Below are 115,343 nucleotides of genomic sequence, written 5' to 3'. Positions count from 1 at the left end.
CTTCAGTCCTCGCGGGGTCATGATGGCAGGCAATAACCCGCTCAGCTGAAGATGCAGGGGAAGCCTGGTGAAGATACATATAACCTTGGCTCGTGGCAATGATTGGCTCTTTTCTTGCCTTTAGAAGGGTGATATCCCCAACAATTACTTGTCTGCTTACATTTGTTTTTGCTGCAAGGTCGCCTCCTGTAATGGGCTGTCCGCTTTCTTTAAGAAGCTGAAGCAGAAAGGTCCTTCGCTCCTCTCCGAGCACCTTTTTTTGTTCCTTCATTTTTCCTCACCCTTATAATCCGATAATGTCTCATTCTAACATAAGAAACGGCAAAATATAAAAGATTAGAGAGTTCCTAGTTCCCGGGCTATTTCTGCCAGCTTTTCCCCCAGTGACTTTGCATCCTCAACATCAGTGTTCCACCCGAATGAAATCCGGAAAAATTCCTTGCCTTTTTTTTCTGTAACTCCCAGGGCCACCATCGTTTTAGAAACAGTTTTCATGCCTGTGCTGCATGCGCTTCCTGTAGATACGGCATATCCATGTCTGTTGCATTCAAGCATGATATATTGCCCTTCCACCCCTTTTAGCCGAAGTCCCAATGTAGAAGGAAGCTGGTAAGAGCCTGAAAAATCGTATAATACAAATTTCTCCTGTAAAGACTCAAGCTCCTTCAGCAGTGCTTCACGCAGAGTTTGGAAATGGCTGTTATGTCTGTTTAAATTGACATAAGCTTTCTGTGCAGCTACTGTCATTCCGGCAATTCCCGGAAGGTTCACGGTGCCTGGCCTGAAACCTTTTTCATGTGATACGCCTGGTAAGAAGGAGCTCCACCGCCTGCCGGGTTTGAGGTAAACCCCTCCCACCCCTTTTGGACCGTAAAATTTATGGGCAGAAAAGGACAGGCTATCAACAAAGCGGGCGACTTCTTTTAAATCTGATTTTCCAAAAGTATGGACACAATCACTATGCAAAAATATCTGTCTTTGCCTGCATAGCTGGCTGATCTCAAGGACAGGCTGCAATGTGCCGATTTCAGGATTGCCATGCTGTATGGCAATTAAGACGGTATCATCCCTGATGGACGAACTTAATTTTTTTAAGTCAATACGGCCATCCGCTCCAAAAGGGATTTCTGTAATTTCATACCCTTTATCAAGGCTTAATTTCTCTAGGACACTATGAATAGAGGAATGTTCAGCCATTCCCGCTATAATATGTTTTCCTGATTTTTCAGAGGCAGACAGCAAGGCTAATATAGCGAGTAAATTGCTTTCTGTACCTCCGCTGGTAAAGTAGATTCCTTCACTCTCAACTCCCAAAAGTATGGCTAATTCTCTCCGGCAATTTTCAAGAAGCCCTTCTGCTGCGCTCCCGGTATCATGAAGGCTGCGGGAGTTGCCAAAGTATTCAGTTGAGGCTTTTATATAGGCATCTGCCGCTTCCGGATCTAGCGGACATGATGCTGCATAATCGAAATATTTCATGTTCTCACCTGCTCTCTCTTAAAAATAGCGCCTTCGAAATGCCAGAAGTTCCTCTTAAACTACGAAAACCTCTTGTCATAATTCTAAATCTGTGTAAATATAGGTGTCAAGACACCTGTAAAAACAGGAGGTAAAAAATAATGAATGCCGACGTTTTGATTATTGGAAGCGGGGTAGCCGCTTTGCAGTTGGCTAAGAAGCTGCGACAGGACTTGAATGTGATTATTCTCACAAAGTCAACTATAAAAAATGGAAACTCATATATGGCGCAGGGCGGCATTGCGGCTGCCCTTGGAGTAAATGATCACCCATCCAAGCACTACATGGATACACTCGAAGCAGGAAGGTTTCATAATGATTCTGATGCAGTGCTGTCCCTGACCAGTGAAGCACCCTCTTTGATAAAAGAGCTTAATCAAGAGGGATGCCTGTTTGATTTAAATTCTGAAGGAACAATTGCATTAGGCATGGAAGGGGCTCATTCAGAAAACAGAATTGTTCATGGAGGCGGGGATTGCACTGGAAAAACAGTCATTGATTTTATGCTGTCAAAGAAAAATCTAAACGTTCGAATCATGGAAAATGTTCTTGTGTTTGAATTGCTGATAAATGAAACCGACGGCAGTTGTATAGGGGTAAAAGGAAAAGATTCCAATGGTGTAATTCATCGATTCTTTTCATCTCATGTTGTGCTTGCGACAGGGGGCTGCGGCCAGCTATATGAATATACATCCAATGCCGATACCGTAACAGGAGATGGGATTGCCATAGCGTACAGAGCAGGTGCGGAGATAGCGGATATGGAGTTCATCCAATTTCATCCCACACTTCTCTATAAAGACGGTAAAGCATTGGGGCTAATCTCGGAAGCTGTCAGGGGAGAGGGCGGCCGGCTCATTACAGAAGACGGAAGACCAGTAATGGCAGGACTTCATCCACAGGGAGATTTAGCGCCCAGACATGTTGTGTCACAGGCAATTTTTCATTCTTTAGAGGATGGGAAAGCCGTGTTCCTGGATATCTCCTCAATTGAGAACTTTAAATCCAGATTTCCTGCGATAACAAAAATCTGTGAACAAAACGGAGTAGATATTAGCATTGGGAAAATTCCGGTTTCACCCGGAAGCCACTTCTTAATGGGAGGAATTAAAACAGATTTATTGGGCCGCACCAGCATTCCTGGCCTGTATGCAATTGGTGAAGCTGCATGCACAGGCGTACATGGCGCTAACCGGCTTGCAAGCAATTCTCTGCTGGAAGGTTTATTTTTGGGCAAAAGGCTTGCGGAGTGGCTTAATGAGCAGCCGTCAAGTAAACCTGCTAAAGGACTGACATTTCCCGATACAGAATTCAGATGTCTAATCAAAGAAAGTTTGCCTTCCATTCAAGAAATTAAAATGAGAATGATGAAAAATGCAGGGATTATTAAAACAAAAGAAGGGCTTTTAGATCAGCTTGCCTGGCTTAAAGGCTGCAAAATTGAAGAATGGATTAAAGCAGAACTTGATGATCTTTCAATAGAGGAAGTAACACGGGCTTTCATGCTTATCGCAGCTTATCTGATAACAGATTCTGCATTAAAGAGAACAGAGAGCCGGGGTGGTCATTTCCGGCAGGATCATCCTTTGGAAAGCCCTGAATGGCTTGGCAAAAGGATTATTCAATCCCGAAAATCTGAAAAGGATGGTAAAAATGAACAAATTAAAGCTGCGATTGCAACTTGAACAGTTTTTTCTCGAGGATATCGGTGACCGCGACCTGACAAGCGGACTTATTTTTGGAGAGGATCAGACAGGAACGGTTGTTTTTCTGGCAAAAGACAATGGCATTTTTTGCGGAGAAGAAATAATCAGGTCAGGATACAAGGTGCTGAATTCAGCGGCTGAAGTCAATTTAAACGTAAAGGATGGAGAATGGATAGAGAAAGGTCAAGTCCTTGCTGAAGCTACAGGGCCTGTATCCGATTTATTAAAAGGAGAAAGAGTGATCTTAAATCTGCTCCAAAGAATGAGCGGGATTGCAACAAAAACAAGTGAAGCTGTCCGGGTATTAAATAGTTCACATACGAAAATCTGCGATACAAGAAAAACTACACCTGGCCTTAGAATGCTTGAAAAATATGCAGTCAGATGCGGAGGGGGATTTAACCATCGATATGGCCTCTATGATGCAGTCATGATTAAAGACAACCATATTTCTTTTGCAGGCTCAATTTCGAAAGCTGTGGAAGAAGTGCGGTCAAAAATTGGGCATATCGTAAAAGTTGAAGTCGAAACGGAAACAAAAGAACAGGTCCTTGAAGCAGTTGAGGCAGGTGCAGATGTAATCATGTTTGACAACAGGAGCCCTGAAGAGATTAATGAGTGGATCAGCAGCGTGCCGAAGGGGATCCTGACAGAAGCATCCGGCGGAATCACGTTGGATAACCTGTCAGCTTACAGCAATACAGGGGTTGATTTTATTTCATTGGGTTTTCTTACTCATTCCGTGAAATCACTTGATATAAGTGTGAAGGTTACTGTTGAATAAGAAAAGCGGAAGCGCCTTGCCTGCCCCAGACACCCGAGGGGGTAGGCGCTCCTCCTAAAAGCTAACGCTTTTATTTCGTACGATGAATATGCTGTCGAAGAGTTCCATGTGGAGCTAGACAGTTATCGGCGTTAAAAGATATAAAGTCCTAAAAAAAATATATGCATAATTGGCAAAGGGGTATGGAGGAAATGAATATTTTTCAGACAGCAGAAAAACAAACAAATATTCTTCCGGAAAAATATCGAATGATGACTGTAAAGGAACTGGAGGATCGAGCAAGAGAAATAAAAGATAAGCTTGGGAATAAGCTGTTCATTCCGGGTCATCATTATCAGAAGGATGAGGTCATCCAGTTTGCGGACGCTACTGGTGATTCACTAAAGCTTGCCCAGCTTTCACAGGAAAATGCAGAGGCAGAATATATTGTGTTTTGCGGAGTTCACTTTATGGCTGAAACGGCAGATATATTAACAGATTCTAGTCAAAAGGTGCTATTGCCTGATATGCGCGCAGGCTGCTCTATGGCCGATATGGCTGATATCAGCCAAACAGAAAGAGCCTGGACGAAGCTGCAGAATATGTTTGGCGATACAATGCTTCCTTTAACATACGTAAACTCTACTGCGGCCATCAAGGCTTTTGTAGGCCGCCATGGGGGAGCAACAGTTACTTCTTCGAATGCTGAAAAAATGGTGAGCTGGGCGTTTGAGCAGAAGCCGAGAATTGTATTTCTGCCTGACCAGCATCTTGGAAGAAACACGGCTTTTAACCTCGGAATTGGGCTTGAGGAAATGGCTGTATGGAACCCCGTTACGGATCAGCTGGAATATGAAGGGCCGCTTGAGGAAATTAAAGTAATTCTTTGGAAAGGCCATTGTTCAGTTCATGAAAACTTTACTGTTGAAAATGTCAAAGAAGTTCGGGAACAATATCCGGCAATGAAGATCATTGTCCATCCGGAATGCAGAAGGGAAGTTGTGGAACTTTCCGATATGGCCGGGTCGACCAATTATATAATAGATGCAATAGAACATTCAGAACCTGGGTCTTCATGGGCGATCGGTACAGAGATGAATTTGGTTAAAAGGATTATCACCCAGCATTCAGATAAAAAAATCATCTCACTTAACCCTCATATGTGTCCTTGCCTGACCATGAACCGAATCGATTTACCGCACCTTGTTTGGTGCCTTGAAGCAATTGAGCAGGGGGAAAGCCAAAATCTAATTCAGGTTGAAGAACAAACAGCAGCATTTGCTAAATTGGCATTAGATAGGATGCTCGAACGTCCATGAGCCTTTGCATAAGGTTAGCAGGTCATTAAATCAGCGGAAATTACACAGAAATACTCTGCGTAAATTAAGGCAATAAAAAAATTCTCCCCGCCGGGAGGATTTTTTTATTGCCTTGCTGCCCTTTGCTGTTAATAGGATTAGAAGAAACGATGAATCATAAATCCCGGGAAAAATGCATATCTTTTTGTGTAGATTGTTAGCAATTTGCCCATTTCTTCATACACTATATGGACTCATCGCGATTTAACGGGCACTAATCTGCACTTTTCAAATAAATGGATGAAATGCCCGTAAATGCCCGATTGGTTCTACTAACCATCATTGTGATGGAAGTATCACCTTACGCATAGGAGGGAATTCAGAGTGAAAATCCATATCGTACAGAAAGGGGATACTCTTTGGAAGATTGCCAAAAAGTACGGCGTGAATTTTGAAGAGCTGAAAAAGATGAATACACAGCTCAGCAACCCTGATATGATTATGCCCGGTATGAAAATAAAAGTTCCTGCAAGCGGGGGCTCAATAAAAAAAGAGGCTCCTATTGGAGGAAAACCGGAAGCAAAAATAAATATGGGTGCCAAAAAGGAAATGCCAAAAGCAGAACAACCTTTTGCCAAAGAGAAACCTATTACCATGCCATCAGCTGAAGCACCTAAGGAAAAGCCGGTAAAAGAAGCACCGAAAAAGGAAATGCCAAAAGTAACGGCGCCAAAGGTTGAAATTCCGAAGGAAGTGCCAAAACCTGCACCAAAAGAAGTTCCCAAAAAACCTTATACGCCTAAAATGCCAAAGCCTATTATGCCTGAAATTGATATAAATAATTATTATATGATGAATATTCAGCAGCCGGCTCCGCAGCAAAAGCCGCTTCCAGCAAAAGAGGTTAAACCACAGCAGCAGAAACCGCTTCCAGCAAAAGAGGTTAAACCGCAGCAGCAGAAACCGCTTCCGGCTAAAGAGGTTAAAGTGAAGGAAAAACCAGTGAAGCCTGCAGAAACAAAACCACAGCAAAAACCACTGCCTATATCAGAATACAAGCCACAGCCCCAGCTCCCGCCTAAACCAGTCAATATCCTTCCGCAGGTAAAGACGGCTTCAAATCAAGAAAGTCCTGAATCGCCGGAAAGCGAATCTTCTTTATATACACATCAAGGAGGTCAATATCAGCCAATGTTTCCTTTTAACCCATGTTATCCGCAAATGCCTTATCCTCAAGTACAGGGAGCAATGATGCCGCAGATGCCGCACCAGATGCCACATCAAGTGCAGGGAGCGATGATGCCGCAGATGCCGCACCAGATGCCACATCAAGTGCAGGGAGCGATGATGCCGCAGATGCCGCACCAGATGCCACATCAAGTGCAGGGAGCGATGATGCCGCAGATGCCGCATCAGATGCCACACCAGGTGCAGGGAGCGATGATGCCGCAGATGCCGCATCAGATGCCACACCAGGTGCAGGGAGCGATGATGCCGCAGATGCCGCATCAGATGCCACACCAGGTGCAGGGAGCGATGATGCCGCAGATGCCACACCAGATGCCGCAGCATCAAATGCCTCATATGGGTATGATGGCTGGAGTTGAAAGTCCGGATTATGATGAATCTTCACCGTTCATGCCAATGGCTCAAACGCCGTCGGGTGTGATGGGGGCTGAAGATATGGGAATGCAAATGTCACATCAGATGCCACATCAGGTGCAAGGGGCGATGATGCCGCAGATGTCGCATCAGATGCCACACCAGGTGCAGGGAGCGATGATGCCACAGATGCCGCATCAGATGCCACACCAGGTGCAGGGAGCAATGATGCCGCAGATGCCGCATCAAATGCCATCGGGTGTGATGGGGGCAGAAGACATGGGAATGCAAATGCCGCATCAAATGCCATCGGGTGTGATGGGGGCAGAAGATATGGGAATGCAAATGCCGCATCAGATGCCGCAGGTGCAAGGAGCAATGATGCCGCAGATGCCGCATCAAATGCCATCGGGTGTAATGGGTGCAGAAGATATGGGAATGCAGATGCCGCATCAAATGCCACACATGCCGCAGGTGCAGGGAATGGAAGAATCTCCGGGTATGTCTCAAAAGCCATTAATGCCTGGTTCAGTGATGGGTGCTTCCAATGATTGCGGATGTGGAGGACCGCAATTTGCTCCGGGAGGCTACGGTCCGGGGCCGGGATTCGGTCCAGGGCCAGGATTCGGTCCAGGGCAGGGATATGGTCCGGGATTTGGCTATGGTCCTGGACCAGGATTCGGTCCAGGTTTTGGCCAAATGGGCGGAGAGGCGTTTGGAATGCCAAGAAGCATTGACGAAAGCAGTGAATACGACGGTTAATAATGGAGGAGACGATTTAGTTCAAAATCGTCTCCTCTCCTATTTGCGAGATCAGCTGCCTTTTAAAATTGAAGAGTTAAAGCCGATCAGAAAGAAGGTTTATTTACTGAGGACGCAAGAGCGGGCCTTTATATTGAAAGGATTTTCATCCTATCACCGGCTAAAGCTTCAGGAGGCATTTACTTCATCATTAATGAATGAAGGATTTGCAAAAACATATATTTTTTATGAGATTGCCAAAGAACCGCCTTTGTTTTTTGACCGGACATATTTTGGGTGTCTGGAGTACATCCCGCCTTCGGAAGAAGTGTTCACCTATTTTTTGAAGAGGGATCGTTTGGATGGGCTGAATTTGCTGAAGAGTTTCCACGATACTACAGAGAAGCTTGTAAGCCGTTACCAAACGGTTGTGCCGGCATATCGGCAGGCAGACAAGTGGAGAGAGAGAGCGACCCTTTTCCTTAATAATCTCCCTGTAATAAGATATTTTGTCCAAAAAGAAATTATTAATGAATTATTAGCCTGGGCAGATTGGGCCTTAAAAGGCATTGAAGAGGAAGCCTGGCTTTTTCAATCCGGGAGGAAGGTTATTCTGCACGGTGATGTAGCCCATCATAATTTTCTCAGAGCAAAAGATCAATCTTTATATTTGCTTGATTTTGACCTGATAACAATAGGTACCCCTCATTCCGATTACCTGCAGTATGCAAACCGCATCCTCCCTTTTATGAAATGGTCATTTGACGATTTGGGGAAATATTCAATATTTAAATCCAATCTTGAAGAAAAGGGCTTTCTTCATGCATTGGCATTTCCAACTGATATATTTAGGGAATGGAATCGTGTAATAAGGGATAGAACATATCTTGATTCTGTAAAGATTCGTCCTGTTTTGGATTTAACTGTAGGTCAGTTTGCTGAGAGACAGCGTTTTATTAAGGCTCTTAAATATGCCGTCAATGAGAAAAACAAATAATGTACAAAAAAATTGGACGTAAATGGACAGAATGAAAGCCTCCTTTCGCTCACAAGCTAAGAAAGAGCAGAAATGCTCATGGCTTGTAATATTAGCGAGGGGGTTTTTCGCTTGCACAAGAAATTAATTGCAGTTCCGATTGCTGCCATCATGACGATGGGATTGGCAGGATGCGGAACAAATGAAGATGCATCTGTTGATCGAAAGAATGAAATTGGTCAGCCCATGGGGTATTATTCAAATGAAAATCACGGAAACCGCGGTGGGAATGTCCGGGTAGAAGATGGTACAGATAATGATGGGCCTCTGACAGAAATGATGGATCATACTCTGGGCGGAGAGGGAAAAAATAACGGCTACAACCGGGTGGACAATAATGCAAGAAGAGTAAGAAATGAGAATACTGAAAACCCTACTGTTCCTCTTGCTGACAGGGATCGCAGCTTTTTACGGAGAGATAATCGATTTAGCCATAGCGATGCGAATTATCATGGACATCTCGATGACAATACACGACAAGCCAAAAACTCTTATTATCAAGCTTATGAAGGTGAGCTTGCTGAAAAAATTGGCGACGTTGCAGCTTCTGTTCCGAACGTTGAAGATGTCAGATCTGTTACTTATGGAAGCGATGTTTTGATTGCTGTAGACTTGAATGATTATGATAAGGAAGAACAGACGAAAGAAGCGATTCATGAAGCGGTTCAGCCATATTTACGCGGGAGATCTGCCACGGTGGTAACAGACGAAGGAACGTTTAGCCGTTTAAGAAACATTGATAACAATCTGCGTGATGGCGGTCCGCGAGAGCAAATTGATTGGGATTTAAAAAGTTTATTCCGCAGGGAAAAATAATGATTTAGGAAAGAGGGCAAAGCTGCTGGGCTCTGCCCCTTTTTACATAATTAAATTTTTTCAGGATAAACATGAAAATGTTGGTCACACTAATCATAAAGATTAGCGAAAACAGCTCAGGCGGATGCTGCATAAGTTACTATTTAATCGAGGTGATCGATCATGAGAACCATATGGGGCTTGCTATTAATAGGAGCTGCTTCCTTTTACCCCTTCTTCCAGAAAGATGCATTCAACTTTTTATCTGAGGGTACTTCTGTATATGCTGAGGCAGCAGAAAAACACATTGAAGGGCCGCTTAAGATGGATGTCATTTTGGAAAGAGAATATCTGGATGGGGAAGTGAGCCAGGAAACGATAGAGGAAACCATATGGACCCTTGAAGATTTCTGGGCTAAATATGATCAATGGCAGCTTGTTGATATGGATATAGATTATATGGTGTTCCGCCGGAAAATGGATGATATATCGCCATTATTAAAAGCAAATGGGTACTTCGGTGTAACCGAGGACGGCACCTTAACCATTTTCAATGGAAGGCCGCAAGAAACAAATATCATTCAGTCTTTCTTTCAAATCGATTTAGGGAGATTAGAAAGCACAAAATGTGAAGAATTAAAAAAAGGAATTCCCATTGTAACAAAAGATCGATATGTAGAAGTTCTGGAGACCTTTAAAAGCTATACTGCCGGTGAAAAGCAAGCGAATTGAAAATGCAGTAAAACATGCAAGGGAATGGGATTCTCTTGCATGTTTCCGTTTTTTTAAACAATAAGAAAGTAATTATTTTTGAACGTTGATAACTGTCTAGCTCCAGCGTCTTCCTGCTCGAGGTGTCGGAGGTAAGCAAGGCGCTTCCGCTTTTCTTATGAACTGCATCCAATCATTTGTAATGTTACTTATTTTTTGATAGCTTATACTTATGTAACATTAGTTGCAGGAGGGAATCTTGTGGAATATGTTGATCCTATCAAGGACATCAAAAGCATAAATAAAATTAAAGAGATTTTAAGACATCAGTCACAGCGGGATCTTTTGCTTTTTGTATTGGGCATAAATACCGGTATAAGGGTGAGTGATTTGCTATCTCTGAAAATTAGTGATGTTTGGGATGGGAAGGAGATAAAAGAGTTTATTTATTTAAATGATCTCAATAGCGACGAAAATAAAGCATTTTACTTAAATAACAGCGTGAAAAAAGAACTGAAAAAATATTTTACCCAGCATGATTGCTCTGAATGTGATTACCTTTTCAAATCTAAAAAGAATAACCAGCCAATTACCCGCCAGCAAGCCTATCGGATCATAAATAATGCTGCAAAGGAAGCTGGAATTCCAGGGAAGATCGGCACACATACACTTCGAAAAACATTTGGCTATCATGCATATAGAAAAGGGATTGCCATTTCAATCATTATGTCCATTTATAATCACCATTCTTCCGCTGAAACTTTGCGTTATCTCGGTATTGAAAGAGGCGGGAAGCAATTGATAAAAGTGGATGTTAATTTATAGAATGAGTTTAAGGCATTGGCTGATATAAGCGTCCTGCTTACCAAAGGATTTTCGTCCACAAACAATGTATCTGCCCCAGCCTGTTCAGCATTTTATTCTTCGTGCCTAAAATATAATATGGTACAATGAGGTACAGTTAAATCAGAGGAGAGAAAGGCATTGTATGAATTCGTAAGAGGCAAGCTGGATTTTATCGGACCGGAATATGTGGTTATTGAAAACAATGGTATTGGCTATCAGATTTTAACGCCCAATCCATTTAGCTATACCCCGGAGTTCGGGCAGGAGGTCAGGATATACACGTATCATTATGTACGGGAAGATATTATGGCATTGTACGGTTTTCAGACTCGGGAGGAGAAGACCCTGTTTACCAAGCTGCTGAATGTTACCGGAATTGGGCCGAAGGGAGCTCTTGCAATTCTTGCTTCAGGTGAACCGGAACAGGTGGTGCAGGCGATTGAAAATGAAGATGAAGCATTCCTCGTTAAGTTTCCTGGAGTCGGAAAGAAAACAGCGAGGCAGATGATTCTTGATCTGAAAGGGAAGCTGCCGGATATTGTACCTGACTTTTTCCCTAATCTGTTTTCAGGGGATAAACTTCAGGTTGAAAGCGGGCCTTCAGGAGACCTGGAAGAAGCTTTGCTTGCATTAAAAGCGCTGGGCTATTCAGATAAGGAACTGAAAAAGATTACACCGGAACTGAAGAAGGAAAAGCTTACAACGGACCAATACATAAAGAAGGCCCTGCAAAAGCTTTTAAAACTGTAATGTATTGTAACCGGTCCGATTCATTTAAGCTGATATTAAGTAGGTGATTATGTATGGAAGAGCGGATAATATCCGGTGAAGCTGATCTTCAGGATCTTTCATTTGAACAGAGTCTGCGCCCGCAGACACTAAAGCAGTATATTGGACAGGATAAAGTAAAGGAGAACCTCGAGATCTTTATCAAAGCTGCCAGAATACGCGAGGAGACCTTAGATCATGTCCTTCTATATGGACCGCCTGGATTGGGGAAAACCACACTGGCTGCCATTATAGCCAATGAAATGGGAGTAAATATCAGAACCACTGCAGGCCCTGCCATTGAACGGCCTGGTGATTTGGCTGCGATCCTGACTGCATTGGAACCTGGTGACGTCCTGTTTATTGATGAAATTCATCGCTTGCCGCGTTCTATCGAAGAGGTTCTATATCCGGCAATGGAGGACTTCTGTCTGGATATTGTCATCGGAAAAGGGCCAAGTGCCAGATCAGTCAGACTGGACTTACCGCCCTTTACACTAGTTGGCGCGACCACAAGGGCTGGGTCGTTATCGGCCCCGTTAAGGGATCGTTTTGGAGTGCTTAGCAGGCTTGAATACTATTCAGAAGAGCAGCTGACTGATATTGTTGTCCGTACAGCTGAGGTTCTTGACACTGGTATAGATCCAAAAGCCGCCATTGAGGTGGCCAGAAGGTCAAGGGGCACGCCTAGAATTGCAAACAGGCTCCTCCGGAGAGTCCGGGATTTTGCTCAGGTCAAAGCAGATGGCCAGATTGGTGAAACGCTGGCCAAGGAAGCTTTGGAGCTTTTGCAGGTTGACCGTTTAGGCCTTGACCATATTGACCATAAATTATTAAGAGGGATTATAGAAAAATTCCGCGGCGGACCTGTTGGCCTTGAAACAATTGCGGCGACCATTGGGGAAGAAGCACACACGATTGAAGATGTTTATGAACCATATTTATTGCAGATTGGGTTTCTTCAGCGGACGCCAAGAGGAAGAATTGTAACTGGCCTGGTGTACCGCCATTTTCAGATGGAGGTGCCTGCTGATTGAGCGGCATATCAAAGTGGCTGATGGTCATTGGTGCCATAATTTTTGCGATCGGATTTATAAGCCAGTTTATTAATATTGGCAAGCTGCCGGGGGATATAGTGATCAAGAAAGGCAATACGACATTTTATTTTCCAGTCGTTACATCGATTTTGATCAGTGTTATTCTTTCTGCCATCTTTTATTTTATTGGAAGGCTTCGGTAGTCTATATGAATAACAGAGGGTGACATCATGAAAGTAGATTGGTTTGATTTTCATTTGCCTGAGGAATTAATTGCACAAACGCCTTTAGCTGATCGGACAAGCAGCAGGCTAATGGTCCTTGATAAAAAAACCGGAAATCTTCAGCATAGTGTATTTAAAGATATTAAAAATTATCTCAAATCTGGAGATTGTCTTGTGCTGAACGACACAAAGGTCCTTCCTGCCAGGCTGTTTGGAGAGAAAACAGGCACGGGTGCGAAAATAGAGGTGCTTCTTCTTAAACAGCTTGAAGGGGATTCCTGGGAAACGCTGGTCAAGCCAGCCAAGAGAGTGAAAGAAGGAACTGAGATAACGTTTGGGAACGGCAATTTGACTGCTGTTTGTACTGGAACTTCAGATCATGGGGGCAGGGTACTGAAGTTTAAGTATGACGGGATTTTCTATGAGGTGCTGGAGCAATTGGGAGAAATGCCATTGCCTCCTTATATTAAGGAGCAGCTTGATGATCGTGACCGTTATCAGACTGTGTTTGCCCGTGAACGCGGTTCTGCTGCAGCCCCTACAGCAGGCCTTCATTTTACAGAGGAGCTCCTTGAAGAGATTAAGGAAATGGGTGTGCATATTGCTTTTATTACTCTGCATGTTGGTCTGGGAACTTTCAGGCCTGTTAGTGTGGAGGATTTGAATGAGCATGAAATGCACTCTGAATTTTACCAGGTAACAGAAGGGACTGCACGGCTGTTGAATGAAGTCCGTGAGCATGGAGGAAGAATTATCAGTGTGGGGACTACATCCACGAGGACTTTAGAAACCATTGCTTCCTTGCACAATGGCCGTTTTGAAGAATCAAGGGGCTGGACAGATATTTTCATTTATCCCGGCTATGAATTTAAAGCAATTGATGGCATGATTACGAATTTTCATCTGCCTAAATCGACATTAATTATGCTTGTAAGTGCACTGGCAGGCCGTGAGAACGTACTGAATGCCTATAATCAGGCCGTGGAGGAGCGCTATCGGTTCTTCAGCTTTGGAGATGCTATGCTCATTTTGTAGCATTATTTTCGCCTTGCCAGGCAGTAATAATTGCTCCTGAGCTTTTAAAATGGAAGGAGAACTGCAACTTGACTGCAATTCGTTATGAATTAATTAAAACATGTAAGCAAACCGGTGCCCGTCTGGGACGGGTCCATACGCCGCATGGATCTTTTGAAACTCCTGTGTTCATGCCCGTGGGAACACTAGCTACAGTAAAAACCATGTCCCCTGAAGAATTAGTGGAAATGGGAGCGGGCATTATTCTGAGCAATACTTACCACCTGTGGCTTCGACCGGGTCAGGAAATTGTAGAAGAAGCAGGCGGCCTGCATAAGTTTATGAATTGGGACCGGGCCATTCTGACAGATTCCGGCGGGTTTCAGGTGTTCAGTCTTAGTGAATTCCGTAAGATTGAAGAAGAAGGCGTTCATTTCAGGAACCACCTGAATGGCGACAAGCTGTTTTTATCACCTGAAAAAGCAATGGATATTCAAAATTCCCTTGGTTCAGATATTATGATGGCATTTGATGAATGCCCTCCTTATCCAGCCTCCTTCGAATATATGAAAAAGTCAGTAGAGCGGACTTCACGCTGGGCTGAGCGCTGCTTACAAGCACATAAACGACCGAATGATCAGGGACTCTTCGGAATTATACAGGGTGGAGAATATGAGGAGCTGCGTAAACAAAGCGCGAGAGACTTAACCTCTCTTGATTTCCCGGGGTATGCTGTTGGCGGTTTATCTGTGGGCGAGCCTAAAGATGTAATGAACCGTGTGCTAGAGTTCACAACACCGCTTTTGCCGTCTGATAAACCAAGGTACCTTATGGGAGTAGGATCTCCCGATTCCCTGATTGATGGTTCAATCAGAGGGATTGATATGTTTGACTGCGTTCTTCCTACAAGGATTGCCAGAAACGGAACATTGATGACAAGTAATGGCCGACTGGTTGTTAAAAATGCAAAATTTGCAAGAGATTTTGGCCCAATTGATGAGAATTGCGATTGCTATACTTGCCGCAATTACAGCCGTGCTTACATCAGGCATTTGATCCGCTGTGATGAAACCTTTGGAATCAGGCTTACAACTTACCATAATCTCTATTTTCTGCTAAAATTAATGGAGCAGGTAAGACAGGCGATTAGAGATGATCGTTTGGGTGACTTTAGAGAAGAGTTTTTCGAAAGGTATGGATTCAATAAGCCTAACGCGAAGAACTTTTAATATTAAAAGAGAGTTCATTTAAGGAGCAGCCTTAAAGCGGGACAATCTTTGAAAGGGGGGAAAACTATGGAGCTTTTAGGAACATTAGGACCATTATTGCTGATGTTTGTTTTATTCTATTTCCTGTTAATTCGTCCGCAGCAGAAACGCCAAAAGGCAGTTCAGCAAATGCAGGGTGATTTGAAAAAGGGAGATAAGGTTGTTACAATCGGCGGCCTTCATGGATTCGTTGATGCCATCGACGAAGACAAAGTGGTTATTAAATGTGGTGACGGAAGCCGTCTTACATACGATCGTGCAGCGATTCGCGAAGTAACGCAGGCAACTGGAGATGTATTAGCAAAATCTTAATATCAAAAAAAGAAGGTCCTGAATTTCCGGACCTTCTTTTTTTATAGTAGGAAATACTTTGAACCTCGATAATTGTCTAGCTCCACACGGAACGCTTCGACAGCATATTCATCGGACGACTAAAAGTGTTAGCTTTTAGGAGGAACTTACCCCCTCGAGGTGTCGGGGGTGCGCAAGGCGCCTCCGCTTTTCTTTTAAGCTGTTCTTTTGGTGTTGAGATTTACTCCCAATATACCGCCCATCATTGCAGTCAGCGTGAAACATGTGTGGTATATCATTTGCTCCATATCAAATAGACTGTCATGTCCTAAATATTGAAATAGAAAAATAACGATTGAGTAAATAAGGCCTGTCAAGCCTCCAAGCAGCCAGCCTTTTTGCTTCCCTTTACCTCCGGAAATGAACCCGCCCGCAAAAAGAGAAACAAACGAAAAAGCAGTAATAATATACTGCAGGGAAGACTCCTGCAGCGAGGTAAACCGCAGAAGCAGTGAAAAAATGAGACTGCTCGCTACAGCAATGGCAAAAATGGCGATAATTCCATAAAGTACGGCGCTTCCGAAGTTCTTTGACTCTTCTATATTGACCCTCTCCCTTCTGAATCAGTAAATAGGAACAGCTTTTACCCCAGAGGCTATTCAGCTTAATCCTTAGTACAAGCATATTCACACAATGAAAAAATAGAATCTAAAATGTTCAAAGAAAAAGCCTGATAAAATCATAAAAGTTTCAATATGCGGAAGGATATAAAGGATTGCATCAAAAGGAGTGCTGTAGAAGTGGAAGAATATCTAATCATTGTAGGAAGAACATTATTTCTCTATGCAGTCATTCTTCTCATTTTTAGACTAATGGGCAAAAGAGAAATTGGTGAATTAAGCATCCTGGATTTAGTCGTCTATATCATGATTGCTGAACTTGCAGTAGTAGCGATTGAAACCCCGGATTCAGAAATCTTGAAAAACGTGCTGCCAATGCTCCTTTTGATGGTTGTGCAGATTGTGCTGGCCATATTTTCCCTGAAGAGCAAAACGTTCAGGGATGTCGTTGATGGGAAACCGACCATTATTATTAATAAAGGAAAAATTGATGAAAATGCCATGAGGAAACAGCGGTATAACTTTGATGACCTGCTTCTGCAGTTAAGAGAAAAAGATATTGCCAAAATCTCAGATGTGGAATTTGCCATCCTTGAATCTTCCGGTACTTTGTCAGTGTTTGAAAAAAAGGACAGCAAAGAGGGGGGAATTACGATCCCTTTAATCATAGATGGGACAATTCAGAAAACCAATCTGGAAACGATAAATAAAAGTGACTTTTGGCTGCGTCAGGAGCTTAGAAAAGAAGGGTATAAAGAGTTATCCAGTATATCATTCTGCAGCTATGAAAATGGCCAATTTTATGTAGATCTGATCGACAAAAGGAAATAAATTGAGGGCCAGCTCAAGATATGAAAGATTGAGCTGGCCCTTCTGATATCGGAAATTATCTAAATGCAAACCTTGATAACAGTCTGCCAACCCATGGAATCCGAATCAGATCACCCTTTTTAATCAGCTTGAATAATAATAAGAAAATGATGTATGCAGAAGCGATGGCAGAAGAAATCACAATTACCCTCACTGCTGTATTCAAGTCAGGAGAAAGTAAATCTTTGAGCATCCAGAAGCCAATGCCTCCTGACAAAAACATGGCAATAAACGTCTTTAAATAGTCCCTAATGAAAAAAGTAAACGAAATAGCTTTCAGTACGGTAGCAAAGTGAAGCATGGTCACCAGGACTGTGCCGGTCAGAATTCCCATCGCCACACCATTGATGCCAAATGCAGGCTGGCTGGCAAGAAGAAAGATGACTGCCGTTTTAACGGCAGCGCCAATCAGACTGTTGATCATTGCGGCACGGGCCAGATTTAATGCCTGTAAAGTTGCCTGAAGAGGTCCCTGATAATAATAAAACAGAAAAAATGGTGCCATCAATTTAATAAAATGAGAACCGCTTGGGGAGCCGTACATTACTTCCATCAATTGATCGGAAAGGACATAAAGAACCACCACTGCCAGGCCGCCAGTAATAAATGCAAACCGAAGTGCCTGCTGAAGCCGGTATTCGATCAGGCGCATATTATTTTGGGAATTTGCTTCGCTGATAGCCGGGACAAGAGATGTTGACAAAGAATAAGTTATAAACGATGGAAGCATCAGAAGAGGCATGGCAAAGCCGGTAAGAGCACCATATTGCTTCGTAGCCGCAGCGGCCGCCACCCCTGCAAGTGCCAGACTCTGTGCTACCACAATCGGTTCAAAAAACCAGGCAACTGAACCGATCATTCTGCTGCCTGTTGTTGGAAGGGCAACGGTCATCAATTCGTTAAATGTACTTTTTCCGGAAGACACAAATTTAAAAAATTGTTTCCTGACTCTGAATTTCTTTTTAAGCTTAAATGTAGTCAATAAATAAAGCAATGATGCAAGCTCCCCTATGACAGCTGCAAGCATGGCTCCTGCTGCCGCATACTCAATTCCGTATGGCAGAAATGCCTTAGTCATCAAAGCGATCAGGCTGATTCGGACTACCTGTTCAATCATCTGGGAATAGGCTGCAGGCTTCATGTTCTGTCTGCCCTGGAAATAACCCCGAATGACAGAAGAAACTGCAATAATTGGCACGATAGGGGCGATTGCCATCAAGGGCAGCTGTGTGCGGTTATCGGTAAAGAGTGTATCTGATAATAATGGAGCAAGCAAAATTAAAGCAGGAGTGAAAACAATTGAAAGTGAGATAGTCGTCGCTAAGGAAACAACTAATATTTTCTTGATTTTTGCTGTATCTCCCTTTGCCTCCGCCTCGGCCACATTCTTAGATATAGCAACCGGCAGCCCAAGCTGTGTGATGGTGACGACAAGAATCATGGTGGGAAAAGCCATCATATAAAGGCCAACGCCTTCTTCTCCAATAAATCGGGCGATGACAATTCTGTTTATAAAGCCCAGGACCCTGGTCACCAGGCCTGCAGCTAGCAGGATCATGGTACCTTTCAGAAATTTGGACATTCAACTCCCTGCCTTCTCAAAATGGGTATTATCATATACAATTATCTATATGCAAGATAGAGGACAAAGCATGACAAGCTATCATAATTTCCATGTGAATAATGGCGGGGAGGCGGCTGAAAGTGAAAATCGGCCATGAATATGATTATTTTCGCACTACGGTAAAGCCTGCATTGGAAAGCAAACTGGATGAATTTCGGCTGCTGGGATATAGAAAAGTGACTGAACAGGAGCTATGGGGATTCCTCACAAAGAAAAAGTGGAAAAAGATAAAAGAAAATGTCAGGCTATTTGAAATTGTGGAAGAAATAATGGAGGTAAAAGTGAGCGAATACATTCACTATGCTACCATTGAGGCTTTTAAAGAGGCTGACTTTGCTTTTGATAATGAAGAAGAAAGAAGGGAATTGTTAAAGTAGTTTATTTTCCAATTTTCACAAAAAAATAACATGGTATATGACAAATTGACAGGTTTTACAATCTGTCTCATAATGAAAAGCGGAGTAAACGCTCTTTTTCTTGTCATTGTTCATACATAGAATGAAGTTTATAAGAATGAATGGTAAAAGCGGGCTAGGGTTTAAACGAAAAGTCTTATTACGGGAGGCTGTATTGTACAGATATGCAGCTTCCCGACGCAAGCCTGTATGGTTAATTATGCTTCGCAGATGCTGAAGTGGTGTTTGTTATTTCAATAAGCGGGCGATAAGCTAAGGAGGATTTATTCATAATGGTAAAGCGCAGCCGTATCGTTGCCTTTTTCCTGATTGTTGTATTATTGGGAAGCCTGGCAGGGGCAACGACAAACAACATCTTAAAAAATATTAAGCTTGGACTTGATTTGCAGGGAGGATTCGAGGTCCTCTATGAGGTAACGCCAAAAGATGGGCAGAAGGTTGATAAAGCAGTCCTTGCAAGTACTGCCGAAGCACTGGACAGGCGGATCAATGTTCTTGGAGTCAGTGAGCCGAATATCCAGATTGAGGGAGATAAGAGGATCCGTGTTCAGCTTGCTGGAGTAACAGATCAGAATAAGGCAAGGGAAATTTTGTCCACAGAAGCTAATCTATCATTTAGAGATGTGAATGATCAATTGATGATGGATGGTTCAGACCTTGCTGAAAATGGGGCAAAGCAGACATTCGATGAAAACGGAAAGCCAAGTGTTTCATTGAAGCTGAAGAGTGCCAGCAAATTTAAAGATGTAACTCAAAAAATTGTCAATATGGGAGCGCCAAATAACCTGCTTGTCATTTGGCTTGATTTTGAAGAAGGCCAGGATTCGTTCCAGGCTGAGTCAGCAAAGGAAGAGCCAAAATACTTATCTGCTCCACAGGTAAGCCAGATCTTTAATCAGGATACCGTGTCCATTGTTGGGAACTTTACGATTGAAGAAGCACAGACACTGTCGGATTTATTAAATGCCGGCTCCCTGCCTGTACAGCTCGATGAAGTTTATTCCACTTCTGTAGGTGCGAAATTCGGTGAGCAGGCAATGGAAACAACTATTCTTGCCGGTATAATCGGTATTGCAATTATTTTTATCTTCATGATTGCTGTATATCGTTTCCCTGGATTTATTGCTACTCTCACATTATCTTTTTATATTTATCTGATTTTACTTGTATTTGACTGGATGAATGGCGTACTGACGCTGCCTGGTATCGCTGCTCTGATTCTGGGAGTTGGTATGGCAGTTGATGCGAATATCATTACCTATGAGAGAATCCGGGAAGAAATGAAAGTGGGCAGAACAATCAAATCAGCTTTTCAGGCTGGCGGGAAAAACTCTCTTTCGACAATATTTGATGCAAATATCACAACTATTTTAGCTGCTGCAGTATTATTCATGTATGGGACAAGTTCTGTAAAAGGATTTGCTACCATGCTTATTATAAGCATCCTGGCAAGCTTTATTACTGCTGTATACGGCACGAGGCTGCTTCTTGGGCTTTGGGTCCATAGTAAAGCACTGAATAAAAAACCAGGCTTGTTCGGGGTTAAGAAAAGTGAGATCAAAAATATTGCAGAAAATTACGATACCCTGGATTTGCCTACCAAATTCGATAAATTTGATTTTGTAGGGAACCGCAAGAAATTTTTCATCCTATCTGCTGTTTTAATTGCAGTAGGAATCATTGTTGTTTCTATATTCCGCTTAAATCTAGGAATCGATTTTGTCAGCGGTACTCGCATCGAGCAGCAGGCTAGTGAGACTTTAACAAAAGAAAAATTCCAAGCTGAATTATCAGCTCTTGGAATTGAGACAGATGATATTGTCATTTCAGGTGATGCGAAAGATATTGGTGTTGCTAGGTTTAAAGATGTTTTGACAAAAGATGAAATAGCAGAAGTTAAAACTCATTTTCATGAAAAATTCGGTCAAGATCCGAATGTCAGCACAGTTTCACCGACTGTAGGAAAAGAGCTTGCCAAAAATGCACTAAAAGCTCTTGCGATAGCCTCTGTGGGTATTATCATCTATGTAACCATTCGCTTTGAGATCAAGATGGCCATTCCAGCAGTTCTCGCGCTGCTTCATGATGCTTTCTTTATCATTGCTGTATTTAGCTTCACCCGTCTTGAAGTGGACATTACCTTCATTGCGGCAGTTCTGACAGTAGTCGGTTATTCGATCAATGATACCATCGTAACGTTCGACCGGATTCGTGAGAATATGCAGAAAAAGAAAAAACTCAAGTCATTTGAAGATATTGCTGATATTGTAAACAAGAGTCTTCGCCAAACGCTTGGCCGTTCTGTGAATACTGTTTTAACAGTTATATTCACTGTCGTCGCGCTATTGGTGTTTGGAAGTGAGTCAATCAGAAACTTTTCGTTTGCACTTCTGATCGGTTTAATCGCTGGTACCTATTCATCGATCTTCCTTGCTGCGCAGCTTTGGGCAGTATGGAAAGGCAAAGAACTGAAGGAAAAAGGTGTTATTCATACCGTTAAAGAAAAACGCAAAATCAGTGACGAACCTCAAGTTTAATAAGTACAAAAAAACTCAGGCGAACGCCTGAGTTTTTTTATTAATCTGGAAAACCGGATGCCGTCTATTTGACAAAAAAGGTTAATGATTCCGGGAAATAGGATAAACTAAAAACAAGTACAGGGAGGAAGGAAGTATCGCTTTGGAAAATAACGATCGTTTTAAGAAGGCTGAATTTGCAGCTATGATTGGCATCGTGGGCAATATTATTCTTGCTGCCATCAAATGGGGAATAGGAGTTTATTCAGGGAGTAAAGCGCTGGTGGCGGATGCAGTTCATTCAGCTTCAGATGTAGCCGGATCCTTTGCTGTATATTTGGGGCTGAGAGCTGCGAAACAGCCGCCGGATGAGGACCACCCATATGGTCATGGAAAAGCTGAATTGATTGCAGCCATAATTGTTGCGGTCTTGCTGTTCCTTGTGGGAATTGAAATTGGTAAATCATCATTTGAATCATTTTTTTCGCCAATTGAACCTCCAAAAGCAATTGCGATAGCAGCCGTGCTGGTTTCTATCATTGTGAAAGAAGCAATGTTTCGTTATAAGTATAATTTGGGAAAGAGACTTAACAGTGATGCTTTAATTGTAAATGCCTATGAACACCGTTCAGATGTTTATTCTTCAATTGCAGCCTTGATTGGAATAGGGTGTGCGGTCATTGGAGGTATAATGGGGATTGAATGGCTTGAGTATGCAGACCCTGTAGCAGGCCTCATTGTTTCCCTTATGGTTATTAGAATGGCATGGCAGCTTGGAAAAGAATCGATTCATAGCACCCTTGATCATGTTCTTCATGAGGAAGATACCCTTGAGATGCGCAAAACTGCTGAATCCGTAGATCAGGTTAAAAGGATTGATGAACTGCACGCCAGGGAACACGGGCATTATGTTATTGTTGATATTAAAGTTTCAGTGGATCCGAATATGACTGTTGAGGATGGTCACCGGGTCGGCAAAGAGGTGAAACGCAAACTGCTTGAATTGGAAAATGTGCAAAATGTATTTGTGCACATTAATCCTTATAGTGAAGAACGTATAAATTAGAGAGTATAGTAGGGAGAGGATTTTATGAAGTTTCAATGGGCTTTATTATTTGGTTTTTTATTTGCACTAATAGTGGCTGTTTTTGCAGTGATCAATGTTGATGATGTAACGGTAAACTACTTGTTTGGGGAAAGCCAGTGGCCGCTGATTCTTGTGATTTTAGGATCAGTCCTTATGGGAGGACTAATTGTGGGTTCCGTGGGCCTTGTTCGAATCTACTCACTTCAAAGGAAAGTGAGAATACTAAAAAGGGAAAATGAAAAGCTGAAAGCAGGAAATGAGGTAAAGGATCATGCCGATAAAGAAGAACTTGAAAAAGAACTGGATAGGGATATACATTAAATTAAAAGAGGCTTGGGCTTTTGCTCAAGTTTTTTTCTTTTGCACTCAAAAGGCAATTAATATTCTTCTTTCCAGATCTGTATGGAATATCCCGATTTTAACTTATTGAAACCCATGTCCCCCTCTTGTATAATTAATAAGCTGAGGGGTGAACGTATGTTACATTCAAGAACGCGATGGATTGTTCGGCAAACACAGGAGGATAAGGTGCAGCAGCTTTCAAAGGAATTGAATATTGCTCCTCTGGCCGCATCGCTGTTAATTAATCGCGGGATGGATACCGTTGATTCAGCACGGTATTTTTTAATGGATAAAGACCAGGAATTTCATGATCCTTTTTTAATGACAGATATGGCATTAGCTGTATCCAGAATAAAAGCAGCAATTGAAAAACAGGAACCTATCTTAATTTTTGGTGATTATGATGCGGATGGAGTGACAAGCACTTCTGTCATGATGATGGCACTTAGAGATCTCGGTGCTGACGTCCAATTCTACATACCGAATCGATTTACTGAAGGCTATGGCCCTAATATTCCTGCTTTTGAACATGCGGCTGAAACCGGCATCCGTTTAATTATTACTGTGGATACAGGGATTTCGGCTGTAAACGAGGCAAAGGCTGCAAAAGAGCTTGGACTGGATTTGATTATTACAGATCACCATGAGCCTGGCCCAGAGCTTCCTGAAGCATTGGCAATTGTGCATCCAAAGCATCCGGACAGCACATATCCATTTCGGGAACTGGCCGGCGTTGGTGTAGCCTTTAAGCTTGCACATGCGCTAAATGGTGAAATGCCTGATCACCTTTTGGAAATAGCTGCGATTGGCACAATTGCCGATCTTGTTTCTTTAACGGGAGAGAACAGGCTAATTGCCAAGCGCGGGATTCAAAAGCTGAAATCAACTAAGAATACAGGTTTGAATGCCTTGTTTAAAGCGGCTGGAATAGAACTTCCATCCATTAGTGAAGAAACCATCGGCTTTACAATCGGACCTCGCCTCAATGCAGCCGGCAGGCTTGAAAGTGCGGATCCTGCAGTGGATTTGCTCCTGACAAATGATCCTTATGAAGCACAAGCCATTGCCGAAGAAATTGAAATGTTAAACAAAGAGAGGCAAGCTATTGTCAATGATATTGCAGCTCAAGCAATTAAAGAGGTCGAAACAAATTTTCCGATCAGTGAGAATTCAGTTATTGTTGTAGGCAAAGAAGGCTGGAATGCCGGTGTAATCGGAATAGTAGCTTCAAAGCTTGTTGAAAAGTTTTACCGCCCGGCCATTGTTCTTAGTTATGATAGTGAAAAAGGACTGGCAAAGGGATCCGGAAGAAGTATAGAAGGTTTTGATCTGTTCAAAAATCTATCTGAATGCCGGGATATCCTTCCTCACTTTGGAGGGCACCCAATGGCAGCAGGAATGACCTTGTCAATTGAATCGGTCGCTGACCTCAGAGGAAGACTGAATACTCTTGCAAATGAACAGCTGTCCGAGGAAGATTTTATTCCAGTAACCAGTATTGATGGAGTTTTCCATTTAAAAGATATAAATCTTTCTTCTATAGAAGAGATGCAGCTGCTCGCTCCATTTGGGATGGGAAATCCAAAACCGAAAGTTATGATAAAAGAGTCCAATATTGCCGCGATGAGAAAAATCGGATCTGATCAAACTCATATAAAGCTCACAATCGAGAATGATGGATCTTCCCTTGATGGAATCGGTTTCGGCCTCGGACATTTGCACGAACAAATATCACCATATTCCAAGCTGTCCGTTATTGGTGAATTATCGATTAATGAATGGAATAATATTAAAAAACCGCAAATCTTCCTGCAGGATATGGCAGTGAACTCCTGGCAGCTATTCGATATCCGGAGTTTAAAGAGGCTCGAAAGGCTTCAAAGCGTCATTCCTGAGGAAAACACAACTTGGATATTTTTTAATGAGGAACATATATCCAAGTTCAGGACATATGCAGGGGAAAATATGGTGAAAATAACATCTGAAGAGGATGCAGAAGGTTTAAACCTAGAAGGTTCAAACATCGTGATTGCTGATTTGCCTCCTTCAAAGGCAATACTTGCTCATGTATTCTCTGGAAAAAAACCTGCCAGAATTTATGCTCATTTTTATAAAGAGGACAGTGACTATTTCAGCACTATACCAACAAGAGATCATTTTAAGTGGTATTTTGCCCTGCTTGCTAAAAAAGGCTCGATTGATATCAGCCGTCATGGGAATGATATAGCGAAGCATAAGGGATGGAGCAGGGAAACGGTAGATTTTATGTCTCAAGTGTTTTTTGAATTGGATTTTGTTAAAATAAATAATGGTGTCATTTCGTTAAACAACACATCAATTAAACGTGATTTAGCTGATTCGCGAACCTATCAGCTTAAACAGGCACAATACACTCTTGAGAGCGATTTGCTCTATTCATCCTTTCAGCAGCTCAAAGACTGGTTTGATGAAGTTATGCAAGGGGCTGTAAAACTTGAGGAGGCAAAGGAAGAAAAATGGACTTAAAACAGTATATAACAATTGTTGAAGATTGGCCGAAGCCAGGCATAAAATTTAAAGATATTACAACACTTATGGACAACGGTGAAGCGTATAAATATGCGACTGACCAAATTGTTGAATACGCTCGTGAAAAGAAAATTGATCTGGTTGTTGGCCCGGAAGCCCGTGGATTCATCATCGGCTGCCCTGTTGCTTATTCATTAGGTGTAGGTTTTGCCCCTGTCCGCAAAGAAGGAAAACTTCCCCGTGAAACAGTCAAGGTTAATTATGGCCTAGAATATGGCAAAGATATTTTAACCATTCATAAAGATGCCATCAAACCTGGGCAAAGAGTTCTGATCACAGACGATCTCCTTGCGACGGGCGGAACAATCGATGCTACCATCAAGCTGGTTGAAGAACTTGGCGGAGTAGTGGCAGGCATTGCATTCCTTATCGAATTAACATACCTTGACGGCCGTAAAAAGCTTGACGATTACGATATTCTGACATTGATGCAGTATTAATTTTTCATACTAAAAGAGCGCCATACGAAATGGTGCTCTTTTTAATTATCTGTGAAAATAGACATATAAAGTGCTTCCAAAACCAATTATGGAAAAACAATAAAGAAATTCGGACAAAAATCGACATTTTTTTTGTTATTCCCATAAAAATAACAGTCTATCCCTTTACATCTTCACTTTTTTTTTCGATAATAGTAGCAATATTAATTTTTTTATAACTTGTTATAAATCCAATTTTAAAATTATTACATTATGCAAATGCATAAAATTCAGGGAGATAAAGGTGATTCCATGGCGAACGATCAAGTTCTGACCGCCGAGCAAGTCATCAACAGAGCAAAAGAATATTTAAACGATGAGCATGCAGAGCTTGTAAAAAAAGCGTACGAGTTTGCCAAGCATGCCCACCGTGAACAATATAGGAAGTCCGGTGAACCATACATTATCCATCCAATTCAAGTGGCAGGCATCCTTGCTGACCTGGAGATGGATCCATCAACGGTTGCTGCCGGATTTCTTCACGATGTGGTTGAAGACACCGAAGTCTCATTGGAGAATATCGAAGAAGCCTTCAATTCAGAAGTGGCAATGCTTGTCGATGGTGTAACAAAACTGGGGAAAATTAAATATAAATCACAGGAAGAACAGCAGGCTGAAAATCATCGGAAAATGTTTGTGGCAATGGCCCAGGACATCCGTGTAATCTTAATTAAGCTTGCTGACCGTCTTCATAATATGCGGACACTTAAGCATCTGCCAGCTGAAAAGCAGCGCCGCATTTCGAACGAAACACTTGAAATTTTTGCCCCTCTTGCCCATAGGCTTGGAATTTCAAAGATTAAGTGGGAGCTTGAAGATACGGCTCTAAGGTACCTAAATCCGCAGCAATATTATCGGATTGTAAACCTGATGAAGAAAAAAAGAGCGGAACGGGAAGAGTATCTAGATGATGTTATTAATGTCATGAGGGGCAGAATGTCAGAGGTTTCAATTAAAGCAGAGATATCCGGCCGCCCTAAGCATATATACAGCATCTATCGAAAAATGGCGCTTCAAAACAAGCAATTCAATGAGATATATGATCTTCTTGCTGTTCGAATTGTTGTAAGCAGCATTAAAGATTGCTATGCGGTTCTCGGGATTATTCATACATGCTGGAAGCCGATGCCCGGCCGTTTTAAAGATTATATTGCCATGCCTAAACAGAATATGTATCAATCTCTTCATACCACGGTTATTGGGCCAAAAGGTGACCCGCTGGAAGTCCAGATCCGTACCATGGATATGCACAGAATTGCAGAGTTTGGTATTGCTGCCCATTGGGCTTATAAAGAAGGAAAAAGAGTGAATGAGGGCTCTTCATTTGAGGAGAAGCTAACCTGGTTCCGCGAAATCCTGGAGTTTCAGGATGATGCTGCAAATGCTGAAGAGTTCATGGAATCACTGAAGATCGATTTATTTTCCGATATGGTGTTTGTCTTTACTCCTAAAGGGGATGTCATCGAACTTCCTTCCGGCTCCGTTCCCATTGACTTTGCTTATCGAATTCACTCGGAAATTGGAAACAAAACGATCGGTGCCAAAGTCAATGGAAAAATGGTCACGCTTGATTACAAACTGAAGACCGGCGATATCATCGAAATTCTGACATCCAAGCATTCCTATGGACCTAGCAAAGATTGGCTGAAGCTTGCTCAGACTTCACAGGCTAAAAATAGAATCCGAACCTTTTTCAAAAAGCAGAGAAAAGAAGAAAATGTGGAAAAAGGGAAAGAGCTTGTTGAGCGGGAGATTCGAAATATGGATTTCGACCTGAAGGAAATTTTGACATCTGATAATGTTAAAAGGGTCGCAGAAAAGTTCAACTTTGCCACAGAGGAAGATATGTATGCTGCCGTTGGCTATAACGGAGTAACTGCACTTCAGGTTGCCAACAGGCTGACAGAAAAATGGCGCAAGAAACGCGATCTCGAACAAACCTCCGATATTACAAATGCTGTTTCGGAATTGAAGACTTTTCCATCTGCCAAAAAACGCGAATCCGGTGTCCGGGTTTCAGGCATTGATAACCTGCTGATACGCCTTTCCCGCTGCTGTAATCCTGTCCCTGGGGATGAAATTGTTGGGTTTATTACAAAGGGCAGAGGAGTTTCTGTACACCGTGATGATTGCCCCAATATAGAAACGGATGATGCAAAACAAAGGCTCATCCCGGTTGAGTGGGAAACAGCCTTAAATGACCGGAAAGAATACAATGTTGAAATTGAAATTACCGGTTATGACCGCAGGGGATTATTAAATGAGGTCCTTCAGGCTGTTAATGAAACGAAAACCAACATTTCAGCCGTATCAGGACGTTCAGACCGCAATAAATCAGCAACGATTAATATTTCCATTGCCATACACAATGTCAGCCACCTGCAAAAGGTTGTAGAACGGATTAAACAAATCCCTGATATTTATGCAGTAAGAAGGATTATGAACTAAAGGGGTGCAGATAGAATGCGTGTTGTAGTGCAGCGGAGCAAAGAAGCCAGCGTAACGGTGGACGGAAAAACCGTCGGAAGCATCAAAAAGGGGTTTGTTTTGCTCGTTGGAGTCACCCATGAAGATAAGGAAGAGGACGCTGCATTTCTGGCTGATAAAATTGCCAATCTTCGCGTCTTCGAAGATGAAAATGGTAAAATGAATTTTTCACTGCTGGATCAGGAAGCTGAAATTCTTTCGGTCTCCCAGTTTACTTTATATGGAGATTGCCGGAAGGGCAGACGGCCCAATTTCATGGAAGCGGCTAACCCAGCGCATGCCGTAAAAATCTATGATGCTTTTAACCGGTTTTTAGAAGCTAAAGGCCTGAAAGTAGAAACAGGTGAATTTGGGGCCATGATGGATGTTAAATTAACCAACGATGGACCTGTTACTTTAATTTTAGAAAGCAAGTAAGATTTTTTTTATTTAGCAAAAAGCCCCGGCATCCATTTGCCGGGGCTTTTTGCTAATTTTTGAAGTAACGGGCAAGTCCCTGATAAATCCCTGCTGTTGCTGATTGCTGATACTGTGCAGAAGCAATCAGGGCCTCTTCAGCCGAATTGCTCAGATATCCAAGCTCGATGAGAACTGCATTGCGTTTATTCTCTCTTATCACATGATAATCTCCAGCTCTATAGCCCCGATCTCTCAGATTTGTCATGGCTATTACATTGGAGTGGATATTGGCTGCAAGTTCCTGTTGAAAAGGATGATAATAATAAGTAGTCGCTCCTCTTGCAGTGCGATCTGGCGTGCTGTCATAATGAATGCTGATGAAAGCATCTGCATTATGATAATGTGAAATGCCTACTCTGGAAGGAAGAGGCAAATAGGTATCTCCGCTTCTGGTAAGAATAACATTTGCACCTGCAGATCTTAATTTGTCTGCCAGTAATTGAGCGGTCCTGATTGTAATATCTTTTTCACGAGTCCCTCGTGCCCCTGTGGTCCCGTTATCTCGGCCTCCATGGCCGGGATCAAGGACGATTGTTTTATTTCGCAGGTGCTGTTCTGCTCCCGGTTTTGTTACTGCAGGTGCAGACCCTTCAACCTTGACGATCCATCCTGCTACAAAACCCGTCCCGCCGTTTGGAAGGCGAACTTCATACCAATCATCATTCAGGCTTATAATTTCAAAGCTGTCCCCTTTATTTGCCCTGTGAATGACAGATGACTGGGTGCTCGCTTTTTTTCTGATATTTGATCCGTTATGTAATATAATTGCAGAACTTCCGTTTACACTTTGCTGGGAAGAGCCGGAATTTTTCTCGGCTGTCATGTCTATGAACCAGCTTGCTACCCATCCATAAGAACCAGTCCGATATTCAATCTTTGCCCAATTATCAGTTTGCTCAAGAATAGGAAAAGTTTGTCCTTTTGTAACAGAACCTATTGGTTTCCCATTTAATGATCCTTTATTTCTCACGGTTAAAGAAGTTGCCGTAACAGTGCCGGATTTCCCGGACGCCGACTGTTTTGGCTTGCTTTTTGATTGTGAGGATTGAACCGCAATATATTGGCTGCTGATCCATCCGGCCTTGCCTGAGAAAGAGATTTCTGTCCAGCTGTCATTTTGAGAAATAACAGCTACTGTCTCCCCCGAATTTAGTTTGCCGATGATGTCACTAGTAAGCGATGGCTTGTTTCTTACATTTAAGGAGTTTGCCGTAATTTCCCCGGTTTGGCTGCTGCTTGATGAATTTTTCTCTTGGCTGCCGCTGTATTGGACGAATTCATTTGCGACCCATCCATCTCCATAAGGTGTTTGGATCTTAACCCAGCTTCCTTCAGTGCTCTTGACCTTATAGGCTGTTCCTTTCTGTATAGTCCCCAGAACACCGTAACTTGTACCAGGTCCCTTTCTCACCCTCAGGCCATCTGTTGTGATGATTGCCTGGGAATTTGTACTGGCTGCTTTTTCTCCTGTCTGACTGGTCGTCATATCAGAAATAAGCCAGCTGGCCACATAGCCGCTTTGACCCTGGAAATTAATTTTAATCCAATCTCCTTCACGGGAAAGAGCGTTAAATTGATCTCCTTTCTGGGCTTGTCCCAGAATGGGGTAGCTTAAGCCTGGGCCTTGACGGACGTTAAGATTATTTGTGGTGATTGTTACAGTACTGTTTTCAGCTTTAACCTGTGTACCCTCCTGTGTTATGCCAGCCAAAAGGATAAGACATATCACGAGAATAAGTGGTTTTCTTTTCTTCAACAGGCCGCCTCCTTTCATAATTAAAATCCTTATTAAAAGAAAAACAAACCAGGTGCCGGCAGTCAAGATAACTTTGGTCCTAGAATACTTCTGCATCTTGTGCAATTTCCCTTCTAATATCGGTTTATCAGCAATCATTTTTAGCCGGGAATTAAATTTGTCCTGTTATGAAACATTTCATCTGAAAATGGAAAGAATAGAACAGACTACATAAAAAAAGGGTGAGTACTATGAGATTTGGAGAAAAAGGGATGTCTGCACAATCTGGTGAAAATCAGCTGTTCGGGGTAGATTTTCATGATTTTATACAAAGAGAACAAAACTCAAACATGATTGAACTCGCATCAGAGTTTGGACTATCTCTCAAGGATGTCAGGAAACTGAAAAAAAAGCTGGAACGATCTTAACATGTTTTTAGTCTTGACATTGATGAAAATGCTCCGTATTATAATATAAATAAAATGACAAATAAACAATTAGATGTCTAGCAGCAGCGCCTGACCAAGGCGTTTCTGCTTTTCGATAAACCATTGATGGAGAAGAGTAGTTAAACCCCACATGAAAAGAGAGAGAGTGCCTCCCGGCTGAAAGCATTCTCACATGATGATTTAACGAAAGAACACTTCGTAGGTTTCTCTCTGAAAAGGCGTGATCTTTAGTAGGAGCTGAACGTTAACAGGCGTTAACTGTAAAAGAGGAAGTCTATTTATTGGCTTCAACTAGGGTGGCACCACGGGAAAACCAAACTCTCGTCCCTTGTATTTAATATACAAGGAGGCGGGAGTTTTTTTATTTTGGCGATGCTTGCGATCATGGCTGCTATTAGCTAAAGCGTTAAGGATCGATAAATTATACATAGTTATCATTTTGCATTGGGAGGTAATTTTCATGTCTATCCGAATACCGAGGGGAACGCAGGACATTTTGCCGGGGGAAGTTGAAAAATGGCAATTGATAGAAGAAAAGGCCAGGGAACTTTGTGAGAAATTTCAATATCGTGAAATCAGAACACCTATTTTTGAACATACAGAATTATTTCTGCGCAGTGTTGGAGACACGACGGATATTGTTCAAAAAGAAATGTACACGTTTGAAGACCGCGGCGGACGAAGCCTGACACTTCGCCCTGAAGGAACGGCTTCTGCTGTAAGGTCATTCGTTGAACATAAAATGTACGGTGATGCGAGCCAGCCTGTAAAGCTTTATTATATGGGACCCATGTTCCGTTATGAACGCCCCCAGGCAGGACGTTTCCGCCAGTTTGTCCAATTCGGCGTCGAAGCGATCGGTAGCGCGGATCCGGCAATTGACGCGGAAGTTATCGCACTGGCAATGTCACTTTATAGAAGCATGGGCCTGCAAAAGCTTAAATTGATTGTGAACAGCCTGGGAGATAAAGAAAGCCGATCTGCACACAGAGAGGCTCTGGTCAATCACTTCAAGCCGCGGATCGGGGAGTTTTGCCAGGATTGTCAGAATCGCCTTGAAAAAAATCCAATGCGCATCCTGGACTGTAAACAGGACCGTGAACATGAACTTATGAAATCTGCTCCATCCATCATTGATTATTTGAATGATGATTCAAAAGCCTACTTTGAAAAGGTTCAAAGGTATTTAAAGAACCTGGATATTGACTTTACCGTCGATCCAAATCTTGTTCGCGGCCTCGATTATTACAATCATACGGCCTTTGAAATTATGAGTGATTCTGAAGGTTTCGGAGCTATTACTACTCTTTGCGGCGGCGGACGATACAATGGACTCACTGAGGAAATTGGCGGTCCTGAAGCACCGGGAATAGGTTTTGCTTTAAGTATCGAGCGTTTTATTGCTGCTCTTGAAGCAGAGAAGGTGGATATGCCTCTTAATAAGGGTATTGACTGCTACCTTGTATCCCTTGGAGAGGAAGCAAAGGATTACACAGTCGGCCTTCTTCAAAAACTTCGAATGGCAGGATATTCTGCTGAAAGAGATTATCTTGACAGAAAAATTAAAGCCCAGTTTAAAGCGGCAGACCGGTCGAATGCGAAGTTTGTTGCTGTCTTGGGTGAAGATGAACTTAAAGCGAACAAAATTAATGTAAAATCTATGGAATCGGGAGAACAGACAGAGCTTGGTCTTGATTCTTTTATTGAAAAATTTACGGAGCTTTATCAATCATAAATCAGTTTTATATTTGGGAGGAATTAGAATGTTTGGGCGAACGTATTTTTGCGGGGAAGTAACGGAAAAAGCTATAGGAGAAAAAGTAAGCTTAAAAGGCTGGGTACAAAAACGACGGGATTTGGGCGGTCTGATATTTGTGGATCTTCGTGACCGCACTGGCATTGTTCAGGTTGTATTTAATCCGGAAGTTTCCCCTGAAGCTCTTGCAGCAGCTGAAAAGATCCGCAATGAATTTGTTCTTGATATAGAGGGAGAAGTAATTGCGCGTGAAGAAGGCACCATCAATGAGAACCTGAAAACAGGGCGCATTGAGATTAAGGCAGAGAAAGTGACTATCATCAATGAAGCAAAAACACCTCCTTTTGTCATTGATGATAAAACGGATGTTTCTGAAGATGTCCGCCTAAAATACCGCTATCTGGATTTGAGACGTCCAGTCATGTTTGATACCTTTAAGATGCGTCATCAAGTAACAAAAGCAATGAGGGATTTCTTGAATGGCGAGGGATTTCTTGATGTAGAAACACCGATCTTAACGAAGAGCACCCCGGAAGGAGCCCGTGACTATTTAGTTCCAAGCCGTGTGCATCCGGGTGAATTCTATGCTCTTCCACAATCACCTCAAATCTTTAAGCAGTTATTAATGGTAGGCGGATTTGAACGCTATTACCAAATTGCACGATGCTTCCGTGATGAAGACCTGCGTGCAGATCGCCAGCCTGAATTTACTCAGGTCGACATCGAAATGAGTTTTATGAGCCAGGAAGAAATCATCGGCCTGATGGAAAACATGATGAAAAAGGTCATGAAAGAAGTGAAAGGCCTGGATGTCCAGCTTCCATTCCCGCGCATGACCTATCAGGAAGCGATGGACCGCTTTGGATCTGACAAGCCGGATACACGATTTGGGATGGAATTGACGGATTTATCGGAAATAGTAAAAGAGTCAAGCTTCAAAGTATTTGCCGGGGCAGTAGCTTCCGGGGGACAGGTTAAGGCCGTTAATGTAAAAAATGGGGCAGGAAAGTATTCACGAAAAGATATTGATGCCCTAACAGAATTTGCTGCTGTTTATGGTGCAAAAGGGCTTGCGTGGTTAAAAGCGGAAGAAGACGGTTTAAAAGGTCCGATTGCCAAGTTTGTGACTGAGGATGAGCAAAAAGCATTCTATGCAGCTCTGTCAGTAGAGCCAGGAGACTTGCTCCTCTTTGTGGCTGATAGGAAAAATGTTGTGGCAGATGCACTTGGCGCTCTGCGATTAAAGCTTGGAAAAGAGCTTGATCTGATTGATCAAAGCAAGTTTAATTTCCTTTGGGTTACAGACTGGCCTCTTTTGGAATACGATGAGGAAGAAGGCCGCTATTATGCAGCCCATCATCCTTTTACAATGCCTGCCAGAGAAGATTTAGGTCTTCTTGATAAAGATCCTGCTCAAGTCCGTGCACAAGCATATGACCTTGTATTAAACGGTTACGAGCTTGGCGGCGGATCATTGCGTATTTTCGAAAGAGACGTTCAAGAGAAAATGTTCAGTGTGCTTGGCTTCTCAAAAGAAGAAGCTGTTGAACAGTTTGGATTCCTGCTTGAAGCATTTGAATATGGCACTCCTCCGCATGGCGGAATTGCCCTCGGATTAGACAGACTTGTCATGCTATTGGCAGGCAGAACAAATCTGAGGGATACGATTGCCTTCCCTAAAACAGCCAGTGCGAGCTGTGTGCTTACAGAAGCTCCTGGTGAAGTTAGCCAGTCCCAGCTTAATGATTTGCATTTAGCTCTTAATTTGAAAAAAAGTGAGTAATTTCCTATATAATGATTGTATGGTGGAGAAAACTCATTATTCAGAAAAATAAACTGGGAAGTAACTCCTGATTTTGAAGCAGGATGTATAATTATAAGGAATAAAATGGATAAAATTGTTCAAATTAGCTCCATTTCATCAGCTTGAAAAAGAAGAAACCGTGTGATATGATCATATCAATAAATAAAGAGTCCTGATGTGTTCGTTGTAAAACCTGAAATTTTGACCAACATTATTCCTTCGGGAGTCCGGAGTTTTCCCGCAGCGTAAAAGCCTCATGGATGAGGACTTACAAACGCAGGAAACAGGACACCCACCTGCTGAGTGCGGGTTCAAAACGAGGGCATCAACAGCGACGGCACGATTGGGACTCTTTAGTACATACGGTGTAAAAATCCATGCTAATGAGCATGGATTTTTTTGTTTGTCCTGTTTATATTGATCGTACTTGAACTGAGTTATTGTTGATATGATGATAAGGATTAATTATGATAGCGCTGTTAACACTATTGAGGAGAAAGCTTCGATTTAATTATTGCTTAAAATGTTAATGTAATTAAACCTATAGAACTACTTGCTTTAAAATTCAAGTATGATATATTCATTATCGGGTATAAGATATACATGCTTATTAAATAACATCTGATGGAGTTGATATATATATGCTTCACCAATTTTCCAGGAATGAATTGGCTATTGGCAAAGAAGGCCTTGAAAAAATGAAAAATAGTACCGTTGCGGTACTGGGCATCGGCGGTGTAGGTTCCTTTGCAGCGGAAGCACTGGCGCGTTCCGGTGTTGGCCGGCTTGTTCTGGTTGATAAAGACGATGTTGATATTACAAATGTGAACAGGCAGGTCATCGCTTTATTATCCACTGTCGGGAAACCAAAGGTGGATTTAATGAAAGAAAGAATCAGGGATATCAATCCTGATTGTGAAGTTATTGCTTTAAAAATGTTTTATACAGAAGAAACCTATGAGCAATTCTTTGATTATGGACTCGACTTTGTAGTTGATGCTTCCGATACGATTTCATATAAAATTCATCTAATGAAAGAATGCTTGAACAGAGGGATTCCAATGATTTCAAGCATGGGTGCTGCAAATAAAATGGATCCAACCAGGTTCCAGATTGCTGATATCTTCAAAACTCATACTGACCCGATTGCAAAGGTTATCCGCACACGCCTGAGAAAAGAAGGAATCAGAAAAGGCGTTCCGGTTGTATTCTCCGATGAAAGCCCGATCGTTATCCGGGAAGACGTCCGAAAAACAGTAGGAAAAGATGATGCTGAAATCAGAAAGGCCAAAATGCCGCCATCTTCAAACGCATTTGTTCCTTCTGTTGCAGGTTTAATCATGGCCAGCTATGTAAATAGAGAACTATTAAGCGATATTAAAATTGCACGTGTAAATGACTGAAAAGAGACCGGCTTTCTGCAGGCCGGTCTTTACCGCATTTTAATGTCCTGGATTTGCTCCAATCAATGAACAGCTCTTTTCTCTTCATTGCTTTCATGCTTCAGCAGCTGTTCGGCTTCTTTCAGGATGCTTGCCATTTCCTCATATTGCATAAGCTGATTTTTAAATTCCGCTTCTTTTTCCTTCAACCTTCTAATTAACTGCTGATTTTGAAGCTTTAAGTGCATTTGTTCTTCGTGCAGACGTTTATTTTCCTTGATTTGCTCTGAATCAGGATGTGCTTTCGCAAAGTTCCTTAAAAAGTGTATGACTTGAGCCAAATTTTCAATGGGAACAGTGTCAGGAGCTTCATGGGTTTGACTGGCTGCATTATTGCTTGAGCTTTCTTGGGTTCCATAATCTGTCCTTTTTGTTATGACCGTGTTCCAGCGGTATTGGCAAGCTGAAACTGTACGGCCGAGTTCAGTACTTGCCTTCTTAAAAGCTGATGCTTTTGAATCCCCATTTGATGTATATTCAAGTACTGTCTCTTCGAGTAATTGATCCTCTTCCGGTCTCCATAAATCTTTCCGTTCCTTCATTCCTTTAACCACCTCAGAAAATACGATTGTTTTGCTTATCGTCACCCTAATACATGAAAATATTCCATTCTCAGTTGTTGAAAGGTAAAATAACAAAGTGTAAGCCAAATAATAATCCCGACTTTAAAGGCGTCTGCAAAGAACTGGACTTTAAAAGATGGGAGGAGGATACCTAAATGGATACTCTTGTAGAAATACAGGAAGTAACAAAAGTAATAAAAGGAAGAACAATTATTGATTCTGTCAGCTTTGAGGTAAAAAAGGGAGAGGTATTCGGTTTCCTTGGCCCAAACGGTGCGGGTAAGACCACCACTATTCGAATGCTGGTGGGTTTGATTAGCATTACTTCCGGGGACATTAAAATTCTTGGCAGCAGCATCAAAACAGATTTTGAAAAGGCGGTTTCCCATATTGGAGCCATTGTGGAAAATCCTGAGATGTATAAGTTTTTGTCTGGCTATCAAAATCTGGTTCATTATGCACGAATGTCAAAAGGTGTAACTAAAGAAAAAATTAATGAAACGGTTGAGCTAGTAGGACTGGCGGATCGGATTCATGATAAAGTCAGAACATACTCGCTTGGCATGAGGCAAAGGCTTGGTCTGGCACAGTGTCTTTTGCATGATCCCAAAATCCTCATTTTGGATGAACCTACGAATGGGCTTGATCCTGCAGGCATCAGGGAGATTCGGGACCACCTGAGGATGCTTGCAAGAGAAAGAGAAATGGCTGTTATTGTTTCCAGCCATTTACTATCTGAAATGGAAATGATGTGTGACAGAATCGGTATTATTCAAAACGGGAAATTGATTGATGTTCAGCACATCAGTGATTTTGTACAAGGGAAAGAAAAAATTTATGAAGTAGAAGTGGATGATCCTGAAAAAGCAAATAGAATTTTAATACGTGCACAGCCTGGTTTGCCTGTACAGCTCACAGAAAATTGTGTGATACTTCCGCTTGTCCGTGAAGACATACCTGAAATGATAAAAGCGTTTGTCCGTGAAGACATGAAAATATTTTCCATTCGTGAAGTGACCAAAACTTTGGAAGATCGTTTTCTGGAAGTAACAGAGTACAAAGGGGGAACAGGTGATGCTCGGACTGATTCAAAATGAATGGATGAAGATATTTAGGCGCCCGGGCACATATGTCATGATTGGACTTCTTTTAATTATGACGACTGTTGCAGGAGCCTTTATAAAGTATCAGGAAAGCGGGGGTACAGTCCCGGATAATACGGAATGGAAAAGAGGACTGCAGACCCAAAACGAAAGCTATCAAAAACAGCTTGAAGAGATGGGGGAAATGGCTCCCAGAGAAATGAAGGAACAGTATCAAAGGGAGATGGCCATTAACGAATACAGAATTAAGAATGATATTTCACCGAATCAGGAATACTCTGTCTGGGGGTTTGTATCAGATACCTCACAGCTGATTGAATTTGCCGGCCTGTTTACGATCATCATTGCCGGGGGAATCGTGTCAAGCGAGTTTACATGGGGAACCATCAAACTTCTTTTGATTAGACCTATCAAAAGAGTAAAAATCCTGGGAGCAAAGTATATTACCGTGGTTTTATTCGGTCTGCTGGTGCTGGCCGTCCTCTTCGGATATTCAGCACTGCTGGGCGGACTCCTCTTTGGATTCCCTGAAAAAGCATTTCCTTATTTATATTATTACAACGGAACAGTAACAGAACAAAGCATGGGACTTCATCTGATAGCTTATTATGGTCTTAAATCCATTAATATGCTAATGCTTGCAACCATGGCTTTTATGATTTCTGCTGTTTTCAGGAATAGCTCGCTGGCGATAGGTCTTTCCCTGTTTCTGATGTTTATGGGAGGACAGGTCACAAGGCTGATCGCAATGAAATATGATTGGGCCAAATACAGCCTTTTTGCCAATACAGACCTCCTTCAATATTTTGAGGGAATGCCAATGGTTCACGGAATGACGATTGGATTTTCCATCCTGATGATATTAATATACTTCCTGCTTTTCCAGGTGCTTGCATTTTATGTGTTTAATAAAAGGGATGTTTCTGCTTAAAAGCGCAAATAGCAAAAGGTCTGGCATTGCTGCCAGACCTTTTGCTATTTAAGGAGTTTTTCATAGATAGATGCTAATGCCTGTTCGAATTTGCCTGTTTTCTTCGGCTGATAATACACTTTGTTTTTTATTCTGTCCGGCAAGTACTGCTGTTTGACCCAGCCTGTTTCGTAATCGTGAGGATATAGATAGCCGATGCCTCTGCCAAGCTCTTTTGCTCCTTTGTAGTGGGCGTCCTTCAAGTGATCGGGGACTTCACCGCTTTTGCCTGCTCGGATATCCGCTATTGCGGAATCCAATGCTGTGTATGCTGAATTGGATTTTGGAGAGAGACAGAGCTCAATAACCGCATTTGCAAGTGGAATCCTTGCTTCCGGGAATCCAATCCTTTCAGCTGTTTCTATGGCTGCAAGGGTTCTGGCTCCGGCTTGCGGCGATGCCAGGCCGATATCTTCATAAGCGATAACCAAAAGTCTTCTGCTTATGCTTTGCAGGTCGCCTGCTTCAATTAATCTTCCTAAATAGTGCAATGCCGCATTTACATCGCTTCCGCGAATGGACTTTTGAAAACCGGATAAGACATCGTAATGGGCATCTCCATCTTTATCGTGTGTAAAGCTTTTGCGCTGAATGCATTCCTCTGCAACAGACAAATCAATCTTAATGATTCCTTCTTCATCTTCATTAGTTGAAAGCACAGCCAATTCCAATGCATTTAGAGAGCTTCTGACATCACCATTTGAAGCGGTGGCAAGATGTGTTAGCGCATCATCGGTAACTTCAGTTTGTTTATTGCCAAGGCCACGTTCCTTATCCAATAAAGCCCTTGTCAGTGCTTTTTTTATATCATCAGCAGACAGCGGCTTTAGTTCGAAAATTTGGCATCGGCTTCTGATAGCGGGGTTAATTGCATGATACGGATTGCTGGTTGTGGCGCCAATTAAAGTGATGCTGCCATTTTCAAGATAGGGCAGCAGGAAATCTTGTTTGCCTTTATCAAGTCTATGGACTTCATCCAGCAGCAGAATAACCTTTCCGGACATTTTGGCCTCTGCCGCTACCACTTCCATATCTTTTTTATTGTTAGTCACAGCATTTAAAGTACGGAAAGCGTATTTGGTGCTCCCTGCAATGGCACTTGCAATCGAGGTTTTGCCTATACCTGGGGGGCCGTACAGAATCATCGATGACAGCTGCTTTGCCTGCACCATGCGATAGATGATTTTTCCTTCTGAAACAAGATGCTCCTGGCCAATGATTTCATCAATCGTTCTCGGCCTCATCCGGAATGCAAGAGGTTTAATGTTCAAAGTTATCACTCCAGCCTTTTGCTGGCAGCCTGCAGTCTGCCTATCTATTTTCAGCAAAGTTTTCGCTTTCTATTTAAGATACCATAACATTTCCCGGTGCGAAATCAATTAGGCCAGACCGGCATTGTCCTAAGTTCAATCCCGGCCCGCCCCTTTTCCTCCTAAAATATGCTATAATGTCAAAAGTCTATAATATTACTAAGGATATAAACTTTATATATTTTGCAGGTCTCGCGGGGAGCGTTGGGCACATGTTACTGAAAAATAAAGGGCAAATCGGTCCCAGGTTTTTGGTTTATTTAATAGGGCTGCTTGTTATGAGCCTGGGGATTGTGTTGTTAATTAAAGCTGATTTAGGGGCAACCCCCTGGGATGTTCTGCATGTAGGACTCTACTATGAGCTAGGCCTGACGATAGGCAGTTGGTCCATTATTGTTGGGATTTTCATATTGGCTGCTGCAGCACTGATTTCAAAGGAATTTCCACAGGCCGGTGCATTCTTGAATATGATACTGATTGGTCTGTTTATTGACGCTTATTTGCTTTTGCCATTTATGCAGACCCCAAATGGGCTGGCGGGAAAATTGGCCGTGTTTGGTTTTGGCATAGTGGTTTATTGCTATGGAATGGGGCTGTATATTTCTGCTCAGCTCGGAGCAGGGCCAAGGGATAGCCTGATGATTGCCTTAACAGCAAAAACCGGCTGGAAAGTCAGAAATGTCAGAGGTCTAATGGAAATTGCTGTACTGACTGTTGGATGGCAGCTTGGGGGCCCTGTTTTCTGGGGCACCATTGTGCTCAGTTTGGCAGTCGGGCCGATTGTCGGGGCTGCTTTGCCGCAGTGCCAGGCTTTAACTGACCGATTTTTGGCAAAACTTAGAGAAAAGGATATCTATGCGAATCAAATGCTTAAAGAAAAGGATAGAGGTGCAAGCTGATGAAAATATCTACTAAAGGCCGTTATGGGTTAACTATAATGATTGAATTAGCTAAAAAGCATGGGGAGGGTCCCACTTCGCTAAAATCGATCGCCCAGACGAATGATCTGTCTGAGCACTATCTGGAGCAGCTCATAGCGCCGCTTCGGAACGCAGGTCTTGTTAAAAGCATCCGCGGGGCATACGGCGGATATATTTTGGGGAAAGAGCCGACAAAGATTACTGCCGGGGATATCATCAGAGTTCTGGAAGGACCGATCAGTCCAGTGGAAGGAATTGAAGATGAAGAGCCTGCAAAGAGAGAACTGTGGATGCGTATTCGTGATGCTGTGAAAGATGTGCTTGATAACACAACGCTTGAAGATCTTGCCAGCCATACAGATACTGGCGAATCGGATGCTTATATGTTTTATATTTAGTCCTTAATCAGGGAATAATTCATGTGGAAATAAAAGCAGCAGGACGAAATGAAGTAGGTGAAATAAATTGGAAAGAATATACCTTGACCATGCGGCAACTTCGCCAATGCATCCTGAAGTGATTGAACGGATGACTGAAGTCATGAAATCTGAATATGGAAATCCTTCCAGCATTCATTATTTCGGGCGGAGTGCACGCCATATTGTCGATGAAGCAAGATCTGCTTTAGCAAACAGTATTGGTGCAAAAACCAATGACATTATTTTTACAAGCGGCGGTACAGAGGCTGATAATCATGCGATTTTTGGAACAGCTGAATCCTGCCGCCATAGGGGCAAACACATTATCACAACTCAAATTGAACACCATGCGGTTTTGCATGCATGTGAGGAGCTTGAAAAACAGGGCTTTGAGGTAACGTATTTGCCTGTTGATCCAAATGGGCGTGTTTTGGTAAAGGACGTAGAAGATGCTCTCCGGGAGGATACCATTCTTGTAACCATCATGTACGGAAATAATGAAATAGGGACGCTTCAGCCGATTAAGGAAATAGGTGAGTTATTGGCGGAGCATCCTGCTAAATTCCATACCGATGCTGTTCAGGCTTACGGGCTTGAAAGAATTGATGTGCAGGAATTGAAAGTGGATTTGCTTTCCGTCTCCGCCCATAAAATTAATGGCCCAAAAGGGATCGGCTTTTTATACGCCCATCCTGATGTGAAACTTTCTTCCCGTCTTTTTGGCGGTGAACAAGAAAGGAAGCGCAGGGCAGGAACTGAAAATGTTCCATCTATTGCAGGCTTCCAGGAGGCTGTTCGGATCACTCAGAATGAGATGGAAACTAAGCGGGACGAGCTGCATTCTTTTAAGATGCTGTTCATGAATAAACTGAAGCAGGAAGATGCTGTTTTTGAACTGAACGGATCACTTGATTATTCCCTGCCTCATGTTTTAAACTTAAGCTTTCCCGGAACAAATGTTGAAGCCATGCTAGTTAATCTTGATTTGGCTGGGATAGCAGCATCAAGCGGGTCGGCCTGTACTGCAGGCTCCATCGATCCATCCCATGTCCTTGTCAGCATGTTTGGAAAAGGATCAGACAAACTGCAAAATTCCATCCGTTTCAGCTTCGGCCTCTTTAACACAAAGGAACAAGCTGAAAGAGCTGCAGAACAAATAGCCAAAATCGTGAAGCGGCTGGCTAAATAGATAAGATAGTTGAAACAAAGCAAGTCTAAGTGTTTAGAATTGAGGTGAAATAGAGATGAAAAAAGATCCAAAGGATACCCGGGTAGTGGTCGGAATGTCCGGAGGCGTTGATTCTTCTGTTGCGGCCCTGCTTCTGAAGGAACAGGGGTACGATGTGATCGGGATTTTTATGAAAAACTGGGATGATACCGACGAAAATGGTGTTTGTACCGCCACAGAGGATTACAATGATGTCATCCGGGTATGCAACCAAATCGGAATTCCTTATTATGCAGTCAACTTTGAAAAGCAATACTGGGATAAAGTGTTTACCTACTTCCTTGAAGAATACAAGGCAGGACGAACACCCAATCCTGATGTCATGTGCAATAAGGAAATTAAATTTAAGGCTTTCCTTGAACATGCTATGAGCCTTGGCGCAGACTACCTGGCTACTGGCCACTATGCACGCGTGGAATTCAGGGATGGCGAATACAAAATGCTAAGAGGCCTTGATGATAATAAGGATCAAACATATTTCCTGAATCAGTTAACACAGGATCAGCTTGAAAAAGTTATGTTTCCTATTGGCGATATTGAAAAATCAAAAGTACGCGAACTGGCAAAGGAAGCTGGTTTGGCAACTGCAGCAAAGAAAGACAGCACGGGCATTTGCTTTATTGGTGAACGTAACTTCAAGGAGTTCCTTGGAAATTACCTTCCCGCTCAGCCCGGGAATATGGAAACCATGGATGGAAAGATTGTCGGCAAGCATGATGGCCTGATGTATTATACCATTGGGCAGCGACATGGACTTGGCATTGGCGGAGCAGGTGAACCATGGTTTGCAATCGGCAAAGACCTGAAGCGGAATGTCTTGTATGTTGGACAAGGCTTCCACAATGAAATGCTCTATTCAGACTCCATTATTGCTGTTAATGCCAGCTGGGTTAACCATTCAGAACAGCCGCTGGAATTTGAATGTACGGCTAAGTTCAGATACCGCCAGGCGGATAGCAGAGTTAAGGTTCGGACTCTTGAAGATGGAAAAGTACAAGTTATTTTTGAGGAGCCAATCAGAGCTGTTACCCCGGGGCAGGCAGTTGTTTTTTATAATGGTGACGAGTGTCTCGGCGGCGGAACAATTGATAAAATATTCAAAGATGGCAAACAGCTGGATTATGTGGGTTAAGAAAAGAAGGGACCCCGATTCTTACATAGAATCGGGGTTTTATTATGGGAATAGCGGACAGCGGAAAAGGAAAATTCAAATATGCTATACTTTGATTTGAATGGAGTGATGAATAATGGATAAGAACCAAATGGGTATTCAATATATGCAAGAAGGAAAATGGGAAGAAGCAGCGAAGGTTTTTATGGAAGCGATTGAAGAAAACCCTTCTGATCCTGTTTCCTATATTAACTTTGGAAATGTGCTATCAGCTGTAGGGGAAAACGAAAAAGCGCTGAGGTTCTATGAAAAAGCAATAGGACTTGATGGAAACGCGGGTGCTGCGTACTACAGTGCTGGAAACTTATATTATGAATTGCAGCAGTTTGACGAAGCCAAAAAGATGTTTGAAACAGCATTGAAAAAAGGCCTGGAAACCGGAGACAACTTCTTCATGCTCGGCATGTCCCTAACAGCACTTGACCAGGGAAAGCTGGCTTTGCCTTATTTGCAGCGCAGTGTGGAGCTGAATGAAAACGATGCCGAAGCACATTTTCAATATGGATTATGCCTGGCGCAGCTCGATTATATTGATGAAGCAATTCAGCAGATGAAAAAGTGCATTAAAATTGAGCCGGAGCATGCAGATGCCTATTACAACCTTGGAGTAGCTTATGGATTTAAAGAACAGGAAAATGAAGCACTCTCTTACTTTAATAGGGCACTGGAAATTCAGCCGGATCATATGCTTGCCGGATATGGAAAAAAGCTGATTGAAAAAGGCGGCAGTGACCTGAGCTAAAAGTTGTATTATGGGGAGGATAAGGAAATGGAGAAACAGGATTCCATGGATCTTTTTGCCGAACAAGGAAAGTTCATAAAAGGCAGACATCTTGTCACAATCTTTCATAATGAGCAAAACTTATATACGGTTGTGCGCATTCGGGTTGATGAAACGAATGACTCTTATGATGAAAAAGAAGCGGTCATTACAGGCTATCTGCCAAAGATGCATGAGCATGAAACATATATTTTCTACGGTGAATTCAAGGATCACCCTAAGTTCGGCGTCCAATTCCACGCAAGCCATTACAGGAAAGATCTTCCCCAGACCAAACAAGGAGTAGCCAATTATTTATCAAGCGAATTATTTAAAGGGATTGGAAAGAAAACTGCCGAGCAAATCGTTGAGACACTTGGAGAAGATGCGATTACACGCATTCTAAATCAGCCTTCTCTTCTCGATAAGGTTCCAAAACTGTCACCTGAAAAAGCAAAATTGCTTTACGGCACGCTTATGGAACATCAAGGCCTTGAGCAAGCCATGATTGCATTAAATCAATATGGTTTTGGCCCGCAGCTTTCCATGAGAATTTATCAAGTATATAAAGAAATGACGATTGAAGTTGTCCAAAGCAACCCTTATAAGCTGGTTGAGGATATAGAAGGAGTCGGCTTTGGCCGTGCAGATGAACTGGGCTATCAAATCGGCATTTCTGGTAATCATCCTGATCGTATTAAAGCAGCCTGCCTCTACATACTTGAAATGGAAAGCATGCAGGCAGGCCATGTTTATTTTGAAGCAAAACCACTTCTGCAAAGTGCGAAGAAGCTTTTAGAAGAAAATAAGCGTGATACAATTGAATACAGGGATATATCCAAGGAACTGATTAAGCTTGAAGAGGAAGGGAAAATCATGGCTGAAGGCCAAAAGATATACCTTCCATCCCTTTATTTTTCTGAAAAGGGACTTGTAACCAATATTAAACGGATCCTTAAGCAAACACAATATGATGAACAGTTTCCGGAGTCGGAATTTCTTTTGGCCCTTGGCAATCTGGAGGAACGTCTGGGTGTTCAGTACGCCCCGACCCAAAAGGAAGCCATTCAAACAGCTCTTATGTCTCCTATGCTGATACTGACTGGCGGCCCGGGTACAGGAAAAACAACCGTTATTAAGGGAATTGTTGAGTTATATGCCGAACTGCATGGCTGCTCTCTTGAGCCAAAAGACTATAAAAAGGAAGAGCCTTTTCCCTTCCTGCTGGCTGCGCCTACTGGAAGGGCTGCAAAACGGATGGCCGAGTCAACTGGGCTGCCCGCGGTAACCATTCACCGTCTGCTTGGCTGGAATGGGACCGAAGGGTTTGACCGGCACGAAGAGAGTCCATTGGAAGGCAGGATTTTAATTGTAGATGAGACCTCAATGGTTGATGTTTGGCTTGCTAATCAGCTTTTCAAGGCTCTCCCTGAAAATATGCAGGTAATCCTTGTGGGGGATGAAGATCAGCTGCCCTCAGTGGGTCCAGGCCAGGTTTTAAAAGATCTTTTGCGTTCAGATCGTATTCCTACCGTTCGTTTAACAGATATTTACCGACAGGCTGAAGGATCTTCAATCATTGAATTGGCTCATGAAATGAAAAAAGGCAAACTTCCCGCGAACATTTCTGCACAGCAGACAGATCGTTCCTTTATCAAATGCCAGCCGGGCCAAATTGCGGATGTTGTTGAAAAGGTTGTCCTGAATGCCAAAAAGAAAGGTTATTCCTCAAAGGATATTCAAGTGCTTGCCCCTATGTACCGCGGACCTGCAGGAATTGACAGGCTAAACGAAATATTGCAGGAAATACTAAATCCAAACCCTGATGGAACGAGGAAAGAGTTTTCCTTTGGTGATGTGAAATACAGAATCGGCGATAAAGTCCTTCAGCTTGTCAATCAGCCTGAGAATAATGTGTTTAATGGGGATATGGGTGAGATTGTATCTATTTTTTACGCAAAGGAAAATACGGAAAAACAGGATATGATTGTCGTATCCTTCGATGGTGCGGAAGCTACTTACACAAGGCAGGATCTTAATCAGATTACACATGCATACTGCTGTTCAGTCCATAAATCCCAGGGAAGTGAATTCCCTATCGTCATTTTGCCAGTTGTTAAAAGCTATTACAGGATGCTTAGAAGAAATCTTCTTTATACCGCCATTACCCGCAGCAGACAATTTTTGATACTGTGCGGTGAAGAAGATGCGTTGAAAATCGGTGTGGAACGTGCGGATGAACAAGCCCGCCTGACAACTCTTTCAGAAAAGCTTAGAGAAGCAATCCCATTAAAAGGTGAAGCAATGCAGGAAGATACAGGTGAGTCGCCCCTGCCTGAAACCCTAACCCTCGAAGAAAGGCTTCTCCAAGCCGATCCAATGATAGGAATGGGAAATATAACACCGTATGATTTTATGGAAAAAGAATATAGCTAATAAGAACAGTCTAAATAACAGACTGTTCTTTTTGTATATCTCAGAAATAGACGAGCCGTTTGGCCGTTTGAAAATAAATATGAAAAGGAGAGATAAATGTGGAAAAGAAAATCAGAAGCTCTCTTCTCAATCTCCATGGAGTGAAACGCCGTAAACAGCCACAGCAGGATTATGAATTTTCAGAGGAACTGGCAGACGGCGGGGAGCGCAGCGAACGTTTTAATAAGCCAAGGTACAATAGAAGGTAATGCTTATGCAGACCCTCCAATCCGGTTTTAGTAATACTTTATGGGTCCCATGGGAATGGTTTTCCTTCATTTTTTTAAAGAAACGGTGAAAACTATAAATGTTCGGGAAGGCGGGATTCTCTTTGCGGACATTTTCTTTATTAAAAGGTTTGCCGGTTTTTGAATTGAAAACCGGCAATAAAGCAGGCGATATTTGTGATTTATCCATTTCAGGCACCGGGAAAGTAAAGGGATTACTGCTGCGAAAGGGCGCTCTTCTGAAAAAGACATATATCATCAATATTGAGGACGTGGCATCTTTTGGCTGGGATGGAGTAATGATTGAAGATTCCTCTGTTCTGCAAGCAATGCCAAAACAAGATGATTATACATGTGAGACCCATAACCGGTTAACTGGAAAAATGATTATGAGCCAGGAAGGTGAACGGCTGGGCTTGCTGGAGGATGTATACTTCAAGGAAGAATTGGGCACGATTGTAGGGTACGAACTGTCGGATGGCTTCTTTTCAGATGTGCTGGAAGGAAAACGTGTCATAAAAACCGATGACCCGCCTGCAATTGGAAAAGACGCCATAATTGTAAATGTAAAATAGTGAGGTGTCTTATCCGTGCTGAAATGTCCAAATTGCCAGAGCAAAGATATTGGAAAAATTGGAATTAACCAATTTTACTGCTGGAATTGCTTTATAGAACTTTCCTTGGCCAAGGGGATCATTAATACTCATCAAGTAGAGGAAGATGGTACACTTAGCTCCCTTGATGATTTATTTGAAGAAGATGAGCGCCGGTATCTTTCGTAATTATGGACGAAAGAGGTGAGCCAGTTTGAACAAAATATTAACCTCTGCAATGATGCTTGGGGCAGGCATGGCTGCTTATAATTACGCGCAAAAAAATAATATGATATCAGGCCGAAAAATGAAACGCATGCAAAAAAAAATAACGAAAGCTTTATTCTAAAAATGATTTTGGGGCTGGTTCTTTTACAAGGGCCAGCTTTTTGGTGGAGTGAAATGGCTGATCCCGTTTCACATGAACAATGTACTTGCGCTTATCTTATTAAGTACATGTATAAATCCCAAGGAAGCTATCACAATAAAAACAAGGAGGCGGGCCATATTGAATATTCAAATGAAATGGTACTACCGGCTTGGATTTCTGCTTCTCTTGTTTATTGTGATTTTCGTCTTCCTAAAGCTTCAGCCATTATGGATGCCTGTTCTGGAAATCTTGTTTGCAGTATTCATTCCTTTTGTCATTGGAGCATTTATTACATATCTCCTTCACCCGATTGTGGAGAAATTGCATGAAACTGGCCTTCATAGGGGGCTTGCCGTTTTTATTATATATTTTTTATTTTTCGGGGGAATTGGCCTTGCTTTGTATAAAGGGATTCCGGCTTTTATTCACCAGCTGCGTGATCTTGCGGAAAATGCTCCTCAATTTGCCAATCAGTACCGGGGATGGATAGACCTTATTCAGAGTAAAACATCAACATGGCCTGATGGCCTGCAAACCAGGATAGATGATGTCATTGCAGCGGTAGAGAAACGGTTGAATAATCTTTTATCGAAGGTAATCTCATTTTTTCTTAATGTATTGAATTATGCTGTGATTATCGCTATTATTCCCTTCATTTCATTTTATCTCCTTAAAGATTTTTCGATTATGAAAAAGGCTGCCTGGTATTTGACGCCTAGGAAATGGAGAAAGGAAGGCGTTTTATTCTTAAGGGATGTAGATAAGTCCCTGGGAAGCTATATTAGAGGCCAGCTTTTGGTTTGTGCGGCCATCGGGACCATTTCTTCCCTGCTTTTCTGGATCTTTGATATGCGCTACCCTCTTTTGCTTGGCACTATAATAGGGGTTACTAATGTGATTCCTTATTTTGGCCCAATTATCGGAGCGGTACCGGCTGTAATCATTGCCTCTGCTTTATCGGTCAAGATGATCGTAATTACGATTGGCATCATTATTGTTCTTCAGTTTCTTGAGGGGAATATCCTATCACCCCTCATTGTCGGAAAAAGCCTTCATATGCATCCGCTTCTCATTATGCTGGCCTTGCTGGCTGGAGGGGAAGCAGCAGGGATATTGGGCTTAATCATTGCAGTTCCAATTTTAGCTGTCATTAAAGTAAGCATCATTCATGCGAAAAAACACTTTTCAAAAAATAAACAACCAGAAATCACTGAAACATCATCATGATGTTGACAACAACAAAGATAAATCGCTATAATTCGTCTATAAAGCTATATTAATCATGTTGACGGAATAAGTATGTTATAGGCCATCTGAGTGAATGCAGGTATTGCATTCATATTAGAGAGGGAGTTCCCAGGCTGAAAGAACTCCTAGATGAAGGATAACAGAAAGCTAATCCCGAGTGCAGCTAATCCCTGCCGTTTATCCGCGTTAAGGATCTGAGAGATGGGAGATTACCTAATGAACTGGATAAAGGTCTGGTCATTGTTTATATTCTTCCATAATCAGGGTGGTACCGCGAGCAAGCTCTCGTCCCTGTCCAGGGGATGAGGGCTTTTTTTGTTGTTTTTAAAAGTTTTTACATATTTTTAGGAGGCTGGTTAGAATGAAACAATTATCAGGTGCAGAAATACGCCGAATGTTTTTAGACTTCTTCAAGGAGAAAGGACACGCTGTTGAACCCAGTGCTTCCCTAGTTCCGCACGAAGACCCTTCTCTGCTTTGGATTAATAGTGGTGTCGCCACTCTAAAAAAATATTTTGACGGCCGTGTCATCCCGGAGAATCCAAGGATTACGAATGCCCAAAAATCCATCCGCACCAACGATATCGAAAATGTAGGCAAAACAGCGAGGCACCATACATTTTTTGAAATGCTGGGCAATTTCTCAATTGGTGATTATTTTAAAGAAGAAGCCATCATTTGGGCCTGGGAGTTTTTGACTGATAAAAATTGGATTGGGTTTGAAGAAGAAAAGCTATCTGTTACAATTCATCCCGAAGATGACGAAGCTTTTAAAATCTGGCGGGAAGAAGTGGGAGTTCCGGAAGAAAGAATTATCCGTCTGGAAGGAAACTTCTGGGATATTGGAGAAGGCCCAAGCGGTCCAAATACAGAAATTTTCTATGATCGCGGATCTGAATATGGAAATGACCCGGAAGATCCTGAACTATACCCAGGCGGTGAAAATGATCGCTATTTAGAAGTTTGGAACCTAGTGTTTTCTGAATTTAACCATAATCCGGATGGCACCTATACGCCTCTTCCAAAGAAAAATATTGATACCGGTATGGGACTTGAACGGATGGCATCTGTCGTTCAAAATGTGCCTACCAACTTTGATACAGATTTATTTATGCCGATTATCCGAGGAACAGAAGAAATTTCGGGCAAGAAATATGGAGCTTCTAAAGAAACGGATGTTGCATTTAAAGTTATTGCCGATCATATCCGCACTGTAGCATTCGCAGTGGGGGATGGTGCACTGCCTTCCAATGAAGGACGGGGTTATGTTTTGAGAAGATTGCTTCGCCGTGCAGTCAGATATGCCAAGCAAATCAATATAAATGAGCCATTCATGTATGATTTGGTGCCGGTAGTAGGAGAAATAATGCATGACTTCTATCCGGAAGTAAAAGAAAAAACAGAATTTATTCAAAAAGTCATCAAAAACGAAGAAGAACGTTTCCATGAAACACTTCATGAGGGTTTGGCCATCCTGTCATCTGTTATTAAGAAAGAAAAGGAAAAAGGAAGTGCTGCGATTCAGGGGGCTGATGTCTTCCGGCTTTATGATACGTATGGATTCCCCGTAGAATTAACTGAGGAGTATGCGGAAGAAGAAGGCATGAAAGTAGATCATGCCGGATTTGAAAAGGAAATGGAAGGACAGCGCGAGCGTGCACGTTCAGCGCGTCAGGATGTAGATTCCATGCAGGTCCAAGGCGGCGTATTAGGTGAGCTGAAAATTGAAAGCGAATTTGTTGGATATGATAAGCTTCAGACAGAATCTAAAGTAGCAGCCATTGTAAAAGACGGTCAGCTAATTGATGAAGCTTGTGCTGGTGAAGAAGTCCAGCTGATTTTAAATGAAACACCATTTTACGCAGAGAGCGGCGGACAGATTGCGGACCAGGGAACTCTTAAAGCAGAGGGATTAAAGGTGTCCATTAAGGATGTTCAAAAAGCGCCAAATGGACAAAACCTTCATAGAGCTGTCATTGAAGAAGGGACGCTGAAGGCTGAAGCAACTGTAATGGCTTCGGTAAATGAGCAAATCCGTTCTAAGGTAATCAAGAATCACACTGCAACTCACTTGCTTCATCAGGCTTTAAAAGATGTATTGGGAAGCCATGTCAACCAGGCTGGATCTCTGGTAGGCCCTGATCGCCTGCGCTTTGACTTCTCCCATTTCGGGCAAATTACCTCTGGAGAACTTGAGAAAATTGAGGCAATTGTCAACGAACAAATTTGGAAAAGCCTTGATGTTGATATCAATTTCAAAGATATTGACGAGGCAAAAGCAATGGGAGCTATGGCACTATTTGGAGAGAAATATGGCAAGATTGTCCGTGTTGTTCAGGTTGGAGATTATAGTCTTGAGCTTTGCGGCGGGTGCCATGTTCGGAATACTTCTTCAATCGGATTGTTTAAGATTCAATCGGAAAGCGGAATTGGGGCAGGAACTCGCAGAATTGAAGCTGTAACTGGCGAGGCTGCATACAAGCTGATGAATGACCAGATACATGTTTTAAAAGAAGCATCAGGCAAATTAAAAACCAATCCAAAAGATTTATCTTCAAGAATTGATGTGCTGCTTGGAGAAATGAAGCAGCTGCAGCGAGAAAACGAATCTTTAGCTGCGAAATTGGGCAATATTGAAGCAGGGAGCCTGGTATCAAAGGCAAAAGAAATCAACGGCATTACTGTTCTTGCTGAGAAGGTCCAGGCGTCAGACATGAATAACCTGCGCAATATGGCCGACGATTTAAAACAAAAACTCGGATCTGCAGTTGTTGTATTAGGCAGTGTAAATGAGGGTAAAGTGAATATAATAGCCGGGGTAACAGATGATCTGATCAAAAAAGGCTTCCATGCGGGCAAAGCGGTCAAAGAAGTCGCTTCAAAATGCGGCGGCGGCGGCGGCGGCCGTCCGGACATGGCCCAGGCTGGCGGAAAAGATCCGGAAAAACTTGAAAGTGCTCTGCAATTTGTGGAAGAATGGGTTAAATCCGTTTGATATCCCTGAAAAGTAGTGTAAAATGAAGGTAACCAAGAGAGATTGTTCATCATCAGGAAGAAACAGCTTGTTCTTCACCATGTTTTCCTGTCAGGAACAAGATCATATTTATTGATCGCTCTGTTTATTCAGGCTGCAGGCCAAACCGTTATGAAGAGCTGGACAAGCTGGCTGTTCACCGGATTTCAGTTCCGGTATATATAAGCTATCCTCATCCTTCATACAGAAAAGCGAGGTGTAAGAATATGAGCTCATTTGATAAAACAATGAGGTTCAATTTTCCTGAAGAACCAATCGAACAAGATGTGAATGAAGTTCTTTTTCAAGTTTATGGGGCCCTCCAGGAAAAAGGGTATAACCCTATTAACCAAATTGTCGGTTATCTGCTGTCCGGGGATCCAGCTTACATTCCCCGCCATAAGGATGCCCGCAATATCATCCGTAAACTTGAACGGGATGAGATCATCGAGGAATTGGTTAAATCATACTTAAAACAGCAGCGTGAGGGGTAAACATGCGGACTATGGGACTGGATGTCGGCTCTAAGACAGTCGGCGTCGCTCTAAGCGATGCGCTTGGATGGACAGCGCAGGGCTTGGAAACCATCAAAATCAGCGAGGAAGAAAAAGAGTTTGGTTTTGAAAGAATTAGTGAAATAATAAAAGAGCATGAAGTCAGTAAAATTGTTGTCGGCTTGCCTAAAAATATGAATGGAACCATTGGCCCCCGCGGTGAAGCAAGCCAGTTCTATGCTTCAGAGCTGGAAAAGCTATTTGGTCTTCCAGTCGTATTATGGGACGAGCGACTTTCTACAATTGCAGCTGAAAGAGTTTTGCTTGAAGCGGATGTCAGCCGCAAGAAACGAAAAAAGGTCATTGATAAAATGGCAGCCGTTATGATTTTACAAGGCTTTTTAAATAGCCAAATTTAATGAGGTGAACAGAAATGAACCATGGAGATAACAATATTACTGTAATTGACGAGGAAGGCAACGAGCAGCTTTGCGAAGTATTGTTCACGTTTGATTCCGAAGAATTCGGCAAGTCATATGTCCTTTACTACCCTGTGGGGGCGGATGAAAATGATGATGAAGAAATTGAAATTCATGCATCAGCATTCAGCCCAAGTGAAGACAGCAAGGACGGCGAACTGCAGCCAATCGAAACAGAAGAGGAATGGGATTTAATTGAAGAAATGCTTAACACATTCCTTGATGAGCAAGAAGATTAATAAAACTGGCCCCCGGGCCAGTTTTTTATTTTATTATCAGAATTTATATCTTTTTACTTCAGGAATTGTCTAGCGCAAGCGCCTACCCTTCGAGATATCGGGGGGTAGGCGCTTGCGCTTTTCTTTTTCTCTTGATTTCTGATATGGGTTCAAAAGGCCTATAATTAATAAAAGCAAAAATGAAAAGCGTTGAAATTATTGGCGAATCACCTTGGTTTTTGTAATATCCTGCGACTTCCAAAAGAAAATATAGTATAATAAGCCGAGATGTATCAGGAAACAAAAAAGATGATACGAAGTTATTCTTAGGCCTGTTGGCAAGCAAGCATACTGGTTAATTTACTGGAAAACATCATGATTTAGCTTGTCTTTTGCAAAAGAAGCCAACGTCTTTGGAACGGAGGGGATATGTGATGTCGGCAGACGATAAAAAAGGAAAAAAAGAAATAATACGCGAAAAAATGATTGAGCGCCAAGGGGAAGCGAAAGTAGTCAGGAAAATTGTAATGATAGTTGCAATCATATTATTAATCTCAGCTGCTGCAGTGATTGGCGGCGGATATTTTTATATTAATTCAGCTTTAAAGCCTGTTGATCCCGACAATGATAAGCCAAAGAAAGTAGAAATACCAATCGGTTCATCTGTAACAGGAATCGGCACTGTTCTTGAAGAAAATGGAATTATCAGGGATGCACGTGTTTTTAAATATTATGTGAAATTTAAAAATGAAGCTGGATTCATGGCAGGAGAATATGAATTAAAGCCTTCCATGAACATGAAGGAAATCCTGGATAGCTTGAAAACAGGTAAGGTTATGGAAGAAATGGCTTTCAAGATCACCATTCCAGAGGGGAAACAGCTTGAGCAGATTGCAGGAATCATTGCCGAAAAGACTGATAAAAAGCCTGAAGACGTTTTGAAGAAACTCAATGATAAAGCTTTTATTGAGTCTTTAATGGCAGAATATCCTGAATTGCTGACAAAGGAAATCCTTGCACAGAATATTAAGTATCCCCTTGAAGGATACTTATTTCCGGCAACCTATCCTTTTTACAAAGAAGATCCGTCTATAGAGGAAATTGTCAAAGTTATGCTCGATAAAACGGCATCAGTTATTAAAGAGTATAAAGGTGACATGGACGAGCGGGAATACACCCCGCACAAATTATTGACAATGGCATCGCTTATAGAGGAAGAAGCAACGGCGAAAGTAGACCGTGATCAGATTGCAAGTGTTTTCTACAATCGGATAGACACAGGAATGCCGCTGCAGACAGATCCAACTGTCCTTTATGCACATGGAGAACATAAATCAAGGGTCCTATATAAAGACTTGGAAATCGACTCGCCATACAACACATATAAGTATCCTGGACTAACGCCCGGACCAATTGCCAATGCCGGCGTTTCATCGATTGAAGCAGCATTGGTGCCTGCAGAGACAGATTACCTGTACTTCCTGGCTACATCTACAGGAGAAGTGCTTTTCTCAAAAACTCTAGATGAGCATAACCAAAAGAAAGCACAGCATATTACAAATAATTGAAAAGCAAAAGGGGAATGGGCAGATATAGCATTCCCCTTTTAATTATGGTAAAATAGATCAGGTGTTTTATACAGTGAAACTCCAATTAGTGGGGGCTTTATCCCCGATAATTGTTAGTTGAGGCCCACAGCATGTGGGTTACAAAGATGTTGCCACAGGATGTGGCGTCTTAATCTTTGTTCTTCTTTCGGGCCTTTACGGACAGTTTGACCTCATATATACTTCTTTGATTTCATTCAGTCTTGGAGTGGGGTCTTACTGTCCGTTGGACTGCGATAAAGCTTTGCGATAGCGTAAATCACGGACAAGCATGGATACAGGCTCACCCTAAGCCGGAATGCCGTACAGCGCATTTTCACATCCTATCTGTGAACGCTATTTTTTCATGTCTAAATAGAAAAGCGGCTGAGACCCGTGAGTTCCTGGGAGCCGCAGCTTGACAATAAAATTCCGTCTGATCGAGGTGATGCCAGCTTGATGAACGATAAGCTGCATGCATATATAGAGGAGATAATACCTGAAAGACCCCAGTTACTGGACAAAATGGAGCAATACGCCAAGGAACATAATGTTCCGATCATGGAACTGGCGGGGATTGAGGCGATGCTTCAGCTTTTGCGCATCCAAAGACCTAAAACGATTTTGGAAGTAGGGACAGCAATCGGCTATTCTGCAATCAGAATGGCATTTGCAGTTCCTGAAGCGAAAATTGTTACAATTGAACGCGATGTAAAACGTTATCAGCTTGCCGAGCAGTATATAGATGAAGCCCGGAAAAAGGAGCAAATCCGCATCATAAAGGGAGATGCTCTGGAAGTTGAGGAGGATGTCATAAAACACGGACCCTATGATGCTATATTTATCGATGCAGCAAAGGGACAATATCAGCGGTTTTTTGAATTATATTCCCGCTATCTCTCTTATGACGGCGTAATCATTACAGACAATGTCCTTTTTAAAGGTCTTGTGTGTGAACCTGTTATAGAAAATAAACGTATCCGGAATCTGGTAAAAAAAATAGATGTGTTTAATAAATGGTTAATGAGTCATCCTGAATACCACACAGTTATTTTGCCTGTTGGGGATGGCGTGGCAATTAGTAAAAAGAGGTGATAACAATGAGAAAACCTGAACTCTTAGTAACACCCGCAAGAGTTGAAGATATCGAGCAGCTTGTGTCGGCTGGTGCAGATGCCTTTGTTGTAGGTGAACAACGTTATGGACTTAGGCTTGCAGGAGAATTCACAAGGGAAGATGTGCAAAAAACGGTGGAAATTGCCCACAAGCATGGGAAAAAAGTGTATGTGGCGATGAATGCTTTATTTCATAATGATAAAGTGCCTGAACTCGAGGGCTATATCAGTTTCTTAAAAGAAATTAATGCAGATGCTATTATCTTTGGGGATCCTGCTGTATTGATGGCAGCCCGCTCGGCTGCCCCTGACATGAAGCTCCATTGGAATACTGAAACTACTGCAACAAACTGGTATACATGCAATTACTGGGGCAGAAAGGGCGCTAAACGCGCAGTCCTGGCAAGAGAGATTAATATGGATGCCATCATTGAAATAAAAGAAAATGCTGAAGTGGAAATTGAAGTGCAGGTTCATGGCATGACTGCAATGTTCCAATCTAAGCGCTCCCTGCTTGGCAATTATTATGAATACCAGGGAAAAGCTCTGGAAGTTGAAAACCGCGCACAGGAAAAAAGCATGTTCCTTCACGATAAGGAACGGGAAAACAAATACCCTATCTTTGAAGATGAAAATGGCACTCATATTATGAGCCCCAATGACATCTGCATTATTGATGAACTGCAGGAAATGATTGAAGCAGGCATTGATTCATTTAAAATTGACGGGGTATTAAAAAGTCCTGAATATATTATCGAAGTCACTAAGCTCTACAGAAAAGCTATTGATCTATGTGTCGAAGACCCGGACCAATACGATGAAATAAAAGACGATCTACTCGGTGAAATTGAAGAAATTCAGCCAGCTAACCGTAAGCTTGATACTGGGTTCTTCTTCAAAGAAACCGTCTACTGATTTGACTATATTAAAAAGAAAGAGGAGGAAGCTTTATGGCAGCGGTAAAGGAGAAAATTTCCGAAATTGTCAACGGCAAAAGGGTTATTGTAAAGAAGCCTGAATTGCTTGCTCCGGCAGGAAACCTTGAAAAGCTGAAGATTGCCGTCCACTATGGTGCAGACGCCGTGTTTATCGGCGGACAGGAATATGGCCTCCGTTCGAACGCAGGCAATTTCACTTTTGAAGAAATGAAAGAAGGCGTGGAATTCGCCAAAAAATACGGAGCTAAGATTTATGTCACAACCAATATATTCGCGCATAACGAAAATATTGATGGTCTTGAGGAGTATTTGCTGGGCCTTAAAGAAGCAGGAGTAGCAGGAATCATTGTAGCAGATCCGCTTATCATTGAAACCTGCCGCCATGTTGCACCCGAGATAGAAGTCCATTTAAGCACGCAGCAATCCCTATCTAACTGGAAGGCAGTGGAATTCTGGAAAGAAGAAGGATTGGAGCGTGTCGTCCTTGCGCGTGAAACAAGTGCGGAGGAAATCAAAGAAATGAAGGAGAAGGTAGACATTGAAATTGAAACCTTCATCCACGGGGCAATGTGTATTGCCTACTCCGGACGCTGTACACTCAGCAATCATATGACAGCCCGTGACTCCAACAGAGGCGGCTGCTGCCAATCCTGCCGATGGGATTATGATTTATACCGGCTTGAAGACGAGAATGAAGTTCCTTTATACAGCGAAGGAGATGCTCCTTTTGCCATGAGTCCGAAAGATCTTAAGCTGATTGAATCAATTCCCCGTATGATTGAACTGGGAATTGACAGCTTAAAAATAGAAGGACGCATGAAATCCATTCATTACATTGCAACAGTAGTCACCGTGTACCGTAAAGTGATTGATGCCTATTGTGCAGATCCTGATAACTTCAAGATTAAGCCGGAATGGCTGGAAGAGCTTGATAAATGTGCAAACCGCGAAACAGCTCCCGCTTTCTTTGAAGGGGTTCCTGGGTATAAAGAGCAAATGTTTGGAAATCATAGCAAAAAGACGAATATCGATTTCGTTGGGCTTGTACTGGAATACAATCCGGATACACAGGTTGTTACCCTTCAGCAGAGAAATAAATTTCAGCCTGGAGAAGAAGTAGAATTCTTTGGTCCTGAAATTGACAATTTTACACAAGTCATCGATAAAATATGGGATGAAAAAGGCAATGAGCTGGATGCAGCGCGCCATCCGCTTCAAATTGTTCAATTTAAGCTTGATAAGCCGGTATACCCTAACAACATGATGCGAAAGGAGCTCTAATCAATGAAACGCAAACCCGTTGTAATTGGGGTGGCCGGCGGTTCCGGCTCAGGAAAAACGAGCGTAACCAAAGCGATCTATGACCGTTTCAAAGGGCATTCAATCCTTATGATCGAACAGGACTATTATTATAAGGATCAGACTCATCTGCCTTTTGAAGAAAGATTGAAAACGAATTATGACCATCCGCTTGCATTTGATAACGACCTGCTAATTGAACATATTGAAAGCCTGCTAAGATATGAACCGATTAACAAGCCTGTATATGATTATGCCATGCATACAAGGTCCGAAGAGGTAATTGAAGTCGAACCAAAGGATGTTATCATCTTAGAAGGCATTCTGATCCTTGAGGATGAGAGACTCCGTAATCTGATGGACATGAAATTATATGTAGATACGGATGCTGACCTGCGTATTATCCGCCGCTTATTCAGGGATATAAAAGAACGGGGACGCACAATGGATTCAGTCATAGAACAATATGTAAATGTGGTACGGCCAATGCATAATCAATTTATTGAGCCGACCAAAAGATATGCTGACATCATTATTCCTGAAGGCGGGCATAATTATGTTGCCATCGATTTAATGGTCACAAAAATTCAAACAATTCTTGAACAAAAGTCATTTTTATGAAACAATAGCATTGAAAATGTTCAATAGGACTTATCCTTTTACCGAATGGCTAAGCTGCTGCCGAACAGCATTTTAAAATTTATCAGAGCCAGTGAACATAAAAAGATGATCTGCGCGCCCTTTAACAAAGGACGCGCTCCTGTTCATTTTCCTAAAAATATGATAAAAAGAAGTACATACATTTATAGAACACATACTTTTAAAGAATGTGTAATTCGAAGGAGTGAAGGTTTTGGCTACAGAAAAGGTTTTCCCAATGACACAAGCAGGTAAAGAAAAACTTGAGCAGGAACTTGAATATTTAAAATCGGTTAAACGCAAAGAAGTGGTTGAACGTATAAAAATCGCAAGAAGCTTCGGAGATCTTTCCGAGAACTCAGAATATGATTCAGCGAAAGAAGAGCAGGCATTTGTTGAAGGCAGGATTACCACTCTTGAAAATATGATCCGCAATGCAAAGATCATCCAAGAGGAAGAAATGGCCGGAGATATTGTTGGACTTGGCCGTTCCGTTACTTTCGTAGAGCTTCCGGATGGAGATGAAGAAACTTACACTATCGTGGGAAGTGCAGAGGCGGATCCTTTTGAAGGGAAAATCTCAAATGATTCACCAATTGCCAAAAGCCTGATTGGCCGTACAGTTGGAGATGAAGTGACTGTTCAGACTCCTGGTGGAGAAATGAACGTACGCATTGTTTCTATTAAATAAGAATAGCTGGTTTGAAATATGAAAACCTCGTCAAGACTTTTGACGAGGTGTTTTTTATGTGGAGAAAAAGAGCAGTTGGCTGGCTTATCGTTAGTTTCATGGTCCTTTGTTTTCTTATGGGCAGATTGATACAGCTGCAGTTGGTTTCAACAGAGCATTTTACAGACAGAGAAATCAACTTATTGGAATCGAGTGTCCGTCAGCGGTCCCAGGAAATGATTATTGATTCCGGGAGAGGGAATTTCCTGGATCGCAGCGGAAATCCCATGACATTTGAAAATAAATCTGTTCTTATATTATTCCCCTTCCTTGCAAGAATGGATTGGGATATAAAGAAGATATCTAAGATTACGGGTGCTTCGGAGTATTCCTTGCGACATTCGGTTGAGAATGCAAAAGAGCCTTTTGCTTTTGGAACCCCAGAGCCAATACAGCTGTCAATCGAGCAGATGGAGGACATCAATGCATTGAAAATTCCGGGTGTATTTGCTGTTGAGAAGAAATACAGCCGTTCTGAGAAGCCTGCATCTCAGCTAATTGGAATTACCGGACAAAATCAGAACGTTTTAAATGAAAGATATCCGAACAAAGATCTTTCTTCTGACACAATGATTGGCATAACCGGCATGGAGAAAAGCTTCGATGAGTTTCTGCTTCCTGAAGGGGCATCAAAACTTGTCTATCATGTGGATGGGACTGGCGGCCCGCTGTTTGGCATTGATGTAAAATATGTTGAGCCAGCAAATCCCTTTTATCCGGTTAATATTAGAACAACCTTGGACTACGATTTGCAGATGATGACCGAAAAATTGGCTGATCAGCATGGGATTAAAAAAGGTGGAGTTGTCCTTCTTGATATAGAGACTAATTCGGTTTTGGCAATGGTGTCACGTCCATCTATTAATAAAGACAATCCTTTTGATGCAGAAAGCAGCGGGACAGTAAATCATATGATTAAACAGCAAATTATGGGATCTGTTTTTAAAACAGTGGTGGCAGCTGCGGCAATTGATCAAGGCCTGGACGATCCGCAAAGGCAATTTGACTGCAGCAGGAAAATAAACGGGGAACCTGATCTTAAATACCAGCATGGGATGCTGAATTTTAATGATAGCTTTGCCAGAAGCTGCAATAATACATTTGCTTCCATTGCTAAGGAGCTAAAAGATATTAACCCGGATCTCCTTGAGGAGTATGCAGAAAAACTTTCATTAATGGGTCCTGTGAGCTGGCAGGGGGATATTTATCATTTTAATGATTTCAAACAGCTTCAAGGCGAAGAAAAGGGACGAGTGTTTCTGTCTGAAGATGCAAAAAAAGACAGTAATTTTGCCGGTCTGACAGGGATCGGACAGCATGAAGTAAGAGCCACTCCACTTGCTGTTGCCAATATGATGGCAACTATAGCTAGAGGAGGAGATAAAGAAATGGTCCGGGTTGCTTCTGAAATAGAATATAAAAACAGTACATCTCTTATAGAATTCAAGGAAAAGAAGCTGGAGGGAGATAAAATTGCCCCTTTTACCGCTATGAAGCTTCAAAGGCTGCTTAGGGAAGTAGTGTTAAATGAAGAAGGGACCGGACGCTGGTTTAAAGAACTTCCATATGAGGTTGCAGGCAAATCGGGCACTGCAGAAACAGGTATAATGGCAGATGGGAAACAGCTTCACAATAAATGGTTTGCGGGTTATTTTCCTTATAAAAACCCAAAATATGCCCTTGTAGCTGTAAACCTGGAAGTTACTGAAGACACAGGAGGAGTAAATCCGCTTTTTGCAGATATTGTGAAAGAAATCTATAACAATAATCATAATGAAGAAAATCCTCCATCTGGCTCTGCGGACTCTTAAGTAAATATGGTATAGTGTAACTTTCCGCATGCTGCTGTCGTCCATTTAACTGCTTGCAGTACGTCTATAGGTTAATTCTTTTAAGATAACCTGATTCCATGTTAGAATGTTGACAGCGCTGTTTGAGTAAAGTTATTCTCATTTTATTAATATTGATTCTTTCAACGTATGTATAGTTTATGCCCTAAGTTTATGCACTGAGTATTGGAACGGAGGGTACTTGATCCTCGAAAATGCATTTGCATTTTCTTCGGTCTGTGTTGATTAAGGCAGGATTATTCAATGTCCTGCGGGAAGTGAGGGAATGCGAGGCACCAAAGGCAAAGCCGAGGAAGCACGCAGCACTCCCCGCGGGTACGCTGCGTGCCTGTACGGAAATCAACAGATCCTTTTGATATTTACTTGAAATCCTGACAGATTGGGGAGGAGAAAGCTTTGAAAGGGAATAGCAGAGAATCCCGTTTTGGAAAACGGGAAAAAAGAAAAAAAACCAATATAATTTTAAATAGTCTTATTGCACTTGTTATCGTCCTAATTATTGTGGTATCAGCCAAAATATTCTTTGGCGGAAATAATGATCAGGCAGTTCCTGCTGATGAACAGACAGCATCTGAATCGAAACAAAATGAGAGTAACCGGGAAGACCAGGACAATGACATAGAGCAGGATAAGAGTAAAGACAAAGAGAAAGCAGATAAAGAATCTGATAAAGAAGATAAAAAAGCTGAAGAGAAAAAAGCTGAAGATGAGTCTGAGGAAGATAAAGAACAAGTCGTAACAGAAGGCGGAAGCGGTCCTGATGTTGAAAAAACGATTGAAAACCCAGCATGGAAACCAGTCGGCACATCTCAGTCCGGAGAACATACTGCTGTCTACGATCAAAATCATGTGGATTGGCAGGAAATGCTCAGTGCCATTTCATATGCTACAGGTATTGAACAGGGCAATATGACTGTTTGGTTCCTTGGCAATAATGGGCCAAACAGCTCTGTTGGGACAATTTCCACAAAAGATAAAAGCGAAAAGTACCGCGTCTATATTGACTGGGTTGACGGAGAAGGCTGGAAGCCATCCAAAGTGGAAGTATTAAATGAAATAAATTAATTAGGTAATAAGGACGCCGGTGGCGTCCTTATTTTTTTGCCTTAAAGTGCACTACCGCCGAGTAATACGTTCTCCCATTCTCATCGAGATGCATTTGATGGGAAACGTGATGGACGGTTAAAAGAATTGCTTTATTATGCTCAATTTGTGCATTTATTTTCTTTTCAAGCTCTTTTAAAGCAAGAGCCTCAAAGAACTCAACCTTATCTTCTATCAAATCAAACTGAAAATTCATTGTGATTCCCTTCCCTTCAATACTGTTTCAATATTTATTTTATGGTGTGCATTTAAGTCTGGCAACTTTCAATTCTGGATAGGGGCTGTATGGATGGATTTTCGAATATGGCAAACATCCCGTTTATGATGGTAGAATAGAGTTTGGATATTGCATATGGGCACTCTATTACTGATGAATGCAATCAAAAGCTTAGAAAAATGAGAAAGAGGTTTTATTTATGAAAATAGCTATTATTGGAGCAATGGAAGAAGAAGTAACATTACTTAGAGATAAAATAGAAGACAAGAGCCAGGAAACGATCGCCGGGTGCGAGTATACAGCAGGGAAAATGAATGGTGCGGAAGTGGTGCTTCTCCGTTCAGGCATAGGCAAAGTAAATGCAGCCATGTCCACAGCTATACTTTTGGAGAGATATAAGCCGGATTTTGTCATTAATACCGGTTCTGCTGGAGGCTTTAATCCAGAACTGAATGTGGGAGACACGGTAATCTCCACGGAGGTTAGGCATCATGATGTAGACGTTACCGCTTTTGGCTACGAATATGGTCAGGTGCCCCAATTGCCGCCTGCTTTTGAAGCAGACGGCAGTCTGGTACAGATCGCTGAAGCGTGTGCAAAGGAAATCGGGGATATCCAGGTTGTCAGAGGGTTAATTGCAACAGGTGATTCCTTCATGAATGATCCAGCAAGAGTGGATTATATCCGTGATAAATTTACAGACTTGCAGGCAGTAGAAATGGAAGCAGCGGCAGTGGCACAGGTTGCCCATCAATTTAAGACTCCTTTTGTTGTCATTCGTGCACTCTCTGATATTGCTGGAAAAGAATCCGATGTTTCATTTGAGCAATTTTTGGAGAAGGCGGCACTTCATTCCGCTACGCTTGTAATGAAGATTGTGGATGCCCTAAAGCAATAATAAAAGATAACGGCGTTTTGGCGGCTTTTCATCATGGGAAGCCGTCTTTTTCGTAATATCAGAATCTATAATGTTTTTAACTTCGATAACTGTCTAGCTTCAGACGCCTTCCGCTTTTCTTATTTGGATGTTTTTCCCTCGCTTACAATATTTACATCACCTTCACAGCTGCCATATATGTTAAAGTAGGATTATAGTCTTTTATAAGATTTATTCCATAGAAGGTGATAATAAATGAAGAATGAAGCAAAGCATTTATTTGAAAAAATGGTGGATTTCAAGCGTTTTGCAATTTCTATGCTTGCTGTCGGATCATTTTTTTACATTGGTTTGATTATCCCTGACACTGCAAACACAGTTACTGATTTATATATAATGGCTGGATCTTCTTCAGCTTTCCTGTTTGGCTCAATCCTTTTCTTTATCCTTTCAAAACGATGCCGAAGTAAATTGAATGAAACGGATGAAGGACAGGAATATCTAATGAGGAAATAAATAAAATGACGGCCGGATCTCCGGGCGTTTTTTTTATTTAATAAAAAAATAAATAAAAATGATCAAAAAAGGTTTACAAACTATATAATCGTGGATATAATTACCATTATAAGTGAAAAAATTCTAAAAAGGAGGTCGAATGAAATGATGTTAAAGGCAATTGTATTAGAAGCACAGCTAAATAAATATTTTACAAATTCGACCTACATGGAATGGATCGCTTAGATTTGCTTAATTGACATTACATATCCATGCCGCAGGGAGAATTGTGCCCTGCGGTTTTTTATGCCTTATGGCCAGGCCGCTGGGAGTGTATCTCTTTGCGGCTTTTTTGTGCCTTCAGGCTGGATGTGAACGAGGAGGTGGAATATCTAATGACATTAAATATATTATTTTTGACAGTCACAATAAAAAAACGTCAATTATCAGCAGAAGATGTTGTTCGCGAACAAATGGCTAAAAAAATTATCGATCAAAACCGTGATCGTCAATTCTCTATTTACCGTCCATTTTAATTTTCAGTGATAAAAAATGAGGAAAGGTGGTTTGCTAAATGTTTTACATTTTACAAGGACGTCAGGCAATTTTTTGGGTGGAGAAAGATTCCACCTAACGAAGCTGTAACCGGTTAGGAGGTAAGGCGCATGTCTTTGCATATATTAATTTTAACCCTGAAATTCCGTAAAAAAAGGAACTGATCCATATGATCCGGATTAACAGAATGTTCACATTCCTCTCCTTTTCTGATGCAGAAACCATGTTACATTAAAGAAAATAAGGAATTTAATAGGGGTGTGAAAGATGTTTTGGATCGTAATGGGATTGGTTGTGTGCGGCACTATCGGCTGCATCATATCAGCTGAGGTGAGCGTAGCGGAGTAGCTTGCATTAAAAGAAAAAGGACTGACTTTGGGATTGAAAAGTCAGTCCTTTTTCTTTGGGAAAATCCAGAGAAATAAGACGATTCCAGACACTGCAAGCAATATCATCAAGGTTTTTAAAGAAAAACCTTCGAAAATAAATTTGGCAAGACTGTCAAGCAGAACAATAAAAAAGACGAGAGCTAAAATGATTCTCTGGGCATTCAAATATCAAAACCTCTTTCTTCCAAAGCTATGTATTGGGGATAACAGCGATATTATAAATGATTATATCCTATTATCATGACAGATAGCTTGTCAAATTGCAGTGTAAATGAAGAAGAAAATATTTTCTGAAGAAAATATCTCTATTGGACAGACAAAAACAACTCTATCCATACATAGGAATTAGTTATAGACATTTTTGAACGCATTCTAAGCGGGGGTGGAACGATGTCCGGTATTTTAACTGCACTCGGGTTTTTGGTTAAGGAGATTGTGTTTCTTGTATCTTATGTAAAAAATAATGCATTTCCTCAACCGCTGTCTCCTGCAGATGAAAAGAAATACTTGCGATTGATGGCTGCAGGCGATGCGCATGCACGTAATATGCTTATTGAACATAATCTAAGGCTGGTCGCCCATATTGTTAAGAAATTCGAAAATACAGGCGAGGATTCTGAAGATCTGATATCAATAGGGACAATCGGACTGATAAAGGCCATCGAGAGTTATTCGGAAGGAAAAGGCACAAAACTTGCCACCTATGCAGCCCGCTGTATTGAAAATGAGATACTGATGCACTTGCGGGCACTGAAGAAGACGAAAAAAGATGTATCCCTTCATGATCCCATCGGGCAGGACAAAGAAGGAAACGAAATATCCCTTATTGACGTTCTTAAGTCGGAATCTGAGGATGTTATTAATACGATACAGTTAAATATGGAGCTGGAAAAAGTGAAGGAGTATATTGATGTTTTAGATGACAGGGAAAAAGAAGTAATTGTCGGAAGGTTCGGGCTTGACCTGCAAAAAGAAAAAACACAAAGAGAAATTGCCAAAGAGCTTGGCATCTCTAGAAGTTACGTCTCCCGTATTGAAAAGAGGGCACTGATGAAAATGTTCCATGAGTTTTATCGGGCGGAAAAAGAAAAAAGGAAAAATAACAGCTAAAGGGACAGTTCGACTGTCCCTTTGGTAATTGTATAGGACCTATATAATGGAGCGGTGGAAAATACCTCTGCGGAATGATTGTCAGCATCCTGCTTAAGCTCCTAGCCCCCTCGGGTCATAAGCCAAATAACTCCAGAAATCAGGACAAGGAACGCTTCGGCAGAGATGCTTCACCCGACCAAAACTTGCTTTGGGAGGTTTCCAGTGTGAATCGCCTTATGCCTGTCGGACTTGCACAGGATGTGCAGGCTTCAACGTTCGTCACAGGACGTTGCGGTCTTAAGTTGAAGTTCCTCTGATAAGGCGCTTCCGTTTTGAGTTATTCAATTCTTCCATTTTTTAATAAAAGCTGCCAGTTCGCACCGCTGTCTGCAGATTCATATAAATCTTTGAGATACGTTGAAATTGCAAGCCTTACGTTAGATTTATTATCGGCAGCAATGTATGTAATAGGGTTGTCATAGCTGAGAAAAGGGATTTTAATTTGTGAGTTTTCCATCGTTTCAAAATCGATTTTGCTCATTTGAACCTTTTCCTGATCTGCATACGCATAGTACAAGCTATTTTCTGTGAAAGCGAGGGCTGTAGCCATGACTGGATCAGATACTAATTTCACAGTTTCACCTCTATCCTGTGAGAAGAAGATGCCGCTTCTTGTGGACATGGCCATGATTTCCGGATGAGTTGGATGTGCCGCGATCATTCCAAGTGTGTCGGCCTCAAGCCCTTTTAAGCTGACTGTCTCCCATGTTTTTCCTGCATCCTGAGAGCGGTAGACACCTGCCTCGAGCTCTTCGCTTTTATCCTGGTTGATCATGTAGATTATATTTGTATCGTAGCCGGCAACTAAAAAAGGGAAGGAACTTGTTCCGCTAAAAGCCAGGTTTTTAAAAGAAGCACCTTTATCAGTGCTTTTCACAATACCAAGAGGGTTTTTTATGACTGAGTTCTTATCAGGCTGGCCGCTTACAATAAATCCCTCTTTGACTGCCTGAAAACCCATGTAGTCATGGTTAAGGGAAGTGGTCTCATGCCAAATGCCATCTTTATAAAACTTTAAGCCATCGCTGGACGATAGGTAGAGTCCAGTATCATTTCCCGGGTATCCAATTCCTTGAATATGCTCGATTTGCTGAGCTGATGCCTCAATAATAGTATAGTCAGCCTCATCTGAAGTTTTACTTGATGGTTCATCAGCAGTTTTTTTACTTTGCTCTTTCTCAGCAGAACAGCCAGCTGCGAGCAATAATAGGAGAACTGCCAAAATCGTTCTGCCTTGTTTCATTGATTTCACTCCAATTCATATCGGGTTAACGGTTATTTTGATTATCGATGTCATTATATAGTATTTCAGTGTAAAATAAAAAACCCTTGCCTGAGGGAAGGGTTCTGTTAAATAGCCCTATGAAGAGTGAAGAAAAGTCTTATTTCGTTCCTCTTTTTTGAAGTCGGAAAGGTGTTTAGTCACTTTGCCGGATCCATTGCAGGCAGGGCAGGTTTTCTTTATGAATTTATATGCTGTTATATTGCCTGTACCTTTGCATTTTTTGCAGATTGAGATAATTTTCATTTAACACTCCTCCCATAAAATTCCCTCTGGTATATCCTATGAACTAATCTAAGAGAGGTGCCAAGAACATACCGGTTTTTCACCGATATTTTAGTGTAAAAGCCTAAACGCTGGTCCATAAATTACATATCTTAATAATAGAAGGCGAAGGGAGGTTAAGGTTATGCCTTATGGTTATGGCGGTTATCCTGTTCCCCCTCCTTATCCATGCGGTTATTATGGAGGCGGGGGATTCTGGCTGGCCCTCGCAGTTGTTCTGCTGATCCTGCTGCTTGTTTTTGGAGGGTTTGCATACTTTGGCGGCGGCTATTTCAGATAGAAATATCCAGCGGTTGGCTCATACCAGGGGGGGTGGGCCTCTTTTATAGAATATTTATAGAAATTTCGGAAAAATCACTGTATAATATTTCTGTAGTCGAAACTTTTTATGGGGGGATTATATGACTATAACAGCCTATTCGTCAGTTTGGGATTTGGATGTCTTTTTTAAGGATGGAAGCGACTCAGCAGAATTTGATCAGCATTTACTGGATACAAGGAAGCATATTGATTCATTTTTTAATCAAATACATAACTGGCAGCCTGCTAATTCTGCTGCAGATGCAGCTGAAATAAGCGAAATCATTGAGCTTTTCCAGCAGACGGCAAGAAAAGTGCGTCAGGCTGGTGCTTTTGTGAGCTGTCTTCAGGCCCAAAATACCGAGGATAAGAAAGCGAAAGATCTTAGAGGGGCAACTACGGAACTTAGTGCAGCTTTTCAAAACGCTTTAACGGCATTTGATCAGAAGCTTGCAAATTTAGATCAAGGTTCATGGGAGCAAATTATGAATGATAAGGATTTAAATGAGCTTTCATTCGTATTAAACGAACGCCGCGAAAATGCCTCAGAAAAACTTTCGCAAGAGGAAGAAACTGTCATTAATGCTCTTGCAGTTGATGGTTACCACGGATGGGGCCAGATGTATGACGTAATAGTAGGAAATATAAAAATTCCTTACACTGAAAATGGCGAGATAAAGCAGCTTTCAGTTGGACAGGCTGCTAATAAGTTTTCAAGTCCTGACAGAAAATTGCGCAAGGAAGTTTTTGATAATTGGGAAAAATCCTGGAACAGCCAGTCTGACTATTTATCTAAAACCTTAAATCATTTAGCCGGTTTTAGATTAAATATATATAAATTAAGAGGCTGGAGCGACTTCCTCAAAGAACCTCTGGACTTAAACAGAATGAAAAAAGAAACCCTGGATACGATGTGGAATGTAATTTCAGAAAATAAGGCACCTCTTGTTAAATATTTAGAGAGAAAAGCAAAGCTTTTAGGCTTAGAGAAATTAAGCTGGTATGACCTGGATGCCCCGCTCTCCAAGTCAGAAACAAAATTAACTTATCAGCAGGGTGCAGATTTTATCCTTGAGCAGTTTGCTCACTTTGGAGAAGAAATGACAGCCTTTTCTAAAAAAGCGTTTGAAGAAAAATGGATTGAAGCAGAGGATCGTCCAGGAAAGGCGCCAGGCGGTTTCCATACTTACTTCCCCGAAAGCAGTCAATCAAGGATCTTTATGACATACTCAGGGACACCATCCAATGTTTCAACCCTTGCACATGAACTGGGGCATGGTTTTCATACATACGCGATGAAGGACCTTCATTTGCTGAACCGAAATTATGCCATGAATGTTGCTGAGACAGCTTCTACTTTTGCAGAAATGATTGTCTCTGATGCAGCAGTGAAAAATGCAGGAACAGAAGAAGAGAAACTTGCGCTTTTAGAAGATAAAGTGCAAAGGTCTGTTGCGCTGCTCATGAATATCCATGCACGATTTCTGTTTGAAACACGATTCTATGAAGAAAGAAAACGAGGAAATGTAAGTGCGGACCGTCTAAATGAAATCATGACGGATGCCCAAAAAGAAGCTTATGGAAGCGCACTTGATGAGTATCATCCGTCTTTCTGGGCTTCAAAGCTTCATTTCTTTATTACTGGCGTGCCATTTTATAATTTTCCATATACTTTTGGATATTTGTTCTCGCTTGGAATTTATGCACAGGCTCTTAAAGAAGGAAAAGGGTATGAAGAAAAATATATAGCATTATTAAAGGATACTGCATCCATGACAGTCGAAGATTTAGCTATGAAGCATTTAAATGCAGATTTAACAAAGCCTGAGTTCTGGGAAGGTGCCGTTCAATTATGCATGGACGATGTGGAAGAACTCCTGGAATTAACAGAGAATTAATAAAAGCTGAAGCCGCGCTCTTAATATGAGCACGGCTTTTTTTACATTTTTTTCAGCCTGAAAGGGCTTATCATTAGAATGGAAAGTGTCAGCATGATAAAGAGAAATAAAGGTGAAGGCCAATATGGAATTGCCAGAAAGCATAAAGTGGCCAGGCAGCCGGCAGCCGTTATTGGCAATCCTGTAAAATAGCCATTATTGTCACTGATGTTAAAACGGGCTAGCCTTAAAGCTCCACAGCCGATATATAGAGCAGTTAAGAAAGCGCCTGGTGCCCCATAATCATAAAGGACTCCCATGTATAGGAGCAGTGCAGGAGCAACTCCAAAAGAAATAATATCACTCATAGAATCCAGCTGCTTTCCTAGATCCGATTCAATATTCATTTTTCTTGCTGCCATCCCATCAAACCGGTCAGCAAGAGCTGCAATAAAAATCAGCAGCATACTCAATTTCAAATTGTCATTAATAGAAAATAAAATAGCAAAGCACCCTAAGAACAGGTTAGACAGAGTTAAGATATTTGCTGTCTGTGCCTTTAGCTTCTTGATGGTTAAATCAAGAACATCCTGTAAAAACATGTCAAACACTCCTTGCACCTGGGAATCACAGCCTGCAGACTATAAGAAGTTTTTTCTTATGGGCAATGTGTTAAAGTTTACTGTTAATTGGGAACCATCTGGAAGGAAAGAAATAGAAGTAATTCACAGAATATCAAGAAAGCCAAAATAAAAAAAGCGTCAAATCTGAGGAAGTCTATGGCAAACTTAGTTTTATATGTTATATAATAATATTTTATTCTATGCTTTTTATGCCTGTTCGTAAAGAACATATTTTTTAGGGGGCATGTCCTTTGTTAAAACCTGTATATCGCCTGCTGATTGAATTGACAAATGGAAGATGGACATCCGGGATACTGCAGAAATTTGCAAAATCAAATTTGAGCAGGCGGGTCATTCCGTCATTTTCAAGGATTTATAATATAAATGAAAGTGAAATGGAAAAAAACCTGCATGAATATCCAACACTACATGAGTTTTTCATTAGAAGGCTTAAAGAAGGTGCAAGAGTAACAGATGTGAGCCCTGACTCGGCAGTCAGTCCTGTAGATGCTGTTATCGAAGATGTTGGGAGTATACGGGAGGATCGTGTTATTTCAGTAAAAGGAAAAAACTATTCCATATCTGAGATGCTGGGTGAAAATAAAGCAGGAAAATATGCAGGCGGCACTTATATGATCTTTTATTTAAGTCCGAGCCACTATCATAGGATACACAGCCCGGTCACTGGAAAAGTAGCAGATCAATGGATTCTTGGGCTGAAATCTTATCCGGTCAACAAATGGGGATTAAAATATGGTAGAGATACACTTTCCAAAAATTACAGGAGCATAACTGAAGTGAGGCATGGAGATGCAGCAATCGCGATTGTGAAGGTTGGCGCTATGTTTGTAAATTCCATTGAACTTACTCATGAAGGGGAGCAGCTTGAAAAAGGAAAGGAAATGGCCTATTTTACGTTTGGCTCTACTGTCATTCTCCTGTTTGAGCAAGGGAAATTCGAACTTGAAAAGTCAATCAGGACCCCTGCTCACATTAAAGTTGGGGAGCGGATTGGGACGTTATTGTGAATGTTTGGGCCGGTTATTTCAGTCTTTAAGAAATATGGAGAATAAAAAAAGCCCTATTAAGGGCTTGTCCATTTTTAAGAAGTAACTTTTATGCTGTTTGATAGTGAGCGACGGTGGATTTCTGTTTCGATTAAACGAATGAAGTCTTTGCTAAGCTGCAGTTCCTTTGCTTTATAATATGATTCAATTAGTAAATCATCTGACAGTTTACGCATTCCTGTCCCACCTCCAGGCACTTGATATTTCAGTTCTAAAAGAATTAATTTATACATATAATGTAAGATTTTATGTTGTACCCCTACTCTAGCAAAATTAAACGATTAGAACAACTGTTCTCTTATCCACAGGAAACCGTGGATAACCTGTGATTATTTTGTTTATAAAAAGGGAAAAAGTATAAAAATCATATTGGATTATGTGCATAAAGTTATCCACAGGGTTGGAGAGCGGTTGTTTTTTGTCGAAAAATTTTTATTTTAAGAATAAATAATATCTATTCCATAGAAATATACTGAGCTTTGATTGTCTTTCCCCATTTTGTGGAATCGTATAAAATAGAACAGCTGGGATTGTATCCTCCAGTTTTTATTTTGAAAGAGCGGATGAAATTGGGTATGATAAAATCGGTGTTTTTCCATAGTGAAAACCCTGATGCAACTAATTATTAATAAAGCCCGTTAGGTATTTGAGGGCTGAGGAAAAATATTGTTGGACCATACGAATATATGATTGAGGTGTAAATATAGTGTTAAAGCATTTTTTGCCTGATCAGCATGTTAAAAGTATATTTGAAATAACTCCCCACAGTTTAAAGGAAAAAGGAGTCAAAGGAATTATCACGGACCTGGACAATACACTAGTTGAATGGGACAGGCCAAATGCTACACCGAAGCTGATTAGCTGGTTTGAAGAAATGAAGCAAAGCAACATTAAGGTTACCATTGTGTCAAATAATAATGAAAATCGGGTTAAGGCTTTTTCCCACCCCCTTGAGATTCCATTTATCTACCAGGCAAGAAAGCCAATGGGCAGGGCCTTCCGAAGAGCTCTATCAGAGATGGGGCTGAGAAAAGAAGAAACCGTTGTGATTGGTGATCAATTGCTGACTGACGTCCTGGGGGGGAACAGAAGCGGCTTCCATACTATTTTGGTCGTGCCTGTGGCCCAAACTGACGGATTTTTTACAAAATTTAACCGGCTTGTAGAAAGACGAATATTAAATTGGTTCAGAAAAAAAGGAATGATTCAGTGGGAGGATTAAGAAGTGAGTGAAGATCAATTTGTTTGCATAGGCTGTGGAGTAAAAGTTCAAACAGAAAATCCTGAGGAGCTGGGCTATGCTCCTCATTCAGCTCTGCAGAAGGAAACGATTATTTGCCAGCGCTGTTTTAGACTGAAACATTATAATGAAGTTCAGGATGTAAGCTTGACTGATGATGATTTTCTTAAGATCCTGAATGAAATTGGACAAAGTGATGCACTTATCGTGAAGATTGTGGACATCTTTGATTTTAACGGGAGCTGGCTTCCTGGGCTCCACCGTTTTGTAGGCAACAATAAAATCCTGCTTGTAGGAAACAAAGTTGACCTTCTGCCAAAGTCGGTGAAAACAAACAAGCTGATTAACTGGATGAAGCAGGAATCAAAACAGCTGGGTTTAAAACCGGAAGAAGTCTATCTGGCAAGTGCTGCAAAAGGGTACTCCATTAACGAGATTGCAGCAGCTATCGACCATTATCGGGAAGGAAAAGATGTGTATGTAGTAGGGTGTACAAATGTAGGTAAATCCACATTCATCAACCGTATATTAAAGGAAGTAACAGGTGAGGGCGATGTCATCACAACTTCCCACTTCCCTGGCACAACCCTTGATATAATCGAAATACCTTTATCTGACGGAAAAGCTTTAGTAGATACGCCAGGTATAATAAACCATCACCAAATGGCCCACTATGTAGATAAAAGGGATTTAAAGGTTATTACACCTAAAAAGGAAATAAAGCCTAAGGTTTACCAGCTGAATGAAGAGCAGACTCTGTTCTTTGGCGGTCTGGCAAGATTTGACTACATGGCCGGTGGCCGACGTTCATTTGTTTGCCATTTCTCCAATGAGCTGACTATTCACCGCACCAAAACGGAAAAGGCCGATGAGCTGTATCGGAATCATGCGGGAGAGATGCTCACACCCCCAAGGGAAGAACAAATGGAAACCTTCCCGGAGCTTGTGAAACATGAATTCACAATAAAAGAACCAAAAACAGATATCGTTTTTTCAGGACTTGGCTGGATTACTGTAAATGAAGGCGGGGCCAAAGTAGCTGCTTATGTTCCTAAAGGTGTTCATGCCATGATAAGGAAGTCTTTGATTTAGGCTGTGGACCTGCAGCTGCTTATGCTTTTCAAAGGGGTGAGGAATTTTGAAAAAGCTGTTTGGGGTGATTGGGGACCCGATTTCCCATTCAATGTCCCCCGCTATGCACAATGATCTATTTACCGCTTACAGTCTTGATGCACATTATCAGCCATTCCATATATCCAGGGGAAATCTGACGGATGCTATTAAAGGGTTCAGAGCAATGGGCATTGCGGGATTTAATGTTACAGTACCGCATAAGGAGGCTATCATCCCTCTTTTAGATGAACTGGATCCCCTGGCAGAGGCTATTGGAGCAGTAAATACAGTAGTCAATCAGGATGGAAAGCTAATAGGCTATAATACGGATGGGAGCGGGTATGTAAAAGGCCTGCTGAATCAAAAACAGCCAATTAAAAACAAAAAAGTGCTCATAGTAGGGGCAGGCGGAGCTGCAAGAGCCATTTATTTTACAATTGCCAAAGAAGGTCCTGAGCTTCTGGATATTTGCAATCGGACTCCAAAAAGGGCGGAACAAATTATTAATGACTGCCCATTTCAGATTCAAGCGCAAGTGCTGAGCAGACAGGACGCGGAGGAAAGCCTCGAGACATACGATCTTATAGTTCAGACTACATCGATAGGGATGCATCCGGAAATTGGCCATAGCCCACTTTCAATACATAAGCTGAAGCCTGGAGCTTTTGTAAGTGATATCATATACAACCCGCTTGAAACAAAGCTTCTGATGGAAGCTGCTGAAAAGGGTGCTGGAATTCAGAATGGGATCGATATGTTTGTATATCAGGGTGCACTTGCTTTCGAGATGTGGACTGGCATTGGACCTGATATTGAAAGAATGAGACATAAAGTTTTAAATCAGCTGGGAGGATTATCATGCTAACAGGAAAGCAAAAACGTTTTTTACGATCAAAAGCCCATCATTTAAATCCGATTTTCCAAGTAGGAAAGGGCGGGGTAAATGAAAATATGATTAAACAAGTAGGAGAAGCACTGGAAGCCCGAGAATTATTAAAGATTTCAATTCTTCAAAACTGTGAAGAAGACAGGGATACGGTGGCGCAGCAGCTGTCAAAAGGCACAAAGGCTGATGTTGTACAAATCATCGGGAATATAATTGTTTTATATAAAGAATCGAAAGAAAACAAACAAATCGACTTGCCGTAAGTTTCTTAAGCGTAAAACTGGAAGTATGGAGGAGAGTAAATGGAAAAGGTAGGCATACTTGGAGGGACCTTTAATCCGCCTCATATAGGCCATCTCATTATCGCGAATGAGGTAATGTCTTCTCATGGTTTGGATGAAATCTGGTTTATGCCGAACCATGAACCTCCCCATAAAAAGAGGTCTGATAATGTCAGCAGCGGTGATCGTACAAAAATGCTGAAACTGGCATTACAGAGCCATCCCGGCTTTAAATTGGAATTGATTGAGCTGGAGCGCGATGGCCCTTCATTTACCTACGATACAATCAGGATTTTGAAGGAAAACTATCCTCAAACGCAATTTTATTTTATTATTGGAGCTGACATGGTTGAGTATCTGCCCAAATGGCATAACATTGACAAACTTCTTAAATTGATTACCTTTATAGGAGTGAGGAGACCATCTTACAATTTGCAGACTCCGTATCCGATTCTTTATGCTGACGTTCCGGAAATGGGGATATCCTCGAGTATGATCAGAAGCCGTATAAAGGAAGGCGGAACTATTCGGTATCTGGTACCGGATGCTATAAGGAGTTTTATAAAGGAGAATCATTTATATGAATCGTGAACAGGCTCTTGCAATTGTAAGGGAACAGCTGACTGAACATCGCTACCTTCACACAGTAGGGGTGATGGAAACAGCCATTAACCTTGCAGCGAAATATGGTGCTGATACAAAGAAAGCGGAACTTGCGGCCATTTTTCATGATTATGCTAAATTCCGTCCTAAGGAAGAACTGAGGGAAATTATCCTTAAGGAAGGAATGCCAAGTGAGCTTTTGGAGTACAATAGTGAACTTTGGCATGCTCCCGTCGGTGCTTTTCTGACGGAGAAAGAAGCAGGAATTAATGATAAAGAGGTTTTGGATGCCATAAGGTATCATACTTCAGGCAGGCCGGGAATGGCACTTCTTGAAAAGATCATATATCTTGCGGATTATATTGAACCTGGAAGGCATTTTCCAGGTGTTGATGAAGTACGTGATTTAGCGGAAACAAATCTGGATAAGGCCTTAAGCAAGGCCGTCCAAAATACCATCATGTTTTTAATGAAAAAAGGGCAGCCGGTTTTTCCAGCGTCCTTCCAAACTTATAATGACCTTGTAATGACTAAGGAGGACTGATTAGATGAATGAAAATACATTGCTGATGACAGCAGTTAGAGCAGCGGATGATAAACGGGCAGAAGATATAACGGTACTTAATATGAAAGGCATTTCCCTGATTTCAGACTACTTTGTAATTTGCCACGGCAACTCTGATAAACAAGTGCAGGCCATTGCTAGGGAAATGAAAGAAAAATCTGAAGAACATGGGTTTGCTGTTAAAAGAATGGAAGGTTTTGATGAAGCAAGGTGGATTCTAGTTGATATGGGTGATATAGTTGCTCATATTTTCCATAAGGATGAAAGAAGCTATTATAATCTGGAAAGACTTTGGGGCGATGCACCGATCGAGAACGTTCAGGGCATGCTTAACCAATGAGCTATGGAAAGTTCGCTTATCTCTATGACAGACTGATGGAAGATGTCCCTTATGACAGCTGGATTAAAATGGTCAATGAAAAGCATGCAAAATTTAATGTGCCCGGCAAAAAACTTCTGGATCTTGCCTGCGGCACAGGCCAGCTTTCAATAAGGCTAAGGAAACAGGGGTATGATGTTACAGGTGTGGACTTATCAGAGGATATGCTGGCAGTAGCACAGGCAAAGGCGGAAGAGAACGGTCTGCAAATCCCCTTTTACCTGCAGAACATGGCAGAACTTGAAGGATTCAGCGAATTTGATATTATTGGCATTTTTTGTGATTCTTTAAATTATCTGGAGACGGAATCAGAGGTGAAAGACACTTTTTTGCGGGTCCACACCCATTTGAAAAGTGAGGGTCTTTTTATATTTGATGTCCACTCCATTTATAAAATCATGCAGATATTTATGAACCAGACATTTGCTGAAAATGATGAAGAAATTTCATATATCTGGCACAGCTATCAGGGGGAATATCCTAATTCTGTAGAGCATGATCTTTCATTTTTTGTTCTGGAAGAAGAAACGGGAAAGTATAACCGCTATGACGAACTGCACTTCCAGCGTACGTATCCTATTGATCAATATGAAAGCTGGCTTAGGGAATGCGGATTTGAACTGCTTGACATTTCAGCAGATTTTGAAGAGGGCCCTCCAGGCAGTCAGGCTGAACGAATTATTTTTATTGCAAAGAAAAGGAATTAATATATATAACAGCCGGATTGTCTGAAGCAATCCGGCTGTTTTTTTAGAAAAAAGAAGGATTATTTCCATTAACATCGAATAGCTAATGAAGAGAATACTGTTTTTTTACCTCAACAAGATCTTCGTCATACTTGGAATGTGTTGCCTGGAATAAGTGCTCAAATATTGTGCCAAGCTCGCTTTCGAGAATTTTAATTCCCTCTCCTGTAATTCCTCCTTTGACGCATACCTTCTCCTGTAATGTCGGCAATGTATAAAAACCCTTTTTCAGTAAATCCCCAAGTCCGATCAGCATCTCTCCTGCAAGCTTTGTAGCTGTTTCATTATCAATCTCCGTTTCTGTAACTGCCGCATTGATGAAGCGCTGTGTCAAATAGCTGAAAAAGGCAGGTCCGCAGCTGACAATATCCGAAGAAACCCGGGTAATATTTTCCTCGATAAAGACAGGCGTGGAGATGCTTTCAAAAAGCTTATGAAGTATCCCTTTCCAATGCTCGCTGCACTGTTCACCGAATGATAATAGCGAAACCCCTGATAAGGCCCGATTTGTTATGCTTGGAATCGCCCTGGCTGCTGAACAGGGCAGAATAGATTCAAGCTGTTTTACACTTATAGGGCTGGTTATTGAAACTACACATTTATCTTTTGACAGGAACGGCAAAATGTCCTGAACGACATTATACACATCATGAGGCTTTACACAAATAAAGATAAGTGAAGAACGATGTGCTGCCTTTCTTGCGTTATTTACAACGGTAATATCCAGATGAGTTTCCTTTATTTCCATCGCTTTTGCCGCTGTCCGATTGGTAATTGTCATGGAGGATGGGGAAACGGTTCCGCCATCAAGGAAAGCCTCGGTCAGTATCCTCCCCATGTTACCTGTGCCAATTATTCCGATTTTCATTGCTTTATCCCTCCTTCAAAAGCAAGCTCTCTCATATAACGATATGTATCAAAAACACATTTATTCCAAAAAGAAAGGATCGATCCTTAATGCCTGAATGGATAAAAACACATAAAATTTACTTTGCAGGAGCCGCCATTGCATTGGCTGCCTTCCTCTATTATTTTTTCATGCCTGTTCAAGAGGCTGAAGTTCCTGGGATTGAACAGGCAGTTCAATTAAAGGAAAATGAAGGTGATGATAAAGAAAATGAAACAGAAAGTGATGAACAGGCTGGACAGATGCCACAGCCAATGAAGGCAGATATTAAAGGTGCTGTGCAAAAGCCGGGAGTATACGAAGCGGCAGAAGGTGACAGGGTGATAGACCTGCTGGAAAAAGCAGGCGGACTGACTGATAAAGCAGATGGAACTAAAATCAATTTTGCCCTCAATATTACGGATGAAATGGTCATATATGTTCCGGAAAAGGGCGAAGTTCTCGAGGAGGCCGCAGTCGGAGATGAAAATATCGAGGTGAGGGGACAGCAAGATAACGGAAAGATAAATTTAAACCAAGCCAATGAATCGGAACTGCAGATGTTGCCGGGTATCGGCCCGTCTAAGGCTGCAGCCATAATTGAACACCGCGAGACAAATGGATCCTTTAAGGATATTGCGGACTTGAAATTAATATCAGGGATAGGAGAGAAGACCTTTGAAAAACTCAAAGAACATATTAGTGTAAAATAATTTCATTTCATTGACCTTAACGAGCTTGAGGCTTACACTTATTGAGAGAAAAAGCTATGTTTTTGAATTCCAGGGCATATACGCCTGAGCAAAAGACGGAAGGGGAGAGACTGCAAGATGGATCGGATTTCCTGGAACCAATATTTTATGGCGCAAAGCCATTTGCTTGCTTTAAGGAGCACTTGTACAAGGCTTGCGGTAGGCGCAACCATTGTAAGGGATAAGAGGATCATTGCCGGCGGCTATAATGGATCGATTGCCGGGGGTGAACATTGTATTGATGAAGGCTGCTATGTTATTGATAACCATTGTGTCAGAACCATTCATGCGGAAATGAATGCGATTTTACAGTGTGCAAAATTCGGGGTACCTACAACTGATGCGGAAATATATGTAACCCATTTTCCATGCCTCCAATGCTGCAAAGCGATAATACAGTCAGGAATTAAAACAGTTTATTACGCACAGGACTATAAAAATCACCCGTATGGAATTGAACTCTTTGAAAAGGCTGGAGTGAAAACAGTACAGGTAATAGCAGAAAAAGTGTCCTTTGATAACAGCAAACAAGAAAAAAGTGATTTTATAGAAGAACTAATAAATGAGCTTGAAAAAAGCGGAAAAGATCGGGACTTGGTGAAAGGCTATAAAGAAACAAAGGACAAGCTTTTTCAGAATTAAACCATTGAAGGAGTGGCACCTGAAATGATTAGGTCTTACTCCTTCCAAAAAACTAAAGGAGCAAATGATATGAAAGGCAGATGGATCTATGCAGCAGCTGCCTCGCTGCTGGGAAATTTGACATCTTTTTTTCATCCTGCTATAGCTATCGTTTTTTTTCTTCTGGCTTTTTTCCTCCTAAAAAGAAATATTTTATCATCCAAAAACGCCGCTATTCTGATAATGATTTACCTTGCCTTAATCATGCGCAGTGAATTTGCATCCGAACACAACAGGACAAGCCTTTCTGGAAATGAGAGCGAGTTCGAAATAACAATGAAAGAATCTGCCAAAATAGATGGTGACCTTCTTACTGTCTTTATTGATTTAGCCGAAAAAAAAGAAAAGCTGACAGCCAGGTATAAAATTAAATCTGAAACAGAAAAAAAGGCCCTTACAGACCACCTGGGAACAGGGATGACATGCCGGGTAAATGGCACCTTACAGACCCCTTCAACATCCACCAATCCTAATTCCTTCAGCTATCAGGAATATCTAAACCACAACAGTATCTTTTGGATCCTCGAAATAGAACAGTTACACCTCTCCGATTGCAGTTACCGTAAAAGCAGCCTCGTATTAACCATTTTAAAAATAAGAGAGATGGGAATTAATTATCTCCTGGATCATTTTCCTGAACAGACTGCTCCACTGGCTATTGCCCTTGTATTCGGTGAACGTGATTTTATTGATCAGACTACCATTGCTTCTTATCAGAAAATCGGAATTATCCATTTGCTTGCGATATCCGGCCTTCATGTAGGTATGCTTGCTGGGATGTTCTTTCTTGCTGGTATACGCGCCGGAATCACCAGAGAAAAAATGACCAGCATCTTATTATTGGTTTTGCCTTTATATGCAATATTGACAGGGGCAGCACCATCTGTTCTGCGGGCTGTGTTTATGATGCTTGTGGTTTTGCTCGCAAAGAAGCTGAAGGCTCCTATTCAACTAGCTGATGTTATCTCTATTGTGTTTATTGGCTACCTTTTTATCTCTCCTTATATCATCTATAATGCAGGGTTTCAGCTGTCATTTGCTGTCGCTCTATCGCTTATTCTCTCAGCTCCCATCATCCTCAAAAGATTTTCTGAGTCATACGCTGCTATCCTGGCAGTTTCTTTTGTTTGCCAGATGGCTGCCATTCCGATTCTTCTGTGGCATTTTTATGAGGTATCCATTATTTCCATAATTGCCAATCTGATTTTTGTGCCTTTATATTCTTCCATAATCCTTCCGGTGGTGTTGATTCTCTTCATTTTTGATTTATTAACAGGGGGGAAAGCAGATTTATTGCTCAATGTATTTGAAAAACTCATCAGTTTTCTAAATTGGATTGCTGAATTACTTTCGGCCATTCCTAACTCGGCCATTGTCCTAGGCAGGCCATCCCTGATTATGCTGATCGTCTATCTGCTGCTGATTCCCGCATTCTTTGCCGGCTGGGAAAGGTCAAAAAATAAAAAGGTTCTTATCAAGAGCGGTGTGCTTCCAATCCTCGCCATACTAATTCAGCACTTTTCTAATGTGTTTAATCCTGCCGGTGAAATTACATTTATAGATGTTGGGCAGGGGGACAGCATTCTGATAAAGCTTCCATATGGAAAGGGGAATTATCTGATAGATGCTGGAGGCACACTTATGTTTGACACTGAGGATTGGAGGATGAGAAGCGATCCTTATGAAACAGGAAAGGACACGGTAGTGCCATTTTTGAAAAGCAAAGGGATCAGTAAAATAGATAAGTTTTTTTTGACTCACGGGGATATGGATCACATTGGAGGAGCATCAGCTGTGATTAGGGAAATGAGGGTAAAGTCAGTAGTGATTTCGCAGGGGGCGGAAATCTCAGAGGATGAAAAGGATTTGATTGTTCATGCTAAATTAAAAAAAGCCAATATTGCATTCACTAAAGCTGGAGATAACTGGTCAATAGGAGATTCCGCATTTCAAGTTTTGTCTCCATTTGGAAATCGGATGGGGGACGTGTATACAGGGAAAAATGATGGCTCTATTGTCCTTTTTGCCAAAGTGGGTGGCCTTAACTGGCTGTTTACAGGAGATTTGGAGGAAACGGGGGAAAGTCAGCTTATTAAATCTTATCCCAATTTCAAAATTGATGTTTTAAAAATTGCACATCATGGAAGCAAAACCTCCACAACAGATTCATTTCTGGCTGCTGTTAACCCGAGGATTGCTGTTATTTCTGCAGGCAGAAACAACAGGTATGGGCATCCTCATAATGATGTAATGGGCAGGCTTAAAAAATTTAATGTGCATGTTCTGAGAACCGATAAGCAAGGGGCGGTTACCTATGTTTTTAAAGGAAATTCAGGAACCTTTTCGGTTCAGCTTCCATAGTATATGTTAGAAATGCTTCAGCTCCCTTTCTATACTCTCAATGCCTATTATCACTTACAGCCACAAAAAAAGAGACTGCTGAAGCAGCCTCGATGTGTCAGAGGTATGACACAATTACTTACTTTATGTAGCCATTAAGCTCCTAAAAATTTAATGACTGTTGCAATAACAAATAACGTTGCGAAGAAACCGAATGATACGATGAATCCTACTCCAGAGTCGATGGCATCATTACGTTTGCTTTGGACGTTCTTTTCAAATTCGTTCACAGTCTACCCCTCCTATTTCCTATATAGTATAAGTCATTCAAATAAAAAAATCTAGAGTTCCCCTGCCCTTTTCCTGCAATAGCAGGAGTTGTCACAAATATGCCGGCACATCAAGGGGAAAATAATAGAACAAAGGTGCACCGCAGCTTCCTGAGTATCCCGGGCCTCAGGCGGCAGCGTTCTATATAGATTGGAAATTGGCGTTCTTATGGGCGCCAATTTCTTATGTCTTGTCAAATTGCCATTGCTTCTTTAGGATATATAGTGAACATGCAATCTGCGGGATAGGGGCTTTATCCCTGCCCGTTAAACTGCAATAAAGTGAATATAATGTAAGGCGAACGGAGAGAAAGAAATTGGTTTTTGATATTTGGAAGCAGATAAAAGCGAAAAGTTTTGCTCCTATTTACTTATTATATGGAACAGAACCTTATCTTATAAACGAAACGAAGCAGCTTCTGATCAACAATGTGCTAAGCGAAGATGAAGCTGATTTTAATTTATCCTCTTATGACCTTGAGGAAACCCCAATCGATACAGCGCTTGAAGATGCGGAGACATTTCCGTTTATGGGGGAAAGAAGACTGATCTTTTTACATAACCCGGTTTTTTTAACATCAGAAAAATCGAAAGCTAAACAGGAGCATAATCTGTCAAAGCTCGAAGCCTATCTTAAAGAGCCTGCCCCGTATTCAGTAGTGGTATTTTCCTCATCTGCAGAAAAGCTGGATGACCGGAAAAAAATAACTAAACAATTGAAAAAAACGGCTGCAATCCTTGAAGCAAAGAAACTTAATGAAGGAGAATTGAAAGCCTGGATCAGGGAGCGCGCAGCACTTAACGGCGTGCAAATTGATGAATCGGCAGTTGAGCTAATATTGACATTGGCAGGCACCAACCTTTTTATCTTGACAAACGAGATCGATAAATTAGCTTTATATGCGAATGACACGAAGCGAATCGATGAACAAATGGCAGAGAAAATGGTATCAAGATCATTAGAGCAAAACATTTTTTCCCTTGTAGACAAGGTTGTTCACCGCAAAATAGAGGAAGCCCTGAGAATTTATTATGATTTATTAAAGCAAAATGAAGAACCCATTAAGATTTTATCGGTTATTACAGGGCAGTTCAGACTGATTTATCAGGTGAAAGAGCTTGCGAGGAGAGGCTACGGCCAGCAGCAGATTGCCGGCTACTTAAAGATTCATCCTTTCCGGGTGAAACTTGCAGCTGGACAGGCGCATATGTTTGCAGACGAAGAACTTGCAGCGATCATAAGCTTGCTTGCTGATGCAGATTACCAAATGAAAACTGGAGGCATGAATAAAACCATGCTGATTGAAATGTTCCTGTTTCGTCTGCAAAGTCAGGCGCTCAAAAAAAATCCTTAAAGAGATTACGTTTACAGCCTCCGGCACCTTGAGTATTGAGACAAAATTAGTAATTATGATTACATAAAAAAAAGCGATCCATTTGGACCGCTTTTTTGTGTAAAATAAAAGGCTATCCCTTAAGATAGCCAATATCTTCAAACATTACGCGTTTAAAGAGTTCATTTTTTTCATTAAACGAGACTTTTTACGGGCAGCAGCATTTTTGTGGATAAGACCTTTTGCAGCAGCTTTGTCTAGTTTACGAGCAGCATCAGCGAAAGATTCAGTCGCAGCAGCAGCATCGTTGTTTACGACAGCAGCATCAACCTTCTTAACAGCTGTACGCATTGCTGATTTAACTGTAGCGTTTTGAGCGTTGCGAGCTTCGCTAGTTTTAACACGCTTGATAGCAGATTTAATGTTTGGCATTCCATTCACCTCCTGAAAAAGCATCGAGATTCTATAACTCGACATTCACATTCATTAACAATAATTAAGAACAAGTGATATTTTATCAAACACGGGGGCATAATGCAATACTCTGTAATCAAAATTGCTGGAGGCGATTCTGCATGTTTTTGGACTTTAAAGGCAATGATAGTATATATCTGAATTTTAGTATAATGTGTGTTATTTTCCAATAGCTGAGAATGTGAGGGATAAATATGAAAGAATCAATAGATTTAAGCCAATACTCAGTCCGAACGGATCTTGCCATTGAAGCCAGGGAAATGGTTATTTCCGACAGGCAGAAAGACAATATTCATCAGCAGGAGAATCTTTCCCAAATAGAAGGCGTAATAATTAAAGAAAAAGAAGAAAATGATATAAAAATTTCTTTTGTTGAAGTAACAAAAGAAGGTGCAGAGGCATTGGGGAAAAAAGAAGGAAAATATCTGACACTTGAAGTGACGGGCATACGCCAGCAGGATACGGAGCTGCAGCACAAAGTGGAGTCTGTATTTGCTAGTGAATTCTCCCAATTTATTAAGCAGCTGGGAATCAATGAAGATGCATCCTGTTTAATTGTTGGACTGGGCAATTGGAATGTCACTCCCGATGCACTGGGTCCGCAAGTTTGTGAAAACTTGCTTATCACAAGACATCTCTATCAGCTGCAGCCTGAAAGCGTAGAAGAAGGCTATCGGCCAGTAAGTGCTATTTCCCCGGGAGTAATGGGCCTGACCGGGATAGAAACAAGTGACATTATTTATGGCATTGTTGAAAAAACAAAGCCCGATTTTGTCATTGCAATTGATGCTCTTGCTTCCCGATCAATTGAAAGAGTCAATTCTACCATTCAAATTTCGGATACAGGGATTCACCCTGGTTCTGGTGTCGGGAATAAACGAAAAGAAATCAGCAAAGAAACTTTAGGGATACCTGTCATAGCGATTGGCATCCCAACAGTTGTTGATGCTGTGTCCATCACAAGCGATACAATTGATTACATCCTGAAGCATTTCGGCAAGGAAATGAAAGAGGGGGACCGTCCATCACGTGCCCTCGCTCCTGCAGGAATGACTTTTGGAGAGAAGAAAAAGCTGACAGATGACGACCTCCCGGAAGAACATCATAGAAAAACCTTCCTTGGCATGATTGGAACCTTGCCTGAAGAAGAGAAGCGGAAGCTTATTTATGAAGTCCTTTCTCCTTTGGGCCACAACCTTATGGTGACTCCAAAGGAAGTGGATGTATTTATTGAAGATATGTCAAATTTAATTGCTAACGGTTTGAACGCAGCACTCCATCAAAAAGTGAATCAGGATAATGCCGGTTTTTATACCAGATAGGAAATAACATGTTCTATCTTCTCTAGCAAAGTCATAACATTTACTAGACTAGCAAGGAGAGGTGGAACAATGAAACCTTTTAAATCGAACGGACTTGTAGTAACCATTCAAGGGACAAGCTTGCTGAAAGCCATAGGCGGATTTTTGCTTTTTCTATTTATGATATTTTCAATAAGCGGAGCATTAACTTCATTAAAGCCGGAATACAGAATCAGCTCCTCCTCAGTTAATTCCGCTGCGAACAGCCTGACAGGAGAAATGCTTTATCATTTTCTTGGATGGGAAAACCACTCATTTCTCGAGGGGGTTTCTAAAACCAGTTCACCCCCGGGCTTTGCCAATTTGGTTTTCAAGCTATCCACAAATGTCAATTTGGATGATCCCAGAAGCCTTTTGGGAAGGGAGCTTCCATTCTTCTCTATTTATGACAGTAAGATCCTTGTTGCTGGTGAAGGAACGGATTATACAAACATGCCTGTGGAATCTTCTCCTCCTATCGAAGTGCTGAAGGCAGAACAGGAGGCAGCTCTGCAAAACACCGAAGGCCTTGAGCCGGATGGTGATTCGAAACAGTCGAAAACACCTCCGATGTCTACAGGTGATAAAAAACCAGTCTATGTTTACTTTTCGCATAATACGGAATCCTATCTTCCTTATCTGAAGGGTGTAACCAATCCTGATGCAGCCTTTCATTCCAAAATTAATGTTACTAAGATTGGTGATAAGCTTAAGGAAGAGATGGAGAGCAAAGGAATAGGGACTTTTGTTGACAAAACGGATATCCAGGCAAATTTAAGCAAGAAAGGATTAACGTATGGACGTTCCTACCAGGAATCCAGAGAAGTTGTCCAGGCTGCAATTACGTCCAACCGGGATTTGTCTTACCTAATCGATATTCACCGTGATTCAAAAAGAAAAAAAGACACAACGAAAGAAATAAACGGAGAGTCTTATGCCAAACTAGCTTTCATTATTGGCGGAAATAACCCGAACTATGAAAAGAACTTAAAATTTGCGAAAGAGCTGCATGATAGATTGAACGTTAAGTACAAAGGATTGAGCAGGGGAATCATGAAAAAAGAGGGTGCAGGGACAAATGGCAACTTCAATCAGGATTTATCTGGGAATGCCATCCTCGTTGAATTTGGCGGAGTAGATAATACGTTTGAAGAATTAAACCGTTCGGCAGAAGCACTCGCAGAAGTGTTCAGTGAATATTATTGGCAGGCCGAGGAAGTAAATGCATCAGCTGGCGGTGAAACAGAAAAGAAATAGTATTAGGATGATGAGGAATGAAAATATTTATGCTAAAAGCTCTTTTTCTGGCAGCGGTTATGTTTGTCTCAGTATTATTTGGAATGCAGCAGGCAAATGAAGGAATCCACAGAATGAAGGGTTTCCATGACGAAGATTTCAAGAGTGCCCTAACCTTAAATGAAACCAATGAAGGTGAAGTGCATGCATCTGTCCTGGGAAATGATGTGTCCAGCCATGATCTTCAGCAGAAAAAAGAAAAGCTTGAAGAAATGAAAGCATATAACTTTTTTTCATCTCTGGGAAAAAGTATATCCGAAGGCTTATCAGAGCTGACAGAAAAATCGGTCGCATTCATCACAGACTTAATAATCGGAAAGTAGGCTGCTCAGGAGGGCAGCCTTATTTTTTTTGAACGGTTAGAGACGTGAAGCTTAGCATTGAATCTTCACAAACGTACTGATATAATCAAAAATAGTGTATAAACTAAAAGGACTATTTAAAATTGACCACACTTGGCTCCAGGCGCCTGTCTTAAGGCGCTTGCGCTTTTCTTATAGTAGGAGTTGAATTATTTATAATGAACAGAGAAGAGAGACTAAAAAGGCAAGAGAAAATAAGGAATTTTTCGATCATTGCCCATATTGACCATGGCAAGTCGACTTTGGCGGACAGGATCCTTGAAAAAACCAATGCGCTGACATCACGCGAAATGAAGGATCAGCTCCTTGATTCCATGGACCTCGAAAGAGAGCGCGGCATCACGATCAAGCTTAATTCCGTCCAGCTAAATTATAAAGCTAAAGATGGAGAGGTATACACTTTTCACTTAATAGATACCCCGGGACACGTCGATTTTACATATGAAGTTTCCCGAAGTCTGGCAGCCTGTGAAGGAGCAATCCTGGTGGTGGATGCGGCTCAGGGTATTGAAGCACAGACCCTTGCAAATGTCTATCTGGCCTTGGATAACGATCTTGAGATTCTTCCGATCATCAATAAAATTGACCTTCCAAGTGCGGATCCGGAACGGGTGCGCAATGAGATTGAAGAAGTCATCGGCCTGGATGCTTCTGAAGCGGTACTTGCTTCAGCAAAAGCAGGAATCGGCATTGAAGAAATCCTTGAACAGGTAGTTGAAAAAGTGCCCGCTCCAGTAGGTGATCCGGATGCCCCTTTAAAGGCGCTTATATTTGACTCCCTTTATGATGCCTACCGTGGAGTTGTAGCCTACATCCGTGTGGTGGATGGTACGGTAAAAGTAGGAGATAAAATAAAAATGATGGCAACTGGGAAAGAGTTTGAAGTTACTGAGGTCGGTGTGTTCACTCCTAAATCCACTCCATTGGCTGAATTATCAGTTGGAGACGTCGGCTTTTTGACTGCTGCAATCAAAAATGTTGGAGATACACGTGTAGGAGATACCATCACAAGTGCGAAAAATGGTGCAGCCGAAGCTCTTCCTGGGTACAGGAAGCTGAATCCGATGGTTTATTGCGGACTTTATCCAATAGACAGCGCCAAGTTCAATGATTTGCGTGAAGCCCTTGAAAAGCTGGAACTGAATGATTCTGCCCTGCAGTTTGAGCCTGAAACGTCACAAGCGCTTGGCTTTGGATTCCGCTGCGGTTTCCTTGGATTGCTTCACATGGAAATCATCCAGGAGCGCATTGAGCGCGAATTCAAAATTGACTTGATTACAACAGCACCAAGTGTTATCTATGATGTCATCCTGACTGATGGCACAGAGGTTAAAGTGGATAATCCATCCAATATGCCTGATCCGCAAAAGATTGACCGTGTCGAAGAGCCTTATGTAAAAGCTACAATGATGGCGCCTAATGATTATGTGGGAGCCATAATGGAACTTTGCCAGCAAAAACGCGGCATCTTTATTGATATGCAATACATGGATGAAACCAGAGTAAATATTATATATGAAATTCCTTTATCGGAAATTGTTTATGATTTCTTTGATCAGCTGAAATCCAATACAAAAGGATATGCCTCTTTTGATTATGAACTAATTGGGTACAAGCCTTCAAAACTTGTTAAAATGGATATTCTGTTAAATGCCGAAAAGGTAGACGCATTGAGCTTCATCGTTCATAAGGATTTTGCTTATGAAAGAGGAAAAGTAATCGTTGAGAAGTTAAAAGAGCTAATTCCCCGTCAGCAATTTGAGGTTCCTATTCAAGCGGCGATTGGCCAGAAAATTGTAGCCCGCTCAACTATTAAAGCCATCCGCAAAAATGTATTGGCGAAATGTTACGGCGGGGACATCTCCCGTAAGCGTAAATTATTGGAGAAGCAGAAAGAAGGTAAAAAGCGGATGAAACAGGTTGGTTCTGTTGAAGTTCCGCAGGAAGCCTTCATGGCAGTTTTGAAGATGGACGATAACAGCCCTAAAAAGTAAAATATTTGCTTTGTTTTAAGAGGTTAGATATGCTGTCATAATAATAACAGCACTAACCTCTTTTTAATTGAATGTGTTTTAAAATTTGTTGCTTTCTAGTGGCTAAATGAGTTAAACCATTGAGTTGATTGGAGCAGAAGGCGCGAAATCCTCGAAAATGCTGCCGCATTTTCTGCTTTCGGTGTTGATTCAAGGAAGCTTATTCATTGTCCTGCGGGAGTAGCGTACCAGGGGAGACCCCGCAGACGCAGAGCGTCGAGGAGCTTCGGCAGCCGTGTGGGAAAGCATGAGTGCCTGCCGGCGGAAATCAACGGGTAAAATTCAAAAAGCTATATAAATTAATTGGAGAGCGATTGAATGATGAAAGTAGTGAAATAAATGATAAAAGCAGCTTATATACACATCCCATTTTGTGAACATATCTGTCATTACTGTGATTTTAATAAAGTGTTCTTGAAGAACCAGCCAGTTGGAGAATATCTGGACTCTCTTGACATAGAGATGGATCTTGCTTTGAAAGAAGTACCTGCATCCCGCCTTGATTCTATCTTTGTAGGAGGCGGCACGCCAACTGCGCTGAACGAGAAACAGCTGGAAAAGCTTTGCGGCATCATCAAAAGGCAGCTTCCCTATGACTCGTTCACAGAATATACATTCGAAGCTAACCCAGGAGATCTCTCTGAGGAAAAACTTCAAATATTGCATGATGCTGGAGTCAATCGGCTCAGCTTTGGCGTTCAGACCTTTAACGATGAACTCTTAAAAAGAATTGGAAGGTCACATAGAGCAAGAGACGTTTTTCAATCAATTGAAGCTGCAAAAAAAGTCGGTTTCGATAACATCAGTATCGATCTTATATATAGTCTTCCAGGCCAGACACTTCAGGATTTTAAAGATACACTCGAAACATCATTTACACTGGATATTGCCCATTATTCCGGCTATTCACTGATCATTGAACCCAAAACGGTATTCTATAATCTGATAAGGAAAGGAAAACTGCCGACTCCTGGTGAAGATGTGGAAGCTGAGATGTATGAATTATTAATGGAAGAAATGGACAAACACGGCTTTGCGCAATATGAAATCAGCAATTTTGCAAAACCTGGCTATGAGAGCAGGCATAACATCACTTATTGGGATAATAAATGGTACTATGGCTTTGGGGCTGGCGCACACGGCTATGTAAAAGGACTTCGCCGTTCAAACCACGGACCCCTGAAAAAATATATGGAGCCTATTGAAAACGGCCAGCTTCCGATCCTGGAAGAGCATAAAGTGCCCTTGGAAGAACAGATGGAAGAGGAAATGTTTCTTGGACTAAGAAAAACGGAAGGTGTCTCAATAAGTCGCTTTAAAGAGAGATTTGGCAAAGATCCGCTGGAGCTGTTTGAAGTCCAAATTAAACAGCATACCGAAAAAGAATTAATTGTTGCAGGGGAAGAGCATATTAAATTGACAAGGCGAGGACGTTTCCTTGGAAATGAAGTATTCCAGTCCTTTATAGGGTAATCAGGCATAGGTATTGCGTCGGGAAAAAAGAAAGCCAAATTATTGACACTGCACGTTTGATTTGATAATTTATTAGTAGAATTAGCACTCGGTAACAAAGAGTGCTAACAGAGGTGATAACTGTGTTAACAGATCGTCAATTATTAATTTTTCAAGTAATTGTTGATGATTTTATTCAAACTGCACAGCCTGTCGGGTCGAGAACCTTGTCGAAAAAAGAAGAAATTTCTTTTAGTTCCGCAACGATCAGAAATGAGATGGCTGATTTAGAGGAACTTGGGTTTATTGAAAAAACACACACCTCATCGGGGAGGATTCCATCTGAAAAAGGGTATCGCTACTACGTGGATCACCTTTTATCCCCGCAAAAATTAAATCAGTATGATATCCACAAAGTGCAATCGATCTTTGCGGAAAGAATCTATGAGCTTGAGAAAATCGTTCAAAGATCGGCAAAAATTCTATCTGAGCTGACAAATTATACATCCATTGTCCTCGGGCCTGCAGTAAGGGATAACAAGCTGAAGAAAATTCAGATCGTTCCGTTGAATAAAGAAACAGCAATAGCAATTATTGTCACAGATACAGGCCATGTGGAGAACAGGATGTTCCACTTGCCGGAAAACATTGATGCCAGTGATTTGGAGAAGGTTGTCAATATCCTTAATGACCGGCTTGCCGGTGCACCATTGGAAAGTCTGAACAATAAGCTATATAAAGAGGTTGCCGTTCTTTTAAGGCATCATATCAATAATTATGATTTAATGCTGAATTCAATTGCCGATACAATCAAGATACCAGCCTATGATAAGCTTTTCTTCGGCGGGAAAACAAATATGCTCAGCCAGCCCGAGTTTCATGATATAGAAAAAGTTAAAAACCTCATGAATATGATCGAGCAGGAAGAAGGCATATATGATTTAATCCGTAAAAACAAGTCAGGGATCAATATAAAAATCGGACGGGAAAACAATAATTCAGCAATGGAAAACTGCAGTCTGATAACAGCAAGCTATTCGATTGGCACCGAACAGCTCGGTACCATTGCCATTCTGGGGCCGACAAGAATGGAATATTCAAGAGTCATAAGCTTATTGAACTATATCAGTGCAGACCTATCAGCTGTTTTATCTAAATTGTATCAAAACAGATGATGGTGGAGATATTGATTAAGGGTGGAAAAACCTTTCCACTCCTTTCCTTATGGTTTTTATTTCGAAGAAACATCCATTCTTTAAGGGAGGTGAACATGTTGGCAGAAGAGAAAGGCACACTAAACCAAGAATTAAATGAACAAACCAACGAACCTGAAGGAACCGGAAATGAGGCTCCTATTGAAGAGGTATTTGCGGAGGCAGAAGCAGAAGCCGATACTGATAAGGGAAGCACTGATGGAGAGCTTACAGCAGCGAAAGCGAAAATAGCTGAACTGGAAGGCAAGCTGGAAGAAGAAGAAAATCGCATCTACCGCCTTCAGGCTGATTTTGAAAATTCCCGGCGCCGTGCAAGGCTTGACCTTGAAGCGTCTGAAAAATATAGAGCACAGAGCTTAATCTCCGATTTGCTGCCTGCGATTGACAATTTTGAGAGAGCTCTTCAGATGGAAGCTGAAAATGAACAGGCTAAATCTATCCTTCAAGGGATGGAAATGGTTTACCGCAGCTTGCTGGAGGCTATTAAAAAAGAAGGCGCAGAACAGATTGAAGCAGTTGGGAAAGAATTCGATCCTCATTTACACCAGGCTGTGATGCAGGTGGAAGATGAGAATTTTGATTCCAATATCGTGGTCGAAGAATTTCAAAAAGGCTATAAGTTAAAGGATAGAGTCATTCGTCCATCAATGGTTAAAGTAAATCAATAACTACATATTTGGGGAGGTAAAGAACATGAGCAAAATTATCGGAATCGATTTAGGTACAACAAACTCATGTGTCGCTGTCCTTGAAGGCGGCGAACCAAAAGTAATTCCAAATCCGGAAGGCAACCGTACAACACCTTCAGTTGTTGCGTTTAAGAACGGCGAGCGCCAGGTTGGAGAGGTAGCAAAGCGCCAGTCTATTACAAACCCGAACACCATCATATCCATTAAACGCCACATGGGCACGGATCATAAAACTGAAATTGAAGGAAAAGAATACTCGCCTCAAGAGGTTTCTGCTATTATTCTTCAATATTTGAAATCTTATGCAGAAGACTATCTTGGCGAGAATGTTACTAAAGCAGTAATCACAGTTCCGGCATATTTCAACGATGCTGAGCGTCAGGCTACAAAAGATGCAGGCAGAATTGCCGGCCTGGAAGTTGAACGAATCATCAATGAACCTACTGCTGCAGCGTTGGCATATGGTCTTGATAAAATGGATGAAGACCAGACAATTCTTGTTTATGACCTTGGCGGCGGTACTTTTGACGTGTCTATCCTTGAACTTGGCGATGGAGTATTCGAAGTAAAATCCACTGCCGGGGATAACCGTCTTGGCGGGGACGATTTTGACCAAGTAATTATTGACTACCTGGTTGATCAATTCAAAAAAGAGAATGGCATTGATCTTGCCAAAGATAAGATGGCTCTTCAGCGTTTAAAGGATGCCGCTGAAAAAGCGAAAAAAGATCTTTCAGGTGTGACTTCAACGCAAATCTCGCTTCCGTTTATCACGGCTGGGGAAGCAGGACCATTACACCTTGAAGTTACACTTTCAAGAGCTAAATTTGAAGAACTGTCTGCTGACCTTGTAGAACGCACAATGGGACCTACACGCCAGGCGTTAAAGGATGCTGGATTGACTCCTTCAGAACTTGATAAAGTTATCCTTGTCGGCGGTTCAACTCGTATTCCTGCCGTACAGGAAGCAATTAAGAAAGAAACAGGAAAAGAACCGCATAGAGGAGTTAACCCTGATGAAGTTGTTGCAATGGGTGCAGCCATTCAGGGTGGTGTAATAACAGGTGACGTTAAGGATGTTGTCCTGCTGGACGTAACTCCTTTGTCTCTTGGAATAGAAACAATGGGCGGAGTGTTCACTAAGCTGATTGAACGCAATACAACCATCCCAACATCAAAATCCCAAGTGTTCTCAACTGCTGCTGATAACCAGTCAGCTGTTGATATCCATGTGCTTCAAGGGGAACGCCCGATGGCTGCAGATAATAAAACACTGGGCCGCTTCCAGCTAGGCGATATTCCTCCTGCTCCTCGTGGAGTGCCTCAAATCGAAGTATCTTTCGATATCGACAAAAATGGTATCGTAAACGTACGCGCTAAAGACTTGGGCACAAATAAAGAGCAGGCCATTACGATTAAATCATCAACAGGCTTATCTGATGAAGAAATCGAAAAAATGGTAAGAGAAGCTGAAGATAATGCTGAAGCAGATAAGAAGCGTAAAGAAGAAGTTGAACTACGCAATGAAGCGGATCAGCTGGTATTCACTACTGAAAAGACTCTAAAAGATCTTGAAGGCAAAGTGGATGAAGCTGAAGTGAACAAAGCAAATGAAGCTAAAGATGCCCTAAAGGCTGCAATTGAAAAGAATGATTTGGATGAAATCCGTGAGAAGAAAGATGCTTTACAGGAGGTTGTCCAGGCGTTAACCATGAAACTTTATGAGCAGGCTCAAGCTGCACAGGGTGCAGAAGGCGCAGAAGGCGCTGAAAGCAAAAGTGACGACGATAATGTCGTAGATGCTGAGTTCGAAGAAGTTAAAGACGATAAATAATTCATCAATTAAATGATGGTGTGATCTACACGCCAGTCACAGGTGCAAATCAAAAGTCAAAGTCAGGTTTTTCTTGGCTTTGGCTTTTATTTCTGTTTGAAGCAATCCATTAAAAATGCCCCTTGCCCTATGAGTGGAACGGGGTCCTTTCTTTGGGGAAGAGGCAAATGCCAATGAATAATTCTCTGTATTAGAAGTGTGTATTGCGGTTGCGGGATATATTTAGAGAATGATACAATAACCTTTATGTGAAATGAATCGGGGAGTGGTAATCATGAGTAAAAGGGATTACTATGAAGTTCTTGGAATCAGCAAAGGTGCATCCAAGGATGAAATTAAGAAGGCTTATCGAAAGCTTTCAAAAAAATATCATCCTGATATTAATAAAGAGCCTGATGCAGACGAGAAGTTCAAGGAAGTTAAAGAAGCATATGAAGTCCTCAGCGACGACCAGAAAAAGGCCCACTATGATCAATTCGGGCATACGGACCCTAACCAGGGCTTTGGCGGAGGCGGATTTGAAGGGTTCGGCGGATTTGAAGACATCTTCAGCACCTTCTTCGGAGGAGGCTCCCGCCGGCGTGATCCTAATGCCCCAAGACAGGGTGCAGACTTGCAGTACACTATGTCCTTATCTTTTGAGGAAGCAGTATTTGGCAAAGAGACTGATATTGAAATTCCGCGTGAAGAGGTGTGTGAGACATGCAGCGGATCAGGCGCGAAGCCAGGAACTAAGCCGGAAACATGCCGTCACTGTCACGGATCTGGTCAGCTGAATGTAGAACAAAATACGCCATTTGGCAAGATAGTAAATAGAAGGGTTTGTCACTACTGTAACGGTACCGGCAAAGAAATCAAGGAGAAGTGCACTACTTGCCGAGGAACAGGTAAAGTACAAAAACGCAGGAAGATACATGTGAAAATTCCTGCCGGCATTGATGATGGCCAGCAGCTTCGAGTGGCTGGTCAAGGGGAACCAGGTGTAAATGGAGGCCCTCCTGGCGATCTTTATGTCGTATTCCATGTTCGTTCACATGAGTTCTTTGAGCGTGATGGAGATGATGTATATTGTGAGATGCCTATAACGTTTGTGCAGGCTGCCCTTGGCGATGAGATCGAAGTGCCTACATTGCATGGGAAAGTAAAACTAAAAGTTCCTGCCGGCACACAGACAGGAACCAAATTCCGCCTAAAAGGAAAAGGTGTTCCAAATGTAAGAGGATACGGCACAGGGGATCAGCATATAATTGTCCGTATTATTACACCAACAAAGCTGACAGAAAAACAGAAGCAGATTTTAAGCGAATTTGCTGAAGTCAGTGGAACAGTTCCTCAGGGAGAACAGGAAGAAAGCTTTTTTTCTAAAGTAAAACGAGCCTTTAAAGGTGAATAAAGGAATGGGAGTTGGTAGTAGTGAAATGGTCAGAAATCAGTATTCATACTGCAAATGAAGCTGTTGAACCGATTTCGAATATTTTGCATGAAGCCGGAGCAAGCGGAGTTGTAATAGAGGATCCTTTAGAACTTGTAAAAGAAAGAAAGGACCAATTCGGTGAAATCTACCAGCTCAATCCGCAGGATTATCCTGAAGAAGGCGTAATTGTAAAAGCGTATCTGCCAGTAAACAGTTTTCTTGGTGAAACAGTCGATGAAATAAAAGAAGCCATCAATAACCTGATATTATTTAACATTGACATTGGGGCAAATAAAGTCAACATTAGTGAAGTAAATGAAGAAGAATGGGCTACTGCCTGGAAAAAATACTATAATCCTGTAAAAATTTCAGAACGTTTTACAATTGTCCCAACCTGGGAGGATTACACACCTGTCAGCAGTGATGAACTTATCATAGAGCTTGACCCTGGAATGGCCTTTGGAACGGGAACACACCCTACAACGGTGATGTGTATACAAGCACTCGAAAGAACAGTAAAACAGGGTGATAAAGTTGTAGATGTAGGAACAGGATCGGGAGTTTTAAGCATTGCAGCAGCTATGCTTGGTGCTGAGCAAGTGAAAGCACTTGATCTTGATGAAGTAGCAGTTAACTCAGCTAAACTAAATATTAAGCTGAATAAAGTGCAGGATATAGTTGAAGTTTCACAAGGAAACCTGCTCGATGGTGTCAGTCAGGGGGCTGATGTGGTCGTTGCCAACATCCTGGCAGAAGTGATTCTCAGATTTACTGATGATGTTGCATCTGTTGTCAAGGAAGGCGGGTACTTTATCGCTTCAGGCATTATCCAGCAGAAGAAACAGGAAGTAAGAGATGCTATTTCCGCAGCAGGATTTGAAGTTGAAGAAACCATTCAAATGGAAGATTGGGTTGCTATTTTGGCAAGGAGAAAGTAATAATGTGAAAAAGGGGGTAATGCACTTACCCCCCTTTTACAGTTGGAAGAATACTGGACAGGCAAGAAAGAGGGTGCAGGTTGTGCAGCGGTATTTCACAGAGAATGCTATAAAGGAAAATGTCTTTCTAATTAAAGGGGAAGACCGCCATCATATTGTAAAAGTAATGCGCATGAAAGAAGGCGACCAGCTTATCTGTGTCGATCAATCCCAAAATAGTGCACTTTGCTCAATTGCAGAAATTACCGATGAACATGTGGCTGCAGAAGTTGTACAATGGATTGAAGGGTCTTCTGAACTGCCTGCCAATATTACGATTGTGAGCGGACTGCCTAAAGGGGATAAGCTTGAGTGGATCATTCAAAAAGGCACTGAGCTGGGAGCACACCGTTTTATCCCTTTTACTTCAGCCCGTTCAGTAGTAAAATGGGATGCGAAGAAATCTGTGAAAAAAGCAGAGAGATGGCAGAAGATTGCTAAAGAAGCTGCTGAACAGTCACACAGGACCATGGTGCCTGAAGTGTTTGCACCTCTTGATTTGAAGTCATTGCTGAATTTATCTGGAGATTATTCATATAAATTGATTGCCTTTGAGGAAGAAGCGAAGCAGGGAGAGGACTCTGTGCTCTATAAAACCCTTACTTCTATGAATAAAGGACAATCGCTTATGGTTGTATTCGGACCTGAAGGCGGGCTTTCTGACAATGAAGTTTCATTGCTGCAGGAAGCAGGCTTTCTTTCCTGCGGATTGGGGCCGCGTATTTTAAGAACAGAGACAGCACCTCTCTATTTGCTGTCAGCTGTTTCCTATCATTTTGAATTAATGGGGTGAAATTAGATGCCTGCAGTTGCATTTCATACACTTGGCTGCAAAGTCAATCATTACGAAACAGAAGCCATTTGGCAGCTGTTCAAAGAAGCTGGCTATGAACGGACAGACTTTGAATCCGTTTCAGATGTATATGTGATTAACACATGTACGGTTACAAATACTGGTGATAAGAAAAGCCGCCAGGTAATCAGAAGGGCAATCAGGAAAAATCCTGATGCGGTTATCTGTGTAACGGGCTGTTATGCACAAACCTCACCTGCCGAAATTATGGCGATTCCTGGTGTGGATATTGTTGTTGGCACCCAAGATCGAGTAAAGATGCTTGAATATATCGAGCAGTATAAACAAGAACGGCAGCCGATTAATGGTGTTGGAAACATCATGAAGAACCGTGTCTACGAAGAGCTTGATGTTCCGGCATTTACCGATCGGACACGTGCTTCCCTTAAAATTCAGGAAGGCTGCAATAACTTCTGCACTTTCTGCATTATCCCCTGGGCGCGCGGTTTAATGAGATCCAGGGACCCAAAAGAAGTAATCCGCCAGGCGCAGCAGCTGGTTGATGCCGGCTATAAAGAAATCGTTCTGACTGGAATCCATACAGGCGGTTATGGCGAAGACATGAAAGATTATAATCTGGCTATGCTTCTTAGGGATCTGGAAGCTCAGGTCAAAGGTCTTAAACGTTTAAGAATTTCTTCAATTGAAGCCAGTCAGATTACCGATGAAGTTATTGAAGTTATGGATCAGTCCAAGGTAGTTGTAAGGCACTTGCACATTCCTCTTCAGTCTGGCTCAAATACTGTCCTTAAGAGAATGCGCCGCAAATATACCATGGAGTTCTTTGCTGAGCGTCTTGAGCGCTTGAAGGAAGCTCTCCCGGGTTTGGCTGTTACCTCAGATGTTATCGTTGGCTTCCCGGGAGAAACAGAAGAAGAATTTATGGAAACCTACAACTTTATTAAAGAACATAAATTTTCCGAGCTTCATGTATTTCCTTATTCAAAGCGTACAGGAACACCTGCAGCGAGAATGGACGACCAGATTGATGAAGAAGTTAAAAATGAGCGTGTCCATCGCCTGATAGCATTATCAGATCAGCTTGCAAAAGAATACGCATCTCAGTATGAAGACGAAGTTCTTGAAGTGATTCCAGAGGAAAGCTTTAAGGAAAGCAGTGACAGCAGTTTATTTGTCGGCTACACTGACAATTACTTGAAAGTCGTCTTCCCGGCGGCAGAAGCAATGGTCGGCCAGATTGTGAAAGTAAAAATTACAAAAGCTGGATATCCATACAATGAAGGTCAATTTGTAAGAGTTCTTGATGAATTGAGCGAAACAAAAGAGGCGGCAGTTTAAAGGAATTACCTTATGGTAGTTCCTTTTTTTATACAGTTGTTATTGTGAATTGGAGGTTAATTGCTTTTTAATAACTTAGTTTATTTACTGAGTGATCTTCGCTGTGGGCACTTGATTCTCGAAAATGCTGACGCATTTCCTTCGTGCGGTGTTCATTCCAGGAAGCTTAATCAATGTCCTGCAGACCCCGCAGGCGAAGCCGAGGAGGCTTCTTTGTTCCTTCCTGCGGAAAGCAAGAGCCCCTTGCTGAAATCAACAGGCTGGATTCATAAGCAAAACAACAATCTATGCGAAAAAAGCCTTTGATAAATTTATTAATATCTTTTGGGAAAAACTACTTTCGAAAACGATTACAAAAAGCATAAATAGTGCTCGATATTTTATTATCTAAGTGATATTATGTAAGAGGTACGTACAACTGTTTTTTAAAAGGAGTAGTTAAAATGACAAATAACGTAGCAAAAATGATCGATCATACATTACTTAAAGCCGATGCAACAAAAGATCAAATTGAAAAAATCTGTGCCGAGGCTAAAGAATACAATTTCGCGTCAGTTTGTGTAAACCCGACATGGGTCAAACTTTCAAGCGACTTGCTTAACGGGACTGAAGTGAAAGTCTGCACGGTAATCGGCTTCCCTCTGGGAGCTTCCACACCAGAAACAAAAGCATTTGAAACAAATAATGCTATCGAAAACGGTGCAACAGAAGTAGATATGGTAATTAACATTGGCGCTTTAAAAGGCGGAGACAATGAGCTAGTGGAAAGAGATATCCGTGCGGTTGTGGATGCTGCCAAAGGAAAAGCATTAACAAAGGTTATTATCGAAACTTGCCTTCTTACTGAAGAAGAAAAAGTTCGGGCATGTGAACTTTCTGTAAAAGCAGGTGCTGACTTTGTTAAAACATCTACAGGATTTTCAACAGGCGGAGCAACTGCAGAAGACATCGCCCTCATGAGAAAAACTGTCGGCCCGGAAATCGGTGTTAAAGCTTCAGGCGGTGTAAGAAGCGCTGAAGATGCACAGAAAATGATTGATGCAGGTGCAACGAGAATTGGGGCAAGCTCTGGCGCTGCTATTGTCCACGGTTTAACAAGCGATTCGGATTACTAAGAAAAGCTGAAGGCGCCCGTTTATCGGCTTATGACCTCGGGCCGGCGGTGCCTGGAGCTAAACAGTTATCGGAATTCAAAGTAATATACTTGTTGTAAAATGCCGGGATTTCCCGGCATTTTTTTATTGTTTCTATCGGTCATGAAGCCTGATGACAAACCTTCCAAACTGATTTGCAACTGGAAGAACAACCAGTGAAGATATTACATTAAACAAAACACTGATGTGTGCAAGCTGCACATCCGGGGAACCGGATGCACTTTGTCCAAGAACAGCAAGAGCGTGAATAAAAGGATAAAAGGCTGCGACACCTAGGCAGTTCAGCCAGATATGGGCAAATGCAGTCAGCCTTGCTTCTTTTCCGGAACCGATCGATGCTAAATAAGCGTCTACGCATGTTCCGATATTAGACCCAAGCATTATGGCAATCCCGGTATCTAAATCCATTGCTCCTGCAGTTAAAAACCCCATGATAATGCCAGTTGTTGCGGTGCTTGATTGGATAATCGCAGTAAGGACAATTCCAGCCGCTACTGCGAACATATAATTCCCATCCAAGGTAAGAAGCCAGTGATTGACCATATTATTATCTTTAACTGAACCGGCCAGATATTCAAACCCGCGCATTGCCGCAAAAACCGCTGATAAACCCAGCAATGCCAGACCTGTGCTTCGCATGCTGTTTTTCTTCAATACAGCCAGGATGCTTCCGGCAGCAGCAAGCGGAATAATATAAGATTCTATATTAAAAGTGATTAATTCTGTCGTAAATGTTGTCCCGATGTTGGTTCCTAAAATGATGCCGATTGTCTGGGGGAAAGTAAGCATGCGTGCAGATACCATTCCAATTGTAATAATCATTACCGCTGAGCTGCTCTGCAGGACAGCGGTGACGATTGTGCCAATAACCAGGCCTTTCCAGGGTGAATTTGTCATCACTGCCAGCCATTTTTTTAATGAATCGGCAGATAAATTAAATAGACCTGACCTTAAAAGTGTCATACCATAAATAAATAACCCGATTAGCAGAAAAAATAATAACAGCTGGACCAAGTATTCACCCCCTACAATTAATACTATGGGACAGAATGCTGGGACATGCTTAAGTGTCAAATATTGTTTAATATGTCATGAAAGGGGTATTAAACAATCACAATCAAATAAAAACTAATCTCATAGCAGGCTAATTACTGTTGACCTTGATAAGCTGTTATATTATAATTGCAAGGTACATGGAATAAACCATGTTGTTGATGTAAGTGTGTTGTGCTCGGAGGGAGGGAAAGAGAATGTCTAAAACCGTCGTTCGTAAAAACGAATCGCTTGAAGATGCTCTTCGTCGCTTCAAACGTTCAGTATCAAAAACTGGTACTTTGCAGGAAGCAAGAAAGCGCGAATTCTACGAAAAACCTAGTATTAAACGTAAGAAAAAGTCTGAGGCTGCTAGAAAGCGTAAGTGGTAAGAGAGGGTGTATGTAATGAGTCTTCTCGAGCGTTTAAATGAAGATATGAAACAAGCGATGAGGAATAAAGAAAAAGAAAAGCTTACTGTCATTCGTATGATTAAAGCTTCGCTTCAAAACGAGGCAATCAAGCTTGGTGAAGATCTTAACGAAGAACAGGAGCTGACTGTCCTTTCTCGCGAAGTTAAACAACGCAAGGATTCCCTCCATGAATTTGAAAAAGCAGGTCGTGAAGATCTTGTTGAAAAAATTCGTACTGAACTTCAGTATGTCGAATTATATATGCCAAAACAGCTCTCTGAAGATGAAGTTTCAAAAATTGTTGCAGAAACGGTTGCTGAAACTGGTGCTTCATCAAAAGCTGATATGGGAAAAGTGATGGCTGCTATTATGCCTAAGGTAAAAGGCAAAGCAGATGGTTCACTTGTAAATAAACTTGTACAACAACACCTTTCATAAAACTATGCATTAAAAGACCGAAAGCCATTGGCTGACGGTCTTTTTTATTTTGCGGTCTCTTAATTTATGCATACCCTTAAGGCTATAAAGACTTAATTACTGCTGGAATGATTTACGTTCATTTCTAGGTTATACTAATAATACAGCCGCTTTGTAAATACTAATCATAGGGAAAAATAAAAAATGAAACTTTTTAATGATTGAATCGTACATACATGTAGAATCAATTTTACGGTTAAAGGGGGGAAAAATTTGATTGCCAGAAGAGCAATAACCGCCTTTTCATTGTTCTTTGCTCTGCTGCTTTTAGGAAGCCCTTTTCAAGGAAAAGCTGATAATGAAAAAGTACTGATTGTTCCTATTGAAGAAACTGTGGAAAAAGGGCTTTATGCATTTTTAAACAGAGCGGTCCAAACAGCTGAAGAAGAAAACGCCTCAGCCATTATATTTGAAATAAATACACCCGGAGGCGCAGTGGATGCAGCCGGGCAAATCGGAAGGCTGTTAACCTCGACAAATGTAAAAACAATATCTTTTGTCAATAAGCAGGCCTTATCTGCAGGTGCCTATATAGCCTTGAATACGGATGAAATATACATGGTCCCGGGTTCAATAATGGGTTCAGCTGCAATTATTGACCAGCAGGGGAATACGGCTGGGAAAAAAGCGGAATCATACTGGTTTGCGGCTATGCAGAGTGCTGCCTCACAAACGGACAGAGATCCTGTTTATGCCCTTGCTATGGCAGATGAGTCGGTGGATATGCCAGATTTGGGGGCGCCGAAAGGAAAGCTTCTTACCCTTACAGCTGAACAGGCTAAAGAGGTAGGGTATTCGGAAGGCACAGTAGATTCAAGGGCGAAATTACTGAAAGTGCTCGGGTTTGAGGGAGCTGAAATACAGACAATTGATGAAAGTTTTGCAGAAAAGGTGGCCCGTTTTATTACCCATCCAGTCGTTATACCAATTCTATTATCCATCGGAAGCCTCGGACTTGTTCTGGAGCTGTATTCACCGGGCTTCGGCATCCCTGGGTTCATGGGATTGTCGGCACTGCTCCTTTTCTTTTATGGCCATATGGTGGCCGGTCTGGCAGGATATGAAACTTTAATTCTGTTTGTAATTGGCATAGGTTTAATAATAGCTGAGTTTTTCCTTCCTGGTGGAATTGCAGGAATAGCTGGAATAGCAGCAGTATTGGGCAGCCTGTTCCTGGCAGCGGACAATCCAGCCCATATGGGAATGTCTATCTTAATTGCTATGGGAGTTTCAATATTGGCATCTATATTAATGATAAAGGTGTTTGGTAAAAAGATGAAATTCTTTAAAAAAATAATATTAACCGATAGCACAAATACAGAAAAAGGCTATATCTCAAATAAGAGCAGAATTGAACTGATTGGCCTTGAGGGGTATGCACTTACAGCACTAAGGCCATCTGGTACAGGTGTCATCGGGGATGAACGGATTGACGTTGTCAGTGAGGGAGGCTTTATCCTTAAAGGGGCAAAAATAAAAGTTGTTAAAGCAGAAGGCTCACGTATTGTTGTAAGGGAAGTATCTAATCTTGATTTAGATAAATAAAATCATCAGGAGGTAGGAATATGTTAGAAGCAGGGACAGTATTTGTTCTGGTTGCCGTGGTACTTGGTGTCATTTTACTTGGGATATTATTCACCTTTGTACCGGTAATGCTGTGGATTTCAGCATTGGCAGCAGGTGTCAGAGTCAGTATCTTTACATTAATTGGAATGAGGCTACGCCGGGTTATCCCCAGCCGTGTTATTAACCCGTTAATTAAGGCCCACAAAGCAGGGCTTAATGTATCAACAAACCAGCTGGAAAGCCATTATTTAGCCGGTGGTAATGTTGACAGGGTTGTGAATGCATTGATTGCAGCCCATCGTGCAAATATCGATTTAAGTTTTGAGAGAAGTGCCGCAATTGATTTGGCAGGCCGGGATGTTTTGGAAGCAGTGCAGATGAGCGTTAACCCTAAAGTAATTGAAACACCTTTTATTGCAGGGGTGGCGATGGATGGCATTGAGGTAAAAGCTAAGGCCAGAATTACTGTAAGAGCCAATATTGACCGTCTTGTTGGGGGAGCCGGAGAGGAGACGATCGTAGCGCGTGTCGGGGAAGGGATCGTATCTACAATCGGTTCATCTGATAATCATAAAAAGGTTTTGGAAAATCCAGATATGATTTCTCAGACGGTTCTCTCAAAAGGTCTGGACGCAGGCACTGCTTTTGAAATCCTTTCGATTGATATTGCAGATGTGGATATCGGCAAAAACATTGGTGCGGAACTTCAGACTGAACAGGCTGAAGCAGATAAGAAGATTGCCCAGGCTAAAGCGGAAGAAAGACGTGCAATGGCAGTAGCACAAGAACAGGAAATGAAAGCCCGCGTTGAAGAAATGCGAGCGAAGGTTGTGGAAGCAGAGGCTCAGGTGCCGCTTGCCATGTCAGAAGCACTCCGTTCTGGAAATATTGGTGTAATGGATTATATGAATATCCAAAACATCTCAGCTGATACCGAAATGAGGGACTCAATCGGCAATATGAGTGATGACGGCAAAAATGGCCGCAAAAATGACTAAATGATCCCATATTGGGAGAAGGGAGGAAACTCTCTTGGAATTCTTATTGGAGAATCCTTTTATTCTCATTGCCTTAATAGCTTTCATTTCCTCCTTCTTCAAAAAAAAGAAGAAGGAAAAGCCTGTTAAACAGACTCCCCGTTCACTACAGCAGGAGCAGCAGGCAGAAAGAACTTCGGCAGATTCAGCTTTGCCCGTAACGCTAAAAGAAGAATACAGGCAGCAGGCAGAGAAAGCCAGAAGAATAGAAGAAGAATACAGGCAGCGTAAACAGCAGGCTGAAGAAAGCATGAAGGCTCTTCAGAATCAGCGGAGAGCTGTCGAAAGAAAAGCAAGTACATTAGCGAAAACAGCTTCCAATACAAACGCAGAGCAGCCAAAGGAACCATCAGGAGCAGGAAGTTTTGAGCTTAGGAAACAGTCGCTTGTTGACGGAATTATCTTGTCTGAAATTCTTGGGCCTCCAAGATCAAAAAATCCTCACCGATCCCTGAACAGGAGACAATAAGAAAAGCGGAAGCGCCTTGCCCACGAAGAAACGCAGACTAAGATCGCCACGTCCTGTGGCAACGTCTGCATGGCGCGCATCCCAAAAGCTGCCGCTTTCGGTCGTGCGATGAATTTGCTGTCGAAGCGTTCCTTGTGGAGCGGACAGTTATCTAACTTCAGAATTGATACATTCTATTCTTATCAAAAATAAGTGCTAGAACCTCCGTTCATTTCATAAATATGAGATGAAAGGGGGTTCTTTTTTTATGGCAAAAAAGTGGGGACAATTCGTCCGCGGCTGGATGACTAAAAATATGGAGCTTCCTCAAGATGTCATGATGGATCTGCCCCGCATCACAATGATTGGACAAATCCATATCTATATAGAGAACCACAGGGGATTATTGGCTTTTTCAGATAAGGAATTAAGACTGCTTTTGAAGCAGGGGCAGCTTTTAATTAGAGGGAAGGCCTTCGTCATAAAAACGATACTGCCAGAAGAAATACTGCTGGAGGGGAAAATTGACTCAGTAACTTATATTTCAGACACTGATTAAGAATTCAGGGGGAAGGAAATGAAGAACCAGTGGATCGAATTTTACAGGGGCCTTGTAACAGTTAAAGCAAGCGGGAAGGGAATAGAAAGGTTTATTAATGCGCTTACCCGCAGCGAAATCAATATCTGGAATGTGAAAAACCATGGAACGCAATCAGTCACCTTCAAAATGAAATTGGAAGATGTAAAAAAAATAAGGAGCCACGCCAGGAACAGCGATTGCAGAATCGAGTTCCTGCAGCGGGCAGGAGCTCCATTCCTTATGAAAAGGCTGCTGAAAAACAGCGGATTTGCTGCTGGTGCCCTCGCATTTTTTGCAGTCATTCTCCTTTTATCCAATATGGTTTGGGGAATAGAGATTAAGGGTGCAAATCCTGCAACTGAATATCAGATTATCAAAGAATTGGACAAGATGGGGGTAAAAAAAGGAAAGCTGCAGTTCTTTGTCGATAACGTGGAGTCTATTCAGCGTAAACTTTCAAACAATATTGAAGCAATTACTTGGGTAGGTGTGGAGTTAAAAGGGACAACCTACCATTTGCAGGTCGTAGAGAAAAATGAGCCTAAGAAGCCTGAGTATTTAAGTCCGCGCCATTTGGTAGCAAAGAAGAAAGCAGTCATTGTAGATATGTTTGTTGAAGAAGGGCGTCCAGTCGTTGATATACACGATCATGTTCAGCCAGGGCAGCTTTTGGTCTCAGGGATAATCGGGAAAGAGGGCCAAACAGAGACTGTTCCTTCGAAGGGGGAGATTTTCGGGGAAACATGGTATAAATCTGAAGTCATTCTTCCGCTTAAGAGCACTTTTAAAGTATTCAGCGGCAATGAAAAAGTCAAGCATGCACTTACGATTGGAAATCTTGAGATCCCAATATGGGGGTTTGGGAGCCTGGAGTTTGAAGAGTATGAACTAGAGGAGAAGGAACAAAGAGTAAAATTCCTGAAATGGGAGCTTCCTATTTCATATGTGAATAAAACGTTCCGTGAAAGGGAGCAAGTCACAAGGATCTATTCCAATAAAGAGGGATTTGAAGCTGCAAAAGACTTGGCAAGAAAAAAAATAAAAAGCAGCTTAGATGAAAATGCTAAAGTTATGGGAGAAAAAGTTTTGCACCAATCAATTGACAATGGTAAAGTAACTATAGCAATACATTTCCAAATTATTGAGAATATTGCAGAAGGACAACCAATTATTCAAGGAGATTCGGAATGACAGAAGACTTGAAAACAATGAACCTGCAGCTAGAAGACCCAAACGAAGCAATTGCCCTATTGGGGAATTCGGATGCAAACCTAAAAGTTATTGAGCAAGAATTGAATGTTTCCATTGTAACCAGGGGAGAATCTGTTTATGTGTCTGGAGAAATGGACAAGGTAGAACTCGTTGGAAAGGTTCTGGATAAACTGCTTTATGTAATCCGGAAAGGAATAAATATAAGCCAGAGAGACGTTATGTATGCTCTTCAAATGGCTCATAAGGGTACACTTGAGTATTTCAGTGATTTATATGAAGAAGAAATCACAAAAAATGCAAAAGGTAAATCCATTCGTGTTAAGACATTAGGCCAGCGTCAATACATTCATGCAATCCGCGGGAATGATCTGGTTTTTGGCATAGGTCCAGCAGGAACGGGCAAAACATATTTGGCTGTTGTTATGGCTGTTAATGCATTGAAAAATGGGAATGTGAAAAGGATTATCCTTACCCGTCCTGCAGTCGAAGCAGGCGAGAGCCTTGGTTTTCTGCCGGGGGATCTGAAGGAAAAAGTCGATCCTTACTTAAGGCCATTGTATGATGCTTTGCATGATATATTGGGTGCAGAGCATACACAAAGAATGATTGAAAGAGGCACAATTGAAATTGCACCGCTTGCGTACATGCGCGGAAGAACTTTAGATGATGCCTTTGTCATTCTGGATGAAGCGCAAAATACAACTCAAGCCCAAATGAAGATGTTTCTAACCCGGCTTGGCTTCGGCTCAAAAATGATTATTACTGGAGACAGAACACAAGTTGATCTTCCTAAAGGAGTAAAATCGGGCCTGATAGTGGCTGAAGATATACTAAAGGGTGTAAGCGGGCTATCCTTCGTTCATTTGGAACAAAGTGATGTTGTGCGGCACCCGCTTGTGGCCAGGATTATCCAGGCATACGAAAAAGAAGATAACTAATGACCCGTTAAACCGCCTGCTTTGGCGGTTTTTTCGTTGAGTAAAAAATTTTACTGGTATGAATGACAGCAGGAATTATCATGGAATTATTTGCTATTAACGAAATGTTTAGGTAACCTGTTAATAGATAGGCCTTTTTCTTGGTGAAAACTCTCAGCAAAGCTGTTATGATTTTACATATTAATACTGGAATGCTTTTTAAAGTTTTTTGGAATTTTTTTTACCCAGGACAGGAGGGGTAAATGTGCCAAACCTTCAGCAGAGTATGACAACAATCAGAAATTTGCTTAATATGACCTTTTTTCGTGTTCTCTTATTTATTCTCTTGGGGATTGTTATGTATTTTTCCATGTATAGTAATGTTAAGCCTGAAAAGCTGGATTTAAGTCTGTTCTCTGTTGCTGAACAGACTATAAGGTCACCAATAACAGTAGAGGATAAAGCTAGCACAGAAAGAAAGAGAAAAGAAGCAGAAAATAACGTTAAGGATATTTACGTTGTAAAAAAAGAGATTGCACAAAACAGAGTTGACCTGGTAACCTCCATTTTCGGATCCGTATCGGAAGTGAACGATGAAGTAAAAGAAGAGATTGAAGAGAAAAAGAAAGATGCTCAGAATGAGGCCGATAAAGATGTTGAGGCACCAGACCCTGCAGGAGCCAGTCCTGAAGATAAATTGGCTATGGTTAAGGAGAAGCTCACTGATGACGTAACACGTGAGGTATCAGATGGGGTTTTCCTTTCTTTGCTGAAGGCAAAGGAGGGAGAGCTGAGCATTGCAAAAGACCTTACGGTAACGGCCATCAATAAAATTATGAATAATGAAATTCCGGCTGAACAGGTGGAGAACGCGAAAAAACGGGTTGAAGAAGAACTGAAGTTCACCAGCTTGAATTCAGATTTGAAAAAAGCTGCAATAGAACTGGGACGTTATGCTATATATCAAAATCAATTTTATGATCCTGCTGCCACGGAAGAATTACGGCAGCAGACTGTTGAGAGTGTCGAGCCGGTTAAAATCCTGCAGGGACAGATAATCGTTGAAGAAAATCAGCTGATCAGCCGGGACATTTACAGGCAGCTGGAACTTGTAGGACTCCTTGACAGCGTTAATTCGATTCAGCCTTTTATCGGGCTATCGCTGATAATCGTCATTGTCTTATCGGCCCTATATTATTATTTCCATGAAATGAACGTGCAGCGCGAATTAAAGCAAAGTTATCTATTGCTGTTTAGCCTTATTTTTATCTTATCCATATTGCTGATGAAGGTCATCAGTCTGTTCCAATATGCTGATTATTCAGAAATAGGATACATTTACCCTGCAGCCATGGGAGCTATGCTGATCAAAATACTAATTGATGAAAAGCTTGCCATGTACTATACGATCATTATGGCTATTGCAGGAAGTGTAATTTTTAATGAAGGCGTCACGGGTACATTTCAGCTTACATCAGCCATTTACATCCTCTGCAGCGGCTTGGCTGCCATATTGTTTTTGAGCAAGCAGAATCGCCGCTCCAAAATCTTGCAGGCTGGTTTATTTGTATCCGCAGTAAACATCCTTGTTATCTTTTCAATGCTTTTCTTAAGAAACGGCCACTATGATACGATTGAATATGGCTTTTACTTTGTTATCGCTCTGATTTCAGGCATTTCGTCTGCTGTGCTGGCAATTGGCCTGCTGCCGTATTTCGAGGCAGGTTTTGGAATTTTGTCTACTATGAGGCTGATAGAACTCTCTAATCCTAATCATCCTCTGCTGAGAAAGATACTGACCGAGTCTCCCGGAACTTACCATCATAGTGTAATGGTTGCCAATCTTTCCGAGTCAGCGTGTGAAGCTATTGGGGCGAATGGCCTTCTGGCAAGGGTGGGATGCTATTATCACGATATCGGTAAAACAAAGCGGCCGCAGTTTTTTATCGAGAATCAGGTTAATATTGAAAATCCGCATGACCGCCTCCCTCCGCAGACCAGCAAGAATATTATTATAGCCCATGCTGCCGATGGTGCTGAAATGCTGAGGAAACATAAGATGCCGAAGGAGATAGTGGATATTGCCGAACAGCATCATGGAACAACATTGCTGAAATATTTTTACTACAAAGCAAAACAGAATGGACTGGAAGTAAAGGAAGAGGACTATCGCTATCCGGGACCAAAACCGCAATCAAAAGAGTCGGCAGTAATTGGGATTGCTGATAGTGTGGAAGCTGCAGTCCGTTCAATGGCGCATCCTACAACAGAACAAATAGAGGAACTGGTCAAAAAGATAATCGCAGACAGACTTCAGGATGGACAGCTGAATGAATGTGATTTAACCTTAAAAGAGCTGGAAACCGTTTCACACTCGTTCTGCGAAACGTTAAACGGGATTTTCCATTCACGTATCGAGTATCCTGAAATGACAAAACAGAAGGTGAAACAGGCATGAATTTAAATATTGATTTTTTGGACGAAACAAATGAGCTTCAGGAAAATGCTATAGCCAAAATTGAAGAGCTAATTAATTTTGCTGCCTCTAAAGAATCTGTGGAGCCGGAAAGCGAAGTATCCATCACATTTGTGACCAATGAACGCATCCGCGAAATCAACAGGGAGTATCGGGATAAAGATCGGCCGACAGATGTTATTTCTTTTGCAATGGAAGAGTTGGGTGAAGGGGAAATCGAGCTGATTGGTGCCGATATGCCGAGAGTCCTGGGGGATATCATTATCTCAGTTGCAAAGGCGAAGGAGCAGGCGGAGGAGTACGGTCACTCTTTTATAAGGGAGCTTGGTTTTTTGGCGGTCCATGGCTTCCTTCATCTTCTTGGATATGATCATGAAAATCCAGAAGATGAGAAAAAAATGTTTTCCCGCCAAAAGGATATATTAGATGAATTCGGGCTCACAAGATAGAAAGGTCCGAAAACACAGTGTCCTAAAATCCTTTGCGTTTGCTTTTTCCGGCATTAGGGCAGCAGTATTGGATGAAAGGAATCTGCAGATCCATTTGGCAGTGTCGATAGCTGTTATTATGTTTGGGGTATTCATTGGCATTTCCAGGCTTGAATGGATGATCATTCTCCTGGCCATCGGGGGCATGCTCTCACTCGAACTGCTGAACACAGCCATTGAAAGGGTTGTGGATCTGGCTACAGAAGAGTATCATCCCCTTGCAAAGCAAGCAAAGGATATTGCTGCCGGAGCAGTACTGGTGTATGCAATTGTAAGTGTAATTATAGGCGGAGTTATATTTCTTCCTAAAATTCTCATATTTTCGCAGTAATGTGAAGCTGTCCGGATGGGCAGCTTTGCTTTTTGGTATTGCTATATACACAGCAAAGTCTGAATTATGCTGAAAAAAATATAGAGCATGGATTTGAAAACACTCACTGAATCCGCTAAAATGACAGAACAGCAGTTAATATTGCATGCTGAGGAGATGTTGTGGAATCTCATTTTATAACAATGGCCTGGTTCAAAATTAAATCAGCCTATATATTTTTAGAAAATTCAATTTTTTTATTACGTTTTTGCTACAAACGATGAAAATCAAAGTAAAATGTTGTAAAATAAAAGAGAAGCGGCTGCTTCTTACCGAAGAAGCTATTGAGCGCATTGCTTAATTTCACAAGGCCCAGTAGAGGTCCAAACCTTGGGTTTTATTGGCTTGGGAAGCAACTCGCTTTACAGGAAAGGAAGAAATAATTGTGAACAGCGATCAACTAATAAAAGAAGCAATGATTGCAAGAGATAGAGCATATGTGCCATATTCAAAATTTAAAGTAGGAGCGGCACTATTAAGCAGTGAGGGGCAGGTCTTTCACGGCTGCAACATCGAAAATGCTGCATACAGCATGTGTAATTGTGCTGAAAGGACTGCGCTTTTTAAAGCGTATTCGGATGGCGTGAAAAGTTTTTCAGCTATAGCTGTAGTTGCTGACACAGCCCGTCCAGTTCCCCCATGCGGTGCATGCAGACAGGTAATAGCCGAATTATGTCCGCCTGAAATGAAAGTGGTTTTAACCAACTTAAAAGGGGATATTAAGGAATTAACAGTTGAAGAATTACTGCCAGGAGCATTTTCACCGGAGGATTTACATGAATAACACTACTACACCAAAAGGACACAAATCAGGGTTTATTTCCATAATCGGCAGACCGAATGTAGGAAAGTCAACGTTCTTAAATCGCGTAATCGGGCAGAAAATTGCTATTATGAGTGATAAACCGCAGACAACTCGCAATAAAGTTCAGGGTGTCCTGACTACCAATGACGCACAATATATTTTTATTGATACGCCAGGAATCCATAAGCCAAAGCATAAACTGGGAGACTTTATGATGAAAGTTGCCCAAAATACACTTAAAGAAGTGGATGTCATCCTGTTTATGGTAAATGCCCAGGAAGGCTTTGGACGCGGTGAAGAATTCATACTTGAGAAATTTCAATCAGTCCGTACACCGATTTTCCTTGTAATCAATAAGATTGACCAGGTACATCCTGATGAACTTCTTAAAATTATTGAGTCTTACAAGGAAAAGTACGAGTTCAGCGAAATTATCCCCATTTCTGCTTTAGAAGGCAATAATGTAGAGACGCTGTTAGGACAGATTAAAGAATATATTCCGGAAGGGCCGCAGTTTTATCCAGCTGATCAAGTAACGGACCACCCAGAGAGATTTATCGTTTCCGAACTGATCAGGGAAAAAGCGCTGCATTTAACAAGAGAAGAAATACCGCACTCGCTTGCTGTAACCATTGATAAAATGGAGCGCCGCGAAGATAAGGATGTCATTCATGTCATGGCTACAATCATTGTGGAGCGTGACTCCCAAAAGGGCATTGTGATTGGAAAGCAAGGGAAAATGCTCAAGGAAATCGGAAAAAGAGCAAGGGTGGATATTGAGAATCTTCTTGGATCAAAGGTTTTTCTGGAGCTATGGGTCAAAGTTCAAAAAGACTGGCGCAATAAAATGACTCAGCTCCGCGACTTTGGCTTCCGTGAAGATGAGTACTAAACCCAGCCCTAATTACATTATTATTCATTTCTGATTTATATGCATACAGGTGATTGACAATATTTTCGTCTCATGATTTTACAAAGACAGGCTATGATATAGATAAATGTATTGGGATAAAGAAATTGCTAGTTGAAATAACTGAAAGGTGGGGTTTTCGATGATGGATTTTACCTGGAGAGTGTTTTCCCAGACAGGAAATATTGACACATATCTTCTCTTCAAGGAGCTAGAAAAGGAAACTCAGGATATACCCGGCAGCAATGATGAAGAGCTAGCAGAAGCTGATTTTCCCATCTCATAGGTTTGTCGAAAGACAGGGATGGTGTCACGGTTGCTTGATAAATGTGAAGGCATCGTCATCAGGACAACTAATTATAGTGAAACAAATAAGATTGTTACTTTATATACCCGTGAATGGGGAAAAGTTGGTGTGATGGCACGAGGAGCGAAAAAGCCGAACAGCAGACTTGCTGCTGTCACCCAGCTTTTTACATACGGGAATTTCTTAGTTCAGCGTGGAAGCGGATTGGGTACCCTGCAGCAGGGGGACATGATTTCATCTATGCGGTCCATTAAAGAAGATATTTTTCTGACGGCATATGCAAGCTATATTGTCGATTTGACTGATAAAAGCATTGAGGATAAGAAGCCCAATCCATTCTTGTTCGAATTGCTGTATCAAACGCTAAATTTAATAAACGAAGGGTATGACCCGGAGATTCTCACAAACATTTATGAAATGAAAATGCTGAATGCCCTGGGTTTATATCCAGTACTTGATCAATGTTCTGTCTGCGGAAGCACTGACGGGCATTTTGCATTTTCTATCCGGGAAAACGGTCTGATTTGTCACCGCTGCCTTGATAAGGATCCCTATCATTATAAAGTGTCCCAGGCGACTATTAAGCTGCTTCGCCTGTTTTATTTTTTTGACTTGTCCCGGCTCGGCAATATCTCTGTCAAACCGGAAACCAAAGCTGAATTGAAAAAGATTATTTCTGCCTATTATGAAGAGTATTCAGGCTTAAACTTGAAGACAAAGAAGTTTCTGAATCAAATGGCTAAGTTTAATGATTTAATGTAATGCGTTCCTTTATAATCGAAGCGCATTGGCTTTTGTTATTATTGACAATTCAAATCCATTCCGCTATGATTCAAATTAATAAAATATAATTGCTGTGAAGGAGAAGAGTACTTAACCTTTTCTATTTAAAGCGAACCCGGGATAGTGGGAGCCGGGCATGGATGGTTAAGGAAGGGCGCTCCAGAGCAATATTGTCTATCGACAACTAAAGAGGCTGCGGTCAAAATCGCAGCAAATAGGGTGGAACCGCGGGTAAACTCTCGTCCCTATGCCATTGGGCATAGAGACGGGAGTTTTTTATGTTCACAGAAAAACGGAAGCACTGTGGGTAGACAGCTGTTAAGTTCATAAAGCTTTACTTTATACAAATAAGAAAGAGGTGTCCTATGAATATTCAAAACATGATATTAACACTTCAAAAACATTGGTCTGAACAGGGGTGTATCTTGATGCAGGCTTATGACACTGAAAAAGGGGCCGGAACAATGAGCCCGTACACTTTTTTAAGAGCGATTGGTCCAGAACCGTGGAATGTTGCTTATGTGGAGCCTTCACGCCGTCCGGCCGATGGACGTTATGGTGAGAATCCAAACCGGCTTTATCAGCATCATCAATTTCAGGTGATCATGAAGCCGTCGCCGGATAATATTCAGGAGCTGTATCTTGATTCATTAAAAGCATTGGGCATTGATCCGCTTGAACATGATATCCGGTTTGTAGAAGATAACTGGGAAAATCCTTCTCTTGGCTGTGCAGGCTTAGGATGGGAAGTTTGGCTTGATGGTATGGAAATAACGCAGTTCA

115 protein-coding genes, 1 other RNA gene and 2 other annotated features (2 of these 118 cut by a window edge) are annotated in these 115,343 nt (G+C 41.7%); of the genes, 101 read left to right on the top strand and 15 right to left on the bottom strand.

Features of this window, described 5'->3' with window-relative positions:
* Positions 1–271: the 5' end (the start) of a transcription repressor NadR gene (locus ACR42H_RS21240; RefSeq protein ID WP_113882715.1), read on the bottom strand. The gene continues 272 nt to the left of window position 1, outside the view; only the first 271 of its 543 coding nucleotides appear in the window; it begins with the start codon at positions 269–271; the stop codon falls past the left edge of the window.
* Positions 272–336: 65 nt separating this feature from the next.
* Entirely contained in the window at positions 337–1,479 is a 1,143-nt protein-coding gene (locus ACR42H_RS21235; protein ID WP_436373121.1) for an IscS subfamily cysteine desulfurase, read from the bottom strand.
* A 140-nt stretch (positions 1,480–1,619) separates the two neighbouring features.
* On the opposite strand from ACR42H_RS21235, the gene nadB reads away from it, so the two are divergent.
* From nadB to yajC, 14 genes are all read left to right on the top strand, one after another.
* On the top strand, positions 1,620–3,203 hold the full coding sequence (gene nadB / locus ACR42H_RS21230; protein ID WP_436373119.1) for an L-aspartate oxidase: 1,584 nt from the start codon (positions 1,620–1,622) through the stop codon (positions 3,201–3,203).
* Positions 3,172–4,008 carry a carboxylating nicotinate-nucleotide diphosphorylase gene (gene nadC / locus ACR42H_RS21225; RefSeq protein WP_436373117.1) on the top strand — a complete coding sequence of 279 codons (837 nt, stop codon included), beginning with the start codon at positions 3,172–3,174 and terminating at the stop codon, positions 4,006–4,008. The genes nadB and nadC overlap by 32 nt, the downstream gene beginning before the upstream one ends.
* A gap of 191 nt (positions 4,009–4,199) precedes the next feature.
* A complete protein-coding gene (gene nadA / locus ACR42H_RS21220) occupies positions 4,200–5,306 on the top strand; it encodes a quinolinate synthase NadA (RefSeq protein ID WP_113882719.1) in 1,107 nt (368 codons plus the stop codon).
* A gap of 363 nt (positions 5,307–5,669) precedes the next feature.
* Entirely contained in the window at positions 5,670–7,649 is a 1,980-nt protein-coding gene (safA, locus tag ACR42H_RS21215) for a SafA/ExsA family spore coat assembly protein (RefSeq protein ID WP_436373114.1), read from the top strand.
* Positions 7,603–8,625, top strand: a complete 1,023-nt coding sequence (locus tag ACR42H_RS21210; RefSeq protein ID WP_436373112.1) for a phosphotransferase — start codon at positions 7,603–7,605, stop codon at positions 8,623–8,625. The genes safA and ACR42H_RS21210 overlap by 47 nt, the downstream gene beginning before the upstream one ends.
* Before the next feature lie 111 nt (positions 8,626–8,736).
* Positions 8,737–9,480, top strand: a complete 744-nt coding sequence (locus ACR42H_RS21205) for a YhcN/YlaJ family sporulation lipoprotein (protein WP_113882721.1) — start codon at positions 8,737–8,739, stop codon at positions 9,478–9,480.
* Between the two features lie 162 nt (positions 9,481–9,642).
* The gene (locus ACR42H_RS21200; protein WP_436373110.1) at positions 9,643–10,191 is read left to right on the top strand and encodes a BofC C-terminal domain-containing protein; all 549 of its coding nucleotides are present in this window, start codon (positions 9,643–9,645) and stop codon (positions 10,189–10,191) included.
* 240 nt (positions 10,192–10,431) lie between these two features.
* A complete protein-coding gene (locus tag ACR42H_RS21195) occupies positions 10,432–10,995 on the top strand; it encodes a tyrosine-type recombinase/integrase (protein WP_113882723.1) in 564 nt (187 codons plus the stop codon).
* A 159-nt stretch (positions 10,996–11,154) separates the two neighbouring features.
* Positions 11,155–11,766: a Holliday junction branch migration protein RuvA gene (gene ruvA, locus ACR42H_RS21190; protein WP_436373108.1), complete on the top strand. Its 612-nt coding sequence runs from the start codon at positions 11,155–11,157 to the stop codon at positions 11,764–11,766.
* 53 nt (positions 11,767–11,819) lie between these two features.
* Entirely contained in the window at positions 11,820–12,821 is a 1,002-nt protein-coding gene (gene ruvB / locus ACR42H_RS21185) for a Holliday junction branch migration DNA helicase RuvB (RefSeq protein WP_113882725.1), read from the top strand.
* Positions 12,818–13,024 carry a DUF2905 domain-containing protein gene (locus ACR42H_RS21180; protein ID WP_009333097.1) on the top strand — a complete coding sequence of 69 codons (207 nt, stop codon included), beginning with the start codon at positions 12,818–12,820 and terminating at the stop codon, positions 13,022–13,024. Before ruvB ends, ACR42H_RS21180 begins: the two co-directional genes overlap by 4 nt.
* A 27-nt stretch (positions 13,025–13,051) precedes the next feature.
* Positions 13,052–14,080, top strand: coding sequence for a tRNA preQ1(34) S-adenosylmethionine ribosyltransferase-isomerase QueA (gene queA, locus ACR42H_RS21175; RefSeq protein ID WP_436373105.1), 1,029 nt, complete (start codon positions 13,052–13,054; stop codon positions 14,078–14,080).
* Between the two features lie 68 nt (positions 14,081–14,148).
* On the top strand, positions 14,149–15,288 hold the full coding sequence (tgt, locus tag ACR42H_RS21170) for a tRNA guanosine(34) transglycosylase Tgt (protein ID WP_113882727.1): 1,140 nt from the start codon (positions 14,149–14,151) through the stop codon (positions 15,286–15,288).
* Between the two features lie 66 nt (positions 15,289–15,354).
* The gene (gene yajC / locus ACR42H_RS21165; RefSeq protein WP_113882728.1) at positions 15,355–15,639 is read left to right on the top strand and encodes a preprotein translocase subunit YajC; all 285 of its coding nucleotides are present in this window, start codon (positions 15,355–15,357) and stop codon (positions 15,637–15,639) included.
* Between the two features lie 194 nt (positions 15,640–15,833).
* On the opposite strand, the gene ACR42H_RS21160 is transcribed toward yajC, so the two are convergent.
* Positions 15,834–16,139, bottom strand: a complete 306-nt coding sequence (locus tag ACR42H_RS21160; protein ID WP_436377038.1) for a TIGR04086 family membrane protein — start codon at positions 16,137–16,139, stop codon at positions 15,834–15,836.
* A 279-nt stretch (positions 16,140–16,418) separates the two neighbouring features.
* Between ACR42H_RS21160 and ACR42H_RS21155 the strand changes: the two genes are divergently transcribed.
* The gene (locus tag ACR42H_RS21155) at positions 16,419–17,069 is read left to right on the top strand and encodes a DUF421 domain-containing protein (protein WP_436373102.1); all 651 of its coding nucleotides are present in this window, start codon (positions 16,419–16,421) and stop codon (positions 17,067–17,069) included.
* Between the two features lie 55 nt (positions 17,070–17,124).
* Here the strand turns inward: ACR42H_RS21155 and spoVB are convergent, their stop codons facing one another.
* On the bottom strand, positions 17,125–18,690 hold the full coding sequence (spoVB, locus tag ACR42H_RS21150) for a stage V sporulation protein B (protein ID WP_113882731.1): 1,566 nt from the start codon (positions 18,688–18,690) through the stop codon (positions 17,125–17,127).
* Positions 18,691–18,812: 122 nt separating this feature from the next.
* Here spoVB and ACR42H_RS21145 point away from each other — a divergent pair, with 122 nt between their 5' ends.
* The 8 genes from ACR42H_RS21145 to dtd all read left to right on the top strand — a co-directional run bounded on the left by ACR42H_RS21145 (position 18,813) and on the right by dtd (position 29,044).
* A complete protein-coding gene (locus tag ACR42H_RS21145) occupies positions 18,813–19,109 on the top strand; it encodes a post-transcriptional regulator (protein ID WP_113882732.1) in 297 nt (98 codons plus the stop codon).
* 311 nt (positions 19,110–19,420) lie between these two features.
* Positions 19,421–21,685 carry a protein translocase subunit SecDF gene (gene secDF, locus ACR42H_RS21140; RefSeq protein WP_436373099.1) on the top strand — a complete coding sequence of 755 codons (2,265 nt, stop codon included), beginning with the start codon at positions 19,421–19,423 and terminating at the stop codon, positions 21,683–21,685.
* Positions 21,686–21,827: 142 nt separating this feature from the next.
* The gene (locus ACR42H_RS21135; protein ID WP_113882734.1) at positions 21,828–22,730 is read left to right on the top strand and encodes a cation diffusion facilitator family transporter; all 903 of its coding nucleotides are present in this window, start codon (positions 21,828–21,830) and stop codon (positions 22,728–22,730) included.
* Between the two features lie 24 nt (positions 22,731–22,754).
* On the top strand, positions 22,755–23,072 hold the full coding sequence (locus tag ACR42H_RS21130) for a LapA family protein (protein WP_113882735.1): 318 nt from the start codon (positions 22,755–22,757) through the stop codon (positions 23,070–23,072).
* A 156-nt stretch (positions 23,073–23,228) separates the two neighbouring features.
* On the top strand, positions 23,229–25,598 hold the full coding sequence (gene recJ / locus ACR42H_RS21125; protein WP_436373097.1) for a single-stranded-DNA-specific exonuclease RecJ: 2,370 nt from the start codon (positions 23,229–23,231) through the stop codon (positions 25,596–25,598).
* Complete coding sequence (locus ACR42H_RS21120; protein WP_113882737.1) at positions 25,589–26,101, top strand: adenine phosphoribosyltransferase; 513 nt, start codon at positions 25,589–25,591, stop codon at positions 26,099–26,101. The genes recJ and ACR42H_RS21120 overlap by 10 nt, the downstream gene beginning before the upstream one ends.
* A gap of 291 nt (positions 26,102–26,392) precedes the next feature.
* On the top strand, positions 26,393–28,588 hold the full coding sequence (locus tag ACR42H_RS21115) for a RelA/SpoT family protein (RefSeq protein WP_436373094.1): 2,196 nt from the start codon (positions 26,393–26,395) through the stop codon (positions 28,586–28,588).
* 15 nt (positions 28,589–28,603) lie between these two features.
* The gene (dtd, locus tag ACR42H_RS21110; protein WP_113882739.1) at positions 28,604–29,044 is read left to right on the top strand and encodes a D-aminoacyl-tRNA deacylase; all 441 of its coding nucleotides are present in this window, start codon (positions 28,604–28,606) and stop codon (positions 29,042–29,044) included.
* A gap of 52 nt (positions 29,045–29,096) precedes the next feature.
* On the opposite strand, the gene ACR42H_RS21105 is transcribed toward dtd, so the two are convergent.
* Positions 29,097–30,842: an SH3 domain-containing protein gene (locus tag ACR42H_RS21105; protein ID WP_436373092.1), complete on the bottom strand. Its 1,746-nt coding sequence runs from the start codon at positions 30,840–30,842 to the stop codon at positions 29,097–29,099.
* A gap of 230 nt (positions 30,843–31,072) precedes the next feature.
* Here ACR42H_RS21105 and ACR42H_RS21100 point away from each other — a divergent pair, with 230 nt between their 5' ends.
* From ACR42H_RS21100 to ACR42H_RS21080, 5 genes are all read left to right on the top strand, one after another.
* Positions 31,073–31,249 carry a hypothetical protein gene (locus tag ACR42H_RS21100; RefSeq protein ID WP_026041802.1) on the top strand — a complete coding sequence of 59 codons (177 nt, stop codon included), beginning with the start codon at positions 31,073–31,075 and terminating at the stop codon, positions 31,247–31,249.
* 114 nt (positions 31,250–31,363) lie between these two features.
* Positions 31,364–31,602, top strand: a binding site (T-box leader).
* Positions 31,603–31,730: 128 nt separating this feature from the next.
* Positions 31,731–33,005, top strand: a complete 1,275-nt coding sequence (hisS, locus tag ACR42H_RS21095) for a histidine--tRNA ligase (RefSeq protein WP_113882740.1) — start codon at positions 31,731–31,733, stop codon at positions 33,003–33,005.
* A gap of 28 nt (positions 33,006–33,033) precedes the next feature.
* Positions 33,034–34,809: an aspartate--tRNA ligase gene (gene aspS / locus ACR42H_RS21090; RefSeq protein ID WP_436373089.1), complete on the top strand. Its 1,776-nt coding sequence runs from the start codon at positions 33,034–33,036 to the stop codon at positions 34,807–34,809.
* Positions 34,810–34,996: 187 nt separating this feature from the next.
* A non-coding RNA gene (ssrS, locus tag ACR42H_RS21085) (6S RNA) lies at positions 34,997–35,184 on the top strand.
* 287 nt (positions 35,185–35,471) lie between these two features.
* Complete coding sequence (locus tag ACR42H_RS21080) at positions 35,472–36,233, top strand: tRNA threonylcarbamoyladenosine dehydratase (protein ID WP_113882742.1); 762 nt, start codon at positions 35,472–35,474, stop codon at positions 36,231–36,233.
* A 62-nt stretch (positions 36,234–36,295) separates the two neighbouring features.
* Here the strand turns inward: ACR42H_RS21080 and ACR42H_RS21075 are convergent, their stop codons facing one another.
* Positions 36,296–36,814: a hypothetical protein gene (locus tag ACR42H_RS21075; protein WP_113882743.1), complete on the bottom strand. Its 519-nt coding sequence runs from the start codon at positions 36,812–36,814 to the stop codon at positions 36,296–36,298.
* A 176-nt stretch (positions 36,815–36,990) separates the two neighbouring features.
* On the opposite strand from ACR42H_RS21075, the gene ACR42H_RS21070 reads away from it, so the two are divergent.
* Together ACR42H_RS21070 and ACR42H_RS21065 are read left to right on the top strand one after the other, a co-directional pair.
* On the top strand, positions 36,991–37,932 hold the full coding sequence (locus tag ACR42H_RS21070; RefSeq protein WP_113882744.1) for an ABC transporter ATP-binding protein: 942 nt from the start codon (positions 36,991–36,993) through the stop codon (positions 37,930–37,932).
* Positions 37,910–38,869, top strand: a complete 960-nt coding sequence (locus ACR42H_RS21065) for an ABC transporter permease (protein WP_113882745.1) — start codon at positions 37,910–37,912, stop codon at positions 38,867–38,869. The genes ACR42H_RS21070 and ACR42H_RS21065 overlap by 23 nt, the downstream gene beginning before the upstream one ends.
* 44 nt (positions 38,870–38,913) lie before the next feature.
* Here the strand turns inward: ACR42H_RS21065 and ACR42H_RS21060 are convergent, their stop codons facing one another.
* Complete coding sequence (locus tag ACR42H_RS21060) at positions 38,914–40,179, bottom strand: replication-associated recombination protein A (RefSeq protein WP_113882858.1); 1,266 nt, start codon at positions 40,177–40,179, stop codon at positions 38,914–38,916.
* Positions 40,180–40,430: 251 nt separating this feature from the next.
* Here ACR42H_RS21060 and ACR42H_RS21055 point away from each other — a divergent pair, with 251 nt between their 5' ends.
* From ACR42H_RS21055 to ACR42H_RS20945, 23 genes are all read left to right on the top strand, one after another.
* A complete protein-coding gene (locus ACR42H_RS21055) occupies positions 40,431–41,117 on the top strand; it encodes a YczE/YyaS/YitT family protein (RefSeq protein WP_436373086.1) in 687 nt (228 codons plus the stop codon).
* Positions 41,117–41,536 (top strand): cysteine metabolism transcriptional regulator CymR, encoded by a 420-nt coding sequence (gene cymR / locus ACR42H_RS21050; RefSeq protein ID WP_009333072.1) that lies wholly within the window; start codon positions 41,117–41,119, stop codon positions 41,534–41,536. Before ACR42H_RS21055 ends, cymR begins: the two co-directional genes overlap by 1 nt.
* Before the next feature lie 67 nt (positions 41,537–41,603).
* Positions 41,604–42,746 carry a cysteine desulfurase family protein gene (locus tag ACR42H_RS21045; RefSeq protein ID WP_436373083.1) on the top strand — a complete coding sequence of 381 codons (1,143 nt, stop codon included), beginning with the start codon at positions 41,604–41,606 and terminating at the stop codon, positions 42,744–42,746.
* 55 nt (positions 42,747–42,801) lie between these two features.
* Complete coding sequence (mnmA, locus tag ACR42H_RS21040; protein WP_113882748.1) at positions 42,802–43,917, top strand: tRNA 2-thiouridine(34) synthase MnmA; 1,116 nt, start codon at positions 42,802–42,804, stop codon at positions 43,915–43,917.
* 115 nt (positions 43,918–44,032) lie between these two features.
* Positions 44,033–44,698: a tetratricopeptide repeat protein gene (locus ACR42H_RS21035; RefSeq protein WP_113882749.1), complete on the top strand. Its 666-nt coding sequence runs from the start codon at positions 44,033–44,035 to the stop codon at positions 44,696–44,698.
* A 27-nt stretch (positions 44,699–44,725) separates the two neighbouring features.
* Positions 44,726–47,152 carry an SF1B family DNA helicase RecD2 gene (gene recD2 / locus ACR42H_RS21030; RefSeq protein ID WP_436373080.1) on the top strand — a complete coding sequence of 809 codons (2,427 nt, stop codon included), beginning with the start codon at positions 44,726–44,728 and terminating at the stop codon, positions 47,150–47,152.
* A 98-nt stretch (positions 47,153–47,250) separates the two neighbouring features.
* Entirely contained in the window at positions 47,251–47,400 is a 150-nt protein-coding gene (locus ACR42H_RS21025) for a hypothetical protein (RefSeq protein WP_436373078.1), read from the top strand.
* 122 nt (positions 47,401–47,522) lie between these two features.
* The gene (locus ACR42H_RS21020; RefSeq protein ID WP_113882859.1) at positions 47,523–47,993 is read left to right on the top strand and encodes a PRC-barrel domain-containing protein; all 471 of its coding nucleotides are present in this window, start codon (positions 47,523–47,525) and stop codon (positions 47,991–47,993) included.
* Between the two features lie 15 nt (positions 47,994–48,008).
* Positions 48,009–48,200, top strand: a complete 192-nt coding sequence (locus ACR42H_RS21015) for a hypothetical protein (protein WP_113882751.1) — start codon at positions 48,009–48,011, stop codon at positions 48,198–48,200.
* Positions 48,201–48,225: 25 nt separating this feature from the next.
* A complete protein-coding gene (locus tag ACR42H_RS21010) occupies positions 48,226–48,360 on the top strand; it encodes a YrzQ family protein (RefSeq protein ID WP_083390473.1) in 135 nt (44 codons plus the stop codon).
* Between the two features lie 159 nt (positions 48,361–48,519).
* Positions 48,520–49,608 (top strand): AI-2E family transporter, encoded by a 1,089-nt coding sequence (locus ACR42H_RS21005; RefSeq protein ID WP_436373075.1) that lies wholly within the window; start codon positions 48,520–48,522, stop codon positions 49,606–49,608.
* A gap of 382 nt (positions 49,609–49,990) precedes the next feature.
* Positions 49,991–52,624 (top strand): alanine--tRNA ligase, encoded by a 2,634-nt coding sequence (alaS, locus tag ACR42H_RS21000; protein ID WP_436373073.1) that lies wholly within the window; start codon positions 49,991–49,993, stop codon positions 52,622–52,624.
* A gap of 245 nt (positions 52,625–52,869) precedes the next feature.
* On the top strand, positions 52,870–53,136 hold the full coding sequence (locus tag ACR42H_RS20995) for an IreB family regulatory phosphoprotein (protein WP_009333061.1): 267 nt from the start codon (positions 52,870–52,872) through the stop codon (positions 53,134–53,136).
* 2 nt (positions 53,137–53,138) lie between these two features.
* The gene (gene ruvX, locus ACR42H_RS20990) at positions 53,139–53,555 is read left to right on the top strand and encodes a Holliday junction resolvase RuvX (protein WP_181782297.1); all 417 of its coding nucleotides are present in this window, start codon (positions 53,139–53,141) and stop codon (positions 53,553–53,555) included.
* Between the two features lie 14 nt (positions 53,556–53,569).
* On the top strand, positions 53,570–53,854 hold the full coding sequence (locus ACR42H_RS20985; protein WP_009333059.1) for a DUF1292 domain-containing protein: 285 nt from the start codon (positions 53,570–53,572) through the stop codon (positions 53,852–53,854).
* A gap of 413 nt (positions 53,855–54,267) precedes the next feature.
* Entirely contained in the window at positions 54,268–55,401 is a 1,134-nt protein-coding gene (gene mltG / locus ACR42H_RS20980) for an endolytic transglycosylase MltG (protein WP_436373070.1), read from the top strand.
* Between the two features lie 477 nt (positions 55,402–55,878).
* Positions 55,879–56,514, top strand: a complete 636-nt coding sequence (locus tag ACR42H_RS20975) for an O-methyltransferase (protein WP_436377037.1) — start codon at positions 55,879–55,881, stop codon at positions 56,512–56,514.
* A 5-nt stretch (positions 56,515–56,519) separates the two neighbouring features.
* Entirely contained in the window at positions 56,520–57,449 is a 930-nt protein-coding gene (locus ACR42H_RS20970) for a peptidase U32 family protein (protein WP_436373068.1), read from the top strand.
* Between the two features lie 35 nt (positions 57,450–57,484).
* Positions 57,485–58,753 (top strand): peptidase U32 family protein, encoded by a 1,269-nt coding sequence (locus ACR42H_RS20965; RefSeq protein ID WP_436373067.1) that lies wholly within the window; start codon positions 57,485–57,487, stop codon positions 58,751–58,753.
* A 3-nt stretch (positions 58,754–58,756) separates the two neighbouring features.
* Positions 58,757–59,392 carry a uridine kinase gene (udk, locus tag ACR42H_RS20960; RefSeq protein WP_053434308.1) on the top strand — a complete coding sequence of 212 codons (636 nt, stop codon included), beginning with the start codon at positions 58,757–58,759 and terminating at the stop codon, positions 59,390–59,392.
* A 232-nt stretch (positions 59,393–59,624) separates the two neighbouring features.
* Positions 59,625–60,101: a transcription elongation factor GreA gene (gene greA, locus ACR42H_RS20955; protein WP_009333053.1), complete on the top strand. Its 477-nt coding sequence runs from the start codon at positions 59,625–59,627 to the stop codon at positions 60,099–60,101.
* 56 nt (positions 60,102–60,157) lie between these two features.
* On the top strand, positions 60,158–61,951 hold the full coding sequence (locus ACR42H_RS20950; protein WP_436373064.1) for a peptidoglycan D,D-transpeptidase FtsI family protein: 1,794 nt from the start codon (positions 60,158–60,160) through the stop codon (positions 61,949–61,951).
* A 435-nt stretch (positions 61,952–62,386) separates the two neighbouring features.
* Complete coding sequence (locus ACR42H_RS20945) at positions 62,387–63,055, top strand: YrrS family protein (RefSeq protein WP_436373062.1); 669 nt, start codon at positions 62,387–62,389, stop codon at positions 63,053–63,055.
* 28 nt (positions 63,056–63,083) lie between these two features.
* Here the strand turns inward: ACR42H_RS20945 and ACR42H_RS20940 are convergent, their stop codons facing one another.
* Positions 63,084–63,290 (bottom strand): YrzA family protein, encoded by a 207-nt coding sequence (locus ACR42H_RS20940; RefSeq protein ID WP_113882759.1) that lies wholly within the window; start codon positions 63,288–63,290, stop codon positions 63,084–63,086.
* A gap of 220 nt (positions 63,291–63,510) precedes the next feature.
* Between ACR42H_RS20940 and mtnN the strand changes: the two genes are divergently transcribed.
* The 4 genes from mtnN (at position 63,511) to sigK (ending at position 66,737) form a co-directional block, all read left to right on the top strand.
* Positions 63,511–64,209 carry a 5'-methylthioadenosine/S-adenosylhomocysteine nucleosidase gene (mtnN, locus tag ACR42H_RS20935; protein ID WP_113882760.1) on the top strand — a complete coding sequence of 233 codons (699 nt, stop codon included), beginning with the start codon at positions 63,511–63,513 and terminating at the stop codon, positions 64,207–64,209.
* A gap of 234 nt (positions 64,210–64,443) precedes the next feature.
* Positions 64,444–64,704 carry a YrhC family protein gene (locus ACR42H_RS20930; protein ID WP_113882761.1) on the top strand — a complete coding sequence of 87 codons (261 nt, stop codon included), beginning with the start codon at positions 64,444–64,446 and terminating at the stop codon, positions 64,702–64,704.
* Positions 64,705–65,078: 374 nt separating this feature from the next.
* Complete coding sequence (locus ACR42H_RS20925) at positions 65,079–65,219, top strand: YrzI family small protein (RefSeq protein WP_113882862.1); 141 nt, start codon at positions 65,079–65,081, stop codon at positions 65,217–65,219.
* Positions 65,220–66,017: 798 nt separating this feature from the next.
* On the top strand, positions 66,018–66,737 hold the full coding sequence (gene sigK, locus ACR42H_RS20920; RefSeq protein ID WP_009333047.1) for an RNA polymerase sporulation sigma factor SigK: 720 nt from the start codon (positions 66,018–66,020) through the stop codon (positions 66,735–66,737).
* A gap of 319 nt (positions 66,738–67,056) precedes the next feature.
* On the opposite strand, the gene ACR42H_RS20915 is transcribed toward sigK, so the two are convergent.
* Positions 67,057–68,022, bottom strand: a complete 966-nt coding sequence (locus ACR42H_RS20915; protein WP_436373059.1) for a F510_1955 family glycosylhydrolase — start codon at positions 68,020–68,022, stop codon at positions 67,057–67,059.
* 448 nt (positions 68,023–68,470) lie between these two features.
* Here ACR42H_RS20915 and ACR42H_RS20910 point away from each other — a divergent pair, with 448 nt between their 5' ends.
* Both ACR42H_RS20910 and ACR42H_RS20905 read left to right on the top strand, forming a co-directional pair.
* Entirely contained in the window at positions 68,471–68,626 is a 156-nt protein-coding gene (locus ACR42H_RS20910) for a hypothetical protein (protein ID WP_436373057.1), read from the top strand.
* Between the two features lie 121 nt (positions 68,627–68,747).
* Entirely contained in the window at positions 68,748–70,544 is a 1,797-nt protein-coding gene (locus ACR42H_RS20905) for a M3 family oligoendopeptidase (protein WP_436373055.1), read from the top strand.
* Between the two features lie 41 nt (positions 70,545–70,585).
* On the opposite strand, the gene pssA is transcribed toward ACR42H_RS20905, so the two are convergent.
* Positions 70,586–71,125: a CDP-diacylglycerol--serine O-phosphatidyltransferase gene (gene pssA, locus ACR42H_RS20900; RefSeq protein ID WP_113882764.1), complete on the bottom strand. Its 540-nt coding sequence runs from the start codon at positions 71,123–71,125 to the stop codon at positions 70,586–70,588.
* Between the two features lie 272 nt (positions 71,126–71,397).
* On the opposite strand from pssA, the gene ACR42H_RS20895 reads away from it, so the two are divergent.
* Positions 71,398–72,174: a phosphatidylserine decarboxylase gene (locus tag ACR42H_RS20895; RefSeq protein ID WP_436373053.1), complete on the top strand. Its 777-nt coding sequence runs from the start codon at positions 71,398–71,400 to the stop codon at positions 72,172–72,174.
* Positions 72,175–72,248: 74 nt separating this feature from the next.
* On the opposite strand, the gene ACR42H_RS20890 is transcribed toward ACR42H_RS20895, so the two are convergent.
* Complete coding sequence (locus ACR42H_RS20890; protein ID WP_113882863.1) at positions 72,249–72,389, bottom strand: sporulation histidine kinase inhibitor Sda; 141 nt, start codon at positions 72,387–72,389, stop codon at positions 72,249–72,251.
* A 530-nt stretch (positions 72,390–72,919) separates the two neighbouring features.
* Between ACR42H_RS20890 and ACR42H_RS20885 the strand changes: the two genes are divergently transcribed.
* The 8 genes from ACR42H_RS20885 to ACR42H_RS20850 are packed head-to-tail and all read left to right on the top strand — an operon-like array spanning position 72,920 to position 77,987.
* Positions 72,920–73,435 (top strand): YqeG family HAD IIIA-type phosphatase, encoded by a 516-nt coding sequence (locus ACR42H_RS20885; RefSeq protein WP_113882766.1) that lies wholly within the window; start codon positions 72,920–72,922, stop codon positions 73,433–73,435.
* A gap of 3 nt (positions 73,436–73,438) precedes the next feature.
* The gene (gene yqeH / locus ACR42H_RS20880) at positions 73,439–74,545 is read left to right on the top strand and encodes a ribosome biogenesis GTPase YqeH (protein ID WP_113882767.1); all 1,107 of its coding nucleotides are present in this window, start codon (positions 73,439–73,441) and stop codon (positions 74,543–74,545) included.
* A gap of 46 nt (positions 74,546–74,591) precedes the next feature.
* Positions 74,592–75,431 (top strand): shikimate dehydrogenase, encoded by an 840-nt coding sequence (gene aroE / locus ACR42H_RS20875; protein WP_113882768.1) that lies wholly within the window; start codon positions 74,592–74,594, stop codon positions 75,429–75,431.
* Positions 75,425–75,715, top strand: coding sequence for a ribosome assembly RNA-binding protein YhbY (gene yhbY, locus ACR42H_RS20870; protein ID WP_113882769.1), 291 nt, complete (start codon positions 75,425–75,427; stop codon positions 75,713–75,715). Before aroE ends, yhbY begins: the two co-directional genes overlap by 7 nt.
* Positions 75,716–75,754: 39 nt before the next feature.
* On the top strand, positions 75,755–76,324 hold the full coding sequence (locus ACR42H_RS20865) for a nicotinate-nucleotide adenylyltransferase (protein ID WP_113882770.1): 570 nt from the start codon (positions 75,755–75,757) through the stop codon (positions 76,322–76,324).
* Complete coding sequence (yqeK, locus tag ACR42H_RS20860; RefSeq protein WP_113882771.1) at positions 76,314–76,880, top strand: bis(5'-nucleosyl)-tetraphosphatase (symmetrical) YqeK; 567 nt, start codon at positions 76,314–76,316, stop codon at positions 76,878–76,880. Before ACR42H_RS20865 ends, yqeK begins: the two co-directional genes overlap by 11 nt.
* Before the next feature lie 4 nt (positions 76,881–76,884).
* On the top strand, positions 76,885–77,241 hold the full coding sequence (gene rsfS, locus ACR42H_RS20855; protein ID WP_113882772.1) for a ribosome silencing factor: 357 nt from the start codon (positions 76,885–76,887) through the stop codon (positions 77,239–77,241).
* Positions 77,238–77,987, top strand: coding sequence for a class I SAM-dependent DNA methyltransferase (locus ACR42H_RS20850; RefSeq protein WP_113882773.1), 750 nt, complete (start codon positions 77,238–77,240; stop codon positions 77,985–77,987). The genes rsfS and ACR42H_RS20850 overlap by 4 nt, the downstream gene beginning before the upstream one ends.
* Positions 77,988–78,069: 82 nt before the next feature.
* On the opposite strand, the gene comER is transcribed toward ACR42H_RS20850, so the two are convergent.
* Positions 78,070–78,894 carry a late competence protein ComER gene (comER, locus tag ACR42H_RS20845; RefSeq protein ID WP_436373044.1) on the bottom strand — a complete coding sequence of 275 codons (825 nt, stop codon included), beginning with the start codon at positions 78,892–78,894 and terminating at the stop codon, positions 78,070–78,072.
* 89 nt (positions 78,895–78,983) lie between these two features.
* On the opposite strand from comER, the gene ACR42H_RS20840 reads away from it, so the two are divergent.
* The 3 genes from ACR42H_RS20840 to ACR42H_RS20830 all read left to right on the top strand — a co-directional run bounded on the left by ACR42H_RS20840 (position 78,984) and on the right by ACR42H_RS20830 (position 82,706).
* Positions 78,984–79,625: a helix-hairpin-helix domain-containing protein gene (locus ACR42H_RS20840; RefSeq protein ID WP_436373041.1), complete on the top strand. Its 642-nt coding sequence runs from the start codon at positions 78,984–78,986 to the stop codon at positions 79,623–79,625.
* A gap of 117 nt (positions 79,626–79,742) precedes the next feature.
* The gene (locus ACR42H_RS20835; protein WP_113882776.1) at positions 79,743–80,306 is read left to right on the top strand and encodes a ComE operon protein 2; all 564 of its coding nucleotides are present in this window, start codon (positions 79,743–79,745) and stop codon (positions 80,304–80,306) included.
* Positions 80,307–80,375: 69 nt separating this feature from the next.
* Positions 80,376–82,706 carry a DNA internalization-related competence protein ComEC/Rec2 gene (locus ACR42H_RS20830; RefSeq protein ID WP_436373038.1) on the top strand — a complete coding sequence of 777 codons (2,331 nt, stop codon included), beginning with the start codon at positions 80,376–80,378 and terminating at the stop codon, positions 82,704–82,706.
* Between the two features lie 134 nt (positions 82,707–82,840).
* On the opposite strand, the gene ACR42H_RS20825 is transcribed toward ACR42H_RS20830, so the two are convergent.
* Positions 82,841–82,975: a YqzM family protein gene (locus tag ACR42H_RS20825; protein WP_019382872.1), complete on the bottom strand. Its 135-nt coding sequence runs from the start codon at positions 82,973–82,975 to the stop codon at positions 82,841–82,843.
* A gap of 356 nt (positions 82,976–83,331) precedes the next feature.
* Here ACR42H_RS20825 and holA point away from each other — a divergent pair, with 356 nt between their 5' ends.
* Positions 83,332–84,369 carry a DNA polymerase III subunit delta gene (gene holA, locus ACR42H_RS20820; RefSeq protein WP_113882777.1) on the top strand — a complete coding sequence of 346 codons (1,038 nt, stop codon included), beginning with the start codon at positions 83,332–83,334 and terminating at the stop codon, positions 84,367–84,369.
* A gap of 144 nt (positions 84,370–84,513) precedes the next feature.
* Here holA and rpsT read toward each other — a convergent pair whose 3' ends face one another.
* Positions 84,514–84,780 carry a 30S ribosomal protein S20 gene (rpsT, locus tag ACR42H_RS20815; protein WP_113882778.1) on the bottom strand — a complete coding sequence of 89 codons (267 nt, stop codon included), beginning with the start codon at positions 84,778–84,780 and terminating at the stop codon, positions 84,514–84,516.
* Between the two features lie 236 nt (positions 84,781–85,016).
* Here rpsT and gpr point away from each other — a divergent pair, with 236 nt between their 5' ends.
* The 13 genes from gpr to deoC all read left to right on the top strand — a co-directional run bounded on the left by gpr (position 85,017) and on the right by deoC (position 100,700).
* Positions 85,017–86,144 (top strand): GPR endopeptidase, encoded by a 1,128-nt coding sequence (gene gpr / locus ACR42H_RS20810; RefSeq protein ID WP_113882779.1) that lies wholly within the window; start codon positions 85,017–85,019, stop codon positions 86,142–86,144.
* A gap of 69 nt (positions 86,145–86,213) precedes the next feature.
* Positions 86,214–87,419 carry a stage II sporulation protein P gene (gene spoIIP / locus ACR42H_RS20805; RefSeq protein ID WP_113882780.1) on the top strand — a complete coding sequence of 402 codons (1,206 nt, stop codon included), beginning with the start codon at positions 86,214–86,216 and terminating at the stop codon, positions 87,417–87,419.
* Positions 87,420–87,436: 17 nt separating this feature from the next.
* The gene (locus ACR42H_RS20800; protein ID WP_113882781.1) at positions 87,437–87,781 is read left to right on the top strand and encodes a YqxA family protein; all 345 of its coding nucleotides are present in this window, start codon (positions 87,437–87,439) and stop codon (positions 87,779–87,781) included.
* A 197-nt stretch (positions 87,782–87,978) separates the two neighbouring features.
* Positions 87,979–89,814 (top strand): translation elongation factor 4, encoded by a 1,836-nt coding sequence (gene lepA / locus ACR42H_RS20795; RefSeq protein ID WP_436373030.1) that lies wholly within the window; start codon positions 87,979–87,981, stop codon positions 89,812–89,814.
* A gap of 378 nt (positions 89,815–90,192) precedes the next feature.
* Positions 90,193–91,326, top strand: coding sequence for a radical SAM family heme chaperone HemW (hemW, locus tag ACR42H_RS20790; RefSeq protein WP_436373028.1), 1,134 nt, complete (start codon positions 90,193–90,195; stop codon positions 91,324–91,326).
* A 122-nt stretch (positions 91,327–91,448) separates the two neighbouring features.
* Positions 91,449–92,480, top strand: a complete 1,032-nt coding sequence (gene hrcA, locus ACR42H_RS20785) for a heat-inducible transcriptional repressor HrcA (protein ID WP_113882784.1) — start codon at positions 91,449–91,451, stop codon at positions 92,478–92,480.
* Positions 92,481–92,575: 95 nt separating this feature from the next.
* Positions 92,576–93,187, top strand: coding sequence for a nucleotide exchange factor GrpE (gene grpE, locus ACR42H_RS20780; protein WP_113882785.1), 612 nt, complete (start codon positions 92,576–92,578; stop codon positions 93,185–93,187).
* A 25-nt stretch (positions 93,188–93,212) separates the two neighbouring features.
* Positions 93,213–95,042: a molecular chaperone DnaK gene (gene dnaK, locus ACR42H_RS20775; RefSeq protein ID WP_436373024.1), complete on the top strand. Its 1,830-nt coding sequence runs from the start codon at positions 93,213–93,215 to the stop codon at positions 95,040–95,042.
* A gap of 274 nt (positions 95,043–95,316) precedes the next feature.
* On the top strand, positions 95,317–96,435 hold the full coding sequence (dnaJ, locus tag ACR42H_RS20770; RefSeq protein ID WP_113882787.1) for a molecular chaperone DnaJ: 1,119 nt from the start codon (positions 95,317–95,319) through the stop codon (positions 96,433–96,435).
* A 20-nt stretch (positions 96,436–96,455) separates the two neighbouring features.
* Positions 96,456–97,394 (top strand): 50S ribosomal protein L11 methyltransferase, encoded by a 939-nt coding sequence (gene prmA, locus ACR42H_RS20765; RefSeq protein ID WP_436373020.1) that lies wholly within the window; start codon positions 96,456–96,458, stop codon positions 97,392–97,394.
* A gap of 82 nt (positions 97,395–97,476) precedes the next feature.
* Complete coding sequence (locus ACR42H_RS20760) at positions 97,477–98,226, top strand: 16S rRNA (uracil(1498)-N(3))-methyltransferase (RefSeq protein ID WP_436373017.1); 750 nt, start codon at positions 97,477–97,479, stop codon at positions 98,224–98,226.
* 6 nt (positions 98,227–98,232) lie between these two features.
* On the top strand, positions 98,233–99,585 hold the full coding sequence (mtaB, locus tag ACR42H_RS20755) for a tRNA (N(6)-L-threonylcarbamoyladenosine(37)-C(2))-methylthiotransferase MtaB (protein WP_436373014.1): 1,353 nt from the start codon (positions 98,233–98,235) through the stop codon (positions 99,583–99,585).
* Between the two features lie 443 nt (positions 99,586–100,028).
* On the top strand, positions 100,029–100,700 hold the full coding sequence (deoC, locus tag ACR42H_RS20750; RefSeq protein WP_436373012.1) for a deoxyribose-phosphate aldolase: 672 nt from the start codon (positions 100,029–100,031) through the stop codon (positions 100,698–100,700).
* A 132-nt stretch (positions 100,701–100,832) separates the two neighbouring features.
* On the opposite strand, the gene ACR42H_RS20745 is transcribed toward deoC, so the two are convergent.
* A complete protein-coding gene (locus ACR42H_RS20745) occupies positions 100,833–101,753 on the bottom strand; it encodes a Na/Pi symporter (RefSeq protein WP_436373009.1) in 921 nt (306 codons plus the stop codon).
* Positions 101,754–101,989: 236 nt separating this feature from the next.
* On the opposite strand from ACR42H_RS20745, the gene rpsU reads away from it, so the two are divergent.
* The 16 genes from rpsU to glyQ form a co-directional block, all read left to right on the top strand.
* A complete protein-coding gene (gene rpsU / locus ACR42H_RS20740; protein WP_009333009.1) occupies positions 101,990–102,163 on the top strand; it encodes a 30S ribosomal protein S21 in 174 nt (57 codons plus the stop codon).
* 15 nt (positions 102,164–102,178) lie between these two features.
* Positions 102,179–102,622: a GatB/YqeY domain-containing protein gene (locus ACR42H_RS20735; RefSeq protein WP_113882792.1), complete on the top strand. Its 444-nt coding sequence runs from the start codon at positions 102,179–102,181 to the stop codon at positions 102,620–102,622.
* 252 nt (positions 102,623–102,874) lie between these two features.
* Positions 102,875–104,206: an NfeD family protein gene (locus tag ACR42H_RS20730; RefSeq protein WP_436373006.1), complete on the top strand. Its 1,332-nt coding sequence runs from the start codon at positions 102,875–102,877 to the stop codon at positions 104,204–104,206.
* A gap of 20 nt (positions 104,207–104,226) precedes the next feature.
* On the top strand, positions 104,227–105,225 hold the full coding sequence (floA, locus tag ACR42H_RS20725; protein ID WP_009333006.1) for a flotillin-like protein FloA: 999 nt from the start codon (positions 104,227–104,229) through the stop codon (positions 105,223–105,225).
* A 34-nt stretch (positions 105,226–105,259) separates the two neighbouring features.
* On the top strand, positions 105,260–105,733 hold the full coding sequence (locus ACR42H_RS20720) for a hypothetical protein (RefSeq protein ID WP_113882794.1): 474 nt from the start codon (positions 105,260–105,262) through the stop codon (positions 105,731–105,733).
* Between the two features lie 247 nt (positions 105,734–105,980).
* On the top strand, positions 105,981–106,271 hold the full coding sequence (yqfC, locus tag ACR42H_RS20715) for a sporulation protein YqfC (RefSeq protein ID WP_009333004.1): 291 nt from the start codon (positions 105,981–105,983) through the stop codon (positions 106,269–106,271).
* Positions 106,272–106,289: 18 nt separating this feature from the next.
* Positions 106,290–107,483: a sporulation protein YqfD gene (gene yqfD, locus ACR42H_RS20710; RefSeq protein ID WP_113882795.1), complete on the top strand. Its 1,194-nt coding sequence runs from the start codon at positions 106,290–106,292 to the stop codon at positions 107,481–107,483.
* The gene (locus ACR42H_RS20705; protein ID WP_009333002.1) at positions 107,480–108,442 is read left to right on the top strand and encodes a PhoH family protein; all 963 of its coding nucleotides are present in this window, start codon (positions 107,480–107,482) and stop codon (positions 108,440–108,442) included. The genes yqfD and ACR42H_RS20705 overlap by 4 nt, the downstream gene beginning before the upstream one ends.
* Positions 108,443–108,686: 244 nt before the next feature.
* Positions 108,687–110,879 carry an HD family phosphohydrolase gene (locus tag ACR42H_RS20700; protein ID WP_436373000.1) on the top strand — a complete coding sequence of 731 codons (2,193 nt, stop codon included), beginning with the start codon at positions 108,687–108,689 and terminating at the stop codon, positions 110,877–110,879.
* On the top strand, positions 110,876–111,346 hold the full coding sequence (gene ybeY / locus ACR42H_RS20695) for an rRNA maturation RNase YbeY (RefSeq protein WP_113882797.1): 471 nt from the start codon (positions 110,876–110,878) through the stop codon (positions 111,344–111,346). The genes ACR42H_RS20700 and ybeY overlap by 4 nt, the downstream gene beginning before the upstream one ends.
* On the top strand, positions 111,324–111,716 hold the full coding sequence (locus tag ACR42H_RS20690; protein ID WP_436372997.1) for a diacylglycerol kinase family protein: 393 nt from the start codon (positions 111,324–111,326) through the stop codon (positions 111,714–111,716). The genes ybeY and ACR42H_RS20690 overlap by 23 nt, the downstream gene beginning before the upstream one ends.
* A 424-nt stretch (positions 111,717–112,140) precedes the next feature.
* The gene (locus ACR42H_RS20685) at positions 112,141–112,539 is read left to right on the top strand and encodes a cytidine deaminase (RefSeq protein ID WP_113882866.1); all 399 of its coding nucleotides are present in this window, start codon (positions 112,141–112,143) and stop codon (positions 112,537–112,539) included.
* Positions 112,532–113,452, top strand: a complete 921-nt coding sequence (era, locus tag ACR42H_RS20680) for a GTPase Era (protein WP_113882799.1) — start codon at positions 112,532–112,534, stop codon at positions 113,450–113,452. Before ACR42H_RS20685 ends, era begins: the two co-directional genes overlap by 8 nt.
* Positions 113,453–113,612: 160 nt before the next feature.
* A complete protein-coding gene (locus ACR42H_RS20675) occupies positions 113,613–113,756 on the top strand; it encodes a YqzL family protein (protein WP_009332996.1) in 144 nt (47 codons plus the stop codon).
* A 30-nt stretch (positions 113,757–113,786) separates the two neighbouring features.
* Positions 113,787–114,539 carry a DNA repair protein RecO gene (gene recO, locus ACR42H_RS20670; RefSeq protein WP_009332995.1) on the top strand — a complete coding sequence of 251 codons (753 nt, stop codon included), beginning with the start codon at positions 113,787–113,789 and terminating at the stop codon, positions 114,537–114,539.
* Between the two features lie 85 nt (positions 114,540–114,624).
* Positions 114,625–114,810 (top strand) — a binding site (T-box leader).
* A 115-nt stretch (positions 114,811–114,925) separates the two neighbouring features.
* Positions 114,926–115,343 carry the 5' portion of a glycine--tRNA ligase subunit alpha gene (gene glyQ, locus ACR42H_RS20665; protein WP_113882800.1) on the top strand. 473 nt of this gene lie beyond the right edge of the window, so the window shows 418 of its 891 coding nt (coding positions 1–418); its start codon is at positions 114,926–114,928; its stop codon lies beyond the right edge, outside the window.

This window comes from Cytobacillus sp. BC1816, from assembly GCF_051353635.1.
GTDB lineage: Bacteria > Bacillota > Bacilli > Bacillales > Cytobacillaceae > Cytobacillus > Cytobacillus oceanisediminis_C.
The sequence above is the reverse complement of the archived record's forward strand: the minus strand, read 5'-3'. Positions and strand labels throughout refer to the sequence as shown.

What these genes read in the sequence shown, in the direction of transcription:
- ACR42H_RS21080 (WP_113882742.1), top strand. Translation starts at nt 35,472, where the DNA reads ATGCTTCACCAATTTTCCAGGAATGAATTGGCTATTGGCAAAGAAGGC.
- ruvX (WP_181782297.1), top strand. Translation starts at nt 53,139, where the DNA reads ATGCGGACTATGGGACTGGATGTCGGCTCTAAGACAGTCGGCGTCGCT.
- queA (WP_436373105.1), top strand. Translation starts at nt 13,052, where the DNA reads ATGAAAGTAGATTGGTTTGATTTTCATTTGCCTGAGGAATTAATTGCA.
- ACR42H_RS21235 (WP_436373121.1), bottom strand. Translation starts at nt 1,479, where the DNA reads ATGAAATATTTCGATTATGCAGCATCATGTCCGCTAGATCCGGAAGCG.
- ACR42H_RS20995 (WP_009333061.1), top strand. Translation starts at nt 52,870, where the DNA reads ATGAGCTCATTTGATAAAACAATGAGGTTCAATTTTCCTGAAGAACCA.
- hisS (WP_113882740.1), top strand. Translation starts at nt 31,731, where the DNA reads ATGTCTATCCGAATACCGAGGGGAACGCAGGACATTTTGCCGGGGGAA.
- ACR42H_RS20965 (WP_436373067.1), top strand. Translation starts at nt 57,485, where the DNA reads ATGGCAGCGGTAAAGGAGAAAATTTCCGAAATTGTCAACGGCAAAAGG.
- mtnN (WP_113882760.1), top strand. Translation starts at nt 63,511, where the DNA reads ATGAAAATAGCTATTATTGGAGCAATGGAAGAAGAAGTAACATTACTT.
- aspS (WP_436373089.1), top strand. Translation starts at nt 33,034, where the DNA reads ATGTTTGGGCGAACGTATTTTTGCGGGGAAGTAACGGAAAAAGCTATA.
- yqeK (WP_113882771.1), top strand. Translation starts at nt 76,314, where the DNA reads ATGAATCGTGAACAGGCTCTTGCAATTGTAAGGGAACAGCTGACTGAA.
- gpr (WP_113882779.1), top strand. Translation starts at nt 85,017, where the DNA reads ATGAAAGAATCAATAGATTTAAGCCAATACTCAGTCCGAACGGATCTT.
- alaS (WP_436373073.1), top strand. Translation starts at nt 49,991, where the DNA reads ATGAAACAATTATCAGGTGCAGAAATACGCCGAATGTTTTTAGACTTC.
- ACR42H_RS21035 (WP_113882749.1), top strand. Translation starts at nt 44,033, where the DNA reads ATGGATAAGAACCAAATGGGTATTCAATATATGCAAGAAGGAAAATGG.
- udk (WP_053434308.1), top strand. Translation starts at nt 58,757, where the DNA reads ATGAAACGCAAACCCGTTGTAATTGGGGTGGCCGGCGGTTCCGGCTCA.
- lepA (WP_436373030.1), top strand. Translation starts at nt 87,979, where the DNA reads ATGAACAGAGAAGAGAGACTAAAAAGGCAAGAGAAAATAAGGAATTTT.
- ACR42H_RS20915 (WP_436373059.1), bottom strand. Translation starts at nt 68,022, where the DNA reads ATGAAACAAGGCAGAACGATTTTGGCAGTTCTCCTATTATTGCTCGCA.
- comER (WP_436373044.1), bottom strand. Translation starts at nt 78,894, where the DNA reads ATGAAAATCGGAATAATTGGCACAGGTAACATGGGGAGGATACTGACC.
- ACR42H_RS20840 (WP_436373041.1), top strand. Translation starts at nt 78,984, where the DNA reads ATGCCTGAATGGATAAAAACACATAAAATTTACTTTGCAGGAGCCGCC.
- nadB (WP_436373119.1), top strand. Translation starts at nt 1,620, where the DNA reads ATGAATGCCGACGTTTTGATTATTGGAAGCGGGGTAGCCGCTTTGCAG.
- ACR42H_RS20910 (WP_436373057.1), top strand. Translation starts at nt 68,471, where the DNA reads ATGCCTTATGGTTATGGCGGTTATCCTGTTCCCCCTCCTTATCCATGC.
- dtd (WP_113882739.1), top strand. Translation starts at nt 28,604, where the DNA reads ATGCGTGTTGTAGTGCAGCGGAGCAAAGAAGCCAGCGTAACGGTGGAC.
- yqfC (WP_009333004.1), top strand. Translation starts at nt 105,981, where the DNA reads ATGGCAAAAAAGTGGGGACAATTCGTCCGCGGCTGGATGACTAAAAAT.
- ACR42H_RS21065 (WP_113882745.1), top strand. Translation starts at nt 37,910, where the DNA reads ATGCTCGGACTGATTCAAAATGAATGGATGAAGATATTTAGGCGCCCG.
- rsfS (WP_113882772.1), top strand. Translation starts at nt 76,885, where the DNA reads ATGAATGAAAATACATTGCTGATGACAGCAGTTAGAGCAGCGGATGAT.
- ybeY (WP_113882797.1), top strand. Translation starts at nt 110,876, where the DNA reads ATGAATTTAAATATTGATTTTTTGGACGAAACAAATGAGCTTCAGGAA.
- recJ (WP_436373097.1), top strand. Translation starts at nt 23,229, where the DNA reads ATGTTACATTCAAGAACGCGATGGATTGTTCGGCAAACACAGGAGGAT.
- ACR42H_RS21115 (WP_436373094.1), top strand. Translation starts at nt 26,393, where the DNA reads ATGGCGAACGATCAAGTTCTGACCGCCGAGCAAGTCATCAACAGAGCA.
- ACR42H_RS20835 (WP_113882776.1), top strand. Translation starts at nt 79,743, where the DNA reads ATGGATCGGATTTCCTGGAACCAATATTTTATGGCGCAAAGCCATTTG.
- yajC (WP_113882728.1), top strand. Translation starts at nt 15,355, where the DNA reads ATGGAGCTTTTAGGAACATTAGGACCATTATTGCTGATGTTTGTTTTA.
- dnaJ (WP_113882787.1), top strand. Translation starts at nt 95,317, where the DNA reads ATGAGTAAAAGGGATTACTATGAAGTTCTTGGAATCAGCAAAGGTGCA.
- spoIIP (WP_113882780.1), top strand. Translation starts at nt 86,214, where the DNA reads ATGAAACCTTTTAAATCGAACGGACTTGTAGTAACCATTCAAGGGACA.
- nadC (WP_436373117.1), top strand. Translation starts at nt 3,172, where the DNA reads ATGAACAAATTAAAGCTGCGATTGCAACTTGAACAGTTTTTTCTCGAG.
- ACR42H_RS20925 (WP_113882862.1), top strand. Translation starts at nt 65,079, where the DNA reads ATGACATTAAATATATTATTTTTGACAGTCACAATAAAAAAACGTCAA.
- ACR42H_RS20930 (WP_113882761.1), top strand. Translation starts at nt 64,444, where the DNA reads ATGAAGAATGAAGCAAAGCATTTATTTGAAAAAATGGTGGATTTCAAG.
- ACR42H_RS21130 (WP_113882735.1), top strand. Translation starts at nt 22,755, where the DNA reads ATGAAGTTTCAATGGGCTTTATTATTTGGTTTTTTATTTGCACTAATA.
- ACR42H_RS20800 (WP_113882781.1), top strand. Translation starts at nt 87,437, where the DNA reads ATGAAAATATTTATGCTAAAAGCTCTTTTTCTGGCAGCGGTTATGTTT.
- dnaK (WP_436373024.1), top strand. Translation starts at nt 93,213, where the DNA reads ATGAGCAAAATTATCGGAATCGATTTAGGTACAACAAACTCATGTGTC.
- ruvB (WP_113882725.1), top strand. Translation starts at nt 11,820, where the DNA reads ATGGAAGAGCGGATAATATCCGGTGAAGCTGATCTTCAGGATCTTTCA.
- ACR42H_RS20950 (WP_436373064.1), top strand. Translation starts at nt 60,158, where the DNA reads ATGTGGAGAAAAAGAGCAGTTGGCTGGCTTATCGTTAGTTTCATGGTC.
- cymR (WP_009333072.1), top strand. Translation starts at nt 41,117, where the DNA reads ATGAAAATATCTACTAAAGGCCGTTATGGGTTAACTATAATGATTGAA.
- deoC (WP_436373012.1), top strand. Translation starts at nt 100,029, where the DNA reads ATGACAAATAACGTAGCAAAAATGATCGATCATACATTACTTAAAGCC.
- ACR42H_RS20865 (WP_113882770.1), top strand. Translation starts at nt 75,755, where the DNA reads ATGGAAAAGGTAGGCATACTTGGAGGGACCTTTAATCCGCCTCATATA.
- ACR42H_RS21075 (WP_113882743.1), bottom strand. Translation starts at nt 36,814, where the DNA reads ATGAAGGAACGGAAAGATTTATGGAGACCGGAAGAGGATCAATTACTC.
- secDF (WP_436373099.1), top strand. Translation starts at nt 19,421, where the DNA reads ATGGTAAAGCGCAGCCGTATCGTTGCCTTTTTCCTGATTGTTGTATTA.
- ACR42H_RS20850 (WP_113882773.1), top strand. Translation starts at nt 77,238, where the DNA reads ATGAGCTATGGAAAGTTCGCTTATCTCTATGACAGACTGATGGAAGAT.
- ACR42H_RS20690 (WP_436372997.1), top strand. Translation starts at nt 111,324, where the DNA reads ATGAATTCGGGCTCACAAGATAGAAAGGTCCGAAAACACAGTGTCCTA.
- yhbY (WP_113882769.1), top strand. Translation starts at nt 75,425, where the DNA reads ATGCTAACAGGAAAGCAAAAACGTTTTTTACGATCAAAAGCCCATCAT.
- ACR42H_RS20975 (WP_436377037.1), top strand. Translation starts at nt 55,879, where the DNA reads ATGAACGATAAGCTGCATGCATATATAGAGGAGATAATACCTGAAAGA.
- pssA (WP_113882764.1), bottom strand. Translation starts at nt 71,125, where the DNA reads ATGTTTTTACAGGATGTTCTTGATTTAACCATCAAGAAGCTAAAGGCA.
- recD2 (WP_436373080.1), top strand. Translation starts at nt 44,726, where the DNA reads ATGGAGAAACAGGATTCCATGGATCTTTTTGCCGAACAAGGAAAGTTC.
- rpsT (WP_113882778.1), bottom strand. Translation starts at nt 84,780, where the DNA reads ATGCCAAACATTAAATCTGCTATCAAGCGTGTTAAAACTAGCGAAGCT.
- ACR42H_RS21070 (WP_113882744.1), top strand. Translation starts at nt 36,991, where the DNA reads ATGGATACTCTTGTAGAAATACAGGAAGTAACAAAAGTAATAAAAGGA.
- ACR42H_RS20940 (WP_113882759.1), bottom strand. Translation starts at nt 63,290, where the DNA reads ATGAATTTTCAGTTTGATTTGATAGAAGATAAGGTTGAGTTCTTTGAG.
- era (WP_113882799.1), top strand. Translation starts at nt 112,532, where the DNA reads ATGAATAACACTACTACACCAAAAGGACACAAATCAGGGTTTATTTCC.
- hemW (WP_436373028.1), top strand. Translation starts at nt 90,193, where the DNA reads ATGATAAAAGCAGCTTATATACACATCCCATTTTGTGAACATATCTGT.
- sigK (WP_009333047.1), top strand. Translation starts at nt 66,018, where the DNA reads ATGTCCGGTATTTTAACTGCACTCGGGTTTTTGGTTAAGGAGATTGTG.
- spoVB (WP_113882731.1), bottom strand. Translation starts at nt 18,690, where the DNA reads ATGTCCAAATTTCTGAAAGGTACCATGATCCTGCTAGCTGCAGGCCTG.
- ACR42H_RS20985 (WP_009333059.1), top strand. Translation starts at nt 53,570, where the DNA reads ATGAACCATGGAGATAACAATATTACTGTAATTGACGAGGAAGGCAAC.
- ACR42H_RS20735 (WP_113882792.1), top strand. Translation starts at nt 102,179, where the DNA reads ATGAGTCTTCTCGAGCGTTTAAATGAAGATATGAAACAAGCGATGAGG.
- ACR42H_RS21120 (WP_113882737.1), top strand. Translation starts at nt 25,589, where the DNA reads ATGGACTTAAAACAGTATATAACAATTGTTGAAGATTGGCCGAAGCCA.
- ACR42H_RS20830 (WP_436373038.1), top strand. Translation starts at nt 80,376, where the DNA reads ATGAAAGGCAGATGGATCTATGCAGCAGCTGCCTCGCTGCTGGGAAAT.
- ACR42H_RS21200 (WP_436373110.1), top strand. Translation starts at nt 9,643, where the DNA reads ATGAGAACCATATGGGGCTTGCTATTAATAGGAGCTGCTTCCTTTTAC.
- mnmA (WP_113882748.1), top strand. Translation starts at nt 42,802, where the DNA reads ATGAAAAAAGATCCAAAGGATACCCGGGTAGTGGTCGGAATGTCCGGA.
- floA (WP_009333006.1), top strand. Translation starts at nt 104,227, where the DNA reads ATGTTAGAAGCAGGGACAGTATTTGTTCTGGTTGCCGTGGTACTTGGT.
- grpE (WP_113882785.1), top strand. Translation starts at nt 92,576, where the DNA reads ATGTTGGCAGAAGAGAAAGGCACACTAAACCAAGAATTAAATGAACAA.
- nadA (WP_113882719.1), top strand. Translation starts at nt 4,200, where the DNA reads ATGAATATTTTTCAGACAGCAGAAAAACAAACAAATATTCTTCCGGAA.
- mltG (WP_436373070.1), top strand. Translation starts at nt 54,268, where the DNA reads ATGTCGGCAGACGATAAAAAAGGAAAAAAAGAAATAATACGCGAAAAA.
- ACR42H_RS20905 (WP_436373055.1), top strand. Translation starts at nt 68,748, where the DNA reads ATGACTATAACAGCCTATTCGTCAGTTTGGGATTTGGATGTCTTTTTT.
- ACR42H_RS20970 (WP_436373068.1), top strand. Translation starts at nt 56,520, where the DNA reads ATGAGAAAACCTGAACTCTTAGTAACACCCGCAAGAGTTGAAGATATC.
- ACR42H_RS21055 (WP_436373086.1), top strand. Translation starts at nt 40,431, where the DNA reads ATGTTACTGAAAAATAAAGGGCAAATCGGTCCCAGGTTTTTGGTTTAT.
- ACR42H_RS21100 (WP_026041802.1), top strand. Translation starts at nt 31,073, where the DNA reads ATGAGATTTGGAGAAAAAGGGATGTCTGCACAATCTGGTGAAAATCAG.
- mtaB (WP_436373014.1), top strand. Translation starts at nt 98,233, where the DNA reads ATGCCTGCAGTTGCATTTCATACACTTGGCTGCAAAGTCAATCATTAC.
- rpsU (WP_009333009.1), top strand. Translation starts at nt 101,990, where the DNA reads ATGTCTAAAACCGTCGTTCGTAAAAACGAATCGCTTGAAGATGCTCTT.
- yqfD (WP_113882795.1), top strand. Translation starts at nt 106,290, where the DNA reads ATGAAGAACCAGTGGATCGAATTTTACAGGGGCCTTGTAACAGTTAAA.
- ACR42H_RS20705 (WP_009333002.1), top strand. Translation starts at nt 107,480, where the DNA reads ATGACAGAAGACTTGAAAACAATGAACCTGCAGCTAGAAGACCCAAAC.
- ACR42H_RS20890 (WP_113882863.1), bottom strand. Translation starts at nt 72,389, where the DNA reads ATGCGTAAACTGTCAGATGATTTACTAATTGAATCATATTATAAAGCA.
- ACR42H_RS20675 (WP_009332996.1), top strand. Translation starts at nt 113,613, where the DNA reads ATGATGGATTTTACCTGGAGAGTGTTTTCCCAGACAGGAAATATTGAC.